The following is a 115343-nucleotide window of genomic DNA, read 5'->3' as shown; positions in this document are numbered from 1 at the left end:
CGTATTCTTCTTGTGTCTCATTAATTTTAACGATCTCGATTCCTTGTGCGGTCCAACCGAATGGATCACTAACGGCTACACCAACAGTTTTGGAACCGACATCTAATCCCATTGTTCTCATTAAGCTTTAGGTCCACTCTCTTTCAAATAGGTTTTAACAATCTCTTCAACAATTTCATCACGTTCATGGCGTCTAATTAGATTTCGAGCATCATTGTGACGTGGAATATAAGCTGGATCTCCTGAAAGCAAGTAGCCAACTATTTGGTTGATCGGATTGTATCCCTTTTCTTCTAATGCATCATGTACTAATTTTAAAGTTTCTTTGACACTTTTTTCGCTGTTGTCACCAACGTTAAAACGTACTGTTTCATCTGTTGAACTCATGGTCTACACCTCAATTTCTGTAACATCTACTCTTATTTTACAAGAAAGCACTTCAAACTACAATGGTTATCAGAAAATGAGCATCATAAAATCTGTTTTTTTATTTTATAACCAAAAAGGAGTTGAAACTAAAGTTTCAACTCCTCTTCATAGTCAATTATTTATTCTAAAAATCACTCTAGCTAACTTTTTTTTACATTCTTAGCTTGCGTGACTTAACTAAATTTATTCTTTATCCTTAACCCATTCCGCTACCTTAGCTAAAGCATCTGATAAACCTGCTGGGTTCTTACCGCCAGCCTGAGCCATATCAGGACGCCCACCACCACCGCCGCCAACAAGTGGAGCGATTGTTTTGATTAGATCTCCTGCTTTAAAACCTTTTTTAATTGTGTCTGCATCAACAGCTGTTAGCAAATTAACTTTTCCATCATTTGAAAAACCTAGTGCTAAAACATTAGATACAGCATTTTGTTTCCATTGATCAGCCAATTGACGGAGTTGATTCATATCTTTTACATCAACTTCTGCAGATACGATCGTTACACCATTCACTTCTTGAATATTTTTAAAGATATCTCCTGCTTGATCATTAGCTAATTTTGCTTGTAATGATTCATTTTCTTTTTGTGCTTCTTTTAATTCTGTTTGTAATTGTTGTACTTTAGTTATCACATCTTGTGTTTGTTGAGCTTTTACTACAGCAGCAACTTCAATTAGACGTTTTTGCTCTGTTTGCAATAATGTGTATGCTGCTTCGCTTGTCACAGCTTCAATTCTGCGAACACCCGCACCTATTCCTGATTCAGAAACAATTTTGAAGATACCAATTTCGCTCGTATTGCTGACGTGAACACCGCCACATAGCTCAATAGAATAATCCCCAACATTAACGACACGGACCAAATCGCCATATTTCTCGCCAAATAATGCCATTGCTCCCATTTCTTTAGCTTTAGCGATATCCGTTTCAACTGTAACTACAGAGATAGATTCCCATATTTTTTCATTTACTATTTGCTCCATTTGATCTAACTCATCTCTTGTAACTTGACCAAAATGAGTAAAGTCAAAACGTAAATGATTTGGTGTAACCAATGAACCAGCTTGATTAGCGTGTTCACCCAAAATATCTTTTAAGGCTTGATGCAATAAATGAGTAGCCGTGTGGTTTCGAGTGATTTTATTTCTTAATGATTTATCAACTTCTAATACATAGGTTTCTCCCACGGTCAGAACCTCAACTACTTCAACTATATGCAGTGGTTGTCCTGCTGGAGCTTTTTTAACTTCTACTACTTTAGCAATAAGTTTACCCTTAGTATCTGTGACAACACCTTTATCGGCAACTTGGCCACCCATTTCAGCATAAAAAGGTGTTTGATCAAAAATCAAACGAACACGTTCTCCAGGTTGTGCTGAATTCAAGAGCTCTTCATCGGTTGCAATCACTTCTAAAGTACCCATTTCAGTTGTTTTATTGTACCCTACAAAGAGACTCTCTTCTTTTAGATCAGAGAATAATCTTGTTTGAACACCCATTGACTTCTCGCCACTTCGAGCTGCACGCGCACGATCTCTTTGAGCAGTCATTTCTTTTTCGAAGCCTTCATGATCTACTTTAAAGCCTTCATCTTCTGCGTATTCTTCAGTCAATTCAACCGGAAATCCATACGTATCATACAATTTGAAGATATCAGATCCTGCGATGCTTGTTTCACCTTTTGCTTTTAACTCAGTGATTCGTTCATTTAAAATCGTTAATCCATCATTGATGGTTTCGTGGAATCGCTCTTCTTCATTTTTGATCACTTTAACGATGAAATCTTCTTGTTCTAGTATTTCAGGGTAAAAACTATCCATAATACTTCCGACAATAGGAACTAATTTATACATGAAGGCTTCATCAATACCTAGTTTCTTTCCATGCATAACTGCTCTGCGTAACAAGCGACGTAGTACATATCCGCGTCCTTCATTAGATGGCAACGCACCATCTCCGATTGCAAAACTTACTGCACGGACGTGATCTGCAATTACTTTAAATGAAATATCGTCCGTTGGATTTTCACCGTATTTTTTAGTTTTGCTCAATGATTCTACTTTTTTAATAATTGGCATAAATAGATCTGTTTCAAAGTTTGTTGGCGCATCTTGTAAAATAGAAACTACACGCTCTAATCCCATACCTGTATCAATGTTTTTATTGGGTAGCGGCTCGTAGGTACCATCTGGTTTGTGGTTGAATTCTGAGAATACTAAATTCCAAATTTCCAACCAACGTTCATTTTCGCCTCCTGGATAATTCTCAGGATCATTTTCAGGTAAATCATTGAACGCTTCTCCTCGATCATAAAAGATTTCAGAATCTGGACCACTTGGACCAGCTCCAATGTCCCAAAAATTATCGGCCACATCTACAATATGATCATCCGTTAATCCAATTTTTTCTTTCCAAATATTTTTAGCTTCTGTATCTTCAGGGTACACTGTTACGTACAATTTTTCAGGGTCTAATCCCAACCATTTATCTTCTGTTAAAAACTCCCATGCCCATTCAATAGCTTCTTCTTTAAAGTATTCCCCTATTGAAAAGTTTCCAAGCATTTCAAATAATGTATGGTGACGAGCCGTTTTTCCAACATTTTCGATATCATTTGTACGAATACTTTTTTGTGCATTTGTAATTCTTGGATTTTCAGGTATCACTGAACCATCAAAATATTTCTTTAATGTTGCTACACCGGAATTGATCCACAATAACGTTGGGTCTTCAAAAGGAACTAGTGATGCACTGGGTTCTACTTTGTGTCCTTTTGATTCAAAAAAGTCTAAAAATAATTGACGAACTTCATTGCTTGATAATTTTTTCATCGTTTTCTTCCTTTCAAATTTAACTCGTGTATTTATAAAAGAGCACAAAAAAAGTCCAACAACAACATTGCCAGACAAGGACGATTGAATCGCGGTACCACCTTGTTTGCAATGAAGTCATCCGACTGTTCATTACCTCTTAAGTCTCGATAACGTGAGAAACGATAGTATTTCTACTATTTTAGTAAGGGAGCATTGATTTAATATTGTTAGTTTTCTTTCAGCCATGGAAAACTTTTCTTTAAACAAGTGATTAAATAAATTTATCCTTAGTACGCTTTAAAGTATAGGAGAAGATACACAACTTGTCAATAAATAAAAGTATATTTTTCACTAAATCCCTTTAGATAATAGTCTTTTCCTTAGCTAAAGTAAATCCACGTCCCCAAACTTCACTCGCACTCATTACCACTACAAAAGCATGCTCGTCTACATCTAAAACGGCGTCTTTTAAAAACGTGAATTCTTGTTCAGCCACAACACACATTAGCATTTGTTTATCTGAATTGCCATATCCGCCTTTAATGCCCCAGTTCGTCACTCCACGATTAACCGTATTAAAGATTGCTTGCTTCACTTCTGATGGGTATTCAGATATAATCATGACAGTCTTAGAATGATTAAACCCAACTTGTACAACGTCGATAGTACGACTAATAACAAATAGCGAGATAATAGAATACATTACAACTTCACCATCAAAAACAAGTAATGCACATACAATCACTAATCCATCAATTAACGCAACACTCATACCTAAAGGCAATTTTATGTACTCATGAATCACTTGAGCGATAATACTTGTCCCACCGGTTGATGCTTTCGCTCTAAATACAATACCTAAACCGATACCAGTTAAGATACCTCCAAATAAAGCTGCTAACAAAGGCGTATCCGTCCATGGTTTGATAAAGTCTAGTATTCCAATGAATGCAGGTAAAATTAAACTTCCTAAAATAGTTTTATAACCTGCTTCTTTTCCTAAAAAAGCAAAACAAATTAGCAATAATGGTATATTAAAGGCTAACTGTACGATTGAAGGATCCCAGCTAAATACACTTTTCGTAATCGTACTGACCCCACTGATACCGCCCGAAATAATTAAGTTCGGCAATAAGAATACATTAAATGATAAGGCTGCAATAAACGAACCCACCACGATGTAAACAATGTCAATTAATCCTAGTGTATACTTATTTGATAGTAGTTTTTTCTTCATATTTGTTCATCCTTCCTAAACGTGAAACAAAATCCTTGTTTATTCTAACACTTTCAATTAGTTTGTAACTGTTTTTTTTTGATTTTCTCATAAATTTACTTCGAATTTAATTTTTATTTGTTTTATAATGTAAAGTGGCGCAATTATAAAAGTAAGTCAAAAGGAGTACTCATGTCGACAATTAAACGTTATCATCTCATCATTAACGAGCTTTCAGGTTCTGGTAAAGGAAAAAAAGTCAGTCACCAAATTTGTAACTTGCTGACGGCTCAGCAGATAAGTTTTACAGTACATAAATCTGCTTATCATGGACATACTGTGGAACTAACTAAAGTATTAGCTCAAGAAATTGAGCAGAATCACACTCTGTCTCAATCAATTATCGTTATCGGCGGTGATGGCACCTTACATGAAGTTCTTACAGGTTTAGGTGAACAATATGCCCATATCCCAGTAGGGTATATCCCGGCAGGCTCTGGTAATGACTTTGCGCGAGGAACAGGTATTTCAAAAGACCCAAAAAAAGCTCTAAATCAGATTCTTACTGCTCAACAAGCAACTAAATTAGATATCATTGAATATTACGACAACAATCAACAAAATAAAGGATTTGCTGTAAATAATGTGGGTATCGGATTTGATGCGGCAGTCGTAAAAAGGGCAAACCATTCTCCATCTAAAGTCTTTTTAAACAAGTTAGGGCTAAGCTCTTTTGTTTATTTTGCCAGTCTAGTTCAAGTCTTTTTTAAGCAAAGTGCTTTTCACTTGACCATTACAACAAATTGCAAGACGACCCAGTTTGAAGATGCTTTTTTAGTTATTATTAATAGCCACCCTTATTTTGGCGGTGGCATCCCTGTTTCACCAAAAGCTTCTCAAACAGATGGGAAATTAGACTTGATTATTTTACCTAAACACTCGTTTGCGAATTTATTGTATCTTTTTGTGTTAATGATTTTTGGAGGAAAACATTTAAATCATAAAAATGTGTATTATTACCAAGCACAAAACATTTCTCTCAAAACAACTTCAAAAATGGACTCAAATGCTGATGGTGAAATATTGATGGATCAACCAATTGATTTTCAAATCAAAATCAGCTCACGTTATTTTTGGATTTGAACGTAACAACTTCCTTATAAACACAAAAAAAGTTTCAGAAGATTTTTCTTCTGAAACTTTTTTTATATACTTGGTACTATCCCATCCATACCAATCATCGGATCAATCGCATTGGATTGGATCATTTCAATTGTCAGACGATAATTCTTCGGTTCTTCTTTATTTATCGTTTCAGTTTTATTTTCTGTTGCTGATGATAGAGTAGAAATAGAATCTGATATCTCTGTTTCTTTTAGCTCATCTTTATTAGCAGGCATTTTCACAACAAGTTCAACATGCTGGTCTTCTCCTAATAAACGTTCTGTCAGTGTCGTGAGTCTGGTTGCGGAAGATTTTGCTACACATTCCTCAAAAGCATTAGGTTCGCCACATAAAATAAGCAATTCACTACTTCTTGTAATTCCTGTATACAGTAGATCACGTCTTAACATACGGTGATAATTTTGCACCATTGGTAAAATAACCATTTTAAATTCTGAGCCTTGAGACTTATGAATCGAACAACAATAGGCCAGCGTAATCTTCATCCATTCATTTCGTTTGTAGACGACTTCATTGGCATCAAATTGAATCACGATTTCATCTACTTTATCATCGGTCTCTTTAGCTAAATTGATCCCGACAATCTCTCCCATGTCTCCATTAAATACGTTCATTTCCGGGTAGTTTACCAACTGCAATACCTTGTCCCCAATGCGGTAATTCTTATCGTTAAATTTAACTTCTTTTCGTCTGCCAGAAGGATTTGGATTAAAGATTTCTTGCATCATTTTATTCAATGCATCTATACCGGCTGGACCTCTGTACATGGGTGCTAAAACTTGAATATCTTGAGCAGTAAATCCTTTTTCTTTAGCTTTCTCTACTACTTGACGAATAACCGGTTCAATTTGATAGGTAGTGCATTGAAAGAAAGAACGGTCTTTTTTGTTTTTCGTAAAATCCGCTGGGAGTTGACCTTCTTTAATGGCATGTGCTAATGAAATAATCGAAGACCCATCGTCTTGTCGGTAAATTTCAGTTAACTCTCTACTAGGAATCTGTTTTGCACGAATAAGGTCGTGTAATACTTGACCAGGGCCCACAGAAGGCAATTGATCTTTATCTCCCACAAAGATGACTTGCATATTTTGTGGGACTGCTCTTAACAATTGATTCGCTAGCCACGTATCCACCATTGACATTTCATCAACGATCAATAATCCGCCTTCTAGTTCTCTATCGGAAAGTTCCGCACTTGGCTTTTCTTGGCCATTTAAACCTAAAAGACGATGAATCGTACTGCTTGGCAATCCCGTAGATTCATTCATTCGTTTAGCTGCACGTCCTGTAGGTGCGGCCAATAGAATCGGAAAGATCTTATCGTGGTAATCATCTATTTCTAAAGACAAGCCATTTAATTCAGCAAACAAGGTTACAATCCCATTTAATACCGTTGTTTTCCCGGTTCCCGGTCCCCCGGTCAGAATAAACAATGGCGAGACTACCGCTTCTTCAATTGCTTCGATTTGTGAATTTCCATACTGAATACCCAATCTTTTTTCCATTTTACGAATTTCTTTTTGGACATTATGCGCTGGATACTGAATTTTTTTACTATTTTCCATTAACCGTTTTACAGAGTTTGCAATTCCCCACTCAGCAGCATATAACGAATTAATGTACAACTTGTGCTGATCTTCAATCAATTTATTTTCTTCGATCAAGTTTAATAATTCTTTTGCTACTATATCTGGTTCAATAATGAATGAACGACTTTCTTCAAGTACTCTTATGGTTTCATTCATTAAAGGTTCTGCTAAAGTATACGTATTGCCTTCACTGATACACAACTCATTTAATGCAAATGATATAGCTGCTTGAATACGTCTAGGAGAGTCTGCAGCAAAACCTAAATTTTCAGCAATGGCATCTGCTTTTTTGAATCCGATATTTTCAATATCTTCTATTAATTTATACGGATTCTCTTGAATGATCTCTAATGTTTCTGCTTGATAAGTTTGATAGATCGTGTATGCTAATCGACTTCCAAACCCAAAATCATTTAATCCAATAATAATTTTTTCCATTCCGTTACTGGAACGTATCGTGTTAACGATGACTTCTTTCTTTTTGTCATTTAACCCGGGAACTTTAGCTAAAACAGTTTCATCTGCATTAATTTGATCAATTGCATCTTCGCCCAAAAGATCAACAATCGTTTCCGCAGTTTTTTTTCCTATTCCTGGAAACTTATCACTAGAGAGATAAGCGACGACCCCTTCGGCCGAAGTTGGTTTTTCTTGTCGATAACGTTCCGCATTAAATTGCATCCCAAATTTAGGGTGTTCAATTAATTGACCAAAAAAACGATACGTTTCATCTTCTTGGATTTGCCCAAAGTTTCCAGTGATGACGATCTCTTTTTCTTTGAAAGAACTATTTGTATCAACAACTCGTATTAATAATACTTTGTAAAAATTCGTCGGGTTTTGATAGAAAATTGCAGCCACTTGCCCTACAAAATAGGGAGGCTCTCCTGCAAATAAATCTAAATTGTCTTGCATAACCACTTTACTGCCTCCACCCTTTCTATCTTAGCTAATTAAAAGAATTAGTCTTTTTGATTTTTCATCATAACTTCTATGGCTTTTAACTGGTCGATACGTTCCTTATATTTTATAGGATCCAGTTCTTTTGCTTTATTGAAGTACTCATCAACAGAATCCTGTTCTTCCTTTAATGCCATTCCAACTATTCCACGTTTGAACCAAGCCTCATCATTTTGCGGAGCTTGATCGATACTTATGTCAAAATACTGTTTGGCTTCTTTAAATGACCCTATTTGCATTAACGTATTCCCTATGAATAAAACAACTGTCATATCCAGTTTATCTTCTTCATAAGCACTTAAAAAGTAAACCAATGCTTTTTTAGCTTGATCTAACGCTAAAAAATTTTGTCCAATCATAACCATGGCATCTTTTTTCAAAGGTGTTTCACTAAATTGAATCACTTGATTAAAATACTCTAGCGATGTTTGATAATTTTCAATTTCATAATAGAGATTCCCAAATGCATAAACAAAAATAGGATCTTGAGGGTACTTTTCAATTGCTGTTTCTAAAATAACTTTTGCATCTTCATATTTTTTACCTAAAATAAACATGGTCGCTAAATTATAATAACTATCGCTATTTGCAGGATGATCGTTAATTTCTTCCATAAGTAATTGAATGGCTCTATTAAATTCGCCTTTTTCCCATAGCTGAAATGCTTCATGGTTTCGATTCATACTTATTTCCTCCTTTTTGCAACTTTACTTATTTTACAACAAAATTCTATTGGATTCTACTGATGTCTCTATTTTCTAGTTATTTCAGGTTAACTTTTATAATAAATTTCATTTTAAAGCACCTACACCGTGACATAAAACTTTAGATATATAAAGATAAAAAAAGAAGCTAGGAGTTCTCCCCTAGCTTCTTTACTGTATGAAGTTTTTAAACGTATTGTAATTCTTTTTTTTCATTATAAGCTGCGTCAATCGTACCGCCGCCTAAACATTCCAGACCATCATAAAAAACAACTGCTTGACCTGGTGTGATAGCACGTACAGGCTCGTCAAATTCAACTGTAGCTGCAGTTCCATCTTCATTCAATTGAACCGTCACACCTGTATCTGCTTGGCGGTAACGGAACTTCGCAGTACATTTGAATGTACGTGGTTTTTCTTCATTTGTTGTAAAATGAAGATCAGAAGCTTCTAAATGCGTAGCTAGCAACCATTCATGATTAAATCCTTGTCCTACATATAATGTATTTGTTTCTAAATCTTTTCCAACAACGAACCATGGATCACTTGATTTTCCGCCGCCACCAATTCCTAATCCTTGGCGTTGTCCAATCGTATAATACATTAATCCATCATGTTGCCCTTTTACTTCACCGTCTACTGTCATCATACTTCCAGGTTGAGCGGGTAAATAAGTCATTAAGAATTTTTTGAAGTCGCGTTCTCCAATGAAACAAACACCTGTAGAATCTTTCTTCTTAGCTGTCGCTAACCCAGCTTCTTCAGCAATTTTACGTACTTCAGATTTTTGCATTCCACCCAATGGGAATAACGTTTTAGCAAGTTGTTCTTGAGATAATTGATTCAAAAAGTAAGTTTGGTCTTTATTATTATCTAGTCCTCTTAGCATATGTGTAACGCCATTTTCATCACGTTCCACTTGTGCATAATGTCCAGTAGCTACATAATCTGCTCCTAGTTCAATAGCGTAGTCTAAAAAGGCTTTGAATTTGATTTCTTTATTACACATAACATCTGGGTTAGGTGTGCGTCCTTTTTTATATTCTTCTAAAAAGTAGGTAAATACTTTATCCCAATATTGTTTTTCAAAATTAATCGAATAATATGGAATTCCGATTTGGTTTGCTACCAACGCAACATCATTGTAATCCTCTGTCGCTGTACAGACACCAAACTCATCTGTATCATCCCAGTTTTTCATAAAAATACCCACCACATCATAGCCTTGTTGTTTTAGAACTAAAGCTGTAACGGATGAGTCAACGCCTCCACTCATGCCAACTACGACGCGAGTCTTGCTATTGTCTTTCATTACATCACCATCATTTCAAATAGATTCTGAAAAATCTTTTTACGATTTGAAGGTCGCATTTTTTCAGTCTCTATCATTATACTAACTTTTAGTCAGAAATCAAGTTGCTTAACCTAAAAATAGGGACATGCTCACCATAGTGAACACCTCCCATTAGACTTTTTACTTAAAATTTTATATTTTTTCTAACACTCCACGTTCAATAAGGTCTGTAAAAGTGAACGCTACTTTTTCACGAATTTCTTTATACGCATCGCCATTGTAGATGTTTACTGGACGCAATCCATTGCCAGTAGTTATTGAAATTTTTAATTCTTTTACCTCATCTGAGATCACAATTTTCAATTTTACTCCTTGTTTATTCAATAAATTAGTATCCATCGTACGCATCAATTGGAAATTTCCTTTTTTAGTTTCTTCAAATCCATTGTCTCTTAATGTATATTTTTTTGCATTAGGATTTACTTTAAACGTTTCTTTGGATCCTAATAAAGTTGCTTCTTTTTCAAATGCCATGTTATTCCCTCACTTTTTCTCTTCACTTAGTCGTAACCCTTTTCATTTCTACTATACCATAGCTTTTATCTTTTTTTCTATAAAAATCAGTAGAAATACTAAAGAGCCTGGAAACATTCCAGGCTCTTTAGTATTTCTAACTCTTGTTATTAAGGTTATTTCTTCAATCTTAAACTAATGGTCGCCAGTTGTTCAGCTAAACAACTGATTTGTTTTGGTGTTGTTCCTAAGCCAAAACTGATTCGAATCGTTTCAGCCACAATTGGATTGTTCTCTCCATACATAGCTATTAAAACATGACTTGGATCAATATTACCAGCAGTACAAGCTGAACCAGATGATACTGCTATGCCACTTAAATCTAAACTCATCAGCAATTGTTCGGCTGATACATTTTTGAACCAAACACTTACGATATGATCTAATTGTTTCGCCGCGTTTCCATTAACTTCAAATTCGATCTCTTTTTGAGTCAATTCTTCAATAAGTTGTTTACGCAATTCAAAATGTCTTTCTTTGCGTTTTTCTCTTTGAGGTTGAATAATTTCAACTGCTTTTTGCAATCCTGCAATAGCAGGAATATTCTCAGTACCAGCACGACGTTTTTTTTCTTGTTCGCCACCCAGCATAAAGCTTGGTAAAAAAATGGTTTCTTTCACATAAAGAAATCCAATACCTTTAGGACCGTTAATTTTATGACCGGAAATAGATAATAAATCGATATTGTCTCTTTTAACATCAATTTCCTCTGTTCCATACGCTTGTACAGCATCGGTATGAAAGTACGCTGTAGATTCACTTGCTTTAATTAAGGTACCAATTTTTGCGATATCCATTACGGTACCAACTTCGTTATTTGCATACATGATTGACACTAAAATGGTATCCGGTCTTAAGGCTTCTTCAACCATTACAGGATCAACTTGACCATTTTCATTCACTGGTAGATAAGTCACTTCAAATCCTAGCTTTTCTAAATATTCCATCGGTTTCAAAACAGCATGGTGCTCCACAACTGATGTAATAATGTGCTTTCCATCTTGTTGTCTCTTTAAGGCCGTTTCAATAATTGCGGTATTGTCAGATTCTGTCCCACCACTAGTAATAATGATTTCACTTGGTTTGGCACCAATACTTTCAGCAAAAACTATTCGAGCATTGTCCACAATACGACGACTGTCTCTTCCGAAATTATGGATACTTGATGCATTGCCATAATGATTTTTCATTGCTTCATAAACAACTTCAATAACTTCTGGGTGTACAGGACTAGTTGCGGCATGATCAAAATACATTTTTTCCATCTAAGAAAGTCCTCCCTAATTTATCCAAACTTACAATTCTTAAAGTTTATCACTTTTCTCTATATACAACAACCCACTTATTTTGAGTAAGCATATTTATTCGTTATCTGCTTCCTTTTCCCATAATTCTGGAAATAACATTTTTAGGATACCCATGGTTAATCGGCGACCTTTGCCTTTGTAAACAAAAGCATGCATATGCATAGCAGGATTAAAGTTAGCTTCTAATACTGTATAGCCTAAATGCTCTTTAGTACTACGTAAAGTTGTATCCGGAATGATCAAATCAATCCCACTAACTTTCGCACCAATAATCTCAGACATATCAATAGCCGCTTGTTTATAGCTGTCATCAATTTCATCTGTAACATCGATAGAGTCTCCTCCAGTGCTGATGTTTGAATTTTCTCTTAAATAAACAATAGTGTTCAATTCGGGGATACTTTCAATAGTATAACCTTGTGCTTTTAACATCAATTGTTCAAGTTCACCTAATTCGATTCTTTCAAGAGGCGAACGATGTTTTTCTTCCCCACGTAAAGGATCTTCATTTTTTTCGGCAACCAATTTTCCAATTGATTTTTCACCATCTCCGACAACATTTGCAGGTGTCCGTAACAAGATTGCAGGTACCTTTCCATCTAGAACAAAAAATCGGTATTCTGTTCCAGGAATATATTCTTCAACTAGTACAGCAGTATCTTCTTTGAACGCTATCTCAAGTGCTCTTTCATAATCCATTTTTGTAGGCGCATGTTTAAAGACAGAGATTCCCAACCCATAGTTAGTTGATTTAGGTTTTACAACAATCTGTTTTTGTTCATAACGCCAGAACGCTGTTTTCCCCTCTACTAGAGTGGTGTATTCTTCACCCGCTGGAACACGAAATCCTGCTGAATCAAGAATTTTTTTCGTAACAGTCTTATTTTCCATAATAAGCGGAGCAATGTAAGAATCTTTTGATGTCATATTTCCATTTTTAACAAATTCACTATGTTGATCATAAGTTAACTTTAAAAATTGATCTTGCGCATCTAAAATCTCTACTTGAATTCCTTTTTGTAGCGCATCAAATAGCAATAGTTGGGTAGACATCTCTAGTTGTTCGAAACCTCTTAAATTGTACGGTCTCATAATCGCTTCATTTTTGTACCGTTTAGCTAGCTCTAAACTAAAATCAATATAAGACCCTTTTTCTTCTATGCCACGCACCATACGGGCAGCAACGGTTAAAGTTGGATCAATAAGGTGCTTCTTAGTTTCTTGAATACAGTTTAATGCGGCTTTAGTTCCATTTGTAGAGAGAAGCATTTCTTCCATTTGCTTAAATAAGTGCAAACCTTCCTTTTGAAAGCTTGAAATTTTTTCTGGGTGTTCCATTGCCGTTAATCGACTCATTTCTTCCCCAACTGCAATTTCTTCCATAGTCGCTGTTTCATCCATCCAGATCATGTATAGACAAAAAAGATGAACAAATTCCATTGTCTGTTTTGACATACCAAATGGATCAAAAGGGTTCAAATCAAAGCTTCTCAGTTCAAGATAAGAAATACCTTTTGTCAACAATTCTTCCGCTTTATTTGTACCACGAAAACGAACGGCTGAGTAAAATTCTTTTTCTTCTGATAAAAATCCTTTTGCAACCATATCTTGTAAACTATGCACATAATCTTCAATTGAATGAAAAGATACAGCAACTTCTGACGGATTGACGTACCCGTACTGACTGCTTCGAATGCTTCTAACATAATCTTGTGGAATTTCTTGATCCGCAAAAAATGACTCATCCACTATAGGAGAAGCTCCTAGTAAATAAGTTAAAAGCCAACGATAGCGAAGGAAATTTTTTGTCAATTTTAAATAAAGCATCGACTTGAAAGATTCCTTATTTGAGTAGTCCGTTTGACAATCAAATAAACGTGTAATCAGTTGGTCGTCTAATTCAAAATTGTAATGCATACCACTAATCATTTGTTTTTTCTTGCCATATTTTTCTGTCAGGATTTCTCTATACGTTACATCATCCTTATTGTCTAACTTTGCAATCGGAATAACCGATTCATCTGGAAGAACCATTGGCATACTTATTGGCCAAATAGCTTCATTAGAAGGAATGGTTTGAAGGACAACATCATGTAATGCGGCCAACCAATCGTAACTTTCTTTTATGGTTCTTAAAGGTGGCGTGATTAATTCCAATTGTGATTCACTATAGTCAGTTTGAATATAAGGATGAAAGCTTCTATTGCCAAATTCTATTGGGTGAGGTGTTAAAGCAAGCTCACCTGTTGGAGTTACTCTTAAACCTTCTTTTTCAATCCCAAAGGTTGCTTGATAAAAAGCTTCGCCTATATCTGTTTCTTGTATCATTTGTTTCACTGTTTTCATTTTTCTATTCCCTCATCTACTTTAGATATTTGTCGCTCAATTTCTGTTCGAATTTTTGGTTCAGGAGCGAACTCCTTTTCCCAGTTATCAGGTTTCATAACTTTTCCATCCGTTTTTCTGTAACGTGGCTTACCATCAGAAAAAAGTTTCCCCATATTTGCTTGATGCACGATTGAGAAAATCGGATCTGGATTAATACCCATCAACACAAAAGAACCATAGTTAAAATAATTTGCATCCGTTAGAGCATCTACTTGTCCAATTAGGCGATTAGAGACCTCTTTCGACTGTTCTTTTATTTTGACAATAGATTCTTCAGCTGTTTGCTTCCATTCCGAAACCAAAGATTCAAATTGGTTGATGTCCCCTTCTACAGTTGCATAAAGGAATTCTAATAGTTCTTCTGTTGTAAAATTTGCCCGTGTAACAGCTTCTTCAGGAGTTAAAGCTTGTGGCTCTTTTTTTACTGGTTTATCGAATACTTCGTGAAATTCTTTGACTTGCTCAAATGGTGATAACTTAGTCATACTTCAGTTCTCCTCCTGATATAAATAAGGTCTTAAGATGATCAGAACTTTTTATTCAATTGCTTCCTCACTAATTAAATGCTTTCTCAATGCCGCATTCTCTGACTCTAAGATCCTTCTGTTAATTTCAGATTGTTTCAAATCAGCTTGCATAATTTTTAAAAATTCAATATTATCTTGCGATTGTCGTTTGGTCCTCTCAAGCTGGATTTTTTCATCAATCAATTGCTTGATATCCTTTTCGAGATCTTCTATTGTATCGATTAACTCTTTATTTTTTTCAATTAATGAAGCATTTTGAAAACCAATTCCCTTTATTTTCTTTTCATTTTTTCCATCTACTAAATTAATATAAACCACTACAAATGCTAAACAAGCAATAACAAAAGCTAAGCAAGTAATAATAAACGTAAACAAAGGTGTTGAGTACCTAAGACCAGCTAAAAGCACACTCATTACAACTGTACAGCCAAAAATCATTAGTCCAATACGATAAGAATTAATTTTTCTTTTCGCATTCAATGCTTTTAAATAATCCACTTTATTTTGCAATGCAGCTTTTTCTAAGTGTTCTTGTTCTATTTTTTTTCGAGTTTCGTAAAAAAGAACTTTTTCTTTTCTATCCATGGATTCTTGTACTTGTTCTTGATACTGTTCAAACCATTCTTTTTCTTTAACTAATTTTTCTAATTCTCTATCTATTTCCTGATGATAAACTGCCTTTTTCAATGAAATTTCCTCTTCTAATTGTTCAGATTTAAAATGAGCTGAAGCAAGTATTTTTTTGGCATGCAGTTCAGCTTTTCGAGTAATTTTATCTGCTTCTACTTTTTCTTTATCATACTGTTCAATTGATTGCTTCTTTTTTAATTTAATTTCTTCTTTAGCGGCCGCTATGTCTTGTTGAACTTCTTGATACATTTTTTCTGATTGATGAAAAGTCTCGGCCAAAATTTCCTCTGCTTCGTTCTTTGTCTGTTGAAGAAGTTCTTTCTCATTTAAACGGGTTGTTTTTGTCGTTCGTTTAGATGGTGTAAATTGATTTGGTTGCAATGATTCTTTTTCTTTTATTGCCATTCCTAAAACAGAGTTAAAAACGACATTTGCTGTTTTTTTCAAAAAAATACGCTGACGTTTATTTTTCGCTTTTAATAACCTGTTTAAAAAATCGGACTCGTGTTTTTCATCCATTGAAAAATTCCTTTCTTTATCACTTTTATAGTCCCTTTGATTAATCGAATCTACTCATAAAAAATGACTTCTTACACATTATCGCAAATAATCATAGAAAAGCCAAACCAAAAATTCGATTTGCTTTATAAAAGTAAGCTAATTTCGAAAATCAAACAAACGTTCTTTACTGTAGAATCCATTTTGGTAGAATGGTATACTAAAGATAATAATGTTGATAGGAGGATACGCTTTATGAATCAACCTTTAGCTTATCGGATGAGGCCTACTCATATTGATAATATTGTTGGACAGCAACACTTAGTAGGAAAAGGAAAAATCATTCGACGCATGGTAGAAGCTAAAATGCTTTCTTCGATGATTTTATACGGCCCTCCTGGGATTGGAAAGACCAGTATCGCTAGTGCGATTGCTGGGACAACAAAATATGCGTTCCGCATTTTAAACGCTGCTAGTGACACAAAAAAAGATCTCCAAATTGTTGTAGAAGAAGCAAAAATGAGCGGCACTGTGATTTTACTTTTAGATGAGATCCATCGTTTGGATAAACCTAAGCAAGATTTTTTGCTGCCGCATTTGGAAAATGGACGTATTATCTTAATTGGAGCAACAACCGAAAATCCATATATTACAATAAATCCTGCCATCCGAAGCAGATCTCAAATTTTTGAACTCAAAACACTTTCTAATGAAGATATACAACAAGCTATGTGGAACGCTGTAAATGATTCAGAAAAAGGCTTTGGCAAAGAAAAAATAGCCATTACAGATCAGGCCTTACTCCACTTTTCTAGAGCCACAAGCGGAGATTTAAGAAGTTCTTTGAATGGTTTAGAGCTCGCTATTAAATCAACAGCTCCAGATGAACAAGGAATGATCAATATTACTTTAGAGATTGCTGAAGAGTGTGTTCAAAGAAAAGCTTTAACACATGATAAAGATGGCGATGCTCATTATGATGTCATCTCAGCTTTACAAAAATCCATTCGTGGAAGCGATGTAAATGCTGCTTTACATTATCTTGCTAGACTGATTGAAGCTGGCGATTTACCTATTATCTCAAGGCGGTTAATGGTTATTGCTTATGAAGATATCGGATTAGCTAACCCTTCTGCAGCTTCTAGGACTGTTACCGCTATTCAAGCATCTGAAAAATTGGGCTTTCCGGAAGCTCGAATACCTTTAGCTAATGTAGTAGTTGATTTATGTCTCTCTCCAAAATCAAATTCGTCTTACGCAGCGATTGATGCAGCCCTCCAAGATGTAAGGGCTGGAAAAAGTGGAGATGTACCTGATCATTTAAAAGATTCCCATTATAGTGGAGCAAAAGAACTTGGTCGCGGTGTAGATTATCTCTATCCGCATAGTTATCCTGGCGCTTGGGTAAATCAGCAATACTTACCTGACAAACTAAAAAATGCTTCTTACTATACACCAAATCACACAGGAAAATATGAAGATACTTTGGCAAAGCAGTATGATTCAATCAATTTAAAAAAAGGAAACAAGAACGTACATTAACCGCTTTCTTTGCTGTTAAAGCAATCTTTCAACAGCATGTGCACAGGTAAATAATTGACAATACCACATGCTTATGCTACTATAAGGATAAGATTTCTGAGATGCTCGTCTTGCTCAACATGTGTTGACCGAACAATTAATATTACCTTGGGATCCAACCTGATTCAATCGGATAACAAGCCTTTTCACTTGGTAGTTAGAAGGTTGACGGCGGAGCCCACCTGCTTCTTGCGGGTTCAATACTAACTGAGCATATCAACGGCATCATCGGATTTCTCATTTAAAGTTTAAAACTTTTAAAGTCATTCTTAATTGAATGGCTTTTTTCTTTGTTACTGAAGTAAATTTACCCTTAATTTAATTTATTATGTTATTCTTATTTTGTAATTACCTATTGAAAGAAGGTCTTATCATGCTATTACCGATATTGTTTTTTATTTTTTCAGCGTTACTTCTTTATGCAGCATTCTTTTTTTACACTGGAAAAGCCTCTATTCTATTAACTCGTACGGATAAAACTAGCCCCTCAGAAACAGCACCTTTTTTTAAATTCTATGGTGTTCTCTTTTTTATTGGTGGACTTAGCTCTCTTCTACTTGTTTTTTTTCATCCCGTTTGGCTGGCTTTTGCCGTTTTACTCTTTGTTATGATTAGTATGCTTTTTTTTATTATGAGCTTAAATAAGCGGATATGAGTTTTCATTAACCATTTTAAAAGAACTCCTATTTCTTATTTCTATGAAAATGGATACATTTAAGGTACAATGAGCCTAAGAAGGAATATTGTATATCGTTTATCATGAGGAATGGAGTGGTTTTATATGTTACAACAATATAATCGAATCTTAGTGGCTGTGGACGGTTCAGCAGAAGCTGAAATTGCTTTTAAGAAAGCTGTACAAGTTGCTGTACGAAATTCTGCTACGTTAGTTCTTGCACATGTTATTGACACCCGAGCATTTCAAAGTATTTCTACTTTTGATGGAGCCATGGCTGATAAAGCAAGTGAACAAGCCAAGAATACATTAGAAGAATATGTACGTTATGCAAAAAACCACCGTGTTCAAGACATCACTTACTCTATTGAATACGGATCTCCAAAAGTTTTGATTGCAAAACAAATTCCTGAAGATCAAAAAATTGATCTTATTCTATTAGGCGCAACAGGATTAAACGCTGTAGAACGTATCTTTATAGGCTCCGTTTCAGAATATGTTATCCGTCATGCGAATTGTGACGTGCTGATTGTTCGTACCGATTTAGAGAATAAAAAAAATTAACGTTTACCTAAAATAATACAAAAAAACAACCAAATAATTAATTTGGTTGTTTTTTTTGTATTAATATTTAAGCACGTAATCTTTCAACATCACGAGCAATCATGATTTCTTCATCTGTAGGAATCAATAGTACTTTAACTTTTGATTCTGGAGTAGAGATAATGCGTTCTTTTCCACGGACATTGTTTGCTTCAGCATCAATTTCAGCGCCAAACCAGTTCATGCCATCAATAATAATTTGACGTGTTTCAGGAGAATTTTCGCCAATCCCAGCAGTGAAGACAATTGCATCCGCACCATTTAAGATTGCAAAATATTGACCAATGTATTTTTGAACACGGTTATAGAAAATATCTAACGCTGTTTGAGCATCTTCATTTCCTTTTTCTGCTTCATCTTCAACATCACGCATGTCGCTTGAAACATGTGAAAGGCCTAGTAAACCAGATTTATTATTTAAAATATAAATCATGTCATTGATATCCGTAATATTTAATTTATTCATTAGGAATGGTAATAAAGATGCATCGATATCACCAGTACGTGTACCCATTGTAATACCCGCTAAAGGAGTGAATCCCATTGAAGTATCAATTGATTTTCCGCCTTTTACAGCTGTGATAGATCCGCCGTTACCTAAATGACACGTAATAATTTTTGTTTCTTCAAGTGGTTTGCCTAACATTTCTGCTGCGCGTTCAGAAACATATTTATGTGAAGTACCATGAGCACCATATTTACGCGCTGCAAAGTCTGTATAGTATTCCATTGGAAGACTGTATAAATAGTTTTCTTTAGGCATTGTAGTATGGAAAGATGTGTCAAATACAGCTACACTAGTAATTTCTGGTAATAACTTCTTGAATGCTTTGATTCCTGTAGCATTTGCTGGGTTGTGTAAAGGAGCAAATTCAGCCAGTCCTTCAATTTGCGCTAATACTTCATCCGTAATTAATGCTGAATCTTTAAATATTTCTCCACCAGCTACTACACGGTGACCTACACCAGTAATTTCTTCGTAGTTTGCAATAACTTTTAGTTCAATTAATTTATCTAATACCATTTGAATAGCGATTTCATGATTACTTATATCTTCAACCACTTTGTATTTTTCACCAGCATATTTTGTAGTGAAAATTGAATTATTCAAACCAATTCTTTCGATAATTCCTGAAGCGATTTCTGTCTCAGCTGGCATTTCATATAAGGTAAATTTTAAACTTGAACTACCTGCGTTAATTGCAATTGTTTTTGTCATATTTTTTCCATCTCCTAATTCAAATTTTTTAAATATTTTCTTTTTTCCAGCTATCCACTTCTTGCATAAATTGAAGCATGGCTTTTTGATTTTTAAAATCTGGAATTTGTGCTAACAAAACTTGTTTAGCTTGTTTGGCATTGCTCCCCTTCTTTTGGATCAAAAGAATTGATTTCCGTGAGTTTTTGGTTTTAAATAACTCATTCGGCAGATTTAACATTCCTTGTAAGAACGCTTCTTCTTGAATCATTTTCAGTAATCCTGGGGCCTCATCCGTTTCAAATAATTGAGCTGGAACTAAAAATAGTCCAAATCCACCATCTTTTAGGTAATGCAAGCTTTGTTCAATAAATAGATGATGCGCATAAGAGTGACCTTCTTTTGCTGCCGTTTTGTATTTACTGGCTTTTTCATCCAAAGGGTAGTAGCCGACCGGTAAGTCGCTCACTACAACGTCCACAGGATCCATTAAAAGATCTTGCAGCGCGTCTTGATGTGTCAAGGTGACGTTTTGCCTTTGCAGGGTTGTATTGACTGATGCAAGAGTTAGAAGCAAATCATCATTATCGATTCCTTCTGCCTCTACCAAAATATCCTTTGAAACTAATCCATTATAAACAGTTGATAATAGATTTCCCATCCCTACAGCAGGATCAAGCAAACGTATTGCCTGCTCTTTTCCACTAATTAACTTTTCAATTAAATAGTTTAAGATAAAGCCAATAGCATCTGGTGTCATTTGATGATTTGGTTGTAAAGCATCTGTTTTTGAAGCTTTCAAAAGAGCTAATTGAATGGCTTTTCGAATATCTTCTGGTTCCATACTGTCTATTGAAACCTCTTTGTAAAGTTTCATCAATTTTCCAACCGTTTCATCTGAAGGAAGACCATCAACTTGATGAGGAATTCTATTAGCTAAAATATTCTCTCCCGTTTCTGAAAGAGCCTCTAAATAAGAAATATCTAATTCCTTTTGCAAGAGTTGGACAGAACTATCCAATTTATTAAATAACTGTTCGATTTCTTTTTGAGACAATAACTTCAACCTCTTTCTATTTTTCTTACAGTACCATTGTACCAGTCATGTAAGAAATGAAATGAGTCATCTATAAAAAAGCACTACTTTTCCATTTTAACGAATATATTGTAAGGTTTCAAGTATGAGCTTAACTTATTTTCAAAAGTACACATACTTCCTTAACCTTAGTTAATTTAAGAAAGCATGTGTTACCATGGCAGTAAAAAAAGCTCTTCTAAGAGTAGAAGAGCTTTTTTTGTTTTAAATTATTGAGCTACTGGATAAACAGAAACTTGTTTTTTGTCGCGGCCTTTGCGTTCGAAACGAACAACTCCGTCACATTTAGCAAACAAAGTATCGTCTCCACCGATTCCAACGTTAACACCTGGATAAATTTTAGTTCCGCGTTGACGGTATAAAATTGAACCACCTGAAACAGCTTGTCCATCTGCACGTTTAGCGCCTAAACGTTTAGAGTTTGAGTCGCGTCCGTTAGTTGTAGAACCGCCACCTTTTTTATGGGCGAAGAATTGTAAATTCATTTTTAACATATGAGTTGCACCTCCTATTATAATTTTTTTACTGTGCAAGTTTGACATATTCTGGATACTCTTCAACAATTCCCGTTAAGGAAAGAAGTAGACTCTCGAGAAGAATTTGTGAAATTTTCGACTGTTCTTCAGTTAATTCGCTTAGAAGTTCAACATATAAATAGCCGCCTTCTACCTCTTCATTTGTTTCTACTAATGGAGAAACGCCTGATAAAGCAGAAATGCTATTTGTTGTTCCTATAACTAATGCTGAAACAGCTGCACACACGATATCGCTGCCGTAGGGTCCAGACTCTGCATGTCCTGTAACTTCAAAGGAAACGATGTCTTCTTTGTTATTACGTTTAAAGAATGCTTGAATCATATTGGAACACCACTTTCTTATGCGTTGATTGCGTTGATAATAACTTTTGTATATGGTTGACGATGACCTTGTTTACGGTGACTATGTTTTTTAGGTTTGTAGATAAAAGTCGTAACTTTCTTTTGAAGACCATGTTTTTCAACAGTACCTTCAACAGTAGCTCCTACAATAGTTGGAGCTCCAACTTTTGTTTCTTCTCCACCAATTAAGACAACTTCTTCAAAGACTACAGTTTCACCAGCTTCAACATTCAATTTTTCAATGTAGATTTCTTGGCCAACCTCAACTTTAATTTGTTTTCCACCTGTTTTGATAATTGCGTACATTCTTTCGCACCTCCTTATTAGACTTAGACTCGCCATCATGAGTGCCGTTATGGACTTAAACTCATTCCAGTGCGGTTGTAGTTGTGGTGCTACACATTTACAACATTAACATCATACCAAATTGTATTGCCTGCGTCAATAAATACTTGTCTAAACAAGAAAATACTAAAACAACTGTGCTTTAACTTTCCTTTTTTATTTTAAAAATTCATCTGAAGACACTACTCTTGTCCCAAACAGTTCAGCAAACTCAATATCATGAGTGACGATTAGGATTCCTGTACCGGATAAAGCTATCGATTGAATCATCTTGCCGACTTCGTTTGAAGAATCTCGATCTAGGGCAGAAGTTGGTTCATCAAAACAAAGAATTTTAGGATTGAGCATCATAGACCGAGCAATGGCTGCACGTTGTTGTTGTCCACCTGATAATGTACTTGGATAAACATCCTTTTTATCTAAAATCCCCATTTGTGTCAAAAGTTGCTCGGCTTTTTCGACTGCTTGCTCTTTTGTCATCAACTTCTGATCTAGCGGTGCTTCAATACAATTTTTCATGACCGTTAAGTTCGGAAATAATTGATAATCTTGAAATACCATACCTATTTGGTTGTTGTAAGTCATTCGTTCTTTTTTTGACACGTATTCTGTTTTACCTTCCGGAGTTTCACGACACAAATAATGCTCATCGATTGCTACCGTTCCATTATCAGCTTTTTCAAGTTGATTAAGTACTCTCATTAATGTTGTTTTTCCTGTACCTGATTTACCAACAAGCGTCACAATTTCTCCAGCTTCAATGGTGAAATCAAAGTTTCTTAAAACATCTATTCCATTGAACTGCTTCGTTAGGTTTGTTGCTTTCAATCCCATTTCCAACCATCTCCTTTAGTAATTTGACTTCTTCTCAATAGCATTTAATAGCAGCGTTACTAATCCTGTTACTACTAAATAGATTGCTCCAACTGCTGCATAAGGAATTAATGAAGCATACGTATTAGCTGCAATTTGCCCTGCTCGTAATAATTCGCCGATTCCTAAAATATAGATAAGAGAGGTATCTTTGACTAATGCAATCACTTCATTTCCTACTGAAGGCAGTACTACACGCATAACTTGCGGAATAATAATTTTTCTAAATCCATTTATTTTTCCAATACCCAATACTCTGATGGCTTCAAATTGTCCTTTTGGAATAGATAAGATACCACCACGGAATATTTCTGCATAATATGCTGCATAGTTGATTATGAAGGTGAACACGGCCGCTGAAAAACGATCAAAGGTTATTCCCACAAGAGGCAATCCGAAAAACACAACCATCAATTGTAACAATAAGGGGGTTCCTCTCATAATATAAATATAAACTTGTATAATCCAAGATATCCATTTTGGAGCATAAACTCTTATACAAGCAATCAAAAATCCTAATGGAATCGTTGCAATAACGATAATTAAAAATAGTAATAAAGTCGTTTTTAATCCATCTAACAAATTAGGTGTTATCTCAGCAATCAAATCCATTATTTATTCACTCTTTTCTTATTTAATTTATTCTTTGATCCATTTATTTTTAATTTCACCCAGTGTTCCGTCTTTCTCCATGTCAGTTAAGGTAGTATTCAACTTTTCTAAAAACTCAGTGTCTGTCTTTCTTACACCTACTGCAGTTTCTTCCTCGGCAAAACTTTCATCTAAAATACGGTATTTCCCAAGACCTTTTTGCTTCATTGTATATCGAGCGTATATTTCGCTGACTGCGATGGCTTCGCTTCTTTTACTGTCTAAATCATTAAAGACATCATTGTAAGACGGATACTGAATAATTTCTCCATTTGCAAATGTATCCATAATTCCACTTTCATGACTTGCTAATAAATCAACTGTACTAGAAGATTGTTGTGCAGCTACTGTTTTTTCTTTTAGATCATCCCATGTTTTTATGGGGCTGTCTGCCAAAACCACAAATATTTGTCCTCCATCAGTGTAAGGAATACTGAAATCAACTTTTTCTTTACGTTCTTCTGTAATAGAATAGCCATTCCAAATCACATCAATATTACCAGAGGTTAACTCGGTTTCTTTCATTGCCCAGTCAATAGGTTGAAATTCAATGTTCAAATCAAGTCGCTTCGCTACTTCTGTTGCTAAATCAACGTCTAGCCCCACTAGGTTCCCCTCACTATCGCGAAAACCCATTGGTACAAACGTATCATCCAACCCTACTACCAAAGTGTCCCCAGGTTCACCTAAGAACACCTCAGCTTCTTCAGTCTTTGTATCAGCTGTATTCCCACAAGCTACTAACAGCAGTGAGAACATCCATAAACTAATCACCATGCTTATTCTCTTCATCTCTTTGCCCCCTAGACTATACAGTACTTTACATATCTTTCAAAAGAACATGCTTCCTATATTTTTACTCTGCGAACCATTTAGCATAAATCTTATCATAGGTTCCATCTGCTTTCATTTCTTCTAGAGCTTGATTGATCGCTTCTGTTAGCTTGTCATCTTCTTTACGCATACCAACAGCATATTCTTCTTCTCCAAAATTATCTTCTAACACACGGTAACTAATGTCTTCATTTTGGTTCATATAGTAGCGACCGAGTGTTTCATCCACGACAATCGCGTCACTTCTTTCTGAAGCTAAATCATTAAAGACATCATTATTAGAAGGATATAAGACGACTTCTTCGTTCGCAAATTCTTCAATGATATTTGATTCATCAGCATTGATGGCATCCACTGCACTTGAAGATTGTTGCGCAGCGACTACTTTTCCGCTTAAATCTTCTTTTGTTTGAATCTCACTGTCTTCCAACACAATAATAATTTGACTGTTTTCTAAATATGGTGAACTAAAATCAACTTGTTTTTTTCTTTCATCCGTAATCGTATAGCCATTCCATATCAAATCAATATTTCCATTAGTCAATTCTGTTTCTTTTAAAGCCCAGTCTATAGGTTGAAATTCGACATCTAAGTCTAATCTTTCGCCAACTTCATTTGCTAAATCTATATCAAAACCTACGATCTCTCCGTTACTATCACGAAACCCCATTGGAGCAAATGTGTCATCCAACCCTACTATAAGTTTGCCTTCTTCAATTATTTGATCGTATGAATCTGTTCTCGCTTCATTTGTACTACATCCGGCTACCAGTACTGTAAATCCTAATCCTAAAATCATTGTTGCTAGTGTCTTTTTCATGTATAACGCCCCTTTTAATTTTATTTTATTTGTTTTTAAGCTGCAGTTCTTAAAAACAAAAAAAGCCCTTTGATTTTCTATTATCAGAAAATCAAAGGACGATTGATATCACTTATCGTGGTTCCACCTTTATTCGCAACTCCTTCACAGAAAGCTGCCTCATCGTGTTCAAAACTACTAAACACTAGTACTATAACGGGTACTCCCGAATCAATTTACTTGTAGCAAAATCTACGTTCAACTGTCAGCTCAGAGATGTGTTTTCAGTATAGTTCCTTAATTGCTCTCACCACCGCAATCTCTCTAAAAAGTTCCTAAACTTACTTTTTCTCTTCGAAGCTTTTAATCATTTTTTAATACTATAGCACATTTAATTCCGCTTGCCAAATATTTTCTGCCATAAAGTCGGTTTTTCTTTTGTCAACGTCATCAAAGGAACTGTTTCCCCTAAAATTCGACGAGCAATATTTCGATATCCTTGAGAAGCAGGATTTTTTGGATTTAAAACAATAGGATCTCCCTTATTAGAAGAGCGAACAACATCATCATCATCAAAAACGATCCCTAATAAGTCAATGGATAAATGTCTAGTGATTTCGTCGATGTCCATTACTTCTCCATCTTGCATCATCCGTTTACGAATACGATTTATGATTAAACGAGGCGGTTCAAGTTCCGTTTGCTCTAAGAGTCCAATAATCCGATCTGCATCACGAATAGCCGAGATCTCAGGGGTTGTCACTAGGATCGCTTGATCTGCTGCTGCAATCGAATTTTGGAAACCTTGTTCAATTCCAGCTGGGCAATCAATTAAAATATAGTCGTATTCTTTTTTTAATTCAGAAACGATTTCAATCATTTGTTCGCCGTTTACGTCATTTTTATCTGCATTTTGAGCTGCAGGAAGCAAATACAAATTATCGTTAAACCGTTTATCTTTTATAATCGCTTGATGCAATTTCGTGCGGCCTTCTACCACATCAACAATATCATAAATAATGCGATTTTCTAAACCAAGAATAACATCTAAATTTCTTAGACCAATATCCATATCTATCAAACAGACTCTCTTCCCTTGAAGAGCAAGAGCGGTACCTAAATTTGCAGTGGAAGTTGTTTTTCCTACACCGCCTTTTCCAGATGTAATAACGATTGCTATACCCATTCGTTTAATCCTCCGATCACTTTACCTAAATTTGGACGCATTTTCCTTAATTGTTCCAATGAATTAAAATCTAAAATATGTAGATCATTGATATAGGCAAATTCATTTTTTCTAATGCTGTCTTGATGATTGTTTTTCTTCTCTATGATCTGTATGCTGTCTGCAATTCTAACTTGAGCATCCGTATGAAAATCCGCCACAATTACTGCATTTGTATCTCCTTCAAATCCAGCATGTGCGATTCCCATCAATTCTCCAATGATAAAGATGCTTCCATTAGCTCGAAGCATGCCCCCAGGATGGACCTTACCTACAAAAAGGAGGTTGCCTGGTGCCGTTAAAACCTGCCCACTTCTAACCGTTTGAACTTCCATTTGAAGGCTTACTGCCTCTTGCCATTCAATCGCTTTTTCATAAGTCACAACATTAGACGTGATTTTTTTAATTAAAAACGTACTTTTTGATTCAATTTCTTCAATCACTAGTTCTTGTTGTTCTTGAGATAATAGACGGTTTCCTGTTTTTATCTCCAAATAAATATCTTTTTGAACTTCTTTCGACCTTTTTTGTTCACCATGCAAATGTTCAAGTAATTCATTTAATTCTTTCATGATGGATACAAAAGAAGCTGCTTCATCCAAGCTTAACACAAAGCTGCCTTTAGTTCCTTTTAACGTCACACTTTGTTTCACTTTAACAACTCCCTCAGCCAAAATGTCGATACTTACTGTCATTTACTCTCCTTGAATACGTTCAATTATCCTTTTTAACGGATAAAACACAATAATAAACAAGACTAAATTCAAGAGCAATGTCGGCCCTAAACGGTTGGCCAAAAACGTTGCCCAATTAATAGTTGTGTACCCTAGCACTTGATAAAACAGATAAAGATAAGTTTCTATTAAACTTAGATTGATAATAACCATCATACCAATAACAATAGGATTAGGATTGAGAATTTTTTTTAGTTTTTCTGTTAAGTAGATGATTAAAGGAAATAGAAGAACGTATACTCCTAGGATTCCCACATAATAACTATCATAAATCAAACCAAAAATAACTCCATAAACCAACATTCTACTTCTCGGAATATAAAAAGACATTAAGATAAGCACTAATACGATCAGCCTTGGAGTCATAGTTTTTGTACCTTCAAGAAATTGCGCTGAAAAAATAGCAGTCAATAGTCCATCTAGTAAAAAGCAAAAAGTAATCACTAGCGGGATTAATGTAGTTGTTTTCCAATTCGCTACCATTTACTCACCACTTTCAGCGGATCGTTTAATAAAGGTTACATAACGAATATCATTCGTATCTGATGCTGGAATAATGTAGGCTTCTTGTGACAATCCAAAAGAATCTAATTTAACCTCTTCAATCGTTCCAATCAGTAACGCACTAGGCGATATCCCACCTAAACCAGAGGTCATCACTTGATCACCTTCTTTTAATTCGGCATCCGTCGTAATTTGTTTCATAACCAATCGATTGGTTTCAGGATCATATCCATTAACAATCCCATGCACAACTCCCTCATCTGTACTAACAGATGCTGCAACTCGATTATTATTTTGATCTAGAGTTGTTACTAATTGAACTTTTGAACTAGTAGGATTAACTTCTACAACACGTCCAATCAGACCATTTCCTGACATAACAGACATATCTAATTCAATACCATTTTGGCTTCCTTTATCTACAACGATTTGATCAACCCAACTATCAGGATTTCGACTAATTACTGCTCCATTGATTGATTCATAATCAGATAAAGTAGCTGTTAAATCCAACTGCTCTTTAAGCTTTTCGTTATTTTGTTTTAAATCTGCAATTTCTACTTCTGTTTCGTACAGTTTATCTATTTTTGATTTCAATAATTGATTTTCTTCAAACGTATTTTTCAGACGGTCTACTGATTCTAAAAAATCAACAACTGCATTCGTCGGTTTTGCTACTACACGAGAAACAACTGCAGTAATATCATTAGTAAGTTGTTGCAGGATAGGTATATTTCCACTTCCTGTAATTGAAAAGGCTATCAGACCTAAAGAGACAATCATACTTACTAACAAAATGATTAGTTTTTTATTTGAAAAGAACTGATTCAAAACATCACCTCATTAATTTTACAGGCTTTCTTTATTTTAACATAAGTTAAACTAAATAACTTGCCTAACTTGTTTCTTTTTTACATGAAAATATGCGGGAAGAAAATAAACTTCCCGCACCTTTTCAACCTTATTTAGGCTTGCTTATCTATTTGCTCTTTTTTTATAGATATCAATGTGTTTTAGTGACTCTCCTGTACCAAGTGCAACACAATCAAGTGGTTCATTTGCCACAAAAACTGGAACATCTGTTTCTTCTGCAATAACATCACCAATATTTTTCAATAAGGCTCCACCACCAGTTAAAACAATTCCATGATCAATGACATCCGCTGAAATTTCAGGAGATGTTTCTTCAAGCGTTTCTCTAACAGCAACAATGATGCCTTCAACGACTTCTTGAATAGCTTCAGCAATATCAACAGCTGAAATTTCAATCGTTTGTGGCAGTCCTGTTAACAAATCACGGCCTCTAATGTCCATAACACCGTATTCTGATGCTTTTTCAACAGAAGCACAACCAATTTGAATTTTGATTTGTTCAGCTGTACGTTCACCAATAAGCAAATTGAATTTTTTGCGTACATAGTGAATAATAACATCATCCATGCGATCTCCAGCCAAGCGAATAGAACGGCTGCTAACGATTCCGCCTAATGCGATTGTAGCTACATCTGTGGTTCCTCCACCAATATCCACTACCATACTTCCTGTAGGATCCATTACGGGCAAACCGGCTCCGATTGCTGCTGCAAATGGTTCTTCAATAATGAAAGCATCTTTTGCTCCTGCCATTCTGGTAGCATCAACAACGGCTCTTTTCTCAACTTCTGTTACCCCACTTGGCACACAAATCATGACAAATGGTTTAGATGTTGATTTTCCAATTGCTTTTTCGATGTAATACTTCATCATAGCTGCTGTCGTATCGTAATCCGCGATTACACCATTCTTCATAGGACGAATAGCAATAATTGTGCCTGGTGTTCTCCCAATCATATTTCTTGCATCTTCTCCAACTGCAACAATTTCTCCTGTTACAGTATCTTTTGCAACTACTGAAGGTTCTCTTAAGACAATCCCTTTTCCAGCTACAAATACATTTGTGTTTGCAGTACCTAAATCAATTCCTATATCTTTATTTCCAAATCTAAACAAATAATTTCATCCTCTCAAGTCTACCTGATCTTTAATATTTATAGTTCTTTTCATTTTCAGATTGATTGCAATTGTACCTCTTTTATTTAATACTGAAAGGTAGACACTTAAACAGTATAGCAAAAAACAGAATAGAATGCTCTAACCGAAACCATCATACTGTATTTTTCCACTTATGACATCAGTATTTTTTATATTTTAACACAAATTTAAGCAATTCCATATATAAGTAAACAAAATGAAATAGTCCTTTGAAAAACGACTACTGTTCTTTTTAGAAACACATCCTTGTACTTAGAGGTTTTATTCCATAAAAAAAAGAGCCTAGTGAAAAATCACTAGGCTCTTAAAATTTTAAATTTTATGCTTACGCTTTGTTTACGTTTGCTGCTTGAGGTCCACGGTTTCCTTCTTCAACGTCGAAAGTTACTGCTTGTCCTTCTTCTAAAGATTTAAATCCTTCGCCTTGGATAGCTGAGAAATGTACGAATACATCATCTGCTCCTTCACGTTCGATAAATCCAAAACCTTTTTCTGCGTTAAACCATTTTACTGTACCTTGTTCCATAATGAAATTCCTCCTCGTGCCTTATAGCACATATATTGATATTCTTGCTAACGGTACGAATCAGACTGTATTAAAACAATTCTAAGTGTTACCTAACAAAAACATTACAGTAATTGTAGCATTCATTTATTAGAAATTCAAGAGAAACGCTAGTATTTTTATACAAAAAAGGAGTTAGTCCTAAGACTAACTCCTTAAACAATTTTAATTTTAAATTAAGCTTTGTTTACGTTTGCTGCTTGAGGTCCACGGTTTCCTTCTTCAACGTCGAAAGTTACTGCTTGTCCTTCTTCTAAAGATTTGAATCCTTCGCTTTGGATAGCTGAGAAATGTACGAATACATCGTCTGCTCCTTCACGTTCGATAAATCCAAAACCTTTTTCTGCGTTAAACCATTTTACTGTACCTTGTTCCATAATGAAATTCCTCCTCGTGCCCTTAAGCACATATAGTGATATTCTTGCTTGCGGTGCGAATTGGAATGTTCTGAAACAATTCTATTTTCTACCTAACAAAAACTCTACCTTAGTATAGCATGGTCATTTTAAATAAGCAACCTTTATAAACACTTCTTTTAACAAACCCCTATTTCTTTTAAACTAATAAATTCATGTTCTCCTATAATAATGTGATCCAGCAAATCGATTCCCATTAATTCTCCGCATTCTGACATCCTTCGCGTAAATTGGATATCTGCTTCAGAAGGTTCCGGGTTACCAGATGGGTGATTGTGGCCGACGATCATGCGAGCAGCTGAATACCTGACTGCTCCTTTAAAAATCTCACGAGGATGAGCGATACTGGAATTCAGCCCTCCAATAAAAATAGTCTCTTTTTTAATAATTTCATTTTTGGTATTTAAGTAAAGAACGACTAAGTGCTCTTGTTGCAGTCCACGCATTTCTAGCAGCAACATTTCTCCTGCTTTCGTACTGGAAGTAATTTGACCAATTTTAATTTGAGAGGCTTGCGAAATACGAGTACCTAATTCAATTGCTGCTTTTAGTTCAATTGCTTTAATTCTCCCAATCCCAGCAACTGTCATGAGTTCTTGGCAAGAGGCTGTCTTTAAATAATAGAGATCTTCAAATTGGTTGAGCATAGATAAAGCTAATGTGACAACATTTGTTCCTTTTGTTCCTGTTCTAAGCAAGATAGCAAGCAATTCATGGTTGGCAAGAGCTTTCTCACCATATTGCTCTAGTCTTTCTCTAGGTCTTGATTGAATGGGAACTTCTTTTATTAAGTTCATACTTTTTATCGTCATAAAAACCCTCCTTTTTCACATTAGTACTATCCGCGAAAAAGAAGGAGTCAATTTTTTTATTTTCCTATTGATTTTGCTGTTCAATAAAAGTTTTCACTTGATTTAAATCATCTAGAATCGTAAGTGTTTTTTCTTTCGCTTCACTCGTTGGCAGTATTAGATCCGGTATCATAATAACTGGAATGTTAGCATCATAACTTGCTCGAATCCCATTAAGCGAATCCTCTAAAACAAGTGTATGTTCTTTTGGAACCTGTGCTTTTAACCATGCTTTTTCATAAATTTCCGGACTTGGTTTTGCTCGTGTTACTTCATCTCCACCAATAATGGCATCAAAATATGGAGTGAGTTGTTCTTTTTCTAAAAATAGTGAAACAAGTGATTTGATACTACTGGAAGCAACTATCTTCTTTATATTTTCACTTTCTAAATAATCCAGTAATTCAATCAACCCTTTTTTCTTACGCAATCCGTTAACTTCTACATGTTCTAGTAAAGCCTGCCCGCCTTCGTTGATAAGCGTCTCAGCCGCTTCTGTTTCAAATGTCAAATAAAGTTCTTTGTGGAATTCTTCATCGGAAATCCCAATGTATTTTTCGTGAAACTCCCACGTATATGCCAAATTGATTTTTTTGGCAATCGTTCGATTCGCTTCATAATAAAGCACTTCTGTATCAAACATCAGGCCATCCATATCAAAAATAACTGCTTCAATTCTAGTCATGATTTTTCCCCCTAAATTTTCATTCCTTATTTGCTGCTTTAACGTATTCTCTCACTTCAGAAATAAAATACAAAGATCCTGTTACAATCACTACTCCATTTTCATCCATTTCATTAAGAGACTCTACCAATGCTTCTTGCCAATGTTCGGCTACTGTCCCGTTTTTTAGCATCAGTTTGTTTAAGTCATCGATTCCAGCAGCTCTAGGATAGTTGAAACTCGTCAGAATCAAACGGCAATTCGGTATAGATTGCACTTGATCTACCATCCCTTGAATGTCTTTATCCCGCATAGCTGCCATAATGATAGAAACTTCTTGTTGAGCAAAGTTTTTTTTAATCGTTTCAACTAATGTCTTTATTGCGTGTTCGTTGTGTGCGCCATCTAAAACAAGCAACGGTTGATCGTTTATTTTTTCCATTCTTCCAGGCCAAAAAGTATTTTTCAGACCACTCCGTATTTTTTCATGATTCACGGCTAAACCTGTTTCATGACTGTAAACTCTTAACGTTTCAATTGCTACTGCTGCATTTTCTACTTGATGCCGTCCCAACATTTCTATTTGGATGGGACTAAGTCGCATAAAATCATCTTCAAATACAAATTGTTCCCCCCAAGTAGGAAGGGTCTGCCATTTTGTAACAAAAAAATCTTTATTATATTTTATTATAAGGCTATCTTGATCAGCGGCTTTTTGTTCGATTACTTCTAAAGCTTCTTTGCCAATTTTTCCGGTTACAACGGGAATAGCTGTCTTAATAATACCTGCCTTATTCAAAGCAATCTCAGACAATGTCTCTCCAAGTAAATTCATGTGATCCATTCCTATTGTCGTAATAACTGAGACTACTGGGTTAATAACATTTGTCGAATCATACAACCCGCCTATCCCCACTTCAATTAGTACTACATCTGCATGTCCTTCACCAAAATAAACCAGCATCATCATTGTAATAATTTCAAATTCACTCGGTCCACCTAGATCCGTCTTCTTTAGTTCTTCTGTAAGAGGATAAACAGTATTTGCTAAACGTAAAATTTCATCGTCTGATAATGGATCTCCATTGACGCTCACACGTTCGTTAAACATTTCGATATATGGTGAGGTAAACGTCCCAACTATTTGTCCATTCGCTTCTAACATGTTCCTTAAGAAAGCCAGCGTGGAGCCTTTGCCATTTGTACCTGCTATATGGATCGATTTAAATTTTCTTTCTGGATGATTTACTTGACTTAACATCCATTCCATTCGTTTTAATCCTGGTTTTTCACCAAAAGTCCTTGTTGCATGAATCCAGTTCAATGCTTCTTCATACGTAGTGAACATGACTTACCTCCACTTATTTATATTCCATACCTAGTTAATTATAAACTACCCTGTTCATTTCAACCATTAAAATATCGCTATTTATTCCATCCCTTACTATAGTTCTTTCTCAATAGAACAATAAAACGAGTAAAAAGCTAAGAGAGATCCTAGTTTTTACTCGTTTTATTTACAATAGGTTACTGATTAAAGCTGATTTTTCAATACTTTTATGCGTTCATTTACTGCAGCATGTTTTTCAAGGTAATCGCCTTGTTTTGCTTTTTCAGCTTCAACTACTGTATCAGGAGCATTTTCTACGAATTTTTTATTCGCTAATTTTCCTTCTACACGTTTCACTTCTTTGCTCCATTTATCTAATTCTTTTTCTAAACGAGCGATTTCTTCTTCTAAATTGATCAATCCAGCTAGTGGCAAGTAAATCTCAGCACCTGTGATTACAGCTGACATAGCTGTTTCAGGAGCTTCTACATCACTTGAGATTGTCAACCTTTCGGGGTTACAGAAGCGTTCAATATAAGAAGTATTATCCTTCAAGAATTGTTCGATTGTTTGATCGTTTGTTTTGATCAATAACTCAATTTTTTTAGATAACGGTGTATTTACCTCAGAACGAATATTACGAACCGAACGAATCAATTCCATCAATACATCCATCCCTTTGGTTGCTGCTTCATCAGAAAGTTCTGGATGAACAACTGGGTATTCTGCTACAACTAACGATTCCCCTTCGTGAGGAATGTTTTCCCATATTTCTTCTGTAACAAAAGGCATGATAGGATGCAATAGACGTAACGTTTGATCCAATACATAAGCTAAAATACTTCTAGTCGTTTGTTTCGCTTTTTCATCTTCTCCAAATAATACTTCCTTACTCATTTCGATGTACCAGTCACAAAAATCATCCCAAATAAAGTGATACAAGTGGCGACCCGCTTCACCAAATTCAAAACGCTCGAATAAGTCGGTTACTTTTTCAACTGTTTCATTTAATTTGGTTAAGATCCAACGGTCAGCAACCGTTTTTTCACCTGTCAAATCAATTTGATCAACAGTAAAGTTTTCCATATTCATCAATGTAAAGCGGCTAGCATTCCATATCTTATTGATAAAGTTCCATGCAGCATCCATTTTGTCATAACTAAAACGAACATCTTGCCCTGGAGCAGAACCGTTAGACAAGAACCAACGTAGTGCATCCGCTCCATACTTTTCAATAACATCCATAGGATCGATTCCATTGCCTAGTGACTTACTCATTTTGCGGCCATCTGTATCACGGATAAGACCATGAATCAAAACGTTATTGAATGGTCGTTTTCCAGTAAATTCTAAACTTTGGAACATCATGCGGCTAACCCAGAAGAAAATAATGTCGTATCCTGTTACCAAAGTATTGGTAGGGAAATAACGTTTAAAATCTTCAGAATCTTCATCAGGCCAGCCCATTGTAGAAAACGGCCATAAAGCTGAACTAAACCACGTATCCAAAACATCTGGATCTTGTACCCAGTTTTCATTATCTTCAGGTGCTTCCATTCCTACATACAACTCACCACTTGTTTTATGGTACCAAGCAGGAATACGGTGACCCCACCACAATTGGCGTGAGATTACCCAATCGTGAACATTTTCCATCCAACGCATATAGGTATTTTCGAAACGCTCTGGCACAAAATTAACTTTCTCTTCTGTTCCTTGGCTTTCGATTGCTTCTTTAGCTAGTGGTGCCATATTTACAAACCATTGCGTAGATAACCTTGGTTCTACTACAACTCCTGTACGTTCTGAGTGACCAACACTGTGAACCACTTTTTCAATTTTAATCATTCGACCTTCAGCTTCTAGATCTTTTACCACGGCTTTACGAGCTTCAAAACGATCCATCGATTCATACTTGCCAGCCAATTCATTCATTGAACCATCATCATTCATTACATTGATTTGTGGCAAATTGTGACGTTTCCCAACTTCAAAGTCATTGGGGTCATGAGCAGGAGTGATTTTCACAACACCTGTCCCAAAATCCATTTCAACATAATCGTCTGCTACAATTGGAATTTCACGATTCATTAACGGCAACAGAACTGTCTTACCAATTAATTGTTGGTAACGTTCATCGTCTGGATGAACCGCAATTGCTGTGTCCCCTAGCATCGTCTCAGGTCGTGTTGTCGCAATTTCAACTACTCCGCTGCCGTCTGTTAACGGATAACTCATATGATAAAAGGCACCTTCAACATCTTGGTGAATAACCTCGATATCTGATAAAGCCGTTTTAGCTTTTGGATCCCAGTTGATGATATACTCTCCGCGGTAAATCAGTTTTTTATTATACATCGTTACAAATACTTTACGAACCGCTTCAGATAATCCATCATCTAATGTAAAACGTTCACGGCTATAGTCAACTGAAATACCCACTTTTGCCCATTGCTCACGAATCACACTGGCATACTCTTCTTTCCAATCCCATACAGTATCAATAAACTTTTCACGTCCTAAATCGTAGCGTGAAATACCATCTTCAGCTAATTTAGCTTCTACTTTTGCTTGGGTTGCAATTCCTGCATGATCCATACCTGGCAACCATAGAGTATCAAAGCCTTGCATTCTTTTTTGTCTAACAATAATATCTTGTAAAGTTGTATCCCAGGCATGACCTAAATGCAATTTCCCTGTTACGTTTGGAGGGGGAATAACGACAGAATAAGCCTCTTTTGTCTTATCTCCACTTGGCTTAAATAGCCCTTTTTCTACCCATTTTTCATAACGACCAGCTTCTACTTCATTTGGTTGGTATTTAGTAGACATTTTCAATTCATCAGTCATTTTATCTCTCCTTTACAATTTTAATTAAAAGATTTATACAAACAAAAAAAGCACCCATCCCAATAATAAATTATTATTAGGACGAATGCTGTTCACTCGCGGTACCACCTATATTGCGTACTTTACTAATTTCAAAAGTACACCTCTTAGTTCCAATTTTAACGGATCGTTACTCCGAACAAAGTTACTGTATGTTCACCTTGTCAGCTCCCAAGCTACCTTCATTTTACCACGACTAAGAACTCCCAGCATTCGTTCTTTTCTCTATCAGTCAGCAAGTAAAATTACTCTTCTTGTTCATTGCCTTTTATTTTTACATAGTAGCATTAAAAAAGTTATTTTTCAATACGCCTTATGGATTTCATCAACGTGCTGCTCTAGCTGCTTTGATTGCTTTATCATAGTCAGGCTCACTAGACATTTCAGGAACGATTTCTTGATACGTGATTTCACCTCTTGGATTAACAACAAATACTGAGCGTGCTAATCGCTCAAGATCTTCCATTACTAAACCATACGCGTTACCAAAATTTAATTCACTATCATGCAACATTTCCATTGAAATGTCTTTTCCAGCACACCATTCAGCTTGTTCTTCTTTGGTGTTATTCGAAATAGTGATCAATTGTACACCCTCTAATTCGCTGGCGATTTTATTGAATCCTTTTGCTTGTAAAGCACATACTCGCGTATCAATATCTGGAATGACACTGATTAAAACAACTTTCCCCGAAAATTCGCTTAATCCAACTGTTTCATCCGCTAAGTTTTTAATATTAAATTCAGGCGCTTTATCTCCAACCTTTGTTTGAATACCTCTTAGTTTATGTGGCGTACCTTTTCTAGTAATTTCCATATTAAACACTCCTATTCTAAGACTTATCTTAGAACAGTATACGAATAATCATTTTTTAAAGCAATATTTCCGTACAAATAATCAGATTCTATCGTCATCCAACTTATCTGACAGCATATTTATCTCAATCATTTTTTCCAGGTGGATTCCCAGGATATAGTGCTTCATTTTGATAGACCATTGTAAAAATTTCACTAGAGAAATCGATATATTTCATTTGAATAGTATCCGGTACTTTTATTCTTCCAGGGGCAAAATTTAAAATAGAAGTGATACCGGCGTCAATTAGATCATCTATTACTTCTTGCGACACTTCACTAGGTACAGCACAAATGGCTGTATGAATTTGTTCTTTTTTAACGAGTTCTTTCATTTGTTCCATAGGAAAAATTGGTACACCTGATATTTCTTTCCCTAAATAAGGCGATTGAATGTCAAAAGCACACTTGATTGTAATATTTTTTTCTTTCTTAAAATTATTAGTTAAAATGGCTGTCCCTAAATTCCCTACTCCAATAAGCACTACGTTAATGATATTATTCACATTTAATAATTCACGAAATACTTCAGTTACATAAACGACCTCATAACCGTATCCGCTTCTTCCTAATTCACCAAAATGAGAAAAGTCTCGACGAATCGTCGCTGAAGGAATTTGTGTCAGTTGACTCAATTCTTTTGATTTTATGCGCTCTACCCCTGTTTCATTCAATTTTTTTAATGAGCGATAATAGATAGGTAGCCTTTGAGCTGTTGCATTTGGAATTTGATGTATTTTAGTCGTTATTTCCATTTATCCTGCCTCCTGTCCTTTAATTTTCTTCATTATCATAACATCTTTCAAATATTAACTCAATATAATTGTGATGTTAATCACAATTATATTGAACAAAAAAGAAGACTGACGTTTCCGTTCATCTTCTTTCTTTATAGATCTCTTAAGCATTAATCGTTTGTCGAAAAAACAACGTTTCCACCTACAACTGTTTTCGAAACGACTAGTTCATTCAAAGCATCTTTTTCTACTAAAAAAGGATTTTGTTTTAAAATTGTAAAATCACTGATATAACCAGGTTTTATTTTCCCTCTAGAATTCTCTTTATAACCTGCAATGGCACTTCCTGTTGTATAAAGCGATACAGCTTCAAATACAGAAAGCTCTTCTTCCGTAAAATAACGCTTTTTATTTTTTTCGTCTCTTTTCGTTCTAGTAACAGCCGCATGTATACCATAAAAAGGATTGGGTATTTCAACTGGAGCGTCACTACCTCCTGCAATTGGAAACCCGGCATCTTTTATAGTCTTCCATGCAAAGGCTAGAGGAGGATGATTTCTACCTAAAACATCCAGTGCCCACGGCAGATCACTGCTCATAAATTGCGGCTGTAAATCAAAAATCAAAGGTAATTTTTTAGCCTTTTTTAATAATTCAGCGTTTAACCAAGGTGTATGGATCATTCGATCAAGTTGTCCAGGAAGCGGTGGAAATTGATATAACGTTTCAATTACTTTTTCAAATGCTCTATCTCCTAAAATATGGATAGCTACTGGAAGTTTAGCTTTACGTGCAGCCTTGATAAGGGCTATAAAAACTTCATCTGTTTGAACTTGTAGGCCATAATTAGTAGTGCCAGGATACGGGTAACTCATTAAAGCTGTTCGAGATCCTACTGTTCCGTCATAAAAGATTTTCATTGCACCTAGTTCTATATAAGGATTGCCATCCAGATAAATTTCATTTGAACGATTGTAGGCATTTAATTCCTCATGGTGAATCAAGAGATGCACTCGAAAGGCTTTTCTTTTTTCTTCAATAACCGTATGAAACGTCTTTAAGGTTCCTTCAAATCCGTTAAAATAATGTAGATCCTCCGAATGACCCCCAGTGATTCCTTTTGACCATAAATCTTCAATCGCTAGGGCTAAGTATTCTTCTTGCTCTAAAGGAGTCGTCTCAGGAAAAGCATTTATAGCTAAATTCGTTGCTTCATCTTTTAAAATCCCTGTTAATTTTCCTTCTTGATCTAACTGAATTTCGCCACCACCATCATACATCTGACCATCTTTGAGTTGTAGCTGATTGATTAAAGGTGTATTGATAACAACATTATGGTAATCAATTCTGCGAACCAATAAGGGATGCGATGTTGAAATGGCATCCAGGTCCATTTTTGTAAGGGGTGTTGGATCATCTTCCCATTCATTTTCATTGTACCCCTCAACAAAAAGCCATTCATCTAGCTCTAGATGCTCAACTTTTTTTCTGATTTGTTCTAAACTTGTTTTTTTACTTTTAAATTGATTTAAATTCAAGCGGGCCAAACTCATTCCATACCACAGTAAATGTAAATGACTATCTACAAAACCCGGAAATATCGTTTCTCCATTTAAATCGATTTCTTCGCTTATTTTGTTGCCATACTTTTTTTTCAACTCTTCTTCTTCGCCTACAGCCAAAATGGTTTCACCATCAGTAAGGACTGCAGATATCGTTTCGTCTTCTTTTTCCATTGTAAAAAAAAGACCATTTTTCCATAACTTCACTTTGACATCCTCCTATCGTATTCGCTATTTTTATTATACCTACTTAAGTTTTATTTAGCAGTATTAAATTACAGTAAGTAGAAAGATAGAAAAAAGCTAAACATAAAATACATGTCTAGCTTTTTTCAACATTGCATTTAATTATAATAAACTTGAAAAATCAGCTTTTTGTTGTGCTTCTAATGTGTCACCAACAGTAATTTTAGTAATCACCAAACCGTTCATCGCTCTTTCGATTAGTCCTTCAACATCAAGTCGCTCTTCATATTTACGAGCTTTTTCTAGTTTAGGTTGCGTTTTAGGTGCTGGAGGAGCAAAAATCGTACAGCAATCTTCAAATGGTTGGATGGACAACTCGAATGTATCTATTTTTTGAGCAATCTCAATAATTTCATTTTTATCCATTGAAACAACTGGTCGTATGACCGGCGTCGCAGTTACATCATTAATCGCAATCATACTATGCAACGTTTGCGAAGCTACTTGTCCTAATGACTCACCATTAACGATCGCTAATCCTTTGCGTTCTTCGCGGATAAGATCAGTCAATCTCATCATCATTCTTCGTGTAACAGTCATTAAATAACCTTCTGGAACAATTTTTTTTATTTCTTCTTGAATTTCGGTAAAAGGAACTTCAATAAATTGAACGCTGCCTGAGAAAGCAGCTAATTTAGCAGCTAAATCTTTCGCTTTTTGAAGGGCCCGTGGGCTTGTGTATGGAGGGCTGTGGAAATGAACAGCTTCTACATTAACACCACGTTTCATAGTTAAATAACCCGCTACAGGTGAGTCGATTCCACCAGATAACATCAGCATGCCTTTACCACTTGCCCCTACAGGCAGTCCACCTGCCCCCATAACCGTCTTGCTGGATAGAAAGAATCCTTCATTACGAATTTCAACTCGTAATGTAATATCTGGTTTTTTCATTTGAACTTTTATGCCTTCAACTTTGCTGAAAATTTCTGCTCCCAACAATTGATTCATATCGTTTGTATCTAATTCATAGTCATGATCAGAACGTCTAGTCATGACTTTAAATGTTTTACCTTCTGTATACAGCTCTTTGACCATGTCGACTGCAACTTTTTTCAACAATTCAATATCTCGTTCCAAACGTCTAACCGGAGAATAATTTTGAATACCAAAAATGGATTCTAATCTTTTCAATACTGCATCACTATCTGCACCATTTAATTCTAGATGCATACGATCACGCTCTCCATGTACTTTTAATTCTTCAAAATCCTGCAAAGCAAATTTTACATTTTGAGCCAATTTGCTGATAAAAATGCGTTTATTTTTACCTTTAGTTGATAGTTCACCATAACGGATCATTACTTCATCGTATTGCATGTGTTGCTAACTTCCTCTCTTTATTCCCTTAAGTTTATTTAATGTCTTTAAATTGTTGATATAGTTGATCAAATTCGCCCATAAAAATTTTTGCTTCTGCTAACTTATTGGTATCGGTCAAACTGATACGCACTGCACTTGTGGCTAAATTTTCAGGGACATGCATAGCTTCCAACGTGCTAGAACCTACTCCACTTCGGCTAGAGCAAGCACTAGTTGTTGAAATATAAATGTCTTTTTTTTCAAAAGCATGAACCATAACTTCTCCACGAATGCCTTTTAAAGCAAAACATAAAATATGAGGGGCCCCTTCTTTTTGAGAAAAAATCGAAACTTTATTATACCCTTCTAATTGCTGAACCAAGTATTTTTTTATCTCTCTTTGATCCTTTTGTTTCTCTTCTGCTTTTTCAAGTACAAGGCGTAAAGCTTTAGCCATAGATGCTGCGCCAGCTACATTTTCTGTACCACTACGTTTGCCAGATTCCTGTCCACCACCATTTAAAAGTGGCGCAATTTTTTTCCCTTTTTTTATATACATAAACCCCATACCCTTAGGACCGTGAAATTTATGAGCAGAAAAAGTGGCCAAATCAATCCTTGACTCTTTACCTAATAATAGTGGGACTTTCCCAATCGCTTGTACTGCGTCCACATGAAAATGAACTGTTGGGTAATCTTTTAGCACTTCCCCAATCTCTGCAATTGGCTGAATACTTCCCACTTCGTTATTTACAACCATTATCGACACTAGAATAGTATCCGATCTTAATGCTTCTTTCAAATCAGAAACGGAAACTCTTCCACTCTGATCAACTGGTAAAATAGTTACATCAAATCCCAACATTTTCAACTGATCAACGGATTCCTTGACTGCTGGATGTTCCACAGCTGTCGTAATCACATGTTTGCCGAATTGTCGTTTTTCAATGGCTGTTCCTTTTATAGCCCAGTTATCTCCTTCTGTTCCACCACTAGTAAAATAAATCTCTTCAGGCAAAACTTGCATTAAATCAGCTATTTGTTTTCTAGATTGCTGAAGCAGTCCATCCGCATGGTTGCCTAATAGGTGTAAACTGGAAGGATTTCCATTGATGGTTTGGCTTACCTTCTCATAGGTTTGTAAAACATTTTTATCCATTCTTGTTGTTGCGCTATTATCAAAATAAATCATTTTATTGTCACACTTTCTTTTAAATTATTCCTCAAGTGAAAATTCTTTACTATTATAACAAAAACTTTTCCGAATACAAGACGTCTCATTTTTTAACAAAACAAAACAGAGCAGCGCTAATCACCACTCTGTTGACTCTTTCTTAATCGGTTCAGTTTTTTATCTATTTAGCACTTTGACTTTTTTCTTCATAATACTGGTTCTCAACTTTTTTGAATGCACCAGGTTCTACAACTTCTAGTGCTGTAGAGACAACTTCAAGCGCGTCTTTGTATTGAAATTCTTTATTAAACAAATCATTGCTTTCCAAAATAGCTTCTCCAATTTCAGGATGCTCATTTCGGTACCGATTCGCATACTGCATCATGTATTCTGTCAGTAATGCACTATCTACGATTTCTTCGGTTTTATCGATAAGTAATTCAACATCATCTTCACATAGTTCACACATTTTTTTTATTTCTGTCATATCGATTTTCAATTTATTTAATTCTTTGGCTAATTTTTCAATCCGCTCTGTTGTGACAAAAAATAAATCTAAATATTCTTCAGGTAACCCAGGTAAGTGTTGCTTTTCAATATATCGTTTAATGCCACGCATATTAAACTCAAAGTCATCAATTTTTTCTTTTACTTCGGTTTCTTCTTTACGTAAGTCAGCTAATTGAGTGATCAATTTTTCTTGCTCTTCTTCAATGTGAGTTAACTTTTCTCCATCTGCAGCGTATGTTTCCTCAACGACTGTATAGACAGCTTGATTTTTCTCAATTCCACTTTTAAATGTTTCAAAATCCAGTTTAATTTCATCGATTTTTTCTTGCATTTTTTTTGTTTGTTCTAAAACAGCATCGTCTAATTTATAACTTTGTGATACGCGATCAATCTCAATCATTAGTTGTTGATTTCTTTTATTCACAAACCCAATAAATTCAGCCAAAATAGTATACTCTTTTTCTACTGTTTCTTTAGCATTTAATTCAGCTTCCATAACATCATAGATGTGGTTGATTTTTTCTTCAATCATCACATTCAGCTTTTTGACCTCTTCTGGTTCACATTGTTTAAGTAATTTTTCACCTTGTTTGATATCTTTTTCAATATCCGCAATGTCGGTGGCTATTGTATCCTCTAAAAAGACAAAATGCTGCACATCTTTTAATTCATGATACCCTTCTTTTAATTCTTGAACTTGAGCCGGAAATTCTGTACTAATTTCTTTAACTAAACTAGGAATAGTCGTGACTGCATCATTTAACTCTTTTGTTTCATGGCTAAGCTTTTTCAATACTTCTTCAGCCTCAATGTGGTCTCCAGAAACCGTTAAGTCAGAAAAATCAGCAAAACTTAATTCCAAAAAGGTAAGTTTTTTTTCTAATCTATCAAGTGCTGGGCCAAAAGAAAAACTTTGTGTTAATAATTTTTTACGAATGCTTTGATACATCTCTTGAACTTTTTTAATAGCTTGATTATTTTTTTCTTCACCTTTTAATAATTCATTTAACGCTAATTGGATTTCCTTAATGCTCTGTTTTGTGCTGTTCATCAGCTCGCTGCTTTTCTGTTCAGCTTGGCTAGCTTTGATTAATCGTAAACGGTCTGTTGCCTGTTCAGCATCAAATAATAGATTTTCTATATCAGGAAACGCCGTCATCTCCAATTGCTTCCATTTTTCTTTCCACTGCTCAAAATTTTTCTTTGTCTGTCCAGTCAAAGAGAGATCCTTAACACTTTGAATAGTTTCTGATACTGGTGTATCTATTAAATTAAATTTTTCTTGTTCCAACTTATTAATTGTTTTGTAATGCTTTTTTTTCATAATATAACTGGTTATATAAGTTACAAGGGCTAATACAATGATAACCATTAAAACTGTTTCTATTTTCATTTTAAAACCTCCGATTGGATTACTGCTAAGTTCATTTTTATTTCACAAAAATAGTTCTTTCATTCTATGTAGGAATGTAATGGTATGTCTAATTTTTATAAAGGATTTACTTATAAAAACACCTATTGTATATTATAACATAGAAGAAAATATTCTCACACCTCAATCTAGGAAAATAATCATTTTACTAAATGCCGTTGTGAAAACTTTAAGGAGTGCTTATATGACAAAAGAATCTGCTTATTCATTAACAAACAAACAACTTAGTGCTGTAATCGGTGATGAAACTAATTTCATTGCAAATTTAAGTAATGCAGCAGCTCTATTATTTGAGAACTTACCTACTATCAACTGGGCGGGATTTTATTTATATGAACCAACTTCTGACGAATTGGTCTTAGGGCCCTTCCAAGGTAAAGTAGCTTGTATAAGAATACAAAATGGCAAAGGAGTTTGCGGAACAGCATTTGCTAAAAAAGAGAGCATTTTCGTTGAAGATGTTAATCAATTCCCTGGACATATAGCTTGTGATGCAGCAAGCCAATCTGAAATTGTTGTGCCTTTAATCAAAGAAGGTCATGTGATTGGTGTTTTAGATATCGATGCTCCCATTACTAGCCGGTTTGATGAAATCGATCAAAAATATTTAGAAGAATTTGTTCAAATTCTTTTAGATCCTTCGATTATATAATAGAACGGCTTGACTTCCTAATGATATATAGCGTATAATTGCGTTTGTGTAAAATAATGCAGCGTGATAGTGGTATTCACGTCAACAGTTCATTGCCAGTAATGGTGCAATTGCGTAACCTATGGCTGCAAAGGTGAAGATTGAAAAATGGACTGCACGAAATACTGAACTTCAACTTATTATTTTACTCCAAAAAAAACATTTATTGGAGGAATTACATTATGTCACGTTATACAGGTCCAAGTTGGAAAGTTTCTCGTCGTCTAGGCATTTCACTTTCTGGCACAGGTAAAGAAATCGAACGCCGTCCTTACGCTCCAGGTCCTCATGGTCCAAACAGCCGTAAAAAATTAACAGAATACGGTCTTCAATTACAAGAAAAACAAAAATTGCGTCACATGTTTGGCATGAACGAACGTCAATTTAGTAACTTATTCTTAAAAGCTGGTAAAATCAAAGAAGGTAAACATGGTGAAAACTTCATGATCCTTTTAGAACAACGTTTAGATAATGTTGTTTACCGTTTAGGTTTAGCTACTACTCGTCGTCAAGCACGTCAATTAGTAAACCACGGCCACATTCTTGTTGATGGCAAACGCGTTGATATTCCATCATACAGCGTTTCAGTTGGACAAGTTATCACTGTACGTGAAAAATCTAAAAACATGGATATTATTAAATCAGCTGCTGAAGCATTATTCGGCCGTCCTGATTATGTAACTTTCGATGTTGAAAAATTAGAAGGTTCATACAACCGTTTACCATTAAGAGATGAATTATCTGCTGAAATCGATGAAACAATCATCGTTGAGTACTACTCTCGTTAATAACTAATTTTATTAAGAACCAACGGAATTGCTCTAGCCATTCCGTTGGTTCTTTTTTTGTTCTATTTTTCGAAAATTAGGCGATTTTTTCTAAATTAACAACCGTTTCCAATGGCTGATTATCAAGTTTTCTATGAATTTGATGAGAATTTCAAAAAAGCAGTTCAAGTATATTTTAATTCCTATAATTTTATGGTAAACTTTATTGATTAATAAATAGCAATTATTCTCTTTATCCAAATATACTTTATTAAAAAAAGTCATTTACCCTCATCTCATTTAACTAAAAGGAGTGTACATCGTGTCCAACCATACTGTAGTTGAAGTTACTGGCCCTGCCGTCAAATTAAAGAGCAACAAGTCCAAAATAGTGATTCATTTTCAAGATGATTTTAATGCCCTTATAAACTATGAATTTATTGTCCGTAAATTTAATGAGAAAAAAGATAATGATAATAACGATAAACGCTGAGACTTTCATACAGCGTTTTTTTTTTGGACTCTTTACTGAAAAATAAATATTTTTAGTCTGAAGCTAAAAGTGGTACACTAATCAATAGGAAATTAAATAGCGTTAGAAGCAAATAAGGAGTGTATTGTTTATGACAAGCAAAATGAACGTGGAAAGTTTTAACTTAGATCATACAAAAGTTAAAGCACCTTATGTTAGATTAGCTGATAAAAAAATAGGGTTAAATGGAGATAAAATTTTAAAATATGATGTCCGTTTTTCACAACCAAATAAAGAACATATGGATATGATGAGTGTTCATTCACTAGAGCATTTAACTGCAGAATTGATTCGCAACCACGCAGATTATATTATCGATTTTGGTCCTATGGGATGCCAAACGGGTTTTTATCTGACCGTTATCAATCATGAAAACTATGATGAAATTTTAGAAGTTTTACAAAAAACAATGGAAGATGTTTTAGTAGCTACTGAAGTTCCAGCAAGTAACGAAACTCAATGTGGTTGGGCAGCTCATCATACTCTAGAAGGCGCACAACAATTAGCAAAAGATTTCTTAGCAAAACGCAATGAATGGCATATTGTATTTGCTTAATCCAAAAAGGATTCAATGCGATAATTATCGCGTCGAATCCTTTTTTATTTTTAACTATTGCTTTCCTGTAGTTCATGTACACTGTAAGCCTGTTGATACAGTGGCAATAACTGCATAAACGTATCAAGTATATAGTTTTGGGTCGCATCTGGATTCATCAAAATCGGATCATTGGCCCAAAGCTGTCTTCCAATTAAAAATTCTCCCTTTTTGACCGTTTTCCATCGCATCAATCCACTGAGTAATTCAGCTTGATGAATAGGTATCGCTTGTTCTTTTGTGTGGTCCCATGAAACAACATAATCATCAGGTACATCAAATACTAGAGTTGGTTCCTCTATAATTTTCTGAGCCATTTTTTCTTCATGCAGAGGATTATCAATAAAAGCCAACCAAATAAAAAGATGCGTTCCATACAAGCCTAATTGAAAATGAGGGTATTTTTTATACCCTCTTCTATTTCCACCAATCGCCATCCAAGTATCTTTTGGAGCATTTTTTGTTCTTCTTATATGTTGGGCAATATGAACAGGTAGACTCTCTTTATTCAATTCAGCTGCTAACTCCTTCGCTAGTCTCTGTCCTAATAGATGAAACTTCGGTTGGATTTGTTTTCGAATGGCTGCCATTCTAGGTTCTAGCCCTTCAATAGTAAACACCTCAAAATCATCTTTGGTAAACGTGACATTATCCATTCTTCCACTCCTTGAATTCAGTTCTTATCTCTATTCTACCAAATTAACAATCAAATTAGATAATTTTTTCAAAGAGACCTGTGTTTTATTAAATCACCTCTTTAAAATATAAAGGCGTGATTCACTCATAATACTGCTTGTATAGAATTTTTTGGTCAATGCTTTTTAGCTTTTGTTTGTCAGCTTAATCAAATACAAAAAGTTTTATTTCATTTGGGTTCATGATATACTATTTTTTAATCTAAGAGAACCTTGAAAAACTTAATTCATTAACGATAACTATAAAAAGGGGGGATTTAAAATGTCTGACAGAGAGACTCAAGACTATTTATCAAAAGGCATATATGGAAATAAAAAAACGAATCCTGATGAAAGAAATAAATATTTTGGCAGTCTTAGAGAACGTGTCTATTTATCTATGACTATTGAACAACTTATTTCTGGAGACTATATCGATGCTTTAAAACAAGAAATTCAGCTTCATTCAAATCAACAATTGCTCTTGAATGGACAAATTGACATGAGTAAACTAAGCCCCTATATCAAGTTATGTCAAGAATACAATTGTTCTTTTCGGATTGTATCTGATGAAGGAGCTCTACGTAGTCCACTTGGGCTGATTTATGTCTCATCGACTGCTGTTAATGAAACTGAAGTGGATGTAGCCGCTAAATACCCTTTGATGACTCCACCAGAAAAAGAAGGCAAGAAACCCTCACTTTTCAAAAAATTATTTTCTTAATGAATACAACAAAAAAGCTAAATATCTATCCTTTAGCTTTTTTGTCGTATTCATTACTGTTCATATAAGCGATTGGATTAGATTGCCATTCATAATAGGCTACCCTATCTCCTCCAGTAAATAAACCTTCACCTGTTTTTAAAAATCCCAATTTCTTTAAAATATGTTGTGACTTTTTATGATACAAATATGTTTTTGCCTTTATACTTTTGATGTCCTCAGTTAAAAGCCAGTCTAAAAAAGCTTGTGCTCCCTCTGTCGCATACCCATTTCCCGCATAGGCCTCTACTATGCCGTAACCCAACTCTGCTTCACCCGTCAGTTCAGGATTGCCTTGTGCACTGACTTCTCCAATAATTTTTTGTTCAGATTTAAGGATCACTAAATGGGTCCATTTTTCTTTTATTTTGTCTTGTTTTACTGTTTCAAGCACATAAGGTAGATAAAAGAAAAATTCTACACCTGGCCATTCTTGTGCAACACTATAACCAGACACTTCCTGTAATTTATCATCCCCAATTAGTGTAGCTTCAATAAAGGATAATTGATAAGGTACGAGTAGTAAACGCTCTGTTTCTAAAATAGTCACCACTTAAGCCTCTTTCCTACTAATTTTGTCTTCCACCAATGAACGAGTTTAATATAATTATATATGATATCTTTATTTTAAAATGTTTACGCTTTTATAGCAAACTTTATTTTATTTTTAATATGTCTATTCAAAAATCAACTATTTTTATTTTCTTCCTTCTCGTGATAAACTATCAAGGTGTGTTTAATTTAGAAAAAAGAATGTAAGTGAGGCTTTAATATGAAAATTATCGAAACAAGAGATGCGCAATTAATGGCAAAACTGGGACATGTCATGCAAGAAAAACATAAAGAGATGTATCCTGATTTTTTCAAACCATACGATGAAAAAGCAATTCTACACTATTTTCAAGAAATATTTAAAAATCCAAAACAACAAGTATTTCTTTGGATGGATGATCAACAAGAATCCGAACAAATTGCTGCTTATCTTTGGTTGGAAGAAGAAGCTATAGCAGAAACGGTTTATCGTTATGGGTATACCCGACTGTACTTACACCACATCTTAATTATGCCTGCTTACCAAGGTAAGGGCCTAAGCAAAGAACTTTTAGCATTTGCTGATAACTTTGCAAAAGAACGTGGCATTTCCCAACTGGAACTGCATTATTGGTCTGATAATGTAAGAGCAAAAAGAGTGTATCAACAATTAGGCTATGAAGTTTACACTGAAGTAGCATACAAACAACTCTGATGTTATTCTTTGCACTTCTTACGCAAATAAAAAAGGAAGAGACACGGATGCAAACATCCGTGTCTCTTCCTTTTTTATTACGCTAAATTTTTTAATAACTCCATTACCATTTCTGCAGATTTTTTACCTGCATCAATAATAAATTCGTCAAAACTCATTCCCGCTTCTTCATCCGCTACATCTGACATAGCTCTTACAATAACGAAGGGTTTATTAAATTGATAACAAACTTGTGCAATAGCTGCGCCTTCCATTTCAGAAGCCAATGCATCTGGAAAGTGGTGTTTGATTTGATCCACAATTTTCTTATCTGCTACAAAAGAATCACTTGTCACGATTAACCCTTGAACCATTTGCAAACCAACTTTTTTGGCTGCTTGACTAGTTTGTTCTACAAGAGAACGGTCTGCTTGGTAACGAGCCGGCATTTGAGGAACTTGTCCGATAACGTAGTCAAATATGGTTGCATCAACATCATGATAAGCCATTTCAGTTGAAATAACCACATCCCCAACAGACAGTCCTTCTCCAATTCCGCCAGCAGACCCGGTGTTGATAATGGCATCTACTTCGTGTTTAGACAGCAAAAGAGTTGCAGCAATTGCCGAGTTAACTTTTCCAATGCCGGATTGCACTAAAATGACTTCAACTTGTTCAATTTTGCCAGATACAAACGAGGCATTCGCCTCTACCCACTCCTGCTTATTACTCATACTATTTTTTAATACGGTTACTTCTTCTTGCATAGCACCGATAATCCCAATTTTCATGCTTTAATTCCTCTCTAATCTAAATAATAAATACAATTGCCAATACAATAACCAGTAATATCGCGACCACCAGAATAATTTTATTCAGTTTGCGCCCTCTGTCACGAACTTTTTCATTCTCGTTTTTTCGGCTCTTTGTAACGATACCCTCTTTTTCTAATTGTTTTTGGTATTCTCGCTCTACTTTTTCGCGTTCTTTATCTCTTTTCTTTTGTTCTTTTTCTTTTAATTCGTTTTCTTTTCTAATTTCTGCTCTAGTTTTTGGATTCATGTAGTAAAAATCATCCTTTCTATTTCGTTGTGGCTAATTTAAGCTTCCAAGCAATAAGAGCATATACTGTTTTTGCATCGTAAATCAAGTGTTTTTCATACGCTTCCCAAGCCTCATCAAACGTTAAGTAAACTAGTTCAATAAATTCATCTTCATCTTGAGCAAGAGGATTCTCAACTTTCTTTAGTCCCTTAGCAGAATAAATATAAATCAGTTCATTTGCAAATCCTGGAGAAGTATAAAAAGAGGTTTCCATTTCAAATGATTCTGCCTGGAAACCCGTTTCTTCTTCCAATTCTCTTTTTCCTGTTTCTAAGGGATTTTCATCTGTCAGATCAATTTTCCCAGCAGGTATCTCTAAGAGAACTTGCTCAACAGCTTTTCGGTATTGTTTAACAAAAATCATTTTATTGTCATCTGTGAATGCCATAATAGCAACTGCACCAGGATGTTTAACCAACTCTCTAGTAGCCGTTTCTCCATTAGGCAATTCAATAGTATCAACTACAAAGTCAATCAATTTCCCATTATATACAGTCTCAGTAGATAGTGTTTTTTCTTCGAATATCATTTCATTTCCTCCATTAAAAAAAAATTTCCATATGCTTTATCATACCTTTCCTTTTCCTTTTTTTCAATTAAGTCTAAATTCTATACTTTTCTAAAAGAATTATATGCTATCTACACTCTGCTCCACCTCATTAGTTGTAGCAAGAAATCATTCTTAGGTCTGATAGGAGATTTACTCCTGTTTATGCTAAAATAAGAATAAGAAAATAAAACTTAAAAACAATTCAAAAAATAAATTATTGGAGTGAAAAATATGAAAAAAAATATCAAAAATTTAGGTGACATTTTCTATTACACCTTGACAAGTTTATCTACCATTTTAATTTTCGTTATTGTTTACTTTCTGTTTGGTTTTGATTTATTCTTGTCCTTAATCATCAGTATGGCTATTGGAGCGTTCTTTATTTATAAGCAATCCGTCAATGAGGATTCTAAGTCTTCAAAAAAGCTAAATCGTTTATCCCCTGAAAAGGAAGCTTTTTATAAATCTAAAGGAATGTCTAAAGAAGAAATTCAATTTTTTAGAGAAACCATGCATACAGCCAAACTAAAATTATTAACCTTAGAAAAAAATCTCCACAGTGTCTCAAAACTGGAAGCAATTGAACAGCGCAACAATACGATCCAATTATCTAAAGCTTTATTTAAAGGTATCACTGAAGAACCCAATCGTTTACATGAAGTCGATAAATTTTTATATGTCCACCTCCCTTCTTTAACCGATTTAACAGATAAATATCTGGAAATTAGTCAACATGAAGTGAAAAATAAATCAACTTTTGATATTCTTGACGAAAGTGCCTCTACAATAGATGAAATGTGTCAATTAATCGCTGAAGATTATGTTCTGTTTAAATCTGATGATTTTGAAGATATGGCCATAGAGGTAGAGCTTGCAAAGAAAGCAATTGAACGCGATAATGGTCATACACAATCAATAGAATCAGAAGAATTATAATCTTTAAGGAGATGGTAAGATGGATAAAGAAAACGAAACACTAAAACAATCTTCTACGGTTAAAGAAGTCGACTCTGAATTAGAAAGTTTATTAGCTAATCCTTTTGGAGATGTCTCTGAAAACGCACCTGTTTTACAGAAACAAGAACAAATTGAAAAAGAAATGGTCCAGACAGAACAAGTGCCGCGCTTAATTGACAGTTTGCCAAAAGAACGTCAAGAACAAGCTCGGTCATTAGCTGAACAAATTGATGTCACCAATGCTCAATCTGTTATGATGTATGGTTCTGCTGCTCAACAAAAACTTGGAGAGTTTTCTCATTCTATGTTAAACCATGTTCAAAACCAAGATACTGGTGACATTGGCGATACATTAAATGATTTAATGTATCGCTTGAATGAGGCTAATCCAGAAGATTTGCGTGCTGAAGACAGCAATATGTTTAAAAAAATCTTTGGCCGTGTAAAAAAATCAATTTATGAAATGACTGCAAAATATCAAAAAATCGGTGCACAAATTGATAAAATTTCTGTGAAATTGGATAAAGAAAAAGCTGGTTTATTAAACGATAATTTAATGTTAGAACAGCTTTATAATAAGAACAAAGATTATTTTGATGCCTTAAACATTTACATTGCTGCTGGAGAAGTAAAAATTGACGACTTGCTTAATAATCTTATTCCAGAAGCTGTAAAAAAAGCAGAAACGAGTACAAATCAAATGGACGTACAAACGGTAAATGATTTAAATCAGTTTTTAGACCGTTTAGAAAAAAGAACCCATGACTTGAAACTTGCGCGTCAAATGACTATTCAGCAAGCCCCTCAGATTCGCTTGATTCAAAATACGAATCAAGCCTTAGCTGAAAAGATCCAATCTTCTATTAATATGGCCATTCCTCTTTGGAAAAACCAAATTGCGATTGCTCTTACTTTGCTTCGTCAAAAAGATGCTGTCACTGCTCAACGACAAGTATCCGAAACAACAAATGATTTAATGAAAAAGAATTCTGAAATGTTGAAAATTTCATCTATTGAAACAGCCAAAGAAAACGAACGCGGCATCATCGATATTGAGACTTTGCAAAAAACTCAAAATGATTTAATTGAAACTCTACAAGAAACGTTGCAAATTCAACAAGATGGACGAATCAAACGAAAAGAAGCAGAACGGGAATTATCCGTTATGGAAACCTCTTTACGTGATAAATTATTGGAACTTACAACTGATAAAAATTAACTAATTGCATTTAGATAGTCAATTGATAGCCTTCGATTGATAGCCTTCGATTGATTGTCTTAATGCTTTTTTTTGTATATCAAATACTACGAAGAGCATATCATTTGATATGTGACCAAAGTGTGACTATACTTATAAGAGTAATAAAGAATAACATTTTTTGAAGGAGGAAAAGAACATGATGGGATTTATTTGGTCATTAATTGTAGGTGGAATTTTAGGAGCTATCGCGGGTATGATAGTTGGTAAAGATGTACCAGGCGGTATTATTGGAAACATCATTGTTGGTTTTATCGGATCATGGATCGGTAGTTCATTATTAAGCAACTTCGGACCTGTCATTGGCGGTTTCGCGATTATTCCAGCATTAATCGGAGCTATTATTTTAATTTTTATCTTCTCACTTATTGTTGGAAGACGCAAAGGTTAAGAAAATCAAATAAAAAGCAGTTCAAGAAAGCAATTTCTTGGACTGCTTTTTTTTGTTCAGTATTCGAAGATAACAGACTCAATTAACGTGGAATAACTCCGTTTTAAGGAGCTCTATAGAAAAAGGGCAACTAAGTACTGATATGCATTTAAAGACCTTAAATCACGCTAAATTTGATAGATAGACTCCTGATTTTATTTTTGTTAAACATAAAAAAAGGTATGAATGAATTTCTTCATTCACACCCTGTGGGTATAGCTATTTTTTTAGACTTATCTGTTTACTCTTCTTCTTGATCAAATTGACTATTGTAAAGATCTGCATAAAATCCATTTTGCTGCAATAAAACATCATGGTTTCCACTTTCTACTACATCTCCATCTTTCATCACAATAATCAAATCTGCATTTTTAATAGTTGATAGACGATGTGCAATAACGAAAGAAGTTCTTCCATGCATTAAGCTATCCATTGCTTTTTGAATGATCAGTTCAGTACGTGTATCAACAGAACTTGTTGCTTCATCCAAAATCAATAATGGTGCATCTGCGACCATTGCACGAGCAATCGTCATTAATTGTTTTTGTCCAGCAGATAAACTTGTTGTATCATCTAAAATCGTATCGTAGCCGTGTGGCAATGTCTGAATGAAATGATGTACTCCAACTGCCTTACAAGCATTGACTACTTCTTCATCTTTTACACCTTTTTTACTGTAGACAATATTTTCTCTAACCGTTCCTTCAAATAACCAAGTATCTTGTAATACCATACAGAATTGTTCGTGTAACGCTCCTCTAGTAACACTGGAAATCGGTGTTCCATCAATGTAGATTTCTCCACTATTCACTTCATAGAAGCGCATTAACAAGTTTACTAATGTCGTCTTACCTGCCCCCGTTGGACCTACGATTGCAATTTTTTGTCCAGCTTTAGCCTCTAGAGAGAAATCATTAATGATTAGTCTATCAGGATTGTACCCAAATTTCACATGGTCGAATGTAACATTTCCTTTAACAGTACCTAATGAAGTTGGTTTTCCAGTTTCGACTTCTAACTCTTCTTCTTCTAAGAAATTAAAGACACGTTCACTAGCTGCAGCTGCTGATTGCAAACTAGTAAAAGCTTGTGCAATCTGTGAAAGAGGTTGCGTAAAGAAACGAATATACATCATAAAGGCAACAATCACACCAAAAGTGATTTGATCATTAAACGCTAAATAAGCTCCGACTACACAGACCACTACATATCCAAAGTTCCCAATAAAGTTCATTAACGGCATCATTAGACCTGAAATGTATTGAGACTTCCAAGCACTATCAAATAATGTATCATTGATTTGATTAAATTCTTCAATCGCTGACTCTTCACCATTAAATGCTTTTACAATATTGTGACCTGTATATATTTCTTCAACATGACCGTTTAATTCACCTAAACTTTTCTGTTGTTGACTGAAATATTTTTGTGACCTTTTAATAATTGTGATCATTAAACCAAAACCGATAACGGTTGATAGGATGGCAGAGAAAGCCATCGGAACATTTGTATAAAACATCATAATCAATGAACCGATAAATAAACTAATAGAGGTTACCAACTGACCTAAACTTTGGTTTAAAGTTTGACCAATTGTATCAACATCATTTGTTACACGGCTCAAAATGTCTCCATGGTTGTTGCTATCAAAATAACGTAATGGTAAACGATTAATTTTTGTTGAAATATCTGTACGCAATTTTTTTGTAACGGTTTGAGTTACAGTAGCCATAATAAATCCTTGGAAATAAGATAAAATTGCACCAAGAATATACAACGTAACTAAAAATAATCCAATACTTTTTATTTTTTCTAAATCTATAGCACCTGTAATACCTGCAGTGATAATATCTGTAATTTCACTAAGACGATCAGGACCTATTAAATTAAATACTGTACCGAAAATAGCAAATACAAATGCTACTATAATGTACATCATATAAGGTTTACAATATTTTGCTAACTTACCAATAGACTCTTTAAAATTATCAGGTTTCTTACCTACCATTGGCCCACTCATTGGTCCATTTTTTTGTTTACTCATCTGCTAATTCCTCCTTAGAAAGTTGAGAATAAGCGATGTCTTGATAGACTTCACACGTTTGCATCAATTCTTGATGTGTACCAATTCCAACAATTTTTCCTTCATCTAAAACAATAATTTTGTCTGCATCACGAATGGTACCTATACGTTGAGCAACAATTAATTTTGTTGTATCTTTTAATTCTTTGTTTAACGCTGCACGTAATACACGATCTGTTTTGTAGTCTAAAGCTGAAAATGAGTCATCAAAAACCAAAATCTCTGGTTTCCGTGAGATCGCACGTGAAATCGCTAAACGCTGACGTTGACCTCCTGATACGTTGCTTCCTGATTGAGCGATTGAGGCATCATATCCATCTTCCATTTTCTCAACAAAGTCACTACTTTGAGCTATTTCAATAGCTTTTTTCATGTCGGCTTCAGTTACTTCTTGACCAGCATCTCCGTAACTCACATTTGAACGAACCGTACCACTAAATAAGAACGCTTTTTGTGGAACAAATCCAACTAGAGAATGCAGATATTTTTGTGTATACTCTTTGATATCATGGCCGTTAATTTTAATTTGGCCTCCTGTTACATCAAAGAAACGAGGGATCAAATTAACTAACGTACTTTTCCCACTACCGGTAGAACCAATAAAGGCAACTGTTTCACCTTTGTTTGCCGTAAAGGAGATATTTTCCAATATAGCTTCAGAAGCATCTGGATACTGAAAAGATACATTATCAAATACTACCGTACCTTTTTGATCTTGAGCAGACTGTGTCAATGTTCCATCCTTAATGGTTTCTTTTGTATTTAAAACTTCTAAAATACGTCCAGCTGATACTGCAGCACGAGGAACGATAATAAATACAATTGTTAACATCATAAATGAAATGACAACTTGAATAGCATAAGAAGAAAACACAACCATATCACTGAATATATCAACACGGCCTAAAACACTTGCTTGACTAACGAGTTGAACATCATTGATTAAGTAAGCACCGATCCAGTAAATAGATAAACTTAATCCACTCATAATCAATGTCATCCCAGGTCCCATAATCGCCATGATTCTATTGATAAATAAGTTTGTATTCATTAGTTTGTGATTTGCTGTTTCAAATTTTTCTTCTTCAAAATTTTCTGCATTGTATGCACGAATAACGCGTAACCCAGTTAGATTTTCACGTGTAACTCGGTTAAGGTTATCTGTTAATTTTTGGATCACTTTAAACTTCGGTAAAGCGAATATTACTACAACACTTATGATAAGGAGCAATACAACTACAGCACCCGCTGTTGAAAGTGTCCACTCCCAAGATTTATCAACTATTTTTGAAATGGCCCATATAGACATAATAGGAGCTTTAATTAACACTTGCATACCAAGTGACATTGCCATTTGAATTTGCGTTACATCATTTGAAGAACGGGTAATCAAACTTGCAGTAGAAAAATGATTCATTTCTTCCATTGAAAATCCTTCAACTTTTGTAAATACTTCTGATCTTATCGTACGTGAAAGACCAGCTGCTACTTTTGAAACAAAGAACACTGTTACAAAAGATGCTACTAAGCTACCTAGAGCACATAGCATCATATAGCCACCATTTTCAAATATGTCTTGCATTTTTGAACCTGGAATTTGAATAAGTTGAGTAATTTTAGACATATATTCTGGTAATTCTAAATCCAAATAGACTTGAATAACTATAAAGATAACGCTAAATAAAATCATTATCCATTCTTTTCGTTTTAAATATTTTAGTATTTTTAGCATAGCCGTTCTCCTTCGTTTCTTTAACTGAGTCTTACTCTATATCTTTCAACATATTTTGTTGCATCTTATGAATTGTTTTGAAAAACTGTTCAAGCTCTTCCTCAGTTAATCCTTCGATTAATAAATTTTCAATTCTTTGGTATTCTCTTGTTACTTCTTCAACCAAACTCTGACCTTTTTCTGATAATTGTAATTTTTTCACTCGTGCATCTTTCTCAATGGAAATCCGCTTAATTAATCCTTTATCTTCCATACTCTTCAACATTTTTGAAGTAGTAGAACGACGCATTGAAAACTTTTTTTCAATGTCCTTTTGAAATACATCTTCACTTTTAGAATTATTTAAAAAACCAATAATCATTCCATGCATCTTAGTAATATGATTTTTATCGTCTTCTATTTTAAAAGATTCAACATTTCTGTGTATGAAATTTACTAGTTTACGTAATTCCATTCCAATTGCTTTTTCATTATTTTCCTCATCAAAAAAAATTTTTTTCCACCTCACTCTTTTGGATAACTTGCTTAAAATTTATAGATAATATAGTTAGCACGCTAACTATATTATCTTATTACTAACTTAAAGTCAATTGAAAAGTCTAGTTTAATATCTTTCTACAAAAAAAAGTACCAACAGATTAAAAAATCTGTTGGTACTTCGATTAATTGAATTAAAATTAAAGTTTTACAACGTTTGCAGCTTGTGCTCCACGGTTTCCTTCAACGATCTCAAATTCAACTGCTTGTCCTTCTTCTAATGATTTGAAGCCATCACCTGTAATTGCACTAAAGTGTACAAATACGTCTTCTCCGCCTTCAACCTCAATAAAACCAAAACCTTTTTCTGCATTAAACCATTTTACTGTTCCTTTTTCCATAATTCACTGTACCTCCGATTAGTCATTTTGCAATTGATTTTCTTTTGTGACTTATTATCTTTCAAAAAAATAAAATCGATTACAAAATCATTATAACTCGGGTTTTTTATTTTTGCAAGGGTTTACTTTGCTTTAACAGCAACATTTTCATCTTGATGTCTTTTTAATCAATTGTAATTTGCTTTAAAAAATTATGGTAATTTTCATTTTCATCAAGAGCTACTTGTGTATGATTACCTAGATTATGAGTTAAAATATCTTCTAATGAGATAGAAACTTTATTTAGATACGTTGCATTTCCAATTAAATCCATCCAGTAAGTTCCATCTTCATCTTTATGAACAACCGTTTGAACCATTCCCCCAGGATTAGTCACTTGAATTTTTTCTTCAAGTTGGCCATTTTTTAACAACACATACATCAAACTACTCGCTGCCATTGCGGTACCGCAAGCATTCGTAAAGCCTACTCCTCTTTCAAAAGTACGGACAAATAGTGATTGTTTATCCAATACTTCTACAAAGCTAACATTTACTCCGTCAGGAAAATAAGGGTTTTTTCCATTTAAATAGGTTGCAAGGTCCTCAAATTGTGAGCTGTATAATGTTTCATGATCAACAAAACTGATCAAATGAGGATTTGGCACTGCAACTGCAGAAAAACGCAAATTAGTAGCTAATTCTGATAATTCTTGATCAATAAATTTTTCTGATTCCCAATTAAATGGCAAATTTTCTACATTAAAAGATACTGGAGAAATTTCAACTTGAAAAGTTTGAATATCTTTTCCTAACTCTTCTGCTTTTTTTACGTGAAGATCAGCATGCATTGTTTCAACAACAAACTCATTTTTTTTATTTTTTTCAGAAAGATAACGCGCAACCGTTCTTAATCCATTGCCACACATACTGGCTTCACTACCATCATAATTGATTACTCTCATGCTTCCGTCTGTTTCTTTGTGATTAGTTGTTCCTATTAAAAGAACACCATCAGCGCCCTTTAGAAGACCTTTATTGCGATCTGTAATGATTTGAGTCAGAGATACAAGTTCATCTTGTGTCAATGTTCTTTCGAGCAATGTTTCATCTAAAATAAAAAATTCATTTTCTGATCCATGAACTTTAATTAAGTCTACTTGCATAATGAATGTACCTCCTCTTTTTCCTTAACATATTTTACCATTTCATTTACAGATTACAATAAAAAATATGAAGTATCAAAAGAAGAGGCTGGGAAAAATCCCAGCCTCTTCTTTATATGAATGCTTATTCTTCTTCAGTTTCAGGTACTAAAGCTTCTGGAAAATGTTCTTCAACAATTGCTGCGCAACGAGCACAAAGAGTTGGTGCATTTTCATTAGAACCTACATCTTCTTTGATAGCGCGACATCTTTCGCAAGTTTCTCCATGAGCGTGTTCTACTACAACGGCTACAGATTCTGAATGAACCGCATTACTAGGTGCATCTTCAATCGATTCTGCTATTTCTAAATTAGAAACAATTAATAATTGTGCTAAATTACTATTTAACGAAACAAACAAATCTTTTGTTTGTTCTGTAGGGTAAAGAGTTACTTTTGCTTCAAAAGATTTTCCAATGATTTTTTCATTACGTGCTTCTTCAAGAGCTTTTTGAACCACATCGCGAATATCCATGAAAGCATTCCACATGTCTAATAGTTCAGCTTCATTTTCATAGCGATCGATAGCTGGCATATCCGTTAATTGAACGAATTCATCGGTTTCGCTTAAGAATGACCAAATTTCTTCAGCAGTATGTGGAAGAATTGGTGTTAATAGTTTTGTAATTTTTACTAGTACTTCATAGAACACTGTTTGCATAGCACGACGTTCATAAGCATCCTCAGCTTCAATATAGACAACATCTTTAGCGAAATCTAAATAGAATTGAGATAAGTCAACTGTACAGAAGTTATTAATTAATTGATAGATAGAAGAAAATTCATATCTATCATAATGCCCTTCTGCTTTTTCTACCAATTGATTCAAACGAATCATTAGGTATTTGTCAACAGATCTTAAATCATGAAAATCTACTTTATTTGCTGAAGGATCGTAGTCAGTTGTATTAGCTAATAAGAAACGCATAGTATTACGAATTTTACGGTAAACTTCAGAAACTTGTTTTAGAATTTCATCACTCACACGCACATCTGCTTGTGTATCTACACTTGAAACCCATAGACGCACAATGTCAGCTCCCATTTGTTTGATAACTTTGCTTGGTGCAATAGTATTACCAAGAGATTTGCTCATTTTGCGACCATCCCCATCTAAAACCATTCCTTGAGAAAGAACTGTTTTATAAGGTGCTACTCCATTGATGGCTACACTGGTCGTGATGCTTGAATTAAACCAACCACGGTATTGATCTGAACCTTCAAGATACATATCAGCTGGGAAAGTTAAATTTTCTCTAGCTCTTAGTACGGCTTCATGAGATGAACCAGAATCAAACCATACATCCATGATGTCTGTTTCTTTTGTAAATTGATTATTTGGACTTGAGGGATGAGTGAATCCTTCTGGTAATAACTCCTTAGCTTCGCGTTCAAACCAAATATTTGAACCAAACTCTCCAAATAAAGCCGCTACGTGTTCAATTGTTTCCGGTGTTATAATAGATTCGCCATTTTCACCATAGAAGATTGGTAAAGGAACTCCCCAAGCACGTTGACGTGAAATAACCCAATCACCACGATCACGGACCATATTGTACAAACGTTGCATACCCCATTTTTGAACCCATTCAACGCCTTCAACAGCTTCTAGAATGTCTCCACGGAATTGATCAATAGAAGCAAACCATTGAGGTGTTGCACGGAAAATAACAGGTTTCTTAGTTCTCCAGTCATGTGGGTAACTATGAGTAAAGAAGTTTAGCTTCAATAGTGCTCCTTCTTTTTCTAACCACTCAGTAATGACTTTATTTCCATCATTATAAAAAATACCTTCTAAACCTGGTGCTTCATCTGTAAAACAACCTTTATCATCAACTGGTGATAAAACACTTAATTTATATTTTTGTCCTACAATAAAGTCATCATCCCCGTGACCTGGAGCTGTATGGACAAGTCCGGTACCCGCTTCAAGAGTTACATGGTCACCTAGAATCAAAAGAGAAGTACGGTCATACATTGGGTGTTGAGCCGTCATGAATTCCAAGTCTTTACCTTTTAATTCTTTAATCGTTTCAACTTGATTCCAACCAATTTCTTCTGTGACAGCATCAATCAAGTCTTTAGCTAAAACATATTTCTTTCCGTCTGCAACTACAACAGAATAGTCATATTCTGGATGGACAGTAATGGCAAGATTTGAAGGAATAGTCCATGGTGTCGTTGTCCAAATAACAAAAGAAGTATCTTCATCAATCAGACCTTTTCCATCAACAACTTTAAAACCTACATAAATACTTGCTGATTTAACGTCTTTGTATTCAATTTCAGCTTCTGCGAGTGCAGATTCACTAGATGGAGACCAATAAATGGGTTTTAAACCTTTATAGATATAACCCTTTTCGGCCATTTTACCAAACACACGAATTTGTGCTTCTTCGTATTCTTTCGTTAATGTTACGTATGGATGATCCCATTCTCCCGCTACACCTAAACGTTTAAAATCTTCTTTTTGTTTGTTTACTTGTTCCCAAGCATATTCTTCACATAATTTACGGAATTCTGCAAGGCTCATTTCTTTACGTTTAACACCCTTGTTTGTTAAGGCTTGTTCAATTGGCAGACCATGAGTGTCCCAACCTGGCACGTAAGGAGATCTGAATCCAGACATTGATTTGTAACGTACAATGATATCTTTGCTGATTTTATTTAAGGCATGTCCAATATGGATGTTTCCATTTGCATACGGTGGCCCATCATGTAAAACGAAAGTTGGCTTGCCTTCATTGATTTTTTGTCTTTGTCCATAAATATCTAATTCTTCCCAGTTTTTTTGCCATTCTAGCTCACGAACTGGTAAATTTCCACGCATGGGAAATTTTGTTTTTCCTAATTGTAATGTTTCTTTCATTTTCATTAAGATCTACCCCTCATTTGTTATAATTTATCTCTTTAGTTCCAAAACGACATGCTCATCATACAACTGAGATTTGTCAATTGCAACTATTCTTATCAATAAAAAAAAGACTTCATCCCTAGAGGGACGAAATCTTCGTGGTACCACCCAAATTTAGAAGAAAAAATTTGTAGCCTTTTTTCTTCTCTTAAGTAATTGTATAACGTCAATTAACCGGTTAATTTTACTCAAGTTCAAATTAACACTCATGGAGGATCTGACAACTAGAAGGGACTGTTAGGCTTTCACTATCTCTAACTCGCTTACTTTAGTGTTCTAGTGCTTTTCTGTTCCATTCACTGATTTTACTTATTTAGGCAATTCAATAGCTGGCAAAGTGCCTTCTAATGAAGGTTGTTCTTGCATGTCGTTATTTTCTATTTCGTTTGTACTAACTACTGTTAGCTGCTCAGAATTATTCTCTTCAATTGTCTCATCGTTCGATTCAACATCAGAACTCACAACTTCTTCTGGTTGATTAACACTTGCTAAAATTTCTTTTAATGTAGGAATATTGAGTGTTTCTTCTTCAGCAGGTCTTAACAAATCATCCCATTCTGAATTCTTAACCATTTCTAGTTGAGATTCTATCATAATCTGCAGACGTTGTTTAAAGACTCTACTTTGTTTTTTCAACTCATCTGTTTCAGTAGTAATTTTTCTAGCTTTAGAAACTGCTTCATCCAACAACCGATCTGCATTTTTTTCAGCTTCTAAACGAATAATATTTGCTTCTTTAGCTGCATTTTCTTTTAATCGATCTGCTGCATCTTGAGCAACAATAATTGATTTATTTAACGCATCATGAAGATTGTTAAAATGTCCTACTTGTTCTTCAGAGAATTGTAAGTTCTTTTCTAATTCACGCTTTTCTTTTAAAACCATTTCGTAGTCCTTAATGATTTGATCTAAATAATCATTTACTTGATCTTGATCGTAGCCTCGCATCTTGACAGGGAACTCTTTGTTATGTATATCTAAGGGAGTCAACACCATATAAGACACCTCCATTTTTTTAATTTTTACGTGCTTTAGTACTAAATTATCATAAACTAACCCACAAGTAAATGAGTTAACAGTTATTTATATAAGACACCTAACTGCAAACGCCACTTATCTTTTTTAGTTTTGCCTTCAATTTCTTGAACTTGTAATCTTCCATATCCTCGAACTGAAACAATATCTAACAACCCTATTTCAAAATCTGGTCGAGTTGATTCAACCCAATTCAACTTCACTTTTCCTGATTCAATCATCTGTTTGGCACGCTGTCTAGAAATCTTAAACACGCTGGAAACCAACGTATCCAAACGCATGGATGAAACTGTTTGACTTTCAATCGTCCAATTATCTATAGGAACTAAAATATCGGTATAGTCTCTTTCTTCCATACGGACTGCAACTTTCCCAATACTGATAACTTGCTGTTCCACATAACTTTTTGTTGTATTTTCAACAAATACTTGCCAACGTGTACCATCTGAAATGATATCTCCAAAATAGTCTCTTTTTAGCCCAGTTGACAGCAGAGTACCTAACACTTTTCCATGTGATAATGATGCAAATTTTATAGGGTAACGGATTTCACAAATCGTTATTCCAAAATCATCCTGCTTTGGAGTGAAATATGAAGGGCAGATGAATGCTCTCACCCTCTCTGCTGCTTCATATCCTCCAAAAGAATGAATTGTAATCTCGCTATTTTTCCCAACAATTGTTTTTACGATATGCAATTGACGGGGATCTAAAAAATTTGTCAAATAAGGAGTATATTGGTCTTCAACATTTCTTATCCACCCAATAACTGTATCAATAAAGGATTGCTCTTCTTTTCTAAAATGTTGATAGACATTTTCAATCATAAGAAAATTCCTCCTTCAATTAATACAAAATCCTCATAATCAGCTGAAAGAGTGAAAATAATCCACTTTTAGCTAAATTTAAAACAATCAAAGCTACAATTCCTGAAAAACTAATCATTCCAATTGGTGGAATAAACCGTCTAAAGAAATTTAAATACGGTTCACAAATAGATGCTAATATGCGCCCAAATTTTGATTGATAAGCTCCAGGAAACCAAGACATTAAGATATATACGATAATCAGAGTAGAGTAGATATCTAAGGCTCTAGAAAGTACCGTGTAAAGTAATGATATAAAATAAGCCACTATTGATTTTTCCTCTTTTCTTTAATAAAAATCTTTTTCTTGCATAACATCTGATAATGCACCATCAATTTCAACATTCTTAGGTGTACACAAGAAAATTTCTTCACCAATGCGTTGAATATCTCCGCTTATAGCGTAGATTGTTCCAGTTAAAAAATCAACGATTCTTTTAGCTTGATCTTCTTCAATACGAGTGAAATTTAAAATGACAGATTGGTTGCTAAGCAGTAAATCTGCAATCTCTTGAACTTCAGAATAAACTCTAGGCTCAAATACAACAATTTTAGATTGGTAATGATTTTCTGGATTTTTCATTGAAACAACTTTATTCGTTGTTGCTGGTTCACGGCGTGTATTGAAAGCTCGTTGATTTTTCAATTCTCGCTTAGCTTCACTTTTTCCTGCTTTTGATGATCCGTTTTCTTGACTGTCAGCCACAGTTTCTAATTCGAATTCTTCTTCATCACTTAAACCAAAAAATTGAGATAAATTATTTAACATACTCATTTAAAGTCCTCCTTTTTAAATCAATTTCCTTCTTTATTGAAATTGATTCTTATTCAAAAAAAGACGTTCCGATTCGAATAAAAGTTGCTCCTTCTTCAGCAGCAATAGTATAATCTTTGCTCATTCCCATACTAAGTTCTGTACATGGTGCATGAGAGAAGCTTTTTTCCTGAATGGTCTGTTGTAAGCCTCTCAAATGAGCAAAAGCCGTACGAACAACTGTCTCCTCAGCATTTAAAGGCGCCATAGTCATTAAACCAACTACTTTTATCTTTGAATACTTTGAAAGATTACTGATAAATTCGTCAAGCTCATCCGGGCTTACTCCACTCTTGGAAACTTCACCTGTCACATTTACTTGAACAAAACAAGAAATTCTTTTTTGCGCTCGTTTTTCAATTTCTTCAGCTAACGCCAAACGATCCAGAGCATGAAAGTAATCAATTTTATTGATTACTTTCTTTACTTTTCTTGTTTGCAGATTTCCAATATAATGCCAGACCAATTGAAGATCATTTAGTTCTTCCAGTTTTGCTTCCAAACCTTCGGGACGATTTTCTGCCAGATGCGTATAGCCTTCTTCAATTACAGCAATAGCCTGTTCACTAGAGACGCTTTTAGTCACTGCAATAACTTGTACACTAGAACGTTCTCGATTGACTTTTTTTAATGACAAACCTAACTTACGTTCAATTTCTTGACAATTTTCTTTAACAGAACTCATTTTTATTTACGGCGTCTTCTAAAGAATGGAGGTGTATCAAGATTGTCTTCTTCTTGACGACTCTCTTGTTCTTGCTTTTCTTCTCGTTTAAAAATGTCAAAGTCAGGTTTTTCATTTTGTTGATTTAACTCATTCGATTGAGAATTAGCTCTTTGATCACGCAAACTAGGTTCGCGACGAATGTCCCAATCGCCAAAAGGATCCTTTGTTTGATCAGATTGTACAGCTGATGTTTCAGGCACAATTCTTTGAGTAGAACTGTTTCGATTTCTTTCACTTGTTTGTGGTTTTACTTCTCTTGCTTTAGTTGTATCGATACCTGTTGCAATAACTGTTACGATAACATCATCACCTAAGTTTTCGTTAATAGAGGTACCAAATATAATGTTTACTTCTGTAGTTGAAGCTGCAGAAACGATATCTGAGGCATCTTGTGCTTCAAATAATGTTAAGTCAGATCCACCTGTAATATTTAATAATACAGACTCTGCGCCATCAATTGAAACTTCTAACAATGGAGATGAAATAGCTTTTTTAGTAGCTTCGACTGTACGATTTTCACCGCTCGCCATACCAATACCCATTAATGCTGATCCTTGATTTTCCATAACTGTTTTTACATCAGCAAAGTCTAAGTTTACATATCCAGGTGCTGTGATTAAATCTGAAATTCCTTGTACACCTTGGCGTAGAACATTATCGGCTTCGTGGAAGGCTTCAAGCATTGGTGTTTTTTTATCAACAATTTCTAACAAACGGTTATTTGAAATGATGACAAGAGTATCCACGTGTTCTTTCATTTGCGCTACACCTTCAGCAGCAAAACGTCCACGTTTAGGTCCTTCAAAAGTAAAGGGTCTAGTGATTACTCCAACTGTTAAAGCACCTTGTTCTTTAGCAATACGAGCTACGATAGGTGCGGCACCAGTACCCGTTCCGCCACCCATACCAGCAGTTACGAAAATCATATCGGCTCCACGTAATGATTCAGCAATTTGTTCTTCACTTTCTTCTGCTGCTTTACGACCAATTTCAGGGTTTGCTCCTGCTCCTAAACCACGTGTTAATTTTGGCCCAAGTTGGATTTTCACTTCGGCATTTGAACCTGCTAAAGCTTGTAAATCAGTATTCGCTACGATAAATTCTACACCTTGCACATTTTCATCAATCATTCGGTTAACAGCATTATTTCCAGCTCCACCAACACCAATTACTTTAATTATCGCTCCATTAGCTGGATTTGTGTCAAATTCTAAGTCCATTCCATTTCCTCCTACTACAATCTGAATGTATTCTATTTAATCAAAGAAATTTGAGATAAAGCTTTTTGCCTTATTGCTCCACTTGTCTTCTTTTTTCTTTTCTTTCTTAATGGGTTTTACTTTTTCATATTCTAAAGAATTATTCTCATCATTTTCTGAAAAGGTTTCTGGTTTAGCATTGTAAGAAGAATCTTCTTTTCTGGTAACTCCTAATTGATATTCTTTCATAATTTGATGAATATCATCTAAGTTAGCTTCATATTGGATCAAGCCTATACCAGTAGTAAATGCTGGATAACGCAGACCCATTTGATGAGGAATATAGAGTTTTACTGGAATTTCAAAAAGATCTTCAGCTAGCTCTACTGCACCAGGTAAGGCTGCAGCTCCGCCCGTTAAAATCATTCCACCAGGTAAATCTCTTGCTCCTACCTTGTCTAATTCAGATTTCACTTTTTCAAAAATCTGAACCATCCGAGCTTCAATGATTTCTGACAGATAACGCTCATCAATTTTTACCGGCTGGCTTTTGCCAATCACTTCTACTGGAAAAGTTTCTTCTTGAGAAGTTTCTTCTGGCAAAGCATATCCATAATCGCGTTTTATTCTTTCAGCACTTTCAATGGTTGTGTTTAAAACAACAGATATATCTTTGGTTACGTAATCTCCACCCTCTTGATCTACATAAGTGTATTTCAACTGATGATCATGCATAACTGAAGCCGTAGTTTGTCCGCCTCCCAGATCAAGTAATATCGTGCCAAAATCTCTTTCCCCACTAGACATAGCCACACTACTTGCTGCCAAAGGTTGTAAGACGATATTTTGAATTTGTAAACCGGCTTTTTCCACACAACGTTTTGTGTTATGTATGATGGTTTTTGGTCCAGTTAACATAATAGCATGCATTTCCAAGCGAACACCAATCATTCCCCTCGGATCTTTGATGCCATCAAATCCGTCAACAATAAATTCTTCAGGTAAGATAGTTAATATTTCTCTTTCTGGAGGAACCGATTTTACCATTGCAGCAGCTAAAACATTTTGTACATCTGCTTCAGTAATTTCTCTGTTTTCTCCGGATACTGCTATCATTCCATGACACGCTTCTATTTCAACAGACGTACTTGGAATGCCTACAATAACATTATAAATATTTACATTTGCTTTTTGCTCTGCTTGTTTAATAGCTTTACTAATCGATTGTACCGTTTTATCAATATCTACGATAATTCCACGGTTTAAGCCTTCAGATTTTTCATTTCCTACTCCAATAATATTCATTTGACCGTTTATATATTCAGCTACAACTACTTTTATTGAAGTGGTTCCAATATCTAGACTTACATACATTTCAGTATTCCCCAATTCATTGAAACCTCCTATATCATTATTTTATGTTAAAACCTATAGTTATTACCAATTTTAACATAAGCGTTACCAATTTACGAAGTATTTCAGTATTTTTTTCTGTTTAAGCAAAAAACATTTTTATTCTTTTTATCCTATTGTGCTTCTTCTTCTGGATCGAGTTCAACACCGTTTTCATCATTAGTAGCATTTGACTCTTTTGGCTCTTCATTTTTATCCTCACTATATTTAAATGGAGAAAAATAAGCGCCAACTTCAATATTTATTGTTCCTTTTTGATCGCCCACTTTTTTTACTATATCAGGATAGTAAATCATTTTTTCAGCAAAAGAAGGTATAGAAGCAATTACTTCATTCCCATCATTCATGTACAGTTTGATCAGGTAATCATCAACCTCGCTAGGCGTATATTCAACTTCTGAAATACTATTTTGGATATTTTCATTTAATGATTGGTACTGGGCAATCATTTCTTTTAAAGCCTTATTTTCTTCAAATTGTTTAAAAATTGGTGGATTTCCAATAGATACTTTTCTACTTTCATTTACAATTTTCCCATTTTCAAGAATATTGTAGTATTTATTGTCTTCAACTAAATAAGCAACTGTTTCATACTCTTCGATTTCAAGAGTGTAGTCATTTAAACCATCCAAAACAACATCCATGGATTTTACCTGGGGCAATTCAGATACAACTTTTTCAGAAATTTCTTTTCTATCAAAGAATGTTTTCCAAAGACTGTTCCCAGACTTAATATGACTTTCATCAATTATTTCTTGATCTGCAACTTCTTTTGCACCACTAACAGAAACGATATCTACTTTGCTTAAGGGACTTATAAAATACACAACTATCAAAATTGCAAATGAAAATAATAAAATAAGCGTAATTAATCGTGTAATCAGTTTTTTTTGACGCTTGTTTTTTTAATTTTGGCAATGTATGCTCTACTGATTTTGTTTTTTGAAATACAGATTTCTTATCGCTGTCAGGCGTTTTTTCCTTATATTCTCCTTTTTTCAAGGAAGAAAGATGCAGGTTAGTTACAGCTTTTTTCTTTTTATTCTGTTTTCTCATGCACCTGTCCTCCTTTATAAAAGTTATTTTTTTACAATTTCATTTATTAATTCAATTATTCTATCTGAAGCATCTGGCATACCCATTTTTTTTGCATTTTTTGCCATTTCTTGACGCATATTTGTGTTCAACATCAATTCATCCAATGTTTGGACCAATTTTTCACCTGTTAATTCTGATTCGTTGATTAATTTTGCAGCGTTTTTATTTACTAAACTTTCTGCATTTTTTGTTTGGTGATCATTTGTAACATATGGACTAGGAATCAATACACTTGGCAACCCAAGTGCTGTAAGTTCTGCCAACGTTGTAGCTCCACTTCTTGAAACAACTAATGAAACTGTCGAGAAAACTTCTGGCATATTTGGAATGTAAGATACTACAGAAACATTAAACTTCTCATTTTTGATTTTTGTTAACTGACTTTGAATCGTTTCAAAATGAATATCTCCTGTAGCCATCAATACTTGATAATTTTTATTCGCTAACAAAGGCAATGCTTCAACAAAAGCATCATTAATTCTTTTTGCTCCTCTACTGCCACCAAAAATCAATACAGTCGGTTTCTCAGAGTCTAAATTGTATTCTTCTAAAGCTGCTTTTTTTTGCACATTACTCACTTCTTGTGCTCTTGGGTTACCAGTAAAACAAACTTTTTTAGGATATTTAGAAAAATCATTTCGTACTTCTTCAAAACAAATAGCAATTTTGGTTACATAACGTGCAAGAAACTTATTCGTTATACCTGCAACGCTATTTTGTTCATGTATAATGCTAGGAACACCTAATTTTGATGCTGCATATACAATCGGTGCGCATACATACCCACCAGTCCCAATAACAATATCAGGCTGGAATTTCTTAACGATTTGTTTAGCTTGATTAATACTACTGATAAACATTCGTATAGTTTTAAATGTATCAAGAGACAATGAGCGTTTAAATCCTTTTATTTCTACAGAAGCAAAAGGTATCCCATACTCTTTTACAATTCTATTTTCCAATCCTTTTTCAGTTCCGACATACAAAAATTCTGCAGTTGGATTTAGTTCTTGTATACGACGCATAAGTGCGAGTGCTGGATAGACATGTCCTCCAGTACCTCCACCAGATAATAAAATTTTCATCGGCTGCTAGACCAAAAGGCCTATTCCTCCTCTTCTGTTGCTTCTTCTATTAATTGTTCAACGGAATGAATAAAGGCATCGCCACGAACTTCAAAACTTCGGTACTGGTCCCAACTGGCACAAGCAGGCGATAATAAAATGACATCATTTGGCTCACTTAGCTCATAAGCAACTGGCACAGCCGCTTCAACATTTTGAACAGATATAATGGTTGGAATTCCAGCTTCAGTGCCCGTTTCACTTAACTTCATTGCCGTTTCTCCAAAAACAATTAAAGCTTTTACTTTTTTATTCATTACTGGAATTAATTCATCAAAATTGTTCCCTCGATCTAAACCACCGGCTAGTAAAATAATGGGAACGTCAAAACCTTTTAATGCATTTTCTGTTGCTAACGTATTCGTGGCTTTTGAATCATTGTAAAAACGACGTTCATTCCACTCTCTTACAAATTGAGTACGGTGTTTGACACCAGTAAACTGTTCTAAACTAGTTCGGATTACGCCGTTTTCTTGATTCAATAACTTAGCAACTGCAATAGCTGCCATTGCATTTTCAACATTATGATCACCAGGAATTAAAATGGTTTCTTTAGCCATTACGGGCTCTCCTTGATAATAGATCACATCGTCTTGCAAATACACTCCTGTTTCTAAGATTTCTTTTCTTGAAAAAGGCACAATAGTGGCTTTACTTTGTTGAGACAGTTCTCTTAATTCAGGTTGATCCCAGTTCACAATTAAATAATCTTCTTCAGTTTGGTTCTTTGTAATACTCATCTTAGCTGCCACATACTCTTCTCTTGTTCCATGGTAGTCTAAATGAGCTGAATAAATATTTGTTATAACCGCAATATGCGGTCTTAGTTCAGTGATTCCCATTAATTGAAAACTTGATAACTCCATTATGATTTCATCATCGCTTGTTGCTTTTTGGGCTACAAGGCTTGCAGGAGTCCCGATATTTCCAGCCACATAAGCATGACCCTTAGAACGTTCTGCATTTAACAACTCTGCTATCATAGTTGTAGTAGTTGTTTTTCCATTTGTACCTGTAATACCAATGATCATACTTTCAGCTACTTCATAAGCTAACTCGACTTCTGTGATAACTGGTATCCCTTTTTCAACAGCTTTCATGATGATAGGATTGTTATACATAATACCTGGATTTTTCACGACCCATTCAAAATCTTCGTCTAATAGCTCAACGGGATGTCCTCCAGTAACTACTCGTATACCAGATTCTAATAATTCTTGAGCCTGAGGATTTTCATCAAAATTTTTATAATCATTAACGGTAACTAGCGCGCCTAAAGAATGAAGTAATTTAGCGGCATTTACTCCGCTTAAAGCGAGCCCTAAAACCAATACTTTTTTATGTTCATAGCGTTTTATTTTTTTCATAGTTAAACCTCTTTTTCTTAAAAACAAGGATTTTTTTCTATTCAAGCAGTTAAATCTACTGTAAGTATTATAGAATAATTATTAGACATGCTACTGCAGCTAATAATCCGATAGACCAAAAAGTAAGTACAACACGCCATTCACTCCAACCACTCATTTCAAAATGGTGATGAATAGGACTCATTTTAAATACTCGTTTACCTCTTAATTTAAATGAGGTAACTTGGATCATGACACTCGCAGTTTCCATAACGAAAACAAGACCGATTAAAAGAAGTGACCATTCTTGATGCAATAGAATTGAAATGGCTGCTAAACCACCACCTAAAGCTAATGAACCAACATCTCCCATAAATATTTTAGCTGGTTTTTTATTAAAAAAGAAAAAGCCAATCAATCCGCCGATTACAGTCAAACAAACGATTAAAATATCAAATTGTTGTTGATTCCAAGCGATAATAGCATATGCACCATAAGCAATACTGGCTGTTCCGGCAACTAGCCCGTCTAAACCATCTGTTAAATTAACAGCATTTGAAAAACCAACTAACCAAAAGATAATAAATAGTCCATAAAACCAACCAATATCAACCGTACCTACGAAAGGGAAAGCCAATTCTGTTGGAATATTTTTATAAAGGGAAACACCAAAGAAAAGTACTCCGCCGAGTATTTGTCCTATTAATTTTTGCTTAGAAGTCAAACCAAGATTTCTTTTTTTAAACACCTTAATGAAGTCATCCAAGAATCCCAATAAACCATAAAGAATTAGGATGAAAAGAGTTAACACAATGCCTATTGAAAAGACATTTTGCCATATAGAAACCCAAATAGTTGAAATAATTGCAGCTACTAGAAAGACAATTCCTCCCATAGTTGGAGTTCCTGTCTTCACTTCGTGCCACTTTGGTCCTTCATCTCTAGTCGTTTGGCCTAATTGTTTTGTTCTAAAAAAACCAATCACGATTGGCATCGCCATAATAGTTAAGGCAAATCCACTCACAACTGCGATTAACATTTCTGTCCATTGCATTATTTTCCGCTCCTATTTATCATTGTTTTTTATGTGTATTGCTTTTTCAGCCTCTTCAACATCATCAAAATGAATTTTTTCAGTACCAATAATTTGGTAATTTTCATGCCCTTTTCCAGCAATCAAGACAATATCATTGGGTGCTGCCTGTTTAATAGCAGACTGGATAGCTTCTCTTCTATCAGGAATCAATTGATAAGACTCTTCTTCTAATCCTGCAACTACTTCATTTAATATAGCATTAGGATCTTCCGTTCTTGGATTGTCAGATGTAAAGATGACTGTATCTGAATTCTTTTGTGCAATTTCAGCCATTATCGGTCGCTTAGTGCGATCACGGTCTCCGCCACAACCGACTACACAAAACACATTTCCAGTTTTAATTTCATTTACTGCATTTAATACATTTAATAACCCATCTGGTGTGTGCGCGTAATCAACGATTACAGCAAAATCATATTCCCCTTTAACGATCTCAAAACGACCTCGTACACCACTTATCTGGCTAAGGGATTGGATAACAGAAGGCAATTCCAATCCAGCCGCATATGCTCCTGCAATAGCTGCTAAAGCATTCGACACATTAAACTTACCAACTAGTTGTAATTGTACTTCGTATACTTGATCTTCAAAATTCAAATTAAAACGGGTACCTTTATTTGTAATCCTTAAATCAGTAGCCTTAAAATCAGCTGATTGATCGATTCCATAAGAAAAAACAGAAGCAGCCGTTTTTTCTTCAAAGCTTCTGCCCACTGGATCATCAAAATTTAAGATAGCAAATTTAGGCTTATCTTGCTGATAGCCATTACCTAATTGTGAAAATAATAAACTTTTGGCTTCAGCATATTTTTCCATAGTGTGATGATATTCCAGATGATCTTGACTTAGATTAGTAAAAATTGCAATGTCAAAATCAGTCCCCCACACCCTGCCTTGAACCAAAGAATGTGAAGAGACTTCCATAGAACAAGTCTGTACGCCGTTTTCTTGCATTTCACGCAATGTTTTTTGCAACGTAAGACTATCTGGTGTCGTATTTTTTGTTTCGTAAACTTCAGCACCAATACGACGATACATTGTTCCGATAACTCCAGTTTTTTCTTTGTGATCATGGAAGATATAATCCAATAGATGAGTAACCGTTGTTTTACCGTTTGTACCAGTAACACCTATAACACGTAAATTCTGGCTCGGATAATCATAAAAAGCAGCGGCTAAAATTGCCATAGCTTTCATTGTATTGTTTACATAGACAACCGGAACTTCTACATCTAGTGGTTCGCTTGCCACCACTAGAACTGCTCCTTTTTGAACAGCCTCTTTCGCTAATTCATGTCCATTATGAAGAGAACCAATAATACAGACAAAAAGTGAACCCGGTTCAACTTCTCTCGTATCTTGAGTAACTTTTGTAATTTCTAAACTATCAGAAAAATCTATTGAAAACTTCTTTGATTTTAATGGTTTGATTAATTCGATTGCTTTCACTATTTTCACCTTTTTCTATTCTTGTGGAGTTTCTAATTTTATGTTAATTTTATCCGTGCTTTGCATATTGGCATTTGGTTCAAGACTTTGACTAACTACATAGCCTTCTCCTTCAAATATAAATTCTAATCCAGTTATTTCTGAAACTTTTAAAACATCATTTTTTGACCATCCCATCATATCCGGCATAGTCATAGCACCATTGGTCATTAAAACCACACGTTGATTTTCAATAGTGGTTTCAGCTGGTAATGGTAATTGTTGTACTATTGTATCACCATTTCCGACAACGGTCACATTTAACTGAGTACCTTCTAATGATTTAAGTGCCTCATCTTTTGAAATTCCAGTAACTTTTGGCATTTCGACCGTATTTGTCTCAGATTCTTCGTCTTCTCCTAAGGCCAAGTATTCTAATGCTCGTTTCATAATAGGATGATAAATTTCTTTAACTACTCCACTTCCTGTTGTACTACCATCTTTAATTTCAGGCTGTTGTACTGTAATGTAGAGAATCACTTTTGGATCATCTGCTGGGGCCATAGCGGCGACAGAATAAATATAATTTGTTCCACCACTATAATATTGTTTTGTTTTAGGATTAACAATCTCAGCAGTCCCAGTTTTTGCAGCAATTTCATGGCCATCGATTTGATAATCTACTCCAGTACCATTTTTGTTGTAAACAACCTCTTTTAAATAGTCCAATGTTTGATCTGCTACTTCTTTACTAATCGGTTGGCCTACAACTTCTGGCTCAACGATTGTTTCTTTTCCTGTATCTGAATCAACAAATTTACTTATAAATTGCGGTTTCATCATTTGCCCATCATTTGCTACCGCTGTAAAAGCTTGCAGCATTTGAAATGCGGTAACGGTTAAACCTTGCCCAAACGCAGTATTCGCTTGTTCTAGAGGATAGTTAAAAGCAACTGAACCTTTAGCTTCATTTGCCAAACCAGAATTAGTCGTTTCTCCAATTCCGAAGGCCTCCATATATTCTTTCCAAGTTTCTGGGCTCATTTTTTCCATTAAGTTAGCAAATGCCACATTACTCGAACGTGCCAAACCTTCTAAATAAGAAATTGTACCCCAACCATTTGGATCATGGTCATGAATCGGATCATCACCAATCATTTTTACTCCTGATTGGAAATAAGCATTTGGATCAAACACACCTTCGCTGACAGCTGCAGCTAAAGTCATAATCTTCATCGTAGATCCTGGTTCATACGTGTTCTCAACCAAAAGATTTTGCCACAATTGATCAATACCTTCTTTTGTGGTTCCATTAAATGTAGGTCTTTGTGATGCTGCAATAATAGCACCTGTCTCTGGATTAATCAACGTTGCCGTTACCATAGCAGGATTGTATTTATCATCAATTTCGCTCATGACATTTTCCATATAGACTTGCATGCGTTTATCTAACGTCAGATAGATATCATCACCATTTTCAGGTTCTGTTGTTTCTACTTTAGAATTTGGAATAACGTAACCAAAACTATCTTTTTGATAAATCGTTTTCCCATCTGTTCCTTTAAGGATATCGTCATATGCAAGTTCAATACCCATCATGCCTTTTAAATCTGTACTAGAAACATCCTCTTCTTTTCCAGAAGGTAATGCAGCATAGCCGACTAAATGCGAAGCGAATATTCCATTAGGATAAAGTCTTGTAGGGGTTTCCTCAAAGACAATGCCTGGTAGTTTTTCTTCTTCAATACTTTTTTTTGTATCAAAAGATAAGTTCTTTCCTGCTTCACCAAATTCAACTTGAGAAAGATCTTTTTGATTTAAGTTTGTTAAAATGTCTTCTTTGCTCATAGGGATATATTTTTCTAATACTTCAGCTGTTTTTTCTTTATCCGATACATGAAACGCTTCATCAGGATTAGACCATTGATCTGTTAAAACTGCTACTAAAGAGTAAGAAGTAGCATCTAATGCAACCGATTCTCCCCCAACATCATATATGGTTCCTCGGTTTGCTTCTAGGATGCTACTTCTCGTGTATAAATTATTTATATTTTGGGATAAATTTTCGCCATTAACTTCACCTTTTACCATGATAAATGCAATTCGTCCCGCAAAAACAATGAGTAAAAGAACTGTGCCAAAAAACAACAATATGGCAACTTTTTTCCTGTTTTTTAGAGGGTTTTTATTCGTCATTTTATAACATTCCTTACATTTTCTTCATTCATTTCTAAACCAAATTTATTCGCGATTTCATACACGCGATCATAACGCGATAATTCTTGAACTTCTTGCTCTAAGTTTTCATTGACCGTTGTGGATTCAGCAATTGAGGTTGTTGCATCTTGTAAAGTGCGATTAGTACTGGCAATGGTAATTTCTAATGAAATACTAACAGCGATAAGAGCAAACAAAACAATTAAAACTGAACTGATAAGTAGTTTTTCTCCTTTTGTTATACCTATTCTTTTTGTAAAAGGAGTATGTATTTTTTCCTTTTTAGGAGTAGGAGCTGTCTGCGGCTGAAAGGGTACTTCGACTTCAATGTTTCTAGCTAAATTACTATCTAATGGCATAAATTAATACTTCCTTCCTATTCTTTAGTGTTAGTTTACTTTAGTTTGTTTTTCAGCAATTCGTAACTTGGCACTTCTCGAACGATTATTTACGGCTAACTCTTCTTCTGAAGGTAGAATTGGTTTTCTGGTAATCAATTTTAATTCAGGTAGAAATCCGTCTGGAATAACTGGTAATCCACGTGGCAATTCAGGTCCTTTAGAGTGATCCTTAAAGATAGTTTTAACGATTCGATCCTCTAATGAATGAAAAGAAATCACGCTGATCCGCCCGCCTATTGCCAATAACTCAATCGCTTGTTCTAACGAATCTTCTACTGAAGACAACTCATCATTAACGGCAATTCGTATCGCTTGAAAAACTCGTTTTGCTGGATGGCCGCCTTTTCTTCTAGCTGGTGCAGGTATTCCTGATTTAATGAGTTCAACTAATTCACTAGTTGTTTCAATAGGTTTAATTTCTCTAGCAGCTTCAATTTTACGAGCAATTTGTTTTGAAAATTTTTCTTCTCCATAACGGTAGAAAATTCTAATCAAATCATGGTAAGACCATTCATTAACGACATCTTTTGCCGTTAATGGAGCATCTGTATCCATCCGCATATCTAAAGGCGCATCTTGGTGATAACTAAAGCCACGTTCTGCTTCATCTAACTGTGGAGAAGATACTCCTAAATCATATAAAATTCCATCTACTTCGTTTATTCCACGTTCAGTTAACTCTTCTTTAATATTCCTGAAATTTGCTTTAATAAAAGTAACCATACCTTTTTCAACATATTCAGCTAACCGGACTTTTGCGTTTTCAATTGCACGCTCGTCTTGGTCAAAAGCAAATAAATGCCCGTTCTCATCTAATTGTGATAGTAAATATTCACTATGACCCGCTCCGCCTAAAGTACAATCAACATAAATACCTTCTGGGGATAACGACAGCCCATCAACTGTTTCGCGCAATAAGACTGTTTCATGATTAAATGCTGTCATTTTTTTCGCCTACCTAACTTACTAGTTTATTTATCTTTTTTTATTTTAAATTGGTAAATTACTAGAATCCAAAATCAATCATATCTTCAGCAATACTATCAAACATCTCTTCAGCTTCTTGGGAAACTTGGTTCCATCTTGTTTCTCCCCAAATTTCAATTCGTTCAGAGACTCCAACAACATGGCAAACTTTTTCTAATTTTGCATGTTCTCTTAAAGTTTGAGGAATATTGATTCTTCCTTGTTTATCTATTTCACATTCAACAGCTGCTGAGTAAAAGAATCTGGTAAAAGCACGAGCTTCTTTCTTTGCTAACGGGAGTTGTTTGAGCTTTTCTTCAAGAGCAGACCATGATTCTTGCGGATATCCAAATAAACATCCATCTAATCCACGAGTAAGAATAAATTTCTCACCTAAATCAGATCGAAACTTTGATGGCATGATTAAACGACCTTTGGCATCAATGTTGTGCTTGTGTTCACCCAATAACATAGCTGTCTCACCCCAAACTCCAATTAGATATTTTTAGTCTACCACAATGCCCCACTTTCCTCCACATTTATTCAAAAAAAGACATAAATCTTTTTCGTTACAGCTTGATTAGTTTTAAACAGTTACCTATTTCTATTCCTATGATGAATTTTTAGTGGGGAATTTCCCCAAATTACTTCAAATAAAAAAGCGAAAGAGAGACAAAATTGTCTCTCTTTCGCTTTTTTATTGCCTATTCAATCTTAAAATCGTTTCAAAAAATAAATTTTCTATTTAATCTATTATTCCCATAATTTAAACTAACAACATTTTTTTTAGTGGCTCAGTTTTTTTAAGTCTTTTTCAAGTCATTATTATATTAGCTGTAACCAAACTGTAATAAGTTAATATAGAACTGATAAAAACAAATCGCCAATACGTTTTAAAAAAACTTTCATATAAAATCTCGCCCTTTTTTGCCGCAATAACCAAAAGTAGGATAATCCCTAAACTAAATATAAAAATTAAAAAATATGGAATTACAGAAAATCCATAGGTTAACTCGCTAAGAATATGAATACCTAAAATTAAAAAAGGAACCAGCAGATCTGGTAACTTAACAGCTGAATGTTGCCTTTTAAAATGACGTTGCGTTTTCTTACTGAAAAAAAGCAATAAAACGAGCGGCAAACAGTACAGCATCAGTTTTCCTATTACTAAAGAAGTTTCGGACTCCATTTCATCCCACCTTTTAAATATGTATATGCATTAATATCTGACTGCTTATTAAACTACATTATCATAAAAAATTCTCTTTTTAAATTTAACTTAATTTCAGCTTTTTGTATACTCCCAATTAAGTACTAGTTTAAAAATCAAAAAACCCCCATTGAGCCATGGTCTCAATAAGGGTTTTCAAATCATCTCATGATGAAATGTGCAAAAAAATTAAGCTTCTTTGCTGATTACTTCTTTACCATCGTAATGTCCACATGATGCACAAACGTGATGGCTTTTTTTCAATTCGCCACAGTTAGGGCATGCGTTCATACCTGGAACTTCTAATTTATAATGAGTACGACGTCTGTTTTTCTTAGCTTTTGATGTTCTTCTTGCTGGTACTGCCATTCCTTACACCTCCTTAAAAATTGCTTCTCTACACAAATTTGTGCTAAAAGAAGCCTATAATACATACTTATTTCTGATTATCAGATTCATCTTTAAACAAATCTTTCAAACCAGCAAAACGCGGATCCTCAGTTTCTGATTTCTGTGTTTCCAAATCTGAAGTGTATTCATCTTCAGAAACGACCAGCCAATCATTTCCACTAGGCATTTCTTGTCCTTCTATCTCCTCTTGCGTAAAGACTTGCAATGGAAGATTTAACAAAACTGCATCCGTAATAGCTTCAGTTAAATCAATCATATCTTTATCTAAAAGAATGACAGTTTCTTCCTCATTATCTATTTTAGATCCAGGAGTAGCAGAAGGCGGAATATATATTTCATCTATTCCAATTGACATAGGGAACAAAACTGGTTTTAGTGATCTTGCAGAGGGTAGTGTCACATCTAATGAAACAACCATATGAAGCAAGATTTCTTTTTCATGAACAATGAGTGTTCCTTCTAAATTAATCGGAGAAACATCCATTAATTCCTTTTCTCGATTCATCAACGTTTTTTTTAAGTCAACAGTTTCCGAGAAAACTAAAGGCTCATTGCGGTATTTTTGCAATTCGTTTAATGACCATTTCATTTTACATCACTCCTAAAGCAACAAGGATTATTATACTAGTGAATGAACCCTTTGTCAACGTATTTTACCTTACAGTCTTTTCTTGCTAAGCTTTGTTTTCATAGGTATTTTCAAAATAAAAGTTTAGTGGCTGACGATAATAATCTTGTTCTTTTATTAAACCCATCTGACCCATTTGATAAATCTTACCTGCTTTTATATCCAATGTCCATAATATTTTATTCTTTTTTGTTACATTGGCAATTAAAGGTATAGCCAACTCTTTCTTTGTTTCTTTCAAATACTTTCTTCCTAATAAACTAAATCCTAATAAATGGATTGCTTTTGGTTTTTTCAATTCCTTGATCATGTCTTCTTTTTTTAATTGAAGTAAAATATAAACACACATTCGTTGCAAACGAGTCCATGATACTCGTTTGTTTTTAATTAACGAAATAAACTGCTCAAAACTTTTTGCTTCTTGAATACACTCTTTTAAGCGGTATTCAATCCCTTCTGTTACTTGGTAAATAGACTGGAGTTCTTCTAATGACTGAACTTCTATTTGATATTTTAAATAAGGCCAATAATTTTCCCAGCTAACAAGCGGATTGGCTGTTACTAACTCCAAACTGCTGGTTGGCATACTTGCCTTCAATTCTTCAAGAGGCAAAGTTTTTTGTTTGGTCTCCAATAATTTTTTTCGAATAGCTGTAGCACTTGAAAAGCTTTGCTCAATTAATTCATCATCATGATAATCCGATCCGACTCGTGTCAGGGTATAAAGTTCCATCGGTTTTTCATAAAGTAGGTTTTCTTTAGCGTAGGCTAATCCCAAAATATTATTTGGCGTAGAAAGAGCGATTGGCTGATTCGGCAGTAGTTCTTTAAGAACTTGTTCCATTTGTAAAGCATACGTTTGTCCTGGGTTTTTATTTTCTTTAAAACGTTGGTTAATAGTTGCTGTATGTTGATTTAAAAATTGAGCTAGTTTTTGGTAATCTGAACCTTCACCAGATTCAGAACCAAAGCAGATTGCATCACATTTCATAGCCTGCAATAATCCAACGGCTCCTTTTGCAAAATAATCAGCTGGTTGCGCACTAAAAGCCACCGGTAGTTCGATCACTATATCTGCTCCCGCTGCTAAAGCCATTTGTGTCCTAGCCCATTTGTCCACAATAGCTGGTTCGCCGCGTTGCAAGAAATTTCCGCTCATTACAGCAATAATAACATCCGCACCTGATAACTCCCTAGCTTTTTTCAAGTGGTACACATGACCATTGTGCAATGGATTATATTCTACAACTACACCACAACTCTTCATCATTTAAAGACCTCTCTTTAACTTGTTACTTTAGCTTGTTTTAAGCAGGTTAAAAAAGCTTCTCCGTATTTTTCTAGTTTATTTTCTCCTACACCTTTTACTGTCAACATTTCAGTTTCGTTTTGAGGCATTAAGACACACATTTGGTGCAATGTTTCATCTGAGAAAATAACATACGGTGGAACCTTTTGTTCCGTTGCGAATGCACGTCTTAATTCTCTTAATTGATCGAATAAAGCATCGTCTACTGCTACTTTTTGTGCAACTTTTGCTTGTTTTCTGGTAACGGACAGTTCTCCTTTTAAAACGGCAACAGCTTTTTCGGTTAATTTTAAAATGGGGTATTGCCCGTCAGTAGGCGCTAAATATTTTTCAGCCGTTAAATAATCAATCAATTGGGTCACGTCTTTTTGAGGCACCCCTTTCATCAATCCATAAGTTGAAAGATCTTCAAAATGCCATTGCGTGACTTTTTTATCTTTTGAGCCAGTCAATACTTTCATGATAAGCGATTTTCCATACGTTTGGCCCATCCGCTTAACACAGGATAATACTTTTTGAGTCTCTAACGTAATGTCTGCAACTTCACGATCATCTAAACAGTTGCTGCATCTTCCACAATCCTCACAGTTATCACCAAAATATTCAACAATGTACCGCTGCAAACAAATTTGAGTTGATCCATACTGGGCCATTTCTCTTAATTTTCGGTATTCTTGATTTTTTAATTCTTCCGTCATCTCTGATTGGTCGATAAAGAATTTCTGAATTTGCATATCTTGAGGAGAAAATAATAAAATTGCATCACTTGGCAGTCCATCTCTACCCGCGCGTCCAGCTTCTTGGTAATAAGCTTCAATATTTTTTGGGATCTGATAATGAATAACAAAACGGACATTGCTTTTATCAATTCCCATACCAAATGCATTTGTGGCGACCATTACCGTTACTTCATCATATAGAAATTTTTCTTGCCAGCTGTTACGTTCATCTTCTTTTAACCCACCATGATACTTACCAGCCTTAATTTTTTTGGCATTCAGCAGTTCATAGATCCGCTCCACTTCTTTTCGTGTGCTAGCATAGACAATCCCAGATTGCCCTTTATTCACTGTTAAATAATCCAATAAGAAACGGTTGCGTTCTTGCCCTTTAATGACTTGAAAAGCTAGATTATCACGCTCAAACCCCGTTTTCACTCGATTATCAGAAAGAATACCTAATAAATTTAAAATATCGTTTGAGACAATAGGTGTTGCCGTAGCTGTTAAAGCTAACACGATAGGTCGATAATCCAATTGTTGGATTGATTCTCCTAAAGACAAGTAACTTGGCCTAAAATCATGCCCCCATTGAGAAATACAATGCGCTTCATCGATAGCTATCATTGAAATATTTATAGTATGCATCAAGTAAAAAATTTCTTCCGTTTGGAATCGCTCAGGAGCAACATAAATCAATTTATAGTCTCCATTGACTGCCTTTTTCAATCGCACATTCATCTCTGCAGCAGTTAACGTACTATTTAAATAAGTAGCCGATATACCTACTTCTGTTAACGCATCTACTTGATCCTTCATCAATGAAATAAGTGGTGAAACAACTATTGTTACTCCTTCAAAGACTAGAGAAGGAATTTGGTAACAAAGGGATTTCCCCCCGCCTGTTGGCATAATTGCTAACGTATCTTTTCCTTGTAAAACTTTTTCAATGACTTCTTTTTGTCCTGTTTTAAATTCTGTAAATCCATATGTCTCTTGGAGCACATGATAAGCCTTTGTTAACAATGTATCTCTCCTTTCGATAGAAATCATTATGTAAAAAAACAGAAAAATCCTAATCGATTTTTCTGTTTTCCATTAAAAAGGTTTCATTTATAAGCCATTTATTTCGTACAAACAAAAAACCAACGTGGACTTTCTTCAATTACTTCAGCATCTCCAAAATCAGCACTTACTTCAATTGAAGAAAAGCCAGCTTTTGAAAGCATATCTTTGTACTGTTCGATTGAATAAGTCCGTTCATTATGCGTTTCATCGTAACGTTCATAAAGATCTAATTCTTCATCATAAACAAAGAATGTCAGGTCATGCTCGACAGAATGAGGTACTTCACCCGCATAACTTTTCCATAAAAAACTAATTTCTTCAGATTGGTCGTTAAACATATATCCTGGAAATACGGTATCCGTTTGATAAGTCGAATGAACATCAAACAAAAACGTTCCTGATTCTGTTAATACATTATATACTTGTTGGAAAACTTTTAATACAGCTTCCTCATTTGGCATGTAACATAATGAATCTGAAAAACATGTAACAGCTTCATACTGACCAATTTCAGATAGTTCCATCATGTCTGCTTGAATTAAAGGTAGGTCTATTTTTTCTGCCATTGCTCGTTCATTGGCTAAACTCAACATGTTGTCAGATAAATCTAGTCCTGTTACAGTGTAGCCTCTTTTAGAAAGTGCTACAGCTAACGCACCCGTCCCACAAGCAAGTTCCAACACATTCGTTTTTTTATTTTGAAGGTGCTTATCAACAAATTGCCCCCAACGATCATAAAGGGTTTCATCCATAATCGCATCATATACTTGTGCAAATGTTTGATAACTCATTGAATTTAGACCATCTTAGTGATGTCTACCAACGGAGCATCACTCCATAATTTTTCAAGATTATAAAATGAACGTTCTGAATAGTGGAAAACATGGACAACGACATCTCCAAGGTCAATTAGCAACCATTTAGATGAATCACGTCCTTCAACTCTTCTTACGTCAATTCCAGCTTCTTCAGCTTTATCAATAATTTCTTCAGAGATAGCTTTAACTTGTTTTTCACTATTACCGTGCATAACAATAAAATAATCTGCTAAAATAGAAATTTTGCTAACATCCATTGCAATGATGTCCTCTGCTCTTTTATCATCTGCTGCTTTTACGATCAATTCTACTAATTCTATGCTTTCAGTTACCATGTTGTTCCTCCTAAGGATTTGCTACCCATTTATTATAAGTAGCAATTGTTTTTGGATAAATTTTTCTATTTTTTTCAATCAAATGTTGCAAGGTTTGTTTTGTTTCATATTGAACTGCTGCTTGTAGATTTTCTGCTGCAATTTTCCGAGCATTTTCTACACTAGGAAAATTTCTACCAGGTTCGATATAATCAGCAACGTAAATAACTTGTTCTAAAACAGTCATTTTTTCTGCACCTATTGTGTGATGTCTAATAGCATTTAGAATATCTGGATCAGATATTCCTAATTCATGTTCTACTAAAAATGCACCTAATGGTCCGTGCCAAATATTGCTTCCGTATTCAAGCATTTCTAAATCAAACTGTTCACGATAAATTAAATCTTGCATCTCTTTGTCGCTACGTTCTTTTGCGTAATCATGCGTTAACGCCGCAATACTGGCTGCTTCAGTTGAGGCACCATATTTTTCTGCTAATTGAATAGCCGCTTGCTCTACACCTAAAACATGCTGAAACCTTTTTCTACTCATTTGATTTTGAACAGCTTGAATCAATTCGTTTCTTGTAAGAGTTGTGTATTTTTTCGAATACATTAATTGATTCATTTTATCTTCCATTTTGATACAACCCTTCGCGCCAAATATACTCTAGCGTTTTTCTAGGGATTAAATAGTTTACTGGACAGTTCATTTCTAAATTTTTGCGCAAGGAAGTAGAACTGATATCCATTGAAGGTACATCTACCCAAATAATTGGATAAGGACTAAGAAGGTTGTATCCTGGGCGATTAACTCCCACAAACTCTACAAGCTGAGCCAATTCTTCTATTTTATACCATTTTGGTAAGTACTCCACCATATCTCCACCAATAATAAAATAATAATCTGTATCCGGATGTTCTTCCTTCAATTTCACTATTGTATCATAGGTGTAACTTTTTCCACCACGTTCAATTTCTGCTTTTTCAACATCAAATCTTTGATTGCCTTCGATGGCTAATTCAACCATACGAAGTCTATGATTGGCTTCAATTGCTTTTTTTTCATCTTGATGTGGCGGATTTGCACTTGGCATGAAATAGATTTTTTCTAACCCCAATTGATGACAAACTTGATCCGCAATAATCAAGTGTCCGATATGAGGAGGATTGAACGTCCCCCCAAGAATACCAACTCTTTTTTTTGGTTGGATGTCAAATTCAATTTCTGTTGCTAATTGAGTTCTACTATTAGAAAAAGATTGCCTTTTCAAGCTAATCACCTTTCTTCCCAAAAATATACTAACTAAACGGTTTATTATTTTGCTCGTGGAATTTCATTTGAAATACGTTGATATTTTTCTTGATTAGATTTCTTAAATAACACAATAACACGACCAATGATTTGTACTGCATCACAGCCGATTTCTTGCTCAAGAACAGCTGCAACATCTTCAGCTACTTCATCTGTATTTTGTAATAATCCTACTTTGATTAATTCTCTTTTTTCTAGAGCTTCATTAATTTGTACGATAACTTCTTTATTCAAACCATTTTTCCCAATTTGAAAGATAGGATTTAGATGATGTGCTTTGCTTCTTAAAAAACGTTTTTGTTTACCTGTTAACTTCATTTTTATTCACTCCATTAAGACCATAGTGATCTCTTCTACTTTATTTCTAGTTTATTATATTAAAGATTTTCGGATAAGAACATCTATTCCTTTTGGTGCCCATCCAGCTACGACACATCCAGGCTCATTAACTGTTACCCAACCAAGGCCTGCAAAGACTATGTCAGCTTTTTCTTTAACGGAAAATTCAAATCGAACCAATTCAGGGAATCCATCAACCTCATCTTCACGAGGCGGTTGCAATAGTTTACCTACTTGTTTTTGATACAATTCATCCGCTTTTTCTAATTTAGTACGGTGTATATTCAAATCATTAGACACAAAGCAAGTAAATGAATGTCTTGCTCCTTTTAAGTAATCAAAACGAGCTACTCCACCAAAAAATAAAGTTTGTCCTTCATTTAATTGATAAACAATTGGTTTGATCTCTTTTTTAGGTGCAATCAACTTCAAATCTTTGTCTCCTAAAACATGAGCCATTTGATGACGATGGATAATTCCTGGTGTATCAATTAAATTTTTGCCATCATCTAACGGAATTTCTATCCGATCAAGTGTTGTTCCAGGAAATTGAGAAGTCGTAATCAAATCTTGTACGCCAGCAGTTGACTTAATGATTTGGTTGATTAATGTCGATTTCCCAACATTGGTAACCCCAACTACAAATACATCACGTCCTTTACGATGTTTCTCAATAGCATCAAGCAAGATTTCCATCTCAGCAGGTTTCATGGCGCTCGTTAGTAAAACATCTTCTGGACGCAACCCTTCTTCATGAGCCCGTTCACGTAACCATTGCGTCATTTTACCACGCTTCAATGATTTAGGAAGTAAGTCTACTTTATTCCCAACTAACAATACTGGATTTTTCCCAACAAAACGGTGTAGTCCAGGTATCAAACTGCCATTGAAGTCAAAGATATCAATTACGTTCACGATTAATGCATCTTCCGAACCCAGTTCATTTAACAATTTCAGAAAATCATCATCAGTCAATTGAACATCTTGGATTTCATTATAATGGCGTAATCTGAAACAGCGTTGACAATAGACTTCACCTTTTTCTAACCCTTTTTCTAAGGCTGAAGCTGGTGTATATCCTACAGCTTCTTTGTCTGTTGTTTGAATAATAGCTCCGCACCCTATACAACGGATTTCTTCCTCATTATTTAATTCTTTTGTCGTCATTTATTGACTTCCTCCATCTCATAGTTGGATCTTTTTTGATCATATATCTCATAATATGCAGCTCCATAAAACGGTTAAGTCGAGTATTCCAAGCATCTGTATTTATTATCGGTTTTACTAATACATTACGTATCCCAGCAAGGTTTGCTCCCCAAATATCCGTCATAATCTGATCGCCGACCATAATAATCTCATCAGTGGATAGATTTAATTTTTTACTCGCTCTTTTAAATCCAATCGTTGTTGGTTTTAAAGCTCTAGAAACATAGTCTAGTCGTAATACTTTTGCAACTCGCTCCACACGTGTTGCTTTGTTATTAGAAAGAATCACTACAGGAATACCGGCTTCTTCCATAAGACTAATCCATTCAATCAACTCTTCAGTCCCATCCGGATTATTCCATGCAATCAAAGTATTGTCCAAGTCTGTTAGGATAGCTTTAACATTTTGTTCTTTCAATTGTTCTGGTGTTATATGGTAAATCGCTTCTACCATATAAGTCGGTTTAAATATCTTTAACATTTTTTCACCCTAATCATTAAAATAGGAGTACCTCTTACAGTACTCCTAAAGTTTACTATTTACTTAATTATACGCCAAATTATTAAAAAAACAATCATTAGCGGTCTTTTTTAGGCTAATTCTCATGTGGCAGATTTATTTTATACTTATAAAGAACAGCTACATTTTTTTCATTTAATTTATTTGCAAAAAAACTTCATGAAGTTCATTCAATGCTAGTTTCAAGTTTTTTTCTTCAATAAGAATCCAAATGGTTGTATAGCTGTCGGCAGATTGATAGATGGGTATGTTCAATTTTGCCATTGCTGTTACAATTTTAGCAGTCACACCTGGGACTCCTGTTATTCCTGCACCTACAATTGCTACCTTCGCACAATTTTCGTGAGTCGTATAGATAACGCTTTGTTCATCCAATAATTGTTTTGCATTTTCACTAATCTGTTGTGGTAAAGTGAAAACGATTTTCCCAGGGAATATATTAATGAAATCCAAACTAAAGCCGGATTGCGCTAAGAGATTGAACAATGACTCCTGTAGCTTTTCATTTGTTTCAATCGTAAATTGTACTAAATGAGGTACATGAGCAATTCCTGTCACTAGCCGTTGTGGAATGTTTCGGTCTTCTGAATGTGTGATCAGTGTTCCCACATCTGTTACAGTTTCATAAGTTGAACGGATCCGAACCGGTATCCCTGCTTGTTGTGCGATTTCAACCGCTCTCGGATCAATGACTTTTGCTCCTTCATGAGCCATATTACTAACTTCATTATAACTTACGACCTGTAAAAATTGAGCATTTTCCACTAATCTAGGATCTGCTGTCATCATTCCAGAAACATCTGTAAAAATATCAATGCTTTCTGCTTTAAATGCAGCGCCTAACAAGGCAGCAGTCGTATCACTACCGCCGCGACCAATTGTTGTGATATTTCCATTTTCGCTTACTCCTTGAAAACCAGCTACTACAGTTACATCTTTTGTTTTAAATTGCTCATTTATTGTTGCAGTATCGACCCTTATCACCTTTGCTTGTCCGTAATCTTCATTTGTTCGAATACCAGCGCTTTGTCCCGTTAAACCAACTGCATTGATGCCATTCTTTTTTAATTGATTTGTAAAAACAGCTGTTGAGATTGTCTCTCCAACGGACAACAGCATGTCTCGCTCTCTAAGGTCTAAATAGCTTTTTTCTCCATCAATCAAATTCAATAAAGAATCTGTTGCATATGGATCGCCCATTCTTCCAATAGCAGATACAACAACAATTACTTTATAGCCTAATGAAACAGCATGTTCGATGTGTTTTTCAGCTGCTAATCGACTTTCTTCATTTTTAACTGATGTACCGCCAAATTTTTGAATTAAAATTTTCATTATTTACCATCCTTTAAATCTGTTTATCTGTAAAAAACTATCTGATTCTTACGTTCGTATTTAAATTAAAAAAACTTTTGATTTAGTATTTCTGCTTTATTATAGCGAAGACATTCTTTAGTTTCAATTATCTTACGAATTTCATAGAACAATTTAGTTTTTTTTTGCTATACTAATGATTGTTACACCATGAAATAAGCGATTAAAGAATCAGCAATTTACCACATCCACTTAAAAGGAGTTTATAAAAATGTATTTAAAAGAAGTATGTTTAGAAAATTATAGTTTTATTCCTAAAGCCATTGCTCAAGGAGCAACCAGAATTGAATTATGTGATTACTTGATTAGTGGGGGAACGACTGTCAGCAAGGGCGTTATGCATGAAGCAGCCGCTTATTGTGCTGAAAAAATGATTCCATTAATGGCTATGATTCGTCCTCGTTCAGGTGATTTTGTTTATAATGATAGCGAACTGAAGATTATGGGCTATGACATTATTGAAGCGCGTAATTTAGGATTAGATGGCATTGTATTAGGTTGTTTGACCAATGATCAATTGATTGATGAAGATGCCATGGAACAATTACTAGAAGAAGCCTACGGACTACAAGTAACGTTTCATATGGCTTTCGATGCTATACCCGTTGAAAAACAATTTGAAGCTATTGATTGGTTAGTTGAACATGGTGTCCAAAGAATTTTAACTCATGGTGGAGATTTGAGTTTGCCTATTGAAGAAACGCTTCCTCACCTTAAAGAATTAGTTGATTACGCGAAAGATCGTATTCTTATTCTTCCTGGCGGAGGCATCACTAATGAAAATGCAAATGCTATCCAACAATACCTTGACGTTACAGAATTACATGGTTCAAAAATAGTCGGCGAACTTTAAGTTTGTATTTTCAAATAATTTAAGTGATGAAAAAGTTATTTATAAAAAAGATTTTCTGTTTTATAAATTTATTAAACGAACGGCTTTGCTTGTATAGAAACATAGCATTACCAGAAACCTATAGTCTTTTTGAAAAATTATAGCCCCAATCAAAAAAGTCAGAACACAAAGTTCTGACTTTTTTGATTTATTTTTTTACTTGGATACCTTCTCGTTCAACACTAAATTGTCGTACATCTGCATCTGTAAAAATCTCTTTTAATAGTTGCTCTAGCTCTTTTAACTTCGAATAAGGTACTAAAATTAATACCGTTGATCCTGCGCCGCTTAAAAAGGTAGCATAAGCTCCATTATTTTTGGCTAGACTCCGAATTCGAGATAGATGAGGCACCAAATCTTTACGGTAGTTTTCATGCCACAAATCATTGCCCATCATTTCTCCTGCTAAATTCAGATTATTCGCTAAGACTGCTGCAATCATTACATTGCTGATAGAACTGGCTTGTACAGCTTGCGCATAATTTAGCGTTTTTGGCAACACATCTCGACTTTCTTTGGTTAATAATTCATCGGTTGGAATAACCGCTAAGATACCCGTATCTGGGAAAGTGTGTTTCACTGCATAAACAGAATCTTGAATTTTGCTGGCTACTACGAAATCGCCCAGAATAGCGGGCGCAGCATTATCTGGATGCCCTTCTAAATTAGAAGCCAGAGTTACTCTATCCTTATCACTTAACTGTAAGCCAGCTAATTGGTTAGCCATTTCAATACCTGCAATAATAGCTGCTGAGCTGCTTCCTAATCCGCGTGTTGCAGGAATCTCACTTTCCATCCATAACTCTCTAGGCGTAAGAGTTGGAACTAGAGACAAAGCCGTTTGGATAATAAGATTCGTTTCATCCTTTGGTATACTTTCTCCAAGCTGGTGATGAATGATCCAACTGTCAGTTTCAGCTCCTATTTTTAATGTCAAATAGAGGTTTAAAGCTAACCCGCATGAATCAAAACCGGGACCCAAGTTAGACGTTGTTCCTGGTACGATTATTTTCATAATTTTTCAACACCTGCTTGCAAATGTTTTTTCATGTCTTCTAAGTCATCCATCTTTGAAATAGGAATTGTCGTCACTTCAAGTGCAGTATCTGGATCTTTCAATCCGTTTCCAGTAAACACACAGACAACAGTCTCGCCTTTTATTATCGCTCCGCTTTTGACATCTTTGATCACTCCTGCTAATGAAGCTGCTGATCCTGGTTCAATAAATACACCATCCATTGCAGCAACTTTCCGATAAGCATTGATAATCTCCTCATCAGTCACGAAATCAATTTTACCCTTAGACTCATCTCGAGCATTCTCCGCTAATTCCCAGCTAGCAGGATTTCCAATTCTAATAGCTGTTGCAATTGTTTCAGGATTTTCAATAACTTTTCCTTGCACAATAGCAGCCGCACCTTCTGCTTCATATCCATGCATTCTTGGTAATCCTGTTTGATTTAGTTCATTCCATTCTTTAAATCCTTTCCAGTAGGCAGTAATATTTCCTGCATTACCGACCGGGATAGCTAACACATCCGGGGCCTTTCCAAGATCTTCACATACTTCAAAAGCTGCTGTTTTTTGTCCCTCAATACGATAAGGATTAACCGAATTAACTAACGTAACGGCTTCTGTTTTAGCTAATTTCCGAACAGATTTCAACGCTTGGTCAAAATTACCTTGGATCGAAATAATATCTGCTCCATACATGACTGCTTGAGCTAATTTACCTAAAGCAATTTTTCCATCTGGAATGACGATGTACGCTTTTAAACCAGCTCGTGTAGCGTATGCTGCAGCTGCGGCGCTGGTATTCCCAGTAGAGGCACAAATGATTGCTTTCGCTCCTTCTTCTTTTGCTTTTGCTACGGCCATAACCATCCCACGATCTTTAAATGAACCAGTAGGATTCAACCCTTCGTATTTTCCATATAACTCAATCCCAAGTTCTTTTGAGAGATTCGTTAGTGGAATTAAAGGAGTGTTTCCTTCATAGAGAGAAATCATAGGCGTTTTATCTGTAATAGGCAGTAGTTCTTTATATTTTTCAAGTAAACCTTGATACATTATTTCCCCTCCATTACTTTAAAACAAACAAGGAGATTCATATCTTTTGACTCTTTGAGTGCTTTTAAAATTTCTTTTTGTTGAGCTTTATTTATTTCATGTGTCACAATCACTACTTTTGCCGTTTCACTTGAATGTGGCTGCTGAATAATTTGGTCAAAACCACTATTGCATTGACTGAATACTGTTGCTAACGCTAAAAATTGGCCAGTTTTATCTTGCATCTCAATAGCAATATAATACTTATTGCTTACTTCAGTATCTTGTGCAAGGCTTGTTTCATGTTGGTAAGAACTAAAGACATTACCACTCGTACCTAACTGAATATTCTTCGCAACAGTAATTACATCACTGACAATACTATTTGCAGTTGGCAACTCTCCGGCACCGGGGCCATAATACATTGTTTCCCCCACCGCTGCACCAACAACAAAAACAGCGTTATTTTCATTTTGAACACTTGCCAGTGGATGATTAGCTGGTACAAGGACTGGACCGACATCCACACTTATATTTTCTTCGATTTGAATTGCCGAACCAATCAATTTTATTTTATAGCCTAATTTTTCAGCCATCTGAATATCTTCTTGTTGTAAATCCCGAATTCCTTTTGTTTCAATTTGATCTAATTCGACATTCATACCAAAAGCTAAACGCGTCAATATAACCATTTTACGTGCAGCATCTATGCCGTCAACATCATTTGTTGGATCGCTTTCTGCAAAACCTAATTCTTGAGCTTCTTTTAAAGCTTCTTCATAAGTTTTTCCTTCACTCGTCATTTTTGACAAAATAAAGTTCGTTGTTCCGTTAACAATTCCAAAAACTTTTTGGATTTCATCTGAAGCAAGACTATCCACTATCGTACGTAGAATCGGAATTCCACCAGCAACACTAGCTTCATAGTACAAATCACACTGGTTTGCTTTTGCTAATGCGACCAATTCATTTCCGTGCAACGCAATTAAATCTTTATTTGCTGTGACAACATGTTTTCCAGCTATCAATGCTTTTTTGATATACGTTTTCGCTTCATCAATACTACCCATAACCTCTATTACAATATCTATTTCTGGGTCATTTATAATCTCATCGACATCCAGAGTCAACTCAATCCCTTCAGCAATTGAGCCTCTCTTTTTATCGATATCGCGTACTAAAACTTTTTTTATTTTTAAAGAAACACCGGTCACTTGGTTTAATTTGGGTTCATGGTGTTTCAATATACGCAACACACCACTTCCAACCGTTCCAAAGCCTAAAATTCCTATTTGCAAATGTTTTTTCATTATTTGTCTCCTTTACTTAGCTAATTTCTCCCGCACTATTTATGAGGTTTAAGCAATCTTTAACTCATCGTTTTTTAATCATACGTATTACTAGTATAACGAATATCTAAAAAAATACTAGCTTGGAAATAAACAAAAAAAAAAGACGTACAAAAAAATTCTTGAAAGAATTTTTTGTATGTCTTTAACAGGCTATTTTAATCTTGAAGTAATTCAAATATTTCCATAGCAACTAAGTCTACATCATCAAATTGATAAACTTGTTGAGTAGAAGTCTCTAATAATTCAAATGTTTCAGGTTTTGCATCATACGTAATAACACAACGTTCGTTTCCTTCTTTTTCAAATCGACGAACTTGAACTTCACTTTCTGTATCTTCTAGCATAGCTTCCAATCGGCGAATAATTCCTACTAATTGTGAAGTTGTCATAGTTTCGTGCCCCTTTCAAACTTAACTCAGTAATCATTCTAACAGAATTTTATATAAAAGACATTAAACTCACTCTATTTTCATAAAAAAATAATCTTTACACAAAAAAAACGAACCTTTGGAAGAACTTATGTTAATATAGTTAAAATACATTATCAAAAGGGGGCACCAAGTAATGAATCCATTACAAGAACACTTTAATAATCAAGTCTATAAAATCGAAGTTTCAGATATCCGAAAATTCGATGAACGCGTGTCACCAATAGAAGGCATGCTTAAATTAACTTTAGGGGCACCAGACTTCAATACACCCGACCATATTAAAGAAGCAGCTATCGAAGCTATTAACAACAATGAGTCACACTATACAGGTATGGCTGGTGATCTTCAGCTACGAGTGGCAGCTTCTGGGTTTCTTAAAAAGAAATATGCTCTTGCTTATAGTCCCGAAAATGAAGTTTTAGTAACTATCGGTGCTACTGAAGCCATCTCCGCTTCTTTATTAGCTATTTTAAACCCAGGTGATAAAATTTTGGTGCCTTCCCCAATTTTCCCTGGCTATGAACCATTGATTACTTTAAGCCAAGCAACACCTATTTTTATTGACACTAGTGTAAATGGATTTGTCTTAACTCCTCAGATGATTGAGGATGCAATGACGGAACATGGTACTTCTGTAAAAGCAATTATTTTAAACTATCCAAATAATCCGACCGGTGTAACTTACATGCGAGAAGAAATAAAGGCACTAGCTGAAGTCCTAAAAAAACATGATCTATTTGTTATTAGCGATGAAATTTATAGTGAATTAACTTACGACAATGAGCATGTCTCTATTGCCGAGTACTTAAGAGAACAAACAATTCTGATTAATGGACTTTCAAAATCACATGCAATGACTGGATGGAGAATCGGGTTTATCTTTGCACCAAAAGAACTTACTGCACAAATTATTAAAGTTCATCAATATTTGGTTACATGCGCCACTTCTATTTCTCAAAAAGCTGCTTTGGCTGCTTTAACTGTTGGAATAGATGATGCCATTCCAATGAAAGAAGAATACCAGAAGAGAAGAGATTACCTTTTTGAAGAACTGATTCAATTAGGTTTTGAAGTAGCACGTCCCAATGGCGCTTTTTATCTTTTTGCAAAAATTCCGAAAGAGTACATCCAAAATAGCATGGATTTTTGTGTAGACTTAGCTGAAAAAAATAAACTAGCGTTAATTCCCGGTTCAGCTTTTGGAGATGCCGGGGAAGGATACATCCGCCTAAGTTATGCTGCCAGCATGGATAATTTAGTAGAAGCTGTTAAACGATTGAACAACTATATGGCCTCTCATACGAAAACTGTATAGTCTTTTAGCTAAAAATACAGCAGTTCTAAGCAAACGATGCTTAGAACTGCTGTATTTTTTGTTTCTCTGTTTAATACTTTTTTTATGGGCGTTTTCCTTCTGGCCACCATAACTTAATAATCGCTTGCGTCCCATCATTTTCAAAACCATTTAACGCTAAGTCTTCATATAATTGTTTAGCTAAATGAGTAGAGGGTAAATCTAAAGACATCTTTTCAGACTCATCTAACGCAATTTTTAAATCTTTGATAAAGTGTTTTACAAAAAAACCAGCTGTATAATCTTCTTTAAGAATCCTTGGTCCATAGTTTGATAATGACCAATTTTGCGCGCTTCCTCCACCAACGGTATCCAATACTTTGTTAAGGTCTAGATTTGCAGCGTTAGCATAGGCTAAAAGTTCTGCCATTCCCATCATTGTACCGGCAATCATAATTTGATTAGCCATTTTTGTGTGCTGTCCACTGCCCGCTTCACCTTGTAAATTTACTTTAGCAGAAAATACGTTAAAAATAGGTTCTATTTTTTCATAAGTACTTTCTTCTCCGCCAACCATAACGGTCAACGTCCCATTCTTAGCGCCTAGGTCTCCTCCAGATACAGGAGCATCTAGAACTCCAATCCCTCGTTCCTTACCTTCTTGATACAATTTTTGAGCTAATGTAGGGGTACTTGTTGTCATATCTACTAAAATATGGTTTTCAGTTGCTGTTTTAAAGATTCCTTTTTCACCAAAGTAGGTTTTTTCTACATCTTGCGGATACCCAACAATCGTAAAAATAATTTCACTCTTAGCCGTTACTTCAGCTGGCGAGTCAGCCCATTTAGCCCCTAACTGAATCAATTCATCAGCCTTACTCTTCGTGCGGTTGTATACTGTTACGGCATAGTCAGCTGCTAATAAGTGTTTGACAATCGAAGAACCCATGACCCCAGTTCCAATAAATCCGATAGCTTTTGTCATTTGCATCCTCTCCCTTAACTTAATTTGATTCTAGTATATCAGTTTTACTACATAGAACACATTCATTTTGATGAAATACCTACAAAAAAAGCACAAGAATCAATTAGATTCTTGTGCTTAACTGTCTTTATTTAGTGTACGCTTCAACAAGTTTTACAACTTCATCAGCAGTATCACAATCATTGATTGCTTTATCAGCTAACTCAGCCATTTGTTTTGTATCTAAACGTTTCATTAGACTACGTGTTTTAAGAATACTTGAAGCACTCATAGAAAATTCGTCTAGTCCTAATCCTACAAGAAGTGGCACAGCTGTTTGATCTCCAGCCATTTCTCCACACATACCAGTCCATTTTCCTTCTTTGTGAGAAGCATCAATAACATTCTTAATTAAACGCAAAATTGATGGATTGTATGGTTGGTAAAGGTAAGAAACGCGTTCGTTCATACGGTCAGCAGCCATGGTGTATTGAATCAAATCATTTGTACCAATACTGAAGAAATCAACTTCTTTAGCAAATTTATCTGCAATAATAGCAGCAGCAGGAATTTCAATCATGATACCTACTTCGATATCATTTGAAACGTCTACGCCTTCACTTACTAATTTAGCTTTTTCTTCCATAAGCATTCCTTTAGCTTGACGGAACTCTTGCAAAGTTGCAATCATAGGGAACATAATACGTAATTGTCCAAAAACAGACGCACGTAATAATGCACGCAATTGCGTTCTAAACATGTCCGGTTGTGCTAAACAAATACGAATTGCACGGTACCCTAGGAAAGGATTCATTTCGTGTGGCAATGTTAGGTAAGGCAATTCTTTATCGCCACCAATGTCCATTGTACGGACAACAACAGCTTTGCCTTCCATACCTTCTAAAACTTCTTTATAGGCTTCAAACTGAGCTTCTTCTGTAGGAAAATCAGGCGAATCCATATAAAGGAATTCTGTACGGTATAATCCAACAGCTTCCCCACCATTACTTTTTACTCCCACTAAATCTTTTGGAGTACCAATATTTGCAGCTAGTTCAATGTGCTTTCCATCTGCAGTTATTGTTGGTTCATCTTTTAATTTATCCCACTCAGCTTTTTGATCAGCAAAAGCTTTTGCTTTTTTTTCGTAAGTTTCAACATCTGTTGATTCAGGGTGAACAATTACATCGCCCTCTAAACCATCAATGATGATAAGATCTCCTTCTTTAACAAAAGAAGTGATTTCTTTCGTTCCTACAATTGCAGGAATTTCTAACGAACGAGCCATAATAGCTGAATGCGATGTACGTCCACCGATGTCTGTAACAAAGGCTTTTACAAATTGACGATTTAATTGAGCAGTATCACTTGGTGTTAAGTCATGAGCAACCACAATCACTTCTTCATCAATCATTGAAGGATTAGGTAGTTTGACACCTAACAAGTGGCTCAATACACGTTTAGTAACATCTTTGATATCGGCTGCACGTTCTTGCATGTAAGGATTATCTTCCATGCCCTCAAACATACCAATAAACATATCTGTTACTTCTTTTAAACCACTCTCTGCGTTGATCTTATTGTCAACGATCGAGCTTTCGATGCTCCCGATTAATTCTGGATCAGAAAGAACCATTAAATGAGCATCAAAAACTTGGGCTTCTTTTTCGCCTAAAGATTCTGCTGCTTTAGACCGAATGATCTCAAGTTCTTTTGATGCTTTATTTAATGCCGTTTTTAAGCGGTCAATTTCTGAATCAGAGTTCTCAACTGAAATTTTGTTGAAAGTTAAATCGGGTTCAGTTAGTAAGTAAGCTTTTGCTACTGCAATACCGTCACTTGCTGCGATCCCTTTTAATTTTTCAACCATTATTCAGCTAAGCCTTCTTTCTTCATTGTTTCTTCGATTCCTGTAAGAGCTTCAGCTTCATCTGAACCATCAGCAGAGATAACTACGTCAGCACCTTGGCCAACACCTAAAGACATAACGCCCATGATTGATTTTAAGTTTACTGATTTACCTTTATATTCTAAGTTGATATCTGAGCTATATTTGCTTGCTGTTTGTACTAATAATGTTGCTGGACGTGCATGGATACCTGTTTCAGCTACTACGTGAAATTCGCGTTTTTCCATAATTAAAAATCCCCTTTAATAAATATTATTTTTGAGAACTACATCCAGTTTTAACTGTCAATAACAATTCTTTTCAGTAAAACAATTGATACAGCCCTTACAATTTACTAGAATACCATTTTTTGCTCATTTAAACAACTATTATTTCCTAATTTTAATCTACTGCTTTTTAGATTGACCTATACCGATAAATGATATTTCCATTATGCAGAGCCTCTCCAATAATCTGTTCCTTTTTTTTATGATTAATCCAAATTTCGCGAAAAGTCATAAAATCATTTTTTTCAATTGTTATGTTGTCTACTTGACCTTGAACTAATTGATCCATCTTCATTTGCAGTTCTTCTTTTGTCATTTTAAAAACATCCTTGCTTTATTTTTTTATTTATCTTGAATATCAATAGTTTAATGGAAAATACTGAAAATTTATAGTGCCAATTACTTGAAAGCAAAAAAAGGTCAGTGTATAATAATAATCATGAAAGGTCAGTAATGGTCAATTAATTGCTTGGTCTTTTATTTTCCTAACTAACCGATTATATGAAAGGTTGTGCTGAAATGTTATGTCAAAATTGTAACCAACGAGAAGCAACTATCCATTTATATACCAATATGAATGGTCAAAAGGGTCAATTAGATGTTTGCCAAAATTGTTATCAACTTATTAAAAATGCACAAAATCGTGGAGAAATTAGAAACAATCGCACACCACAAGACCCCTTTGGTTTTGGTAACTTAGATCAATTTTTCCGTTCGATGCAAAATGCACAAAACAATAACTTCCAACAAAATAATCCTGACGTTCCTCCCACTCAAAATGGTTCAGGAGGTCAACCACCCATTAATAAGAAACCTGGTCTTTTGGGTGAATATGGAACAAGTTTAACTGAAGCAGCTAGATCAGGTGCTATTGATCCAGTTATAGGGCGTGACAAAGAAATTGAACGAGTGATTGAAATTCTAAACCGTCGTACTAAAAATAATCCTGTCTTAACCGGAGAGCCTGGTGTTGGTAAAACAGCTGTTGTTGAAGGCTTAGCACAAAAAATTGTTGACGGTGACGTTCCTCAAAAATTATTAGGTAAAGAAGTTATTCGATTAGATGTCGCTTCATTAGTTCAAGGAACTGGTATTCGTGGACAATTCGAAGAACGTATGCAGCAATTAATGGATGAATTAAAGAAAAATCCACAAATCATTTTATTTATTGATGAAGTTCATGAAATTGTTGGAGCCGGAAGTGCAGAAGGAAGTATGGATGCTGGAAATATGCTTAAACCAGCTCTTGCACGTGGTGAATTACAAATGGTTGGAGCAACAACTTTAAAAGAGTATCGTACAATTGAAAAAGACGCTGCATTAGAACGTCGTATGCAACCTGTACGTGTAAGCGAACCGTCTGTTGAAGAGACCATTACCATTCTTAAAGGTTTGCAAAAGAAATATGAAGATTATCACCACGTTCATTACACAGATGAAGCAATCACAAGCGCCGTAAATCTTTCTAATCGTTATATTCAGGATCGTTTTTTGCCCGATAAAGCAATCGATCTATTAGATGAATCAGGTTCTAAAAAGAACCTAACAATACAAGTTGTCGATCCTAAACAACTTGAAGATAAAATCGCAGAAGCTGCTCAACAAAAACAATTAGCTTTACAGCAAGAAGATTATGAAAAAGCTGCTTTTTATCGTGATCAAGCTAAAAAATTCGCTACCATGCGTGATCAGCAAAAACCAGATTCAGATGAACCTACTGTAACGGAAGAAGATATGATTGAAATCATTGAAATGAAAACAAATATTCCAGTAGGCGAATTAAAAGAAAAAGAACAAGAACAATTGCGTAATCTAGGAGAAGATTTGAAGAAACACGTTATTGGACAAGATGAAGCAATTGAAAAAGTTTCTAGGGCTATACGTAGAAATCGAATAGGGTTTAATAGTAAAAATCGTCCAATCGGTTCTTTCCTTTTCGTTGGTCCTACAGGGGTCGGAAAAACTGAATTAGCTAAACAATTAGCACTAGAACTTTTCGGTAGTAAAGATGCTTATATCCGTTTTGATATGAGTGAATATATGGAGAAACATAGTGTCTCTAAGTTGATTGGTTCTCCTCCAGGATACATTGGCTATGATGAAGCAGGTCAGTTAACTGAAAAAGTTCGCCACAATCCTTACAGCCTCATTTTATTAGATGAAGTTGAAAAAGCTCATCCAGATGTTTTGCATATGTTCTTACAAATTCTGGACGATGGCAGATTAACCGATGCTCAAGGACGTACGGTGAGCTTTAAAGACACCATTATTATTATGACAAGTAACGCGGGTACTGGAAATGTAGAAGCAAGTGTTGGTTTTGGTGCTGCCGCTTCTGGTACTCAGAAATCTGTGTTAAATCATTTAAGTGATTACTTCAAACCCGAGTTTATTAACCGTTTTGATGGAATTGTTGAATTTAACTCACTTACAAAAGAAAACTTATTGTATATTGTAGATCTATTGATAGCAGATGTGAATAATATGCTCGAACATCAAGGTATATCCATAGAAGTTGACCAGTCTGCTAAAGAAAAATTAGTAGAATTAGGTTATGATCCAAAATTAGGCGCTCGTCCTTTACGTCGTGTCATTCAAGAACAAATTGAAGATCGTATTGCTGATTTTTATCTTGATTACCCTTCTATAAAAAAATTAGTGGCAAAAACAGACCAAGAAGGAAATCTAATTGTAGAAGCAAAAGAACCTATTTTAGAAGAAACTATTGTTGAAGAAATTGAAGAACCAGAAACTGAAGATTAATCCTAAACTAAAATAAAAGAAGAGCTCACAATCAATAACTGATTGTGAGCTCTTCTTATTTTTTATCCTATAATAATTTTTTCAGTTGGGTAATGATAATTTTTATCATCTTTATGCTTAGGAACCAGCAGCATCAACATGTACAACATTCCTATTCTTCCGATAAACATTAGCACAATGATAATCAATTTGCCTACAACTGTAAGAGTAGGCGTTATACCTAATGACAATCCGGTTGTTCCAAACGCCGAAGTCACCTCTACAATGAGTGTAATCAGATCATGTGATTCACTGACACTTAACACCATGATGCTAAATAGACACAAAACCATAGACAAAATAAAAACCGTAATGGATTTTTGCACATCGTCTCTCTCAATGCGACGCTTAAATAACGAAACTTGATCATGTCCTCTAATAAAAGAAATTAAGTAAACCATCACAATTGCTAACGTAGTGGTTCGTATACCACCACCTACAGAACTAGGACTTGCTCCAATAAACATCAAAATAGAAAACAGCAACAGGCTTCCTTCACTAAAATTACCTAACGACGTTGTCATTAGTCCTGCATTTCTAGTGGTTACCGAATAAAAGAAAGAATAAAAAGCACTTTCTGTAAACGACATTCCTTTAAAAAATTGATTGTACTCTAACAGCCAAATACAAAGCGCTCCACCAAATAATAAAATAAAGAAAGAAAAAACTGTAATTTTAGTAAATAAAGAAAAACGAAAAGGCAATGTCTTTTTCAGTTTACGATACTGCAAAAAATCTTTGATTTCTAATAATACTGGAAAACCGATTCCACCTACGATGATTAAGAGCATAATAATGAGTTGAACAAAATAATCGTCATGAAAAGGAATCAGCACTTGCCCTGTAAGGTCTACCCCGACATTTGCAACTGCTGAAAAACTTGTAAAAAATCCTTGGAATAGGACTTCTTTTAATGGCCAATTTGAAAAAAAGAAAAAGTAAGTACTTAAAATCAAGCCGCCAATAAATTCAAATCCTAGAATTATAAGCACAGTATTGCGTATCAATCGAACTGTTCCGCTCAGTTTGGGTTGGTTCATATCTGTCATGATAAGTTGTCGTTGCTTTAAGGAAACTTTTTTTCTTCTAATGAGCATAAAGGAAGTAGAAACCATCATTACCCCTAAACTTCCTAACATAAATAAAAATTGCATAAGAATCACACCGGCTAGATTATAGGTTTCTCCCAAATTAATCGTAGCTAGTCCCGTTACACTAACAGTACTAACGGCTGTAAAAATCAAATCAATAAAGGATAGTTCCATCCCCGGGTTCCTAAATATAGGTAACGCCAAAAGGACGCTAGCAGCTATGACGACAATAAAATAATACAACACAATCAATTGAATAGAAGAAAATTGATTAGATAAACGAGTTATAAATTTATAAATATTCAAAAACTAACCTCCTTATGATGTATCAACGTTATCTTTTCTTAACTAGTACTAACTAAGAAGTTAAAATGTTTTGAATTGTTGTGTTTTTAATTATATAATATTTGTAACCTAACCGGTATAGAAGAGGTGAAAGATTATGAAACTAATAGACGTTACAAATAATCATTCTGAACTAGTAATGGAACAACTAGAAAATACTGACGCTAATTTTGTGAAAGTTTTTTCTCTAGGTCCTACTACTGTTATTTATTCAGGTGCTCCAACGCATAAAGATGTTCTTTTACTAAACAAAGTGCGCAATATAAAAAATGCGGAAATTAGCTTTGCGATAGAAAATATACTTGAAACAACATTAGACAATGTTGACATCTTGCATGCGCCACATATTGTTGAATTATCTATTCCTGTTTACGATTAATCTTTTCATTTACATCTATTTAAAGCTACAGTTCAACTTTAATGGTTACTACCTTTTATTTCAAGCACTCTTTTAAAGATATTTATCATTTTTACAATCAAAAAAAAACAAGCCGTTCTAAGTTAAAACAGAATGGCTTGTTTTTTTGTTGTTTTATAGTAACGACGTTAATTCAACATCCGGATATTTATCCGCAAACCAACGAAGCGCAAATTGATTTTCAAACAAGAACAATGGATTGTTAAAACGGTCACGTACCAATAAATTACGACTGGAAGACATATTCTCATCTAAATCTTCTGGTTTGATCCAACGTGCAATTTTATTCCCCATTGGTGACATGATGATTTCTGAATTGTATTCATTTAACATTCTGTATTGAAAAACTTCAAATTGCAATTGTCCAACTGCTCCAACAATGTAATCTTCCGTATGGAATGTTTTGTACAATTGAATAGCTCCTTCTTGAACCAGTTGTTGCACACCTTTATGAAATGATTTTTGTTTCATAACATTTTTAGCCTGAACTTTCATGAACATTTCTGGAGTGAATTGAGGAAGTTTTTCGTATTCTATATTTAATTTATCTCCAAAAATCGTATCGCCAATTTGGAAATTCCCAGTATCATAAAGTCCGATAATATCCCCTGCTACAGCGTGTTGCACAACTTCGCGTGTTTCAGCCATAAACTGGGTTGAATTTGATAGTTTCATTTTTTTATTTGTTCTCGCTAAAGTAACATCAATTCCACGATCAAAGATCCCTGAACAAATACGCACAAAAGCAATCCGATCTCGATGGGCAGGATTCATATTAGCTTGGATTTTAAATATAAAACCAGAAAATTCATTTGTTGTCGGTTCAATTTTTTCACCATCCGTTGCAATGTGAGCTGATGGACTTGGTGCAAAATTAATAAACGTATTTAAGAATGTTTCTACTCCGAAATTAGTTAATGCTGACCCAAAGAATACCGGTGTTAATTTCCCAGCAGCAATTTTTTCTTCTGAAAATTCATTACCCGCTTCATTCAACAATTCAATATCCTCCAAAGCTTGAGTATATAAACTAGAAGCTTTAAGAGGATGATCGCCTTCGATTTCTCCATCTTTATTCAACTTGATGACTTTTTGTCCATTTAAACCATTAATTTCAGGACGATGCACTTCAATCGTTTTGTTGTAGTTATCATAAAGTCCTAAAAGACCTTTTCCCATACCGATAGGCCAATTCATTGGATAAGAATCAATTTCTAATACTTCTTCCAATTCTTCTAATAAATCAAGTGGTTCTCTTCCATCACGGTCCAATTTATTAATGAACGTGAAAATTGGAATACCACGCATGCGACAAACTTTAAATAGTTTTTTTGTTTGAGGCTCAATACCCTTTGCACTGTCAATAACCATTACTGCGCTATCAACGGCCATCAATGTACGATACGTGTCTTCAGAAAAGTCTTCATGTCCTGGTGTATCTAAAATATTGATTCTTTTGTCCTTATAATCAAATTGCATCACAGAGCTGGTTACAGAAATCCCACGTTGTTTCTCAATTTCCATCCAATCTGATTTAGCAAATTTCCCTGATTTTTTCCCTTTGACCGTACCAGCTTGACGAATCGCTCCACCAAATAACAATAATTGTTCTGTGATGGTCGTTTTACCTGCATCCGGATGGGAAATAATTGCAAATGTTTTTCGTGATTCTACTTCATCTTTTAAATAGCTTTCCATTCATTATCCCTCATTTAAGTCTTTTTATTTATTCTAATTCAATCTTTAATTACATACTTAGGTAATGCGAATACCTTAATCTGGCAGTCTATCTCATTAACTCAATTATTATAGCATATTTAGTATTGTATTTTATACCTTATTCACTTTTTATTAAATCCATATTCTCCAACATAACCGTCAATAGACCAGATATTTACATTTGCTGCTTCTGCTTCTTGCTCTGCTTCTTCAAGCTTATTCAAGTAAAGCTCATCTCCATTTTCATACCCTACACGCGCTAATCCTTTTTCAACCATCACTTCTTGTATCAATTCTCCATCTGCGTAAAGATAAGCCAATACACGTTCATAGTCATCTATTTTTTCATGAGTAGGGTCATATTCTATCGATAATTTTTTTCCTTCTAAATAATTCGTTAAAAAGTCTTTCGCTTCTGTACCATATGGCTGTGCAGAACCCGTTTTTGTCGTGCTACTTTCTGGAGTGTCAATCAACAATAACCGCAACTTCTTTTCTTCACCATCTTCAGTATAGACTATTGTATCTCCGTCAATCGTTCTGACCAACTCAATAGCTGTTTGATTCTCTGTTACTGTATCAGGTGTTTCTTGCTGTTGTTCGATAACAAACGATCCTGTAAAAAAAAGAATAAGCGCAATAATACCAGAAAAGATTTTCTTGTTCATTTTCATAGTTGAACCTCCAATTTAAATGCTTATAAAAAGGGTCTGAGATTATCTGTCTCAGACCCTTTCCTATTTTATTATGAATCTTTTTAACTATCAAGCTTCAAAGATTTTAACGCTTTTACACATTAATTCATACGTTAGATTATTTAGCTAATTGGTCTTCTTGATCACATGCAGCTTGAGCCAAAATGTTCAAGTAGTTCCAAGGACGGTCAAAATAAGGTTGGAAGAAGAAATCAACATATGCTAAATCTTCAATGGTCATTTTATTTTGAATAGCTAATGAAAGTGTGTTAGCAGAAGCTGTCACATCATATTTAGACATGATTTGTCCACCAACGATGCGGTTTGTTCCTACTTCATAAACTAATTTCATCATAACTTCTTCAGTTGTCGGCATAAATTCTGGACGGTAGTTGTCTTTAACAAATACAGCACGAACATCTAGACCAAAGTGTGCAGCACTATTAACGTTTACCCCAGTTGAACCAATGTTATATCCAAACAAGTAAAGACCTGAAGTCGATTGTGTTCCTCTATATCTTACTTTAGGTTCAATGATGTTTTTCCCTACTAAAGTACCCATACGAACAGCATTCGTTGCTAAAGGAATATAAGCAGCACCGCCATTTGGATTGTAATGAACTGCACAACTGTCTCCAGCTGCATAGATATCTTTATCACTTGTTCTCATGTAATCATCAACAAGGATTGCGCCATTTGGCATCATGTCAACTTTACCTTTTAACAATTCATTGTTTGGACGGAAGCCAACACATAGAATAACTAAATCTGCTTCATATTCTCCTTTTGGAGTTGTGACAGATTTAACAGAACCATTTTCATCAGCATTAAAAGAAGTAACAGCTTGGTTCAATGCTAATTTAATTCCGCGTTCTTCTAAAGTGCTTTCTAATACATCTGTAAATTCTGGATCTAAGTATTTGTTAAGAATACGGTCTAATCCATCAATTAAAGTTACTTGTTTACCTGATTGTTCAAATGCTTCTACTAATTCAATCCCGATGTATCCTCCACCAACAATTACTACTTTTTTAGCTGTTTGGTTTTGTTTGATGACTTCTTCTGCTTGATTGTAATTTTTACATAATAAAACATTTTTAGTTTCGATACCAGGAATTGGAGGTGTAATAGGCCAAGATCCAGTTGTATTTACTAATTTGTCGTAAGTTTCTTCAAATACTTCTCCAGTATTCATATCTTCTACAACTACTTTTTTAGCTACAGTATCAATGCTTTTAACATTGTGTTCCATTTTAATATTAGCACCCATTTGAGTTAATTCTTCAGGGTTTGAATAGAATAGTCCAGCAGGATCTTTTACAACTCCACCAACATACATTGCAATTCCACAAGATAAGAACGAAACATTGTCATTTCTTTCAAAAACAGATACTTCCACAGACGGATTTTCTTTTAAGATTGTTTTAACAGCTGAGGTACCAGCATGTGTACATCCGATAACGACTACTTTCATTATTTGTATCCTCCTATAAGGCCATTTAAATTATGTGACTGCATTCATTCCCCACAAAAAAAATTGTGATATAGTGTTCATGCTTTCACTCTGAACACTATATCACAAACTCTATAAAGAAAACAACAATTTATATGATTTTTTTAAGTTGAAGCATGTTTTTTTCTTATCATAAACATATCTCTTAAATAGACAACAATCGTCTTAACCACTGCATATGTTGGAACTCCTAAGATCATGCCAAGAATTCCTGCGATGTTTCCTGCAACTAACAACAAGACGATAATCGTTAATGGATGGATTGATAATGTTTTCCCAATCACATTTGGTGAAATAAATGCACTGTCAATTTGTTGTACCACTAATACTACGAGCGCTACCAGTAAAGCTTGTGTTGGAGAAATCGTTAAAGCGATAAAGACTGCAGGGGCTGCCCCAATATATGGACCGATATAAGGAATAATATTGGTAACTCCTGCAATGATCCCTAACAATAATCCGTAAGGCATTCCTGTAATCAAATAACCTAAATAGGTAAATATTGCTACAAATAAGCAAACTAAGGCTTGCCCACTAATATAAGAAGCAATGGTTTCATTCATTTGTCCTAATAATTCAATCATTTGACCTCTATACTCTTTTGGAAAAAATTTAGCCACCGCTGGTCGAAAATGTTTCCCATCTTTAAACATATAAAATAAGATGATCGGCACAGTGAAAATGACGATTGTAGTGTTCGCCAACGCTCCTACTAAAGTTCCAACACTTGCAGTCAATGTTGTGAAAATTGTATTGGCAATATTTTCAATAGAGAGATCCATAGTACCTAAACTTTTTTCTAAATCAAAGTTTTCAAGCATTGGTCCTTGTAAAAGTTCATTAGAAAAATCTTCTAGTGTTTTTAAAAATGACGGTATACTTGTAATTAATTGCCCGACTTGTTCTATTAAATTAGGAATAACTGAAACAGCTAAAAATGCTACAAAACCAAGAAATAATAGAAAAACGATGATGATTCCATATTTTCGTTTGATTTTAATTTTTTCTAATTGGCCAATTACTGGATTTAATAAGTAATATAAAAAACCTGCTACAATAAGTGGTGTAAACAATGTTGAAACAAATGTTGTCAATGGTTGAAAAATAAACTCAATTTTAGTGCTCATAAATATTAATGTTGCACTAACTAATAGCCAAACTGTCCAAAACATTAATTTTGATTTTTTAAAATAATCCATAAAAAAGTTATTCCTCTCCGGTTAATCTAGCATACTGCTCATTAGATACTGCTCAATCAATTGTTCTGTTGCTGCGATTGATTCCTCATGGGTTCTTTCATAAGCATGGCTAGCTTCGATTCCTGCACCTACTAGCGCATGACGAACATCAGCCCCAGCTTTCATTGCTGCTGAAGCATCACTCCCGTAAAAAGGATAAATATCGAGTTGGTAAGGTATTCCTTTATCTTCACAAATTTGAGTTAATTTTTTTCTCATTTCATAATGATAAGGGCCACTTCCATCTTTAACACATATGGACACAGAATATTCGTCAGTTTGTTGATCGTCTCCCATCGCACCCATATCAACTGCTAAATATTCGACCACTTTATCAGAGATATTTGAATTCCCTCCATACCCAATTTCTTCATTCGTTGATATATAAAAGTGAGTTGTATAAGGCAGGTTTATTTTTTCAATACTTATTTTTTTTAAAAATTGCAATAGTATAGCTACACTTACTTTGTCATCTAAATGACGCGATTTAATATAGCCGTTAGCTGTGATCTCAGTTCTAGGATCAAAACTGATAAAATCCCCGATAGAAATACCAAGTGCTTTTGTTTCCTCTATAGTGTGAACCTTCTCATCGATCCGAACTTCCATATTCTCTTGGTTTCTCTCAGCAGTTCCTGCATCTTTATAAACGTGTACACTAGTTTGGTGCATCAAGATCGTACCAGATATATTCCCTTTAGCTGTATGTATCGTACAATACTCACCTTCAATAGCGTTGTAACGAAACCCACCAATTAAATCTAATTTAAGACGTCCATTGGGTTTAATTGCTCTTACCATAGCACCTAATGTGTCCACATGCGCCGTTACAAACCGTTGTTTTTGATGGTCTATTCCCTTTACGGTAACCATTAAACTGCCTTTATTTGTTTTTTTTGCTTCATATCCTATTTGCTTTAAATAGTTTTCGATAAAAGCGATAATTTCATACGTATTACCTGTTGGAGAAGGGATTTTTGTTAATTTTTCAACCAGTTGAATCGTTTTTTCATTCATTACATTAACCACCATTCCTATGAATTATACTCTTTAGTATAATTCATTCATTGAAATAAATAAAGAAGCTATGAATAAAAGCTGTAGCTGTTTTCTTATAGATTCCTTTTATTAGTTATGGTACGATTTCAACTACGTAGAAAGAAGGGGTATTATGGAATTTATTTGGACAACGGATTTAAGCTCTAACAATTATAAAGATGCTATAAAAATCAGAAAAAAAGTATTTGTAGAAGAACAACTTGTTCCACCAGAATTAGAAATTGATGACTTAGAAGATCAAACTTTACATGTCATCGGCTATTTAGAAAATAAGGCAGTTTCCACAGCAAGGATCTACAAAAAAAACACAACTACATTCAAAATCCAACGAGTGGCTGTTTTAATGGACTTCCGTAAAAAGAATTTAGGTCATGAATTAATGGTAGAAATAGAACGGTATGCTAAAACAAAGAAATTTAATACACTAATGCTTGATGCACAGGATCATGCTTTAACTTTTTATGAAAAATTAGGTTACCAAGTTGAAGGTGAAGGTTTTATGGATGCGGGCATCCCCCATCATTTGATGATTAAAAAGCTGGATTAATCATCAAATGAATCCTGTACAACCCAAAAAGCACTGAAAAACATAAGATGTTTTTCAGTGCTTTTTTATCGTTTTTTTTTTAAAAGGTTTGCTCTCTTTTGCTTCATTTTTGCAAGCCTCTCATCTGTTTCTTCTTTTAAATGTTTGATAGCAATAACTCGACCACCATCGATAGTCACTTCATACAACTCACCAATGTGGTAATTTTCTGGTAAGCGATCTTTTTTCACATGAACTGAAGGCCCTTCATCAGGTATGAACCGAGCCAATTCACCTTCTATTTCTTCAAGCACCATCTTCATCAGGATTCTCTCCCTTTTCAGTTTGAATACTATAGGTTCCATCTTCATCAACAGTTAAGGTAATCGTACCATATTCGATTGTTCCATAAATCGGAATAGCTAGTTTTTTTAATCGGCCAATCGCTTCTTCACCAGGATGTCCATAGCTGTTCGATTCTCCTGCTGAAAAAACCGCAAACTCAGGTTGACTTGCCTGAACCCATTCTTCACCAGTGCTGGTGTCTGATCCATGATGTCCCATTAAAATGAAATCTGCTGTTACATCTGCTCCAGATTCAACAATTTCTTTTTCAATACTTTGAGAAGTATCCCCACTAAATAATCCACTTACTTGATTAACAGTAATTTTCGTCACAATCGAATCATCATTTTGATCATTATCGGACTGATCGTTAGGGCTTAGTACATCGATTTGAAAAGGTCCTACTTGATGCTTTTCTCCAGTTTTAGGTTCAGTATAGACTGCATTACTTGCGTCTACAGCATCTAATACCCGCTCGTAAATTTTACTGGTGGCATCATTTCCATTCATCCAGACTTCTTTCACATCATAATAATTGATGATAAGATCTCCATACCCAATATGATCTGAATCATTGTGGGTGAAAATAAGAAGATCAATCGTTCCGCCTGTTCCAACATATTCATCTAGTTGTTGAATAATTTTCTTATCTTTGTCTTCATAACGACCGCTATCTATTAAAATAGTTGTGCCGTCTTTTGCTTGAATAAGAGTTGCTGACCCCTGATTTGCATCTAAAAAACGGATCGTTGTTTCTTGATTTTTTGCTTTATCCACTTCTTCTTTTTCTTCTGGTTGAAAAATTGTGATCAGTTCTTCTTTAAACTGCTCTATTTTCCCCCCCAAAGAAAGATTAGACTGCTTATTTTCTCCTAGAAATAATCCCGTAAAGAAAACTAACAAGAGTACGACACCAGCGGAAATTAATTTTGTTCTTTGTTCTTTTTGTTTTTTTGTGATTTTTTTTTTCTTTCTATTTGCCACAAATGTTCATCCTCTTCTAGCGAAAATACTTCTATCTTGTTTTAGTTAAATTTACTATTTCAATAATGCATTTCTAGACTAAATAATTCATAAATAATGCAGCAATATTAAAGTATATCAGCACACTAGTTAAATCTGTGAGTGTCGTGATAAATGGGCCACTGGCCACTGCCGGATCAAATCCTATTCTTTCCATTAAGATAGGTATAAAACTACCAGCAAGGTTGGCAATTGTGATAGCTGCTAGCATTGCAATACCAATTACTAATCCTAAAATATAATTTTGTTGCCATAGTCCTACTGCTAAAAAAATCGTAACTCCCGTCACAACACCGGTAATTAAACCGGAAGCTATTTCACTCAAAATCAGTTTTCTAAAACTTCTTTTGTTATCGTCACTATCTGCTAATTTACGAACAGCTACAGCTAACGATTGAGTTCCTGCATTACCTGCAGTTCCTGTGATCAATGATATAAATACGGCTAAAATACTTGCCTCACTGATCATTTCCTCATAATTACTGATTAAAGTGGACGTGCCAATGCCAAGAAATAATAATATGATTAACCATGGAAGTCTTTTTGAAGCAACAACAAATGGATTTTCAGATTTTTCATCGACATCGACCCCAGCCAAACCAGAGTAATCGCTGGCAGCTTCATCATTAATTACATCAATAATATCATCAATCGTAATAATCCCAATTAAACGTTCTTCATTATCTACTACTGGAATAGCTAAAAAGTCATAGTCTTGCATTGTACGCGCAACATCTCTTTGGTCATCATTCACATTGACGTACACTAAACGGTCCCCCATGATGTCAGAGATCATTTCATCATCTTCATGTACGATTAAATCTCTTAGTGAAATTACACCCACTAATTTTCTATTCAATTCTACCACGTAGACATAGTAAATCGTCTCAGCTTCTGGTGCTTTCTTTTTTAAAATAGCCATCGCTGATTTTATTGTTTGATTCGCAAAAATAGAAATGTATTCGGTTGTCATTATTGAACCTGCAGTATCGTCTTCATAATTCAATAATTTTTTAATTCCGTCCGAATCCTCTGATGGCATTAAATTTAAATATTTTTTTATCGTTGCTGGTTCTAATTGATTCAACATATCTACTGCGTTATCTCTGTACATCTCGCTTAACATATCTGCAGCATACTGAGGATTCATTTCTTCTAAATATTTTTCAACTGACTCTTCTTCTTCCTCAAGAATCTCAAACATATCTGCCATTTCTTTAGGAGATAAAAAGTTGTATAAGTTTAATCGTTCATTGTCTGATAAAGAAAGATACACTTGGCTTTGTTCGTAAACGTGCAAGTCTAAAAAATTTTCTCTAAATAAGGTAATATCATGGGTAATCAAATAACCTTTTAATTGTTCTATTTGCTCTTCAAATTCCATTTGTACTTCTTTCAAGGGCTACACACCCCTTTCTATGTTCGTTCCATTAACTATTAACCTTTTGCTGTTCATGTTGATGTAGCCATTGGGTAATATCTTCTGGGTAACCAAGTTCAAGATTTATTTGTTCATTTGTAAAAGGATGACTAAAATTCAGTTCTCTGCAATGCAGTGCCTGCCTGGTTATCCAATTATTTTTTTCACCACCATATAAGTCATCACCCATTAATGGATGACCTATATGGGTAAAATGCACCCTAATTTGATGGGTCCTGCCGGTGTGCAATTGAATATCAACTAAAGTAGCTTGTGGAAAAGATCCTTTGATCCAATATTCAGTTAATGCTTCTTTTCCAGATTCATGAGCTCTTCGAGTAATAATTGAATCGGTTGTTCGTGCGATTGGCGCATCAATAAATCCGTGTTCAGCTTTATCCAACTGTCCACTGATTAATGCCGTATACTTTTTTGTAATTTCTTTGGCTCTTAATTTAGCATCCATTAGTGCATGTGCATATCCATGTTTAGCAAACAACATAAGGCCTGTGGTGTCACGGTCGAGTCGAGTCACAATATGAATAACCTGATCAGCGTAATTTTGACGTACGTAATAACCCTTGACGCGATTAGCCATAGTTCCTTCAGGATGTACTTGAGAAGGGACTGAAGCTACTCCATAAGGCTTATTTACAACCAAATAGTGATCATCTTCATATACGATGTCAATCGGAATATTTATAGGGACTGTTGTTTCATGAGGCGCTTCATCAGGGATGGTAACTTGCACAATATCTTTGTCTTTTAAAAGATAGCGTACCGTTACTTCCGTTTCATTGACTTCGATTTTTCCTCCATGAAATTTTATTTTTGCTAGTAAACTACGTGAAATACCCTTTGTTTTTAGAAATGACTTCACTTGTAAACTAGTTGGCAACTCATAACTCCAACTAAATTTCATATTTTTTTTTCGCTCCAATAAAAGCATCTTCAACTCGACTCCAGAAATGAGTATGTCTGTATCGAGCAAAGTGAATGCGTTCTTTCGCAATGCTATAAGTTAATTCAGTGATATTCTTCTCAGAAGAGGTCAACTGGTCAATCGTTAAAACAAACCCTTCCGTAGTAAGTGGTTTTATTCTAATCCATTCATCTCGTGCCACAATTAACGGAGAACCCAAGATGCGAAAAACGCGATTATTAATTGGTGCAATTTCAGTCAACTGCAGTGCTTCAAGACGTGGATGGATAACAGCTCCTCCAACAGACTTATTGTAACCTGTTGAACCAGTAGGCGTTGAGATACACATCCCATCTCCCCTAAACCGCTCAAACAACTCGTCCTTTATAAAGACATCACACACCATAGTGCCGTCTATACGTTTCATTGTTGATTCATTTAATGATAAAAAGTGAGAAGGTTCCTTTTGTCCTTGATATGTCACTTTTACATCAAGTAACGGGTAACTGACACTTTCACCTTTATCTTTCAGAAGACTTGCTACGAGATCTTCTAGTTCATAGTCTCGCCAATCGGTATAAAAGCCTAAATGCCCTGTATGTACGCCCACAAAGCGGACTTGATCAAGCATATGGGCATACCTGTGAAATGCAGACAACAACGTTCCATCTCCACCAATCGTTACAACGACATCTGGATTTTTATCATCTAACTGAAGACGGTTTTTCAAGCAGAGTATACGAAATTGTTCGGCTAATTTTAAAGATTGCTCAACATTATTATTGACTACTGCTATTTTCAATGTTGTCCCCCCTTTTTTCATTTAAACATGTTGCTACTGCAGCTTCAATCAATATGCACTAAACAAAGTCATTGTTTTCCGGTGCTTTATTGATAGCTGTTCTTTTATTATGAGAAAACAGATGCTGTGCTTCTTGGATTTCTTCTCTAATTTGAGACATTTCTTCGTCTAATTGAAAAGCGGCTTCTGCTGCTCTTTTTAACCGGACATTGATGTCATCCGGAAACTCACCTTGATATTTGTAGTTTAATGAATGTTCAATCGTTGCCCAAAAATTCATAGCTAACGTCCGT

At 34.9% G+C, this 115343-nt stretch carries 116 protein-coding genes, 1 other RNA gene and 3 other annotated features (2 of these 120 only partly in view); of the genes, 18 read left to right on the top strand and 99 right to left on the bottom strand.

Translation table 11 applies throughout. From position 1 onward, the window contains the following. The 4 genes from ruvX to CAR_RS04370 form a co-directional block, all read right to left on the bottom strand. Nucleotides 1-121, bottom strand: the start of a protein-coding gene (gene ruvX, locus CAR_RS04385) for a Holliday junction resolvase RuvX (RefSeq protein WP_013710506.1). The gene continues 302 nt to the left of window position 1, outside the view; only the first 121 of its 423 coding nucleotides appear in the window; the start codon lies at nt 119-121; its stop codon lies beyond the left edge, outside the window. Then, on the bottom strand, nt 121-387 hold the full coding sequence (locus CAR_RS04380) for an IreB family regulatory phosphoprotein (protein ID WP_013710505.1): 267 nt from the start codon (nt 385-387) through the stop codon (nt 121-123). The genes ruvX and CAR_RS04380 overlap by 1 nt, the downstream gene beginning before the upstream one ends. Nucleotides 388-612: 225 nt before the next feature. Then, on the bottom strand, nt 613-3261 hold the full coding sequence (alaS, locus tag CAR_RS04375) for an alanine--tRNA ligase (RefSeq protein ID WP_013710504.1): 2649 nt from the start codon (nt 3259-3261) through the stop codon (nt 613-615). A 343-nt stretch (nt 3262-3604) separates the two neighbouring features. Further along, nucleotides 3605-4480 carry a YitT family protein gene (locus tag CAR_RS04370; protein ID WP_013710503.1) on the bottom strand — a complete coding sequence of 292 codons (876 nt, stop codon included), beginning with the start codon at nt 4478-4480 and terminating at the stop codon, nt 3605-3607. 171 nt (nt 4481-4651) lie between these two features. On the opposite strand from CAR_RS04370, the gene CAR_RS04365 reads away from it, so the two are divergent. Further along, nucleotides 4652-5602 (top strand): diacylglycerol/lipid kinase family protein, encoded by a 951-nt coding sequence (locus CAR_RS04365; RefSeq protein ID WP_013710502.1) that lies wholly within the window; start codon nt 4652-4654, stop codon nt 5600-5602. Between the two features lie 62 nt (nt 5603-5664). Here CAR_RS04365 and recD2 read toward each other — a convergent pair whose 3' ends face one another. The 8 genes from recD2 to CAR_RS04325 all read right to left on the bottom strand — a co-directional run bounded on the left by recD2 (nt 5665) and on the right by CAR_RS04325 (nt 16135). After that, nucleotides 5665-8148, bottom strand: a complete 2484-nt coding sequence (recD2, locus tag CAR_RS04360) for an SF1B family DNA helicase RecD2 (RefSeq protein WP_041556818.1) — start codon at nt 8146-8148, stop codon at nt 5665-5667. 47 nt (nt 8149-8195) lie between these two features. Next, a complete protein-coding gene (locus CAR_RS04355) occupies nt 8196-8876 on the bottom strand; it encodes a tetratricopeptide repeat protein (protein ID WP_013710500.1) in 681 nt (226 codons plus the stop codon). 208 nt (nt 8877-9084) lie between these two features. Next, complete coding sequence (gene mnmA, locus CAR_RS04350) at nt 9085-10209, bottom strand: tRNA 2-thiouridine(34) synthase MnmA (protein WP_041556171.1); 1125 nt, start codon at nt 10207-10209, stop codon at nt 9085-9087. 174 nt (nt 10210-10383) lie between these two features. Then, nucleotides 10384-10725: a cysteine desulfurase gene (locus CAR_RS04345; protein WP_013710498.1), complete on the bottom strand. Its 342-nt coding sequence runs from the start codon at nt 10723-10725 to the stop codon at nt 10384-10386. Nucleotides 10726-10880: 155 nt separating this feature from the next. Beyond that, on the bottom strand, nt 10881-12029 hold the full coding sequence (locus tag CAR_RS04340; protein ID WP_013710497.1) for a cysteine desulfurase family protein: 1149 nt from the start codon (nt 12027-12029) through the stop codon (nt 10881-10883). A 96-nt stretch (nt 12030-12125) separates the two neighbouring features. Next, nucleotides 12126-14417 (bottom strand): bifunctional glutamate--cysteine ligase GshA/glutathione synthetase GshB, encoded by a 2292-nt coding sequence (gshAB, locus tag CAR_RS04335; RefSeq protein ID WP_013710496.1) that lies wholly within the window; start codon nt 14415-14417, stop codon nt 12126-12128. Continuing rightward, a complete protein-coding gene (locus tag CAR_RS04330; RefSeq protein ID WP_013710495.1) occupies nt 14414-14944 on the bottom strand; it encodes a haloacid dehalogenase in 531 nt (176 codons plus the stop codon). Before CAR_RS04330 ends, gshAB begins: the two co-directional genes overlap by 4 nt. A 51-nt stretch (nt 14945-14995) precedes the next feature. Next, nucleotides 14996-16135 (bottom strand): hypothetical protein, encoded by a 1140-nt coding sequence (locus tag CAR_RS04325; protein ID WP_013710494.1) that lies wholly within the window; start codon nt 16133-16135, stop codon nt 14996-14998. A gap of 234 nt (nt 16136-16369) precedes the next feature. On the opposite strand from CAR_RS04325, the gene CAR_RS04320 reads away from it, so the two are divergent. The 3 genes from CAR_RS04320 to CAR_RS04310 all read left to right on the top strand — a co-directional run bounded on the left by CAR_RS04320 (nt 16370) and on the right by CAR_RS04310 (nt 18935). After that, nucleotides 16370-17656, top strand: a complete 1287-nt coding sequence (locus tag CAR_RS04320) for a replication-associated recombination protein A (protein WP_013710493.1) — start codon at nt 16370-16372, stop codon at nt 17654-17656. 90 nt (nt 17657-17746) lie between these two features. Continuing rightward, a non-coding RNA gene (gene ssrS / locus CAR_RS12895) (6S RNA) lies at nt 17747-17934 on the top strand. Between the two features lie 542 nt (nt 17935-18476). After that, nucleotides 18477-18935 carry a universal stress protein gene (locus CAR_RS04310; RefSeq protein ID WP_013710492.1) on the top strand — a complete coding sequence of 153 codons (459 nt, stop codon included), beginning with the start codon at nt 18477-18479 and terminating at the stop codon, nt 18933-18935. Nucleotides 18936-19002: 67 nt separating this feature from the next. Here CAR_RS04310 and CAR_RS04305 read toward each other — a convergent pair whose 3' ends face one another. The 26 genes from CAR_RS04305 to CAR_RS04180 all read right to left on the bottom strand — a co-directional run bounded on the left by CAR_RS04305 (nt 19003) and on the right by CAR_RS04180 (nt 44636). Further along, a complete protein-coding gene (locus tag CAR_RS04305) occupies nt 19003-20193 on the bottom strand; it encodes an acetate/propionate family kinase (RefSeq protein ID WP_013710491.1) in 1191 nt (396 codons plus the stop codon). 28 nt (nt 20194-20221) lie between these two features. Then, nucleotides 20222-21229, bottom strand: a complete 1008-nt coding sequence (locus CAR_RS04300; RefSeq protein WP_013710490.1) for a class I SAM-dependent methyltransferase — start codon at nt 21227-21229, stop codon at nt 20222-20224. A 248-nt stretch (nt 21230-21477) separates the two neighbouring features. Further along, nucleotides 21478-21762 (bottom strand): 50S ribosomal protein L27, encoded by a 285-nt coding sequence (gene rpmA, locus CAR_RS04295; protein ID WP_013710489.1) that lies wholly within the window; start codon nt 21760-21762, stop codon nt 21478-21480. A gap of 28 nt (nt 21763-21790) precedes the next feature. After that, nucleotides 21791-22126, bottom strand: a complete 336-nt coding sequence (locus CAR_RS04290; protein ID WP_013710488.1) for a ribosomal-processing cysteine protease Prp — start codon at nt 22124-22126, stop codon at nt 21791-21793. Nucleotides 22127-22143: 17 nt separating this feature from the next. Further along, nucleotides 22144-22452 carry a 50S ribosomal protein L21 gene (gene rplU / locus CAR_RS04285; protein WP_013710487.1) on the bottom strand — a complete coding sequence of 103 codons (309 nt, stop codon included), beginning with the start codon at nt 22450-22452 and terminating at the stop codon, nt 22144-22146. A 15-nt stretch (nt 22453-22467) separates the two neighbouring features. Further along, nucleotides 22468-22539 (bottom strand) — a sequence feature (ribosomal protein L21 leader region). Nucleotides 22540-22647: 108 nt separating this feature from the next. Further along, nucleotides 22648-23325, bottom strand: a complete 678-nt coding sequence (locus CAR_RS04280; protein ID WP_013710486.1) for an amino acid ABC transporter ATP-binding protein — start codon at nt 23323-23325, stop codon at nt 22648-22650. Nucleotides 23326-23340: 15 nt separating this feature from the next. Further along, a complete protein-coding gene (locus tag CAR_RS04275; RefSeq protein ID WP_013710485.1) occupies nt 23341-23976 on the bottom strand; it encodes an amino acid ABC transporter permease in 636 nt (211 codons plus the stop codon). 27 nt (nt 23977-24003) lie between these two features. Further along, the gene (locus CAR_RS04270; protein ID WP_041556168.1) at nt 24004-24807 is read right to left on the bottom strand and encodes an amino acid ABC transporter substrate-binding protein; all 804 of its coding nucleotides are present in this window, start codon (nt 24805-24807) and stop codon (nt 24004-24006) included. Nucleotides 24808-24871: 64 nt separating this feature from the next. Next, a complete protein-coding gene (locus CAR_RS04265) occupies nt 24872-25669 on the bottom strand; it encodes an amino acid ABC transporter substrate-binding protein (RefSeq protein WP_013710483.1) in 798 nt (265 codons plus the stop codon). Nucleotides 25670-25760: 91 nt separating this feature from the next. Next, nucleotides 25761-26015, bottom strand: a binding site (T-box leader). A 24-nt stretch (nt 26016-26039) separates the two neighbouring features. Further along, nucleotides 26040-26834, bottom strand: a complete 795-nt coding sequence (gene minD / locus CAR_RS04260) for a septum site-determining protein MinD (protein WP_013710482.1) — start codon at nt 26832-26834, stop codon at nt 26040-26042. Next, nucleotides 26825-27568, bottom strand: coding sequence for a septum site-determining protein MinC (locus CAR_RS04255; protein ID WP_013710481.1), 744 nt, complete (start codon nt 27566-27568; stop codon nt 26825-26827). Before CAR_RS04255 ends, minD begins: the two co-directional genes overlap by 10 nt. After that, nucleotides 27569-28090: a rod shape-determining protein MreD gene (gene mreD, locus CAR_RS04250; protein ID WP_013710480.1), complete on the bottom strand. Its 522-nt coding sequence runs from the start codon at nt 28088-28090 to the stop codon at nt 27569-27571. Beyond that, entirely contained in the window at nt 28091-28942 is an 852-nt protein-coding gene (gene mreC / locus CAR_RS04245; RefSeq protein WP_041556167.1) for a rod shape-determining protein MreC, read from the bottom strand. A 144-nt stretch (nt 28943-29086) separates the two neighbouring features. Then, nucleotides 29087-30100 (bottom strand): rod shape-determining protein, encoded by a 1014-nt coding sequence (locus tag CAR_RS04240; protein WP_013710478.1) that lies wholly within the window; start codon nt 30098-30100, stop codon nt 29087-29089. Nucleotides 30101-30467: 367 nt separating this feature from the next. Beyond that, entirely contained in the window at nt 30468-30668 is a 201-nt protein-coding gene (locus tag CAR_RS04235) for a cold-shock protein (RefSeq protein ID WP_013710477.1), read from the bottom strand. A gap of 215 nt (nt 30669-30883) precedes the next feature. Then, entirely contained in the window at nt 30884-31084 is a 201-nt protein-coding gene (locus CAR_RS04230) for a cold-shock protein (RefSeq protein ID WP_013710476.1), read from the bottom strand. A 158-nt stretch (nt 31085-31242) separates the two neighbouring features. Beyond that, the gene (gene radC, locus CAR_RS04225) at nt 31243-31935 is read right to left on the bottom strand and encodes a RadC family protein (protein ID WP_013710475.1); all 693 of its coding nucleotides are present in this window, start codon (nt 31933-31935) and stop codon (nt 31243-31245) included. Between the two features lie 64 nt (nt 31936-31999). Then, nucleotides 32000-32659, bottom strand: coding sequence for an HAD family hydrolase (locus CAR_RS04220; protein WP_013710474.1), 660 nt, complete (start codon nt 32657-32659; stop codon nt 32000-32002). A gap of 19 nt (nt 32660-32678) precedes the next feature. Beyond that, nucleotides 32679-33986 carry a bifunctional folylpolyglutamate synthase/dihydrofolate synthase gene (locus CAR_RS04215; protein WP_013710473.1) on the bottom strand — a complete coding sequence of 436 codons (1308 nt, stop codon included), beginning with the start codon at nt 33984-33986 and terminating at the stop codon, nt 32679-32681. Nucleotides 33987-34172: 186 nt separating this feature from the next. After that, nucleotides 34173-36818 (bottom strand): valine--tRNA ligase, encoded by a 2646-nt coding sequence (locus tag CAR_RS04210; RefSeq protein ID WP_013710472.1) that lies wholly within the window; start codon nt 36816-36818, stop codon nt 34173-34175. 74 nt (nt 36819-36892) lie between these two features. Beyond that, nucleotides 36893-37128 (bottom strand) — a binding site (T-box leader). Between the two features lie 54 nt (nt 37129-37182). After that, complete coding sequence (gene tpx / locus CAR_RS04205; protein ID WP_013710471.1) at nt 37183-37674, bottom strand: thiol peroxidase; 492 nt, start codon at nt 37672-37674, stop codon at nt 37183-37185. A 124-nt stretch (nt 37675-37798) separates the two neighbouring features. Next, nucleotides 37799-38467, bottom strand: a complete 669-nt coding sequence (locus CAR_RS04200) for a redox-sensing transcriptional repressor Rex (protein WP_013710470.1) — start codon at nt 38465-38467, stop codon at nt 37799-37801. Nucleotides 38468-38619: 152 nt separating this feature from the next. Further along, nucleotides 38620-40218 (bottom strand): amidohydrolase, encoded by a 1599-nt coding sequence (locus CAR_RS04195; protein WP_013710469.1) that lies wholly within the window; start codon nt 40216-40218, stop codon nt 38620-38622. Nucleotides 40219-40359: 141 nt separating this feature from the next. Beyond that, complete coding sequence (gene thiI, locus CAR_RS04190) at nt 40360-41577, bottom strand: tRNA uracil 4-sulfurtransferase ThiI (RefSeq protein ID WP_013710468.1); 1218 nt, start codon at nt 41575-41577, stop codon at nt 40360-40362. Between the two features lie 34 nt (nt 41578-41611). Continuing rightward, nucleotides 41612-42751 carry a cysteine desulfurase family protein gene (locus CAR_RS04185; RefSeq protein WP_013710467.1) on the bottom strand — a complete coding sequence of 380 codons (1140 nt, stop codon included), beginning with the start codon at nt 42749-42751 and terminating at the stop codon, nt 41612-41614. Nucleotides 42752-42914: 163 nt separating this feature from the next. Further along, nucleotides 42915-44636: a septation ring formation regulator EzrA gene (locus CAR_RS04180; protein WP_013710466.1), complete on the bottom strand. Its 1722-nt coding sequence runs from the start codon at nt 44634-44636 to the stop codon at nt 42915-42917. 223 nt (nt 44637-44859) lie between these two features. Here CAR_RS04180 and CAR_RS04175 point away from each other — a divergent pair, with 223 nt between their 5' ends. The 4 genes from CAR_RS04175 to CAR_RS04165 all read left to right on the top strand — a co-directional run bounded on the left by CAR_RS04175 (nt 44860) and on the right by CAR_RS04165 (nt 47221). Then, nucleotides 44860-45327: a GAF domain-containing protein gene (locus CAR_RS04175; RefSeq protein ID WP_013710465.1), complete on the top strand. Its 468-nt coding sequence runs from the start codon at nt 44860-44862 to the stop codon at nt 45325-45327. Nucleotides 45328-45548: 221 nt separating this feature from the next. Continuing rightward, complete coding sequence (gene rpsD, locus CAR_RS04170; RefSeq protein ID WP_013710464.1) at nt 45549-46154, top strand: 30S ribosomal protein S4; 606 nt, start codon at nt 45549-45551, stop codon at nt 46152-46154. Nucleotides 46155-46455: 301 nt separating this feature from the next. After that, nucleotides 46456-46626: a hypothetical protein gene (locus CAR_RS13135; RefSeq protein ID WP_156097349.1), complete on the top strand. Its 171-nt coding sequence runs from the start codon at nt 46456-46458 to the stop codon at nt 46624-46626. Nucleotides 46627-46756: 130 nt separating this feature from the next. Next, nucleotides 46757-47221 carry an S-ribosylhomocysteine lyase gene (locus CAR_RS04165; protein WP_013710463.1) on the top strand — a complete coding sequence of 155 codons (465 nt, stop codon included), beginning with the start codon at nt 46757-46759 and terminating at the stop codon, nt 47219-47221. A 50-nt stretch (nt 47222-47271) separates the two neighbouring features. On the opposite strand, the gene CAR_RS04160 is transcribed toward CAR_RS04165, so the two are convergent. After that, nucleotides 47272-47916, bottom strand: coding sequence for a YktB family protein (locus tag CAR_RS04160; RefSeq protein WP_013710462.1), 645 nt, complete (start codon nt 47914-47916; stop codon nt 47272-47274). Between the two features lie 301 nt (nt 47917-48217). On the opposite strand from CAR_RS04160, the gene CAR_RS04155 reads away from it, so the two are divergent. Beyond that, nucleotides 48218-48658: a YueI family protein gene (locus tag CAR_RS04155; RefSeq protein WP_013710461.1), complete on the top strand. Its 441-nt coding sequence runs from the start codon at nt 48218-48220 to the stop codon at nt 48656-48658. 25 nt (nt 48659-48683) lie between these two features. On the opposite strand, the gene CAR_RS04150 is transcribed toward CAR_RS04155, so the two are convergent. Then, nucleotides 48684-49247 carry a GNAT family N-acetyltransferase gene (locus tag CAR_RS04150; protein WP_238526709.1) on the bottom strand — a complete coding sequence of 188 codons (564 nt, stop codon included), beginning with the start codon at nt 49245-49247 and terminating at the stop codon, nt 48684-48686. Between the two features lie 222 nt (nt 49248-49469). Between CAR_RS04150 and CAR_RS04145 the strand changes: the two genes are divergently transcribed. Continuing rightward, nucleotides 49470-49943, top strand: a complete 474-nt coding sequence (locus CAR_RS04145) for a GNAT family N-acetyltransferase (protein ID WP_013710459.1) — start codon at nt 49470-49472, stop codon at nt 49941-49943. Nucleotides 49944-50020: 77 nt separating this feature from the next. On the opposite strand, the gene CAR_RS04140 is transcribed toward CAR_RS04145, so the two are convergent. Genes CAR_RS04140 through CAR_RS04130 form a run of 3 tightly spaced genes read right to left on the bottom strand, consistent with a single transcriptional unit; the run spans nt 50021 to nt 51555 of the window. Beyond that, nucleotides 50021-50713 (bottom strand): 5'-methylthioadenosine/adenosylhomocysteine nucleosidase, encoded by a 693-nt coding sequence (locus CAR_RS04140; protein WP_013710458.1) that lies wholly within the window; start codon nt 50711-50713, stop codon nt 50021-50023. Nucleotides 50714-50732: 19 nt separating this feature from the next. Further along, nucleotides 50733-50984, bottom strand: a complete 252-nt coding sequence (gene macP / locus CAR_RS04135; protein ID WP_013710457.1) for a cell wall synthase accessory phosphoprotein MacP — start codon at nt 50982-50984, stop codon at nt 50733-50735. Between the two features lie 19 nt (nt 50985-51003). Beyond that, nucleotides 51004-51555, bottom strand: coding sequence for an NUDIX hydrolase (locus CAR_RS04130; protein WP_013710456.1), 552 nt, complete (start codon nt 51553-51555; stop codon nt 51004-51006). Between the two features lie 252 nt (nt 51556-51807). Here CAR_RS04130 and CAR_RS04125 point away from each other — a divergent pair, with 252 nt between their 5' ends. The 3 genes from CAR_RS04125 to CAR_RS04115 all read left to right on the top strand — a co-directional run bounded on the left by CAR_RS04125 (nt 51808) and on the right by CAR_RS04115 (nt 54182). Next, nucleotides 51808-52512, top strand: a complete 705-nt coding sequence (locus tag CAR_RS04125; RefSeq protein ID WP_052303132.1) for a 5-bromo-4-chloroindolyl phosphate hydrolysis family protein — start codon at nt 51808-51810, stop codon at nt 52510-52512. 19 nt (nt 52513-52531) lie between these two features. After that, the gene (locus tag CAR_RS04120) at nt 52532-53752 is read left to right on the top strand and encodes a toxic anion resistance protein (protein WP_013710454.1); all 1221 of its coding nucleotides are present in this window, start codon (nt 52532-52534) and stop codon (nt 53750-53752) included. A gap of 178 nt (nt 53753-53930) precedes the next feature. Further along, nucleotides 53931-54182, top strand: a complete 252-nt coding sequence (locus CAR_RS04115) for a GlsB/YeaQ/YmgE family stress response membrane protein (RefSeq protein WP_013710453.1) — start codon at nt 53931-53933, stop codon at nt 54180-54182. A 280-nt stretch (nt 54183-54462) separates the two neighbouring features. On the opposite strand, the gene CAR_RS04110 is transcribed toward CAR_RS04115, so the two are convergent. The 36 genes from CAR_RS04110 to dapG all read right to left on the bottom strand — a co-directional run bounded on the left by CAR_RS04110 (nt 54463) and on the right by dapG (nt 89936). Beyond that, nucleotides 54463-56229: an ABC transporter ATP-binding protein gene (locus CAR_RS04110; protein WP_443101010.1), complete on the bottom strand. Its 1767-nt coding sequence runs from the start codon at nt 56227-56229 to the stop codon at nt 54463-54465. Nucleotides 56230-56257: 28 nt separating this feature from the next. After that, nucleotides 56258-58036: an ABC transporter ATP-binding protein gene (locus CAR_RS04105; protein ID WP_041556166.1), complete on the bottom strand. Its 1779-nt coding sequence runs from the start codon at nt 58034-58036 to the stop codon at nt 56258-56260. A 31-nt stretch (nt 58037-58067) separates the two neighbouring features. Then, nucleotides 58068-58490: a MarR family winged helix-turn-helix transcriptional regulator gene (locus CAR_RS04100; RefSeq protein ID WP_052303156.1), complete on the bottom strand. Its 423-nt coding sequence runs from the start codon at nt 58488-58490 to the stop codon at nt 58068-58070. 223 nt (nt 58491-58713) lie between these two features. Further along, nucleotides 58714-58914 (bottom strand): cold-shock protein CspD, encoded by a 201-nt coding sequence (gene cspD / locus CAR_RS04095; protein ID WP_013710449.1) that lies wholly within the window; start codon nt 58912-58914, stop codon nt 58714-58716. A gap of 163 nt (nt 58915-59077) precedes the next feature. Then, the gene (gene dapF / locus CAR_RS04090) at nt 59078-60058 is read right to left on the bottom strand and encodes a diaminopimelate epimerase (RefSeq protein ID WP_013710448.1); all 981 of its coding nucleotides are present in this window, start codon (nt 60056-60058) and stop codon (nt 59078-59080) included. 124 nt (nt 60059-60182) lie between these two features. Further along, complete coding sequence (gene ileS, locus CAR_RS04085) at nt 60183-62972, bottom strand: isoleucine--tRNA ligase (protein ID WP_013710447.1); 2790 nt, start codon at nt 62970-62972, stop codon at nt 60183-60185. 348 nt (nt 62973-63320) lie between these two features. After that, complete coding sequence (locus CAR_RS04080; RefSeq protein WP_013710446.1) at nt 63321-63959, bottom strand: DivIVA domain-containing protein; 639 nt, start codon at nt 63957-63959, stop codon at nt 63321-63323. A gap of 131 nt (nt 63960-64090) precedes the next feature. Next, entirely contained in the window at nt 64091-64873 is a 783-nt protein-coding gene (locus CAR_RS04075) for a YlmH family RNA-binding protein (protein ID WP_013710445.1), read from the bottom strand. A gap of 19 nt (nt 64874-64892) precedes the next feature. Beyond that, nucleotides 64893-65180, bottom strand: coding sequence for a YggT family protein (locus CAR_RS04070; protein ID WP_202945000.1), 288 nt, complete (start codon nt 65178-65180; stop codon nt 64893-64895). Between the two features lie 21 nt (nt 65181-65201). Beyond that, complete coding sequence (locus tag CAR_RS04065) at nt 65202-65687, bottom strand: cell division protein SepF (protein WP_041556164.1); 486 nt, start codon at nt 65685-65687, stop codon at nt 65202-65204. A gap of 49 nt (nt 65688-65736) precedes the next feature. Continuing rightward, nucleotides 65737-66411, bottom strand: coding sequence for a YggS family pyridoxal phosphate-dependent enzyme (locus CAR_RS04060; RefSeq protein WP_013710442.1), 675 nt, complete (start codon nt 66409-66411; stop codon nt 65737-65739). Between the two features lie 2 nt (nt 66412-66413). Continuing rightward, complete coding sequence (gene ftsZ, locus CAR_RS04055; protein WP_013710441.1) at nt 66414-67673, bottom strand: cell division protein FtsZ; 1260 nt, start codon at nt 67671-67673, stop codon at nt 66414-66416. A 36-nt stretch (nt 67674-67709) separates the two neighbouring features. Beyond that, entirely contained in the window at nt 67710-69041 is a 1332-nt protein-coding gene (gene ftsA, locus CAR_RS04050) for a cell division protein FtsA (RefSeq protein WP_041556163.1), read from the bottom strand. 137 nt (nt 69042-69178) lie between these two features. Then, nucleotides 69179-69892, bottom strand: a complete 714-nt coding sequence (locus CAR_RS04045) for a cell division protein FtsQ/DivIB (RefSeq protein ID WP_013710439.1) — start codon at nt 69890-69892, stop codon at nt 69179-69181. After that, nucleotides 69846-70121 (bottom strand): hypothetical protein, encoded by a 276-nt coding sequence (locus tag CAR_RS13305; RefSeq protein ID WP_041556162.1) that lies wholly within the window; start codon nt 70119-70121, stop codon nt 69846-69848. Before CAR_RS13305 ends, CAR_RS04045 begins: the two co-directional genes overlap by 47 nt. 23 nt (nt 70122-70144) lie before the next feature. Further along, nucleotides 70145-71248: an undecaprenyldiphospho-muramoylpentapeptide beta-N-acetylglucosaminyltransferase gene (murG, locus tag CAR_RS04035; protein ID WP_013710438.1), complete on the bottom strand. Its 1104-nt coding sequence runs from the start codon at nt 71246-71248 to the stop codon at nt 70145-70147. A gap of 20 nt (nt 71249-71268) precedes the next feature. After that, nucleotides 71269-72654 (bottom strand): UDP-N-acetylmuramoyl-L-alanine--D-glutamate ligase, encoded by a 1386-nt coding sequence (murD, locus tag CAR_RS04030; protein ID WP_041556161.1) that lies wholly within the window; start codon nt 72652-72654, stop codon nt 71269-71271. A gap of 67 nt (nt 72655-72721) precedes the next feature. After that, nucleotides 72722-73687, bottom strand: a complete 966-nt coding sequence (mraY, locus tag CAR_RS04025) for a phospho-N-acetylmuramoyl-pentapeptide-transferase (protein WP_013710436.1) — start codon at nt 73685-73687, stop codon at nt 72722-72724. Between the two features lie 12 nt (nt 73688-73699). Then, on the bottom strand, nt 73700-75178 hold the full coding sequence (locus CAR_RS04020; RefSeq protein WP_013710435.1) for a UDP-N-acetylmuramoyl-L-alanyl-D-glutamate--2,6-diaminopimelate ligase: 1479 nt from the start codon (nt 75176-75178) through the stop codon (nt 73700-73702). A 15-nt stretch (nt 75179-75193) separates the two neighbouring features. After that, nucleotides 75194-77353: a penicillin-binding transpeptidase domain-containing protein gene (locus CAR_RS04015; RefSeq protein WP_013710434.1), complete on the bottom strand. Its 2160-nt coding sequence runs from the start codon at nt 77351-77353 to the stop codon at nt 75194-75196. Then, nucleotides 77350-77733 (bottom strand): cell division protein FtsL, encoded by a 384-nt coding sequence (ftsL, locus tag CAR_RS04010; protein WP_013710433.1) that lies wholly within the window; start codon nt 77731-77733, stop codon nt 77350-77352. The genes CAR_RS04015 and ftsL overlap by 4 nt, the downstream gene beginning before the upstream one ends. Before the next feature lie 30 nt (nt 77734-77763). Continuing rightward, nucleotides 77764-78720 (bottom strand): 16S rRNA (cytosine(1402)-N(4))-methyltransferase RsmH, encoded by a 957-nt coding sequence (gene rsmH / locus CAR_RS04005; protein ID WP_013710432.1) that lies wholly within the window; start codon nt 78718-78720, stop codon nt 77764-77766. A gap of 61 nt (nt 78721-78781) precedes the next feature. Then, nucleotides 78782-79213: a division/cell wall cluster transcriptional repressor MraZ gene (gene mraZ, locus CAR_RS04000; protein ID WP_013710431.1), complete on the bottom strand. Its 432-nt coding sequence runs from the start codon at nt 79211-79213 to the stop codon at nt 78782-78784. A 342-nt stretch (nt 79214-79555) separates the two neighbouring features. Continuing rightward, the gene (locus tag CAR_RS03995; protein WP_013710430.1) at nt 79556-79930 is read right to left on the bottom strand and encodes a DUF3397 domain-containing protein; all 375 of its coding nucleotides are present in this window, start codon (nt 79928-79930) and stop codon (nt 79556-79558) included. A gap of 210 nt (nt 79931-80140) precedes the next feature. Beyond that, nucleotides 80141-80320 (bottom strand): 50S ribosomal protein L32, encoded by a 180-nt coding sequence (gene rpmF, locus CAR_RS03990; protein WP_013710429.1) that lies wholly within the window; start codon nt 80318-80320, stop codon nt 80141-80143. A gap of 67 nt (nt 80321-80387) precedes the next feature. Beyond that, a complete protein-coding gene (locus CAR_RS03985) occupies nt 80388-80951 on the bottom strand; it encodes a YceD family protein (RefSeq protein ID WP_013710428.1) in 564 nt (187 codons plus the stop codon). Between the two features lie 85 nt (nt 80952-81036). Beyond that, nucleotides 81037-82260: a nucleotidyltransferase gene (locus CAR_RS03980; protein WP_013710427.1), complete on the bottom strand. Its 1224-nt coding sequence runs from the start codon at nt 82258-82260 to the stop codon at nt 81037-81039. A 14-nt stretch (nt 82261-82274) separates the two neighbouring features. Beyond that, nucleotides 82275-84071, bottom strand: a complete 1797-nt coding sequence (gene recQ / locus CAR_RS03975) for a DNA helicase RecQ (protein ID WP_013710426.1) — start codon at nt 84069-84071, stop codon at nt 82275-82277. A gap of 71 nt (nt 84072-84142) precedes the next feature. Further along, the gene (locus tag CAR_RS03970; protein WP_013710425.1) at nt 84143-84877 is read right to left on the bottom strand and encodes a class I SAM-dependent DNA methyltransferase; all 735 of its coding nucleotides are present in this window, start codon (nt 84875-84877) and stop codon (nt 84143-84145) included. A gap of 5 nt (nt 84878-84882) precedes the next feature. Further along, entirely contained in the window at nt 84883-85239 is a 357-nt protein-coding gene (rsfS, locus tag CAR_RS03965; protein ID WP_013710424.1) for a ribosome silencing factor, read from the bottom strand. 10 nt (nt 85240-85249) lie between these two features. Beyond that, on the bottom strand, nt 85250-85858 hold the full coding sequence (gene yqeK, locus CAR_RS03960) for a bis(5'-nucleosyl)-tetraphosphatase (symmetrical) YqeK (RefSeq protein ID WP_013710423.1): 609 nt from the start codon (nt 85856-85858) through the stop codon (nt 85250-85252). After that, on the bottom strand, nt 85848-86492 hold the full coding sequence (locus CAR_RS03955; protein ID WP_041556159.1) for a nicotinate-nucleotide adenylyltransferase: 645 nt from the start codon (nt 86490-86492) through the stop codon (nt 85848-85850). Before CAR_RS03955 ends, yqeK begins: the two co-directional genes overlap by 11 nt. 44 nt (nt 86493-86536) lie before the next feature. Then, entirely contained in the window at nt 86537-86851 is a 315-nt protein-coding gene (yhbY, locus tag CAR_RS03950) for a ribosome assembly RNA-binding protein YhbY (protein WP_013710421.1), read from the bottom strand. Nucleotides 86852-86905: 54 nt separating this feature from the next. Beyond that, nucleotides 86906-88039 (bottom strand): ribosome biogenesis GTPase YqeH, encoded by a 1134-nt coding sequence (gene yqeH / locus CAR_RS03945; RefSeq protein ID WP_013710420.1) that lies wholly within the window; start codon nt 88037-88039, stop codon nt 86906-86908. Then, nucleotides 88017-88562, bottom strand: coding sequence for a YqeG family HAD IIIA-type phosphatase (locus CAR_RS03940; RefSeq protein ID WP_041556158.1), 546 nt, complete (start codon nt 88560-88562; stop codon nt 88017-88019). The genes yqeH and CAR_RS03940 overlap by 23 nt, the downstream gene beginning before the upstream one ends. Before the next feature lie 174 nt (nt 88563-88736). Next, complete coding sequence (gene dapG, locus CAR_RS03935; protein WP_013710418.1) at nt 88737-89936, bottom strand: aspartate kinase; 1200 nt, start codon at nt 89934-89936, stop codon at nt 88737-88739. 250 nt (nt 89937-90186) lie between these two features. On the opposite strand from dapG, the gene CAR_RS03930 reads away from it, so the two are divergent. Then, nucleotides 90187-90828, top strand: coding sequence for a copper homeostasis protein CutC (locus CAR_RS03930; protein ID WP_013710417.1), 642 nt, complete (start codon nt 90187-90189; stop codon nt 90826-90828). Nucleotides 90829-91015: 187 nt separating this feature from the next. Here CAR_RS03930 and thrB read toward each other — a convergent pair whose 3' ends face one another. The 4 genes from thrB to CAR_RS03910 all read right to left on the bottom strand — a co-directional run bounded on the left by thrB (nt 91016) and on the right by CAR_RS03910 (nt 94657). Then, nucleotides 91016-91882 (bottom strand): homoserine kinase, encoded by an 867-nt coding sequence (gene thrB / locus CAR_RS03925; protein WP_013710416.1) that lies wholly within the window; start codon nt 91880-91882, stop codon nt 91016-91018. Next, nucleotides 91879-92937 carry a threonine synthase gene (thrC, locus tag CAR_RS03920; protein WP_013710415.1) on the bottom strand — a complete coding sequence of 353 codons (1059 nt, stop codon included), beginning with the start codon at nt 92935-92937 and terminating at the stop codon, nt 91879-91881. The genes thrB and thrC overlap by 4 nt, the downstream gene beginning before the upstream one ends. After that, entirely contained in the window at nt 92937-94226 is a 1290-nt protein-coding gene (locus CAR_RS03915; RefSeq protein ID WP_013710414.1) for a homoserine dehydrogenase, read from the bottom strand. Before CAR_RS03915 ends, thrC begins: the two co-directional genes overlap by 1 nt. A 197-nt stretch (nt 94227-94423) precedes the next feature. Then, nucleotides 94424-94657, bottom strand: coding sequence for a YkuJ family protein (locus tag CAR_RS03910; protein ID WP_013710413.1), 234 nt, complete (start codon nt 94655-94657; stop codon nt 94424-94426). 175 nt (nt 94658-94832) lie between these two features. On the opposite strand from CAR_RS03910, the gene CAR_RS03905 reads away from it, so the two are divergent. After that, nucleotides 94833-96014 (top strand): pyridoxal phosphate-dependent aminotransferase, encoded by a 1182-nt coding sequence (locus CAR_RS03905; protein ID WP_013710412.1) that lies wholly within the window; start codon nt 94833-94835, stop codon nt 96012-96014. Between the two features lie 82 nt (nt 96015-96096). Here the strand turns inward: CAR_RS03905 and CAR_RS03900 are convergent, their stop codons facing one another. From CAR_RS03900 to CAR_RS03885, 4 genes are all read right to left on the bottom strand, one after another. Then, nucleotides 96097-96978, bottom strand: a complete 882-nt coding sequence (locus tag CAR_RS03900; RefSeq protein WP_041556157.1) for an NAD(P)-dependent oxidoreductase — start codon at nt 96976-96978, stop codon at nt 96097-96099. Between the two features lie 127 nt (nt 96979-97105). Next, nucleotides 97106-98827 carry a phosphoenolpyruvate--protein phosphotransferase gene (ptsP, locus tag CAR_RS03895; protein WP_013710410.1) on the bottom strand — a complete coding sequence of 574 codons (1722 nt, stop codon included), beginning with the start codon at nt 98825-98827 and terminating at the stop codon, nt 97106-97108. Beyond that, nucleotides 98827-99093, bottom strand: a complete 267-nt coding sequence (locus tag CAR_RS03890) for a phosphocarrier protein HPr (protein WP_013710409.1) — start codon at nt 99091-99093, stop codon at nt 98827-98829. The genes ptsP and CAR_RS03890 overlap by 1 nt, the downstream gene beginning before the upstream one ends. Nucleotides 99094-99262: 169 nt before the next feature. Then, nucleotides 99263-99448 carry a hypothetical protein gene (locus CAR_RS03885; protein ID WP_013710408.1) on the bottom strand — a complete coding sequence of 62 codons (186 nt, stop codon included), beginning with the start codon at nt 99446-99448 and terminating at the stop codon, nt 99263-99265. 203 nt (nt 99449-99651) lie between these two features. Between CAR_RS03885 and CAR_RS03880 the strand changes: the two genes are divergently transcribed. Continuing rightward, the gene (locus CAR_RS03880) at nt 99652-101895 is read left to right on the top strand and encodes an ATP-dependent Clp protease ATP-binding subunit (RefSeq protein ID WP_041556156.1); all 2244 of its coding nucleotides are present in this window, start codon (nt 99652-99654) and stop codon (nt 101893-101895) included. A gap of 62 nt (nt 101896-101957) precedes the next feature. Here CAR_RS03880 and CAR_RS03875 read toward each other — a convergent pair whose 3' ends face one another. Beyond that, nucleotides 101958-103331, bottom strand: a complete 1374-nt coding sequence (locus CAR_RS03875) for a TrkH family potassium uptake protein (protein WP_041556155.1) — start codon at nt 103329-103331, stop codon at nt 101958-101960. 136 nt (nt 103332-103467) lie between these two features. Here CAR_RS03875 and CAR_RS03870 point away from each other — a divergent pair, with 136 nt between their 5' ends. Continuing rightward, nucleotides 103468-103749 (top strand): DUF1827 family protein, encoded by a 282-nt coding sequence (locus tag CAR_RS03870; protein WP_013710405.1) that lies wholly within the window; start codon nt 103468-103470, stop codon nt 103747-103749. 153 nt (nt 103750-103902) lie between these two features. Here the strand turns inward: CAR_RS03870 and CAR_RS03865 are convergent, their stop codons facing one another. From CAR_RS03865 to CAR_RS03845, 5 genes are all read right to left on the bottom strand, one after another. Continuing rightward, complete coding sequence (locus CAR_RS03865; RefSeq protein ID WP_013710404.1) at nt 103903-105486, bottom strand: peptide chain release factor 3; 1584 nt, start codon at nt 105484-105486, stop codon at nt 103903-103905. A 143-nt stretch (nt 105487-105629) separates the two neighbouring features. After that, nucleotides 105630-106181, bottom strand: coding sequence for a thermonuclease family protein (locus CAR_RS03860; protein WP_013710403.1), 552 nt, complete (start codon nt 106179-106181; stop codon nt 105630-105632). A 139-nt stretch (nt 106182-106320) separates the two neighbouring features. After that, nucleotides 106321-107676 carry an FAD-dependent oxidoreductase gene (locus tag CAR_RS03855; protein WP_013710402.1) on the bottom strand — a complete coding sequence of 452 codons (1356 nt, stop codon included), beginning with the start codon at nt 107674-107676 and terminating at the stop codon, nt 106321-106323. Between the two features lie 143 nt (nt 107677-107819). Then, nucleotides 107820-108914, bottom strand: a complete 1095-nt coding sequence (locus tag CAR_RS03850; RefSeq protein ID WP_013710401.1) for an AI-2E family transporter — start codon at nt 108912-108914, stop codon at nt 107820-107822. 21 nt (nt 108915-108935) lie between these two features. Continuing rightward, nucleotides 108936-109970: a M42 family metallopeptidase gene (locus tag CAR_RS03845; protein WP_041556154.1), complete on the bottom strand. Its 1035-nt coding sequence runs from the start codon at nt 109968-109970 to the stop codon at nt 108936-108938. Nucleotides 109971-110124: 154 nt separating this feature from the next. Here CAR_RS03845 and CAR_RS03840 point away from each other — a divergent pair, with 154 nt between their 5' ends. After that, complete coding sequence (locus CAR_RS03840; RefSeq protein WP_013710399.1) at nt 110125-110559, top strand: GNAT family N-acetyltransferase; 435 nt, start codon at nt 110125-110127, stop codon at nt 110557-110559. A 65-nt stretch (nt 110560-110624) separates the two neighbouring features. Here CAR_RS03840 and CAR_RS03835 read toward each other — a convergent pair whose 3' ends face one another. From CAR_RS03835 to CAR_RS03810, 6 genes are all read right to left on the bottom strand, one after another. Further along, complete coding sequence (locus CAR_RS03835) at nt 110625-110861, bottom strand: DUF3006 family protein (protein ID WP_041556153.1); 237 nt, start codon at nt 110859-110861, stop codon at nt 110625-110627. Then, nucleotides 110845-111867, bottom strand: a complete 1023-nt coding sequence (locus CAR_RS03830) for a ComEC/Rec2 family competence protein (protein ID WP_013710397.1) — start codon at nt 111865-111867, stop codon at nt 110845-110847. Before CAR_RS03830 ends, CAR_RS03835 begins: the two co-directional genes overlap by 17 nt. Nucleotides 111868-111940: 73 nt before the next feature. Further along, nucleotides 111941-113290 carry a magnesium transporter gene (gene mgtE / locus CAR_RS03825; protein ID WP_013710396.1) on the bottom strand — a complete coding sequence of 450 codons (1350 nt, stop codon included), beginning with the start codon at nt 113288-113290 and terminating at the stop codon, nt 111941-111943. Nucleotides 113291-113336: 46 nt separating this feature from the next. Then, nucleotides 113337-114248, bottom strand: a complete 912-nt coding sequence (locus CAR_RS03820; protein WP_013710395.1) for an RluA family pseudouridine synthase — start codon at nt 114246-114248, stop codon at nt 113337-113339. Continuing rightward, nucleotides 114238-115050: an NAD kinase gene (locus CAR_RS03815; RefSeq protein ID WP_041556152.1), complete on the bottom strand. Its 813-nt coding sequence runs from the start codon at nt 115048-115050 to the stop codon at nt 114238-114240. Before CAR_RS03815 ends, CAR_RS03820 begins: the two co-directional genes overlap by 11 nt. 58 nt (nt 115051-115108) lie before the next feature. Then, nucleotides 115109-115343 carry the final stretch of a GTP pyrophosphokinase gene (locus CAR_RS03810; protein WP_041556806.1) on the bottom strand. 425 nt of this gene lie beyond the right edge of the window, so 235 of the gene's 660 nt are visible here — the last part of the coding sequence; its start codon lies beyond the right edge, outside the window; the stop codon is at nt 115109-115111.

The organism is Carnobacterium sp. 17-4, from assembly GCF_000195575.1.
In the GTDB taxonomy this organism is placed as follows: Bacteria; Bacillota; Bacilli; order Lactobacillales; family Carnobacteriaceae; genus Carnobacterium_B.
Note: the sequence above shows the minus strand (reverse complement) of the source record. Positions and strands in the feature narration are given on the sequence as shown.

What these genes read in the sequence shown, in the direction of transcription:
- dapG (WP_013710418.1), bottom strand. Translation starts at nt 89,936, where the DNA reads ATGAAAATTTTAATTCAAAAATTTGGCGGTACATCAGTTAAAAATGAA.
- CAR_RS04270 (WP_041556168.1), bottom strand. Translation starts at nt 24,807, where the DNA reads ATGAAGAGAATAAGCATGGTGATTAGTTTATGGATGTTCTCACTGCTG.
- CAR_RS04370 (WP_013710503.1), bottom strand. Translation starts at nt 4,480, where the DNA reads ATGAAGAAAAAACTACTATCAAATAAGTATACACTAGGATTAATTGAC.
- CAR_RS04115 (WP_013710453.1), top strand. Translation starts at nt 53,931, where the DNA reads ATGATGGGATTTATTTGGTCATTAATTGTAGGTGGAATTTTAGGAGCT.
- recD2 (WP_041556818.1), bottom strand. Translation starts at nt 8,148, where the DNA reads ATGCAAGACAATTTAGATTTATTTGCAGGAGAGCCTCCCTATTTTGTA.
- CAR_RS03880 (WP_041556156.1), top strand. Translation starts at nt 99,652, where the DNA reads ATGTTATGTCAAAATTGTAACCAACGAGAAGCAACTATCCATTTATAT.
- CAR_RS04345 (WP_013710498.1), bottom strand. Translation starts at nt 10,725, where the DNA reads ATGGCATTTGAAAAAGAAGCAACTTTATTAGGATCCAAAGAAACGTTT.
- mraY (WP_013710436.1), bottom strand. Translation starts at nt 73,687, where the DNA reads ATGCAATGGACAGAAATGTTAATCGCAGTTGTGAGTGGATTTGCCTTA.
- CAR_RS04105 (WP_041556166.1), bottom strand. Translation starts at nt 58,036, where the DNA reads ATGCTAAAAATACTAAAATATTTAAAACGAAAAGAATGGATAATGATT.
- CAR_RS03985 (WP_013710428.1), bottom strand. Translation starts at nt 80,951, where the DNA reads ATGAAATGGTCATTAAACGAATTGCAAAAATACCGCAATGAGCCTTTA.
- CAR_RS04185 (WP_013710467.1), bottom strand. Translation starts at nt 42,751, where the DNA reads ATGATTTATTTTGATAATAGCGCAACAACAAGAATGGATAAAAATGTT.
- minD (WP_013710482.1), bottom strand. Translation starts at nt 26,834, where the DNA reads ATGGGTATAGCAATCGTTATTACATCTGGAAAAGGCGGTGTAGGAAAA.
- CAR_RS04320 (WP_013710493.1), top strand. Translation starts at nt 16,370, where the DNA reads ATGAATCAACCTTTAGCTTATCGGATGAGGCCTACTCATATTGATAAT.
- CAR_RS04290 (WP_013710488.1), bottom strand. Translation starts at nt 22,126, where the DNA reads ATGATTCAAGCATTCTTTAAACGTAATAACAAAGAAGACATCGTTTCC.
- CAR_RS03840 (WP_013710399.1), top strand. Translation starts at nt 110,125, where the DNA reads ATGGAATTTATTTGGACAACGGATTTAAGCTCTAACAATTATAAAGAT.
- CAR_RS04180 (WP_013710466.1), bottom strand. Translation starts at nt 44,636, where the DNA reads ATGAAAATAGAAACAGTTTTAATGGTTATCATTGTATTAGCCCTTGTA.
- rpsD (WP_013710464.1), top strand. Translation starts at nt 45,549, where the DNA reads ATGTCACGTTATACAGGTCCAAGTTGGAAAGTTTCTCGTCGTCTAGGC.
- CAR_RS04230 (WP_013710476.1), bottom strand. Translation starts at nt 31,084, where the DNA reads ATGGAACAAGGTACAGTAAAATGGTTTAACGCAGAAAAAGGTTTTGGA.
- ftsL (WP_013710433.1), bottom strand. Translation starts at nt 77,733, where the DNA reads ATGCCATTAGATAGTAATTTAGCTAGAAACATTGAAGTCGAAGTACCC.
- CAR_RS03900 (WP_041556157.1), bottom strand. Translation starts at nt 96,978, where the DNA reads ATGACAAAAGCTATCGGATTTATTGGAACTGGGGTCATGGGTTCTTCG.
- CAR_RS04145 (WP_013710459.1), top strand. Translation starts at nt 49,470, where the DNA reads ATGAAAATTATCGAAACAAGAGATGCGCAATTAATGGCAAAACTGGGA.
- CAR_RS04355 (WP_013710500.1), bottom strand. Translation starts at nt 8,876, where the DNA reads ATGAATCGAAACCATGAAGCATTTCAGCTATGGGAAAAAGGCGAATTT.
- CAR_RS04275 (WP_013710485.1), bottom strand. Translation starts at nt 23,976, where the DNA reads ATGGATTTGATTGCTGAGATAACACCTAATTTGTTAGATGGATTAAAA.
- murD (WP_041556161.1), bottom strand. Translation starts at nt 72,654, where the DNA reads ATGAAAAAAATAAAACGCTATGAACATAAAAAAGTATTGGTTTTAGGG.
- CAR_RS03865 (WP_013710404.1), bottom strand. Translation starts at nt 105,486, where the DNA reads ATGGAAAGCTATTTAAAAGATGAAGTAGAATCACGAAAAACATTTGCA.
- CAR_RS03845 (WP_041556154.1), bottom strand. Translation starts at nt 109,970, where the DNA reads ATGAATGAAAAAACGATTCAACTGGTTGAAAAATTAACAAAAATCCCT.
- radC (WP_013710475.1), bottom strand. Translation starts at nt 31,935, where the DNA reads ATGACGATAAAAAGTATGAACTTAATAAAAGAAGTTCCCATTCAATCA.
- cspD (WP_013710449.1), bottom strand. Translation starts at nt 58,914, where the DNA reads ATGGAAAAAGGAACAGTAAAATGGTTTAATGCAGAAAAAGGTTTTGGT.
- yqeK (WP_013710423.1), bottom strand. Translation starts at nt 85,858, where the DNA reads ATGGAAGATAAAATGAATCAATTAATGTATTCGAAAAAATACACAACT.
- CAR_RS04160 (WP_013710462.1), bottom strand. Translation starts at nt 47,916, where the DNA reads ATGGATAATGTCACGTTTACCAAAGATGATTTTGAGGTGTTTACTATT.
- CAR_RS04280 (WP_013710486.1), bottom strand. Translation starts at nt 23,325, where the DNA reads ATGGGATTGAAAGCAACAAACCTAACGAAGCAGTTCAATGGAATAGAT.
- CAR_RS04165 (WP_013710463.1), top strand. Translation starts at nt 46,757, where the DNA reads ATGACAAGCAAAATGAACGTGGAAAGTTTTAACTTAGATCATACAAAA.
- CAR_RS04175 (WP_013710465.1), top strand. Translation starts at nt 44,860, where the DNA reads ATGACAAAAGAATCTGCTTATTCATTAACAAACAAACAACTTAGTGCT.
- rpmA (WP_013710489.1), bottom strand. Translation starts at nt 21,762, where the DNA reads ATGTTAAAAATGAATTTACAATTCTTCGCCCATAAAAAAGGTGGCGGT.
- CAR_RS03930 (WP_013710417.1), top strand. Translation starts at nt 90,187, where the DNA reads ATGTATTTAAAAGAAGTATGTTTAGAAAATTATAGTTTTATTCCTAAA.
- CAR_RS04125 (WP_052303132.1), top strand. Translation starts at nt 51,808, where the DNA reads ATGAAAAAAAATATCAAAAATTTAGGTGACATTTTCTATTACACCTTG.
- CAR_RS04060 (WP_013710442.1), bottom strand. Translation starts at nt 66,411, where the DNA reads ATGAGTTCTGTTAAAGAAAATTGTCAAGAAATTGAACGTAAGTTAGGT.
- CAR_RS04255 (WP_013710481.1), bottom strand. Translation starts at nt 27,568, where the DNA reads ATGACAGTAAGTATCGACATTTTGGCTGAGGGAGTTGTTAAAGTGAAA.
- CAR_RS13305 (WP_041556162.1), bottom strand. Translation starts at nt 70,121, where the DNA reads ATGAGAAAACAGAATAAAAAGAAAAAAGCTGTAACTAACCTGCATCTT.
- CAR_RS04210 (WP_013710472.1), bottom strand. Translation starts at nt 36,818, where the DNA reads ATGACTGATGAATTGAAAATGTCTACTAAATACCAACCAAATGAAGTA.
- CAR_RS04265 (WP_013710483.1), bottom strand. Translation starts at nt 25,669, where the DNA reads ATGAAAAAGACACTAGCAACAATGATTTTAGGATTAGGATTTACAGTA.
- CAR_RS04075 (WP_013710445.1), bottom strand. Translation starts at nt 64,873, where the DNA reads ATGATTGAAAATGTCTATCAACATTTTAGAAAAGAAGAGCAATCCTTT.
- CAR_RS03855 (WP_013710402.1), bottom strand. Translation starts at nt 107,676, where the DNA reads ATGAAAGTAGTCGTTATCGGATGTACACATGCTGGTACCTCAGCTGTT.
- dapF (WP_013710448.1), bottom strand. Translation starts at nt 60,058, where the DNA reads ATGCAAGTAGACTTAATTAAAGTTCATGGATCAGAAAATGAATTTTTT.
- CAR_RS04380 (WP_013710505.1), bottom strand. Translation starts at nt 387, where the DNA reads ATGAGTTCAACAGATGAAACAGTACGTTTTAACGTTGGTGACAACAGC.
- CAR_RS04100 (WP_052303156.1), bottom strand. Translation starts at nt 58,490, where the DNA reads ATGGAATTACGTAAACTAGTAAATTTCATACACAGAAATGTTGAATCT.
- CAR_RS03995 (WP_013710430.1), bottom strand. Translation starts at nt 79,930, where the DNA reads ATGGAGTCCGAAACTTCTTTAGTAATAGGAAAACTGATGCTGTACTGT.
- CAR_RS04080 (WP_013710446.1), bottom strand. Translation starts at nt 63,959, where the DNA reads ATGCGAGGCTACGATCAAGATCAAGTAAATGATTATTTAGATCAAATC.
- tpx (WP_013710471.1), bottom strand. Translation starts at nt 37,674, where the DNA reads ATGGAAATTACTAGAAAAGGTACGCCACATAAACTAAGAGGTATTCAA.
- ftsZ (WP_013710441.1), bottom strand. Translation starts at nt 67,673, where the DNA reads ATGGACTTAGAATTTGACACAAATCCAGCTAATGGAGCGATAATTAAA.
- CAR_RS04110 (WP_443101010.1), bottom strand. Translation starts at nt 56,229, where the DNA reads ATGGTAGGTAAGAAACCTGATAATTTTAAAGAGTCTATTGGTAAGTTA.
- CAR_RS03970 (WP_013710425.1), bottom strand. Translation starts at nt 84,877, where the DNA reads ATGAGTTATCAAACATTTGCACAAGTATATGATGCGATTATGGATGAA.
- CAR_RS04220 (WP_013710474.1), bottom strand. Translation starts at nt 32,659, where the DNA reads ATGACTAGAATTGAAGCAGTTATTTTTGATATGGATGGCCTGATGTTT.
- gshAB (WP_013710496.1), bottom strand. Translation starts at nt 14,417, where the DNA reads ATGAAAACAGTGAAACAAATGATACAAGAAACAGATATAGGCGAAGCT.
- CAR_RS03860 (WP_013710403.1), bottom strand. Translation starts at nt 106,181, where the DNA reads ATGAAAATGAACAAGAAAATCTTTTCTGGTATTATTGCGCTTATTCTT.
- CAR_RS04130 (WP_013710456.1), bottom strand. Translation starts at nt 51,555, where the DNA reads ATGATATTCGAAGAAAAAACACTATCTACTGAGACTGTATATAATGGG.
- CAR_RS03835 (WP_041556153.1), bottom strand. Translation starts at nt 110,861, where the DNA reads ATGAAGATGGTGCTTGAAGAAATAGAAGGTGAATTGGCTCGGTTCATA.
- mnmA (WP_041556171.1), bottom strand. Translation starts at nt 10,209, where the DNA reads ATGAAAGACAATAGCAAGACTCGCGTCGTAGTTGGCATGAGTGGAGGC.
- CAR_RS04155 (WP_013710461.1), top strand. Translation starts at nt 48,218, where the DNA reads ATGTCTGACAGAGAGACTCAAGACTATTTATCAAAAGGCATATATGGA.
- mreD (WP_013710480.1), bottom strand. Translation starts at nt 28,090, where the DNA reads ATGGTAGCGAATTGGAAAACAACTACATTAATCCCGCTAGTGATTACT.
- CAR_RS04365 (WP_013710502.1), top strand. Translation starts at nt 4,652, where the DNA reads ATGTCGACAATTAAACGTTATCATCTCATCATTAACGAGCTTTCAGGT.
- recQ (WP_013710426.1), bottom strand. Translation starts at nt 84,071, where the DNA reads ATGATTTCTATCGAAAGGAGAGATACATTGTTAACAAAGGCTTATCAT.
- thiI (WP_013710468.1), bottom strand. Translation starts at nt 41,577, where the DNA reads ATGCAATACGATGAAGTAATGATCCGTTATGGTGAACTATCAACTAAA.
- CAR_RS03890 (WP_013710409.1), bottom strand. Translation starts at nt 99,093, where the DNA reads ATGGAAAAACGCGAATTTCACGTAGTAGCTGAAACAGGTATCCATGCA.
- rpmF (WP_013710429.1), bottom strand. Translation starts at nt 80,320, where the DNA reads ATGGCAGTACCAGCAAGAAGAACATCAAAAGCTAAGAAAAACAGACGT.
- yqeH (WP_013710420.1), bottom strand. Translation starts at nt 88,039, where the DNA reads ATGACGACAAAAGAATTAAATAATGAGGAAGAAATCCGTTGTATAGGG.
- CAR_RS04330 (WP_013710495.1), bottom strand. Translation starts at nt 14,944, where the DNA reads ATGACTAAGTTATCACCATTTGAGCAAGTCAAAGAATTTCACGAAGTA.
- CAR_RS04310 (WP_013710492.1), top strand. Translation starts at nt 18,477, where the DNA reads ATGTTACAACAATATAATCGAATCTTAGTGGCTGTGGACGGTTCAGCA.
- CAR_RS03870 (WP_013710405.1), top strand. Translation starts at nt 103,468, where the DNA reads ATGAAACTAATAGACGTTACAAATAATCATTCTGAACTAGTAATGGAA.
- rsmH (WP_013710432.1), bottom strand. Translation starts at nt 78,720, where the DNA reads ATGACAGCATTTAATCATGAAACAGTCTTATTGCGCGAAACAGTTGAT.
- CAR_RS04200 (WP_013710470.1), bottom strand. Translation starts at nt 38,467, where the DNA reads ATGGAAATAACGACTAAAATACATCAAATTCCAAATGCAACAGCTCAA.
- rsfS (WP_013710424.1), bottom strand. Translation starts at nt 85,239, where the DNA reads ATGGTAACTGAAAGCATAGAATTAGTAGAATTGATCGTAAAAGCAGCA.
- CAR_RS04215 (WP_013710473.1), bottom strand. Translation starts at nt 33,986, where the DNA reads ATGTTCACTACGTATGAAGAAGCATTGAACTGGATTCATGCAACAAGG.
- thrC (WP_013710415.1), bottom strand. Translation starts at nt 92,937, where the DNA reads ATGTATCAAGGTTTACTTGAAAAATATAAAGAACTACTGCCTATTACA.
- rplU (WP_013710487.1), bottom strand. Translation starts at nt 22,452, where the DNA reads ATGTACGCAATTATCAAAACAGGTGGAAAACAAATTAAAGTTGAGGTT.
- CAR_RS04140 (WP_013710458.1), bottom strand. Translation starts at nt 50,713, where the DNA reads ATGAAAATTGGGATTATCGGTGCTATGCAAGAAGAAGTAACCGTATTA.
- CAR_RS04015 (WP_013710434.1), bottom strand. Translation starts at nt 77,353, where the DNA reads ATGACGAATAAAAACCCTCTAAAAAACAGGAAAAAAGTTGCCATATTG.
- CAR_RS04305 (WP_013710491.1), bottom strand. Translation starts at nt 20,193, where the DNA reads ATGACAAAAACAATTGCAATTAACGCAGGTAGTTCAAGTTTAAAATTT.
- ptsP (WP_013710410.1), bottom strand. Translation starts at nt 98,827, where the DNA reads ATGGTTGAAAAATTAAAAGGGATCGCAGCAAGTGACGGTATTGCAGTA.
- CAR_RS03885 (WP_013710408.1), bottom strand. Translation starts at nt 99,448, where the DNA reads ATGACAAAAGAAGAACTGCAAATGAAGATGGATCAATTAGTTCAAGGT.
- mgtE (WP_013710396.1), bottom strand. Translation starts at nt 113,290, where the DNA reads ATGGAATTTGAAGAGCAAATAGAACAATTAAAAGGTTATTTGATTACC.
- murG (WP_013710438.1), bottom strand. Translation starts at nt 71,248, where the DNA reads ATGAAAATTTTATTATCTGGTGGAGGTACTGGAGGACATGTCTATCCA.
- thrB (WP_013710416.1), bottom strand. Translation starts at nt 91,882, where the DNA reads ATGAAAATAATCGTACCAGGAACAACGTCTAACTTGGGTCCCGGTTTT.
- CAR_RS03980 (WP_013710427.1), bottom strand. Translation starts at nt 82,260, where the DNA reads ATGATGAAGAGTTGTGGTGTAGTTGTAGAATATAATCCATTGCACAAT.
- CAR_RS03820 (WP_013710395.1), bottom strand. Translation starts at nt 114,248, where the DNA reads ATGAAATTTAGTTGGAGTTATGAGTTGCCAACTAGTTTACAAGTGAAG.
- CAR_RS03915 (WP_013710414.1), bottom strand. Translation starts at nt 94,226, where the DNA reads ATGAAAAAACATTTGCAAATAGGAATTTTAGGCTTTGGAACGGTTGGA.
- CAR_RS04235 (WP_013710477.1), bottom strand. Translation starts at nt 30,668, where the DNA reads ATGGAACAAGGTACAGTAAAATGGTTTAACGCAGAAAAAGGTTTTGGA.
- alaS (WP_013710504.1), bottom strand. Translation starts at nt 3,261, where the DNA reads ATGAAAAAATTATCAAGCAATGAAGTTCGTCAATTATTTTTAGACTTT.
- CAR_RS04120 (WP_013710454.1), top strand. Translation starts at nt 52,532, where the DNA reads ATGGATAAAGAAAACGAAACACTAAAACAATCTTCTACGGTTAAAGAA.
- CAR_RS04340 (WP_013710497.1), bottom strand. Translation starts at nt 12,029, where the DNA reads ATGGAAAAAATGTATTTTGATCATGCCGCAACTAGTCCTGTACACCCA.
- macP (WP_013710457.1), bottom strand. Translation starts at nt 50,984, where the DNA reads ATGAATCCAAAAACTAGAGCAGAAATTAGAAAAGAAAACGAATTAAAA.
- CAR_RS03850 (WP_013710401.1), bottom strand. Translation starts at nt 108,914, where the DNA reads ATGGATTATTTTAAAAAATCAAAATTAATGTTTTGGACAGTTTGGCTA.
- CAR_RS03910 (WP_013710413.1), bottom strand. Translation starts at nt 94,657, where the DNA reads ATGACAACTTCACAATTAGTAGGAATTATTCGCCGATTGGAAGCTATG.
- yhbY (WP_013710421.1), bottom strand. Translation starts at nt 86,851, where the DNA reads ATGAAGTTAACAGGTAAACAAAAACGTTTTTTAAGAAGCAAAGCACAT.
- CAR_RS03905 (WP_013710412.1), top strand. Translation starts at nt 94,833, where the DNA reads ATGAATCCATTACAAGAACACTTTAATAATCAAGTCTATAAAATCGAA.
- CAR_RS04065 (WP_041556164.1), bottom strand. Translation starts at nt 65,687, where the DNA reads ATGAGTATGTTAAATAATTTATCTCAATTTTTTGGTTTAAGTGATGAA.
- mraZ (WP_013710431.1), bottom strand. Translation starts at nt 79,213, where the DNA reads ATGTTATTGGGTGAACACAAGCACAACATTGATGCCAAAGGTCGTTTA.
- CAR_RS04325 (WP_013710494.1), bottom strand. Translation starts at nt 16,135, where the DNA reads ATGGATGAAAAACACGAGTCCGATTTTTTAAACAGGTTATTAAAAGCG.
- CAR_RS03940 (WP_041556158.1), bottom strand. Translation starts at nt 88,562, where the DNA reads ATGTTAAAGATATTTAAACCGACTTATATGGTAGAAGCGATTTACCAT.
- ileS (WP_013710447.1), bottom strand. Translation starts at nt 62,972, where the DNA reads ATGAAAATGAAAGAAACATTACAATTAGGAAAAACAAAATTTCCCATG.